Origin of the sequence: Actinoplanes sp. NPDC051861 (genome assembly GCF_040681145.1) — a bacterium.
Taxonomy (GTDB): Bacteria; Actinomycetota; Actinomycetes; order Mycobacteriales; family Micromonosporaceae; genus Actinoplanes.
Map to the genome: position 1 here is coordinate 113,754 of NZ_JBFAYE010000018.1, position 92,457 is coordinate 206,210.

General features: G+C 70.0%; 79 protein-coding genes and 1 pseudogene (1 of these 80 cut by a window edge). 39 read left to right on the plus strand and 41 right to left on the minus strand.

Going from position 1 to position 92,457, the window contains the following annotated elements:
- Positions 1-1,207 carry the 5' portion of an FAD-dependent oxidoreductase gene (locus tag AB0M02_RS34530; RefSeq protein ID WP_364234700.1) on the minus strand. 413 nt of this gene lie to the left of the window's left edge, so only the first 1,207 of its 1,620 coding nucleotides appear in the window; the start codon lies at positions 1,205-1,207; its stop codon lies beyond the left edge, outside the window.
- A 112-nt stretch (positions 1,208-1,319) separates the two neighbouring features.
- Here AB0M02_RS34530 and AB0M02_RS34535 point away from each other — a divergent pair, with 112 nt between their 5' ends.
- On the plus strand, positions 1,320-2,606 hold the full coding sequence (locus tag AB0M02_RS34535; RefSeq protein ID WP_364234703.1) for an MFS transporter: 1,287 nt from the start codon (positions 1,320-1,322) through the stop codon (positions 2,604-2,606).
- Positions 2,603-3,328, plus strand: coding sequence for an alpha/beta hydrolase (locus AB0M02_RS34540; RefSeq protein ID WP_364234705.1), 726 nt, complete (start codon positions 2,603-2,605; stop codon positions 3,326-3,328). The genes AB0M02_RS34535 and AB0M02_RS34540 overlap by 4 nt, the downstream gene beginning before the upstream one ends.
- A 4-nt stretch (positions 3,329-3,332) precedes the next feature.
- Here the strand turns inward: AB0M02_RS34540 and AB0M02_RS34545 are convergent, their stop codons facing one another.
- On the minus strand, positions 3,333-3,815 hold the full coding sequence (locus tag AB0M02_RS34545; RefSeq protein WP_364234706.1) for a DUF2690 domain-containing protein: 483 nt from the start codon (positions 3,813-3,815) through the stop codon (positions 3,333-3,335).
- A 146-nt stretch (positions 3,816-3,961) separates the two neighbouring features.
- Here AB0M02_RS34545 and AB0M02_RS34550 point away from each other — a divergent pair, with 146 nt between their 5' ends.
- Positions 3,962-5,716 carry an ABC transporter substrate-binding protein gene (locus tag AB0M02_RS34550; protein WP_364234708.1) on the plus strand — a complete coding sequence of 585 codons (1,755 nt, stop codon included), beginning with the start codon at positions 3,962-3,964 and terminating at the stop codon, positions 5,714-5,716.
- Between the two features lie 32 nt (positions 5,717-5,748).
- Complete coding sequence (locus tag AB0M02_RS34555; protein ID WP_364234709.1) at positions 5,749-6,687, plus strand: ABC transporter permease; 939 nt, start codon at positions 5,749-5,751, stop codon at positions 6,685-6,687.
- Here AB0M02_RS34555 and AB0M02_RS34560 read toward each other — a convergent pair.
- The 5 genes from AB0M02_RS34560 to AB0M02_RS34580 are packed head-to-tail and all read right to left on the minus strand — an operon-like array spanning position 6,684 to position 11,850.
- Entirely contained in the window at positions 6,684-7,664 is a 981-nt protein-coding gene (locus AB0M02_RS34560; protein ID WP_364234712.1) for a winged helix-turn-helix domain-containing protein, read from the minus strand. The genes AB0M02_RS34555 and AB0M02_RS34560 overlap by 4 nt on opposite strands.
- A gap of 40 nt (positions 7,665-7,704) precedes the next feature.
- Positions 7,705-9,498, minus strand: coding sequence for an ABC transporter ATP-binding protein (locus AB0M02_RS34565; protein WP_364234714.1), 1,794 nt, complete (start codon positions 9,496-9,498; stop codon positions 7,705-7,707).
- On the minus strand, positions 9,495-10,316 hold the full coding sequence (locus AB0M02_RS34570) for an ABC transporter permease (RefSeq protein ID WP_364234716.1): 822 nt from the start codon (positions 10,314-10,316) through the stop codon (positions 9,495-9,497). The genes AB0M02_RS34565 and AB0M02_RS34570 overlap by 4 nt, the downstream gene beginning before the upstream one ends.
- Complete coding sequence (locus AB0M02_RS34575; protein ID WP_364234719.1) at positions 10,313-10,726, minus strand: hypothetical protein; 414 nt, start codon at positions 10,724-10,726, stop codon at positions 10,313-10,315. The genes AB0M02_RS34570 and AB0M02_RS34575 overlap by 4 nt, the downstream gene beginning before the upstream one ends.
- 5 nt (positions 10,727-10,731) lie before the next feature.
- On the minus strand, positions 10,732-11,850 hold the full coding sequence (locus AB0M02_RS34580; RefSeq protein WP_364234722.1) for an N-acetylmuramoyl-L-alanine amidase: 1,119 nt from the start codon (positions 11,848-11,850) through the stop codon (positions 10,732-10,734).
- A gap of 223 nt (positions 11,851-12,073) precedes the next feature.
- On the opposite strand from AB0M02_RS34580, the gene AB0M02_RS34585 reads away from it, so the two are divergent.
- On the plus strand, positions 12,074-15,811 hold the full coding sequence (locus AB0M02_RS34585; RefSeq protein WP_364234724.1) for an endonuclease/exonuclease/phosphatase family protein: 3,738 nt from the start codon (positions 12,074-12,076) through the stop codon (positions 15,809-15,811).
- A gap of 52 nt (positions 15,812-15,863) precedes the next feature.
- Positions 15,864-16,874, plus strand: a complete 1,011-nt coding sequence (locus tag AB0M02_RS34590; protein ID WP_364234726.1) for an AfsR/SARP family transcriptional regulator — start codon at positions 15,864-15,866, stop codon at positions 16,872-16,874.
- On the opposite strand, the gene AB0M02_RS34595 is transcribed toward AB0M02_RS34590, so the two are convergent.
- Positions 16,819-18,444, minus strand: a complete 1,626-nt coding sequence (locus tag AB0M02_RS34595) for a glycoside hydrolase family 9 protein (RefSeq protein ID WP_364234728.1) — start codon at positions 18,442-18,444, stop codon at positions 16,819-16,821. The two genes, AB0M02_RS34590 and AB0M02_RS34595, sit on opposite strands and share 56 nt — an antisense overlap.
- Positions 18,445-18,537: 93 nt before the next feature.
- Here AB0M02_RS34595 and AB0M02_RS34600 point away from each other — a divergent pair, with 93 nt between their 5' ends.
- From AB0M02_RS34600 to AB0M02_RS34615, 4 genes are read left to right on the plus strand one after another with little or no spacing between them, the layout of a single operon-like run.
- Complete coding sequence (locus tag AB0M02_RS34600; protein ID WP_364234729.1) at positions 18,538-19,425, plus strand: serine hydrolase domain-containing protein; 888 nt, start codon at positions 18,538-18,540, stop codon at positions 19,423-19,425.
- The gene (locus AB0M02_RS34605) at positions 19,319-20,224 is read left to right on the plus strand and encodes a hypothetical protein (protein ID WP_364234731.1); all 906 of its coding nucleotides are present in this window, start codon (positions 19,319-19,321) and stop codon (positions 20,222-20,224) included. The genes AB0M02_RS34600 and AB0M02_RS34605 overlap by 107 nt, the downstream gene beginning before the upstream one ends.
- A 17-nt stretch (positions 20,225-20,241) precedes the next feature.
- Positions 20,242-20,910 (plus strand): response regulator transcription factor, encoded by a 669-nt coding sequence (locus tag AB0M02_RS34610; protein WP_364234733.1) that lies wholly within the window; start codon positions 20,242-20,244, stop codon positions 20,908-20,910.
- Positions 20,911-20,924: 14 nt separating this feature from the next.
- Positions 20,925-21,944 carry a HAMP domain-containing sensor histidine kinase gene (locus tag AB0M02_RS34615; protein WP_364234735.1) on the plus strand — a complete coding sequence of 340 codons (1,020 nt, stop codon included), beginning with the start codon at positions 20,925-20,927 and terminating at the stop codon, positions 21,942-21,944.
- Between the two features lie 19 nt (positions 21,945-21,963).
- Here the strand turns inward: AB0M02_RS34615 and AB0M02_RS34620 are convergent, their stop codons facing one another.
- The 4 genes from AB0M02_RS34620 to AB0M02_RS34635 form a co-directional block, all read right to left on the minus strand.
- Positions 21,964-22,509, minus strand: a complete 546-nt coding sequence (locus AB0M02_RS34620) for an RICIN domain-containing protein (protein ID WP_364234737.1) — start codon at positions 22,507-22,509, stop codon at positions 21,964-21,966.
- Between the two features lie 140 nt (positions 22,510-22,649).
- Positions 22,650-23,936 (minus strand): serine hydrolase domain-containing protein, encoded by a 1,287-nt coding sequence (locus AB0M02_RS34625; RefSeq protein ID WP_364234739.1) that lies wholly within the window; start codon positions 23,934-23,936, stop codon positions 22,650-22,652.
- A 60-nt stretch (positions 23,937-23,996) separates the two neighbouring features.
- Positions 23,997-24,389 carry a nuclear transport factor 2 family protein gene (locus AB0M02_RS34630; protein ID WP_364234740.1) on the minus strand — a complete coding sequence of 131 codons (393 nt, stop codon included), beginning with the start codon at positions 24,387-24,389 and terminating at the stop codon, positions 23,997-23,999.
- A 1-nt stretch (position 24,390) separates the two neighbouring features.
- Positions 24,391-25,092, minus strand: coding sequence for an SDR family oxidoreductase (locus tag AB0M02_RS34635; protein ID WP_364234742.1), 702 nt, complete (start codon positions 25,090-25,092; stop codon positions 24,391-24,393).
- A gap of 124 nt (positions 25,093-25,216) precedes the next feature.
- Between AB0M02_RS34635 and AB0M02_RS34640 the strand changes: the two genes are divergently transcribed.
- A complete protein-coding gene (locus tag AB0M02_RS34640) occupies positions 25,217-26,134 on the plus strand; it encodes a LysR family transcriptional regulator (protein ID WP_364234744.1) in 918 nt (305 codons plus the stop codon).
- Here AB0M02_RS34640 and AB0M02_RS34645 read toward each other — a convergent pair.
- Positions 26,055-27,317, minus strand: a complete 1,263-nt coding sequence (locus AB0M02_RS34645; protein ID WP_364234746.1) for an MFS transporter — start codon at positions 27,315-27,317, stop codon at positions 26,055-26,057. The genes AB0M02_RS34640 and AB0M02_RS34645 overlap by 80 nt on opposite strands.
- A gap of 204 nt (positions 27,318-27,521) precedes the next feature.
- Between AB0M02_RS34645 and AB0M02_RS34650 the strand changes: the two genes are divergently transcribed.
- The 4 genes from AB0M02_RS34650 to AB0M02_RS34665 all read left to right on the plus strand — a co-directional run bounded on the left by AB0M02_RS34650 (position 27,522) and on the right by AB0M02_RS34665 (position 31,774).
- The gene (locus AB0M02_RS34650) at positions 27,522-29,453 is read left to right on the plus strand and encodes a DUF4157 domain-containing protein (RefSeq protein ID WP_364234748.1); all 1,932 of its coding nucleotides are present in this window, start codon (positions 27,522-27,524) and stop codon (positions 29,451-29,453) included.
- A gap of 8 nt (positions 29,454-29,461) precedes the next feature.
- Positions 29,462-29,863, plus strand: a complete 402-nt coding sequence (locus AB0M02_RS34655; protein WP_364234751.1) for a hypothetical protein — start codon at positions 29,462-29,464, stop codon at positions 29,861-29,863.
- A gap of 101 nt (positions 29,864-29,964) precedes the next feature.
- Positions 29,965-30,288: a M20/M25/M40 family metallo-hydrolase gene (locus AB0M02_RS34660; protein WP_364234754.1), complete on the plus strand. Its 324-nt coding sequence runs from the start codon at positions 29,965-29,967 to the stop codon at positions 30,286-30,288.
- 223 nt (positions 30,289-30,511) lie between these two features.
- Complete coding sequence (locus AB0M02_RS34665; RefSeq protein ID WP_364234756.1) at positions 30,512-31,774, plus strand: MFS transporter; 1,263 nt, start codon at positions 30,512-30,514, stop codon at positions 31,772-31,774.
- 65 nt (positions 31,775-31,839) lie between these two features.
- On the opposite strand, the gene AB0M02_RS34670 is transcribed toward AB0M02_RS34665, so the two are convergent.
- Positions 31,840-32,337 carry a hypothetical protein gene (locus AB0M02_RS34670; RefSeq protein WP_364234758.1) on the minus strand — a complete coding sequence of 166 codons (498 nt, stop codon included), beginning with the start codon at positions 32,335-32,337 and terminating at the stop codon, positions 31,840-31,842.
- 232 nt (positions 32,338-32,569) lie between these two features.
- Here AB0M02_RS34670 and AB0M02_RS34675 point away from each other — a divergent pair, with 232 nt between their 5' ends.
- Positions 32,570-33,904 (plus strand): hypothetical protein, encoded by a 1,335-nt coding sequence (locus tag AB0M02_RS34675; protein ID WP_364234761.1) that lies wholly within the window; start codon positions 32,570-32,572, stop codon positions 33,902-33,904.
- Positions 33,905-33,942: 38 nt separating this feature from the next.
- Positions 33,943-34,446 carry an NUDIX hydrolase gene (locus tag AB0M02_RS34680; RefSeq protein WP_364234764.1) on the plus strand — a complete coding sequence of 168 codons (504 nt, stop codon included), beginning with the start codon at positions 33,943-33,945 and terminating at the stop codon, positions 34,444-34,446.
- Here AB0M02_RS34680 and AB0M02_RS34685 read toward each other — a convergent pair.
- Both AB0M02_RS34685 and AB0M02_RS34690 read right to left on the minus strand, forming a co-directional pair.
- Complete coding sequence (locus AB0M02_RS34685) at positions 34,425-35,090, minus strand: hypothetical protein (protein ID WP_364234766.1); 666 nt, start codon at positions 35,088-35,090, stop codon at positions 34,425-34,427. The genes AB0M02_RS34680 and AB0M02_RS34685 overlap by 22 nt on opposite strands.
- A gap of 9 nt (positions 35,091-35,099) precedes the next feature.
- Entirely contained in the window at positions 35,100-36,773 is a 1,674-nt protein-coding gene (locus AB0M02_RS34690) for a serine/threonine-protein kinase (RefSeq protein ID WP_364234768.1), read from the minus strand.
- Between the two features lie 302 nt (positions 36,774-37,075).
- On the opposite strand from AB0M02_RS34690, the gene AB0M02_RS34695 reads away from it, so the two are divergent.
- Entirely contained in the window at positions 37,076-39,325 is a 2,250-nt protein-coding gene (locus AB0M02_RS34695; RefSeq protein ID WP_364234770.1) for a discoidin domain-containing protein, read from the plus strand.
- A gap of 75 nt (positions 39,326-39,400) precedes the next feature.
- Here the strand turns inward: AB0M02_RS34695 and AB0M02_RS34700 are convergent, their stop codons facing one another.
- From AB0M02_RS34700 to AB0M02_RS34710, 3 genes are read right to left on the minus strand one after another with little or no spacing between them, the layout of a single operon-like run.
- Positions 39,401-40,048 (minus strand): NAD(P)-binding domain-containing protein, encoded by a 648-nt coding sequence (locus AB0M02_RS34700; RefSeq protein WP_364234771.1) that lies wholly within the window; start codon positions 40,046-40,048, stop codon positions 39,401-39,403.
- Positions 40,049-40,095: 47 nt separating this feature from the next.
- The gene (locus AB0M02_RS34705) at positions 40,096-40,440 is read right to left on the minus strand and encodes a helix-turn-helix domain-containing protein (RefSeq protein WP_364234773.1); all 345 of its coding nucleotides are present in this window, start codon (positions 40,438-40,440) and stop codon (positions 40,096-40,098) included.
- Positions 40,433-41,830 carry an MFS transporter gene (locus tag AB0M02_RS34710; RefSeq protein WP_364234775.1) on the minus strand — a complete coding sequence of 466 codons (1,398 nt, stop codon included), beginning with the start codon at positions 41,828-41,830 and terminating at the stop codon, positions 40,433-40,435. Before AB0M02_RS34710 ends, AB0M02_RS34705 begins: the two co-directional genes overlap by 8 nt.
- A gap of 160 nt (positions 41,831-41,990) precedes the next feature.
- Between AB0M02_RS34710 and AB0M02_RS34715 the strand changes: the two genes are divergently transcribed.
- Positions 41,991-42,380 carry a helix-turn-helix domain-containing protein gene (locus AB0M02_RS34715; protein ID WP_364234875.1) on the plus strand — a complete coding sequence of 130 codons (390 nt, stop codon included), beginning with the start codon at positions 41,991-41,993 and terminating at the stop codon, positions 42,378-42,380.
- On the opposite strand, the gene AB0M02_RS34720 is transcribed toward AB0M02_RS34715, so the two are convergent.
- Positions 42,381-47,627, minus strand: a complete 5,247-nt coding sequence (locus AB0M02_RS34720; protein ID WP_364234777.1) for an AAA family ATPase — start codon at positions 47,625-47,627, stop codon at positions 42,381-42,383.
- Between the two features lie 356 nt (positions 47,628-47,983).
- Between AB0M02_RS34720 and AB0M02_RS34725 the strand changes: the two genes are divergently transcribed.
- Complete coding sequence (locus AB0M02_RS34725; RefSeq protein ID WP_364234780.1) at positions 47,984-48,292, plus strand: MazG-like family protein; 309 nt, start codon at positions 47,984-47,986, stop codon at positions 48,290-48,292.
- A gap of 13 nt (positions 48,293-48,305) precedes the next feature.
- On the opposite strand, the gene AB0M02_RS34730 is transcribed toward AB0M02_RS34725, so the two are convergent.
- The gene (locus tag AB0M02_RS34730) at positions 48,306-48,491 is read right to left on the minus strand and encodes a hypothetical protein (protein WP_364234783.1); all 186 of its coding nucleotides are present in this window, start codon (positions 48,489-48,491) and stop codon (positions 48,306-48,308) included.
- Between the two features lie 104 nt (positions 48,492-48,595).
- Positions 48,596-50,746: an MMPL family transporter gene (locus tag AB0M02_RS34735; protein ID WP_364234786.1), complete on the minus strand. Its 2,151-nt coding sequence runs from the start codon at positions 50,744-50,746 to the stop codon at positions 48,596-48,598.
- A 229-nt stretch (positions 50,747-50,975) separates the two neighbouring features.
- On the opposite strand from AB0M02_RS34735, the gene AB0M02_RS34740 reads away from it, so the two are divergent.
- The gene (locus tag AB0M02_RS34740; RefSeq protein ID WP_364234789.1) at positions 50,976-52,148 is read left to right on the plus strand and encodes a histidine kinase; all 1,173 of its coding nucleotides are present in this window, start codon (positions 50,976-50,978) and stop codon (positions 52,146-52,148) included.
- The gene (locus tag AB0M02_RS34745) at positions 52,123-52,785 is read left to right on the plus strand and encodes a response regulator transcription factor (protein WP_364234792.1); all 663 of its coding nucleotides are present in this window, start codon (positions 52,123-52,125) and stop codon (positions 52,783-52,785) included. The genes AB0M02_RS34740 and AB0M02_RS34745 overlap by 26 nt, the downstream gene beginning before the upstream one ends.
- A 77-nt stretch (positions 52,786-52,862) precedes the next feature.
- Here the strand turns inward: AB0M02_RS34745 and AB0M02_RS34750 are convergent, their stop codons facing one another.
- Both AB0M02_RS34750 and AB0M02_RS34755 read right to left on the minus strand, forming a co-directional pair.
- On the minus strand, positions 52,863-53,564 hold the full coding sequence (locus tag AB0M02_RS34750) for a DUF899 family protein (RefSeq protein ID WP_364234795.1): 702 nt from the start codon (positions 53,562-53,564) through the stop codon (positions 52,863-52,865).
- Between the two features lie 96 nt (positions 53,565-53,660).
- Positions 53,661-54,848 carry an MFS transporter gene (locus AB0M02_RS34755; protein WP_364234797.1) on the minus strand — a complete coding sequence of 396 codons (1,188 nt, stop codon included), beginning with the start codon at positions 54,846-54,848 and terminating at the stop codon, positions 53,661-53,663.
- Positions 54,849-54,958: 110 nt separating this feature from the next.
- Between AB0M02_RS34755 and AB0M02_RS34760 the strand changes: the two genes are divergently transcribed.
- The gene (locus AB0M02_RS34760; protein ID WP_364234799.1) at positions 54,959-55,852 is read left to right on the plus strand and encodes a helix-turn-helix transcriptional regulator; all 894 of its coding nucleotides are present in this window, start codon (positions 54,959-54,961) and stop codon (positions 55,850-55,852) included.
- A gap of 78 nt (positions 55,853-55,930) precedes the next feature.
- Here the strand turns inward: AB0M02_RS34760 and AB0M02_RS34765 are convergent, their stop codons facing one another.
- Positions 55,931-56,677 carry an SDR family NAD(P)-dependent oxidoreductase gene (locus tag AB0M02_RS34765; RefSeq protein ID WP_364234801.1) on the minus strand — a complete coding sequence of 249 codons (747 nt, stop codon included), beginning with the start codon at positions 56,675-56,677 and terminating at the stop codon, positions 55,931-55,933.
- A gap of 173 nt (positions 56,678-56,850) precedes the next feature.
- Here AB0M02_RS34765 and AB0M02_RS34770 point away from each other — a divergent pair, with 173 nt between their 5' ends.
- The gene (locus AB0M02_RS34770) at positions 56,851-57,435 is read left to right on the plus strand and encodes a hypothetical protein (RefSeq protein WP_364234803.1); all 585 of its coding nucleotides are present in this window, start codon (positions 56,851-56,853) and stop codon (positions 57,433-57,435) included.
- On the opposite strand, the gene AB0M02_RS34775 is transcribed toward AB0M02_RS34770, so the two are convergent.
- Complete coding sequence (locus AB0M02_RS34775) at positions 57,432-58,523, minus strand: Gfo/Idh/MocA family oxidoreductase (RefSeq protein ID WP_364234806.1); 1,092 nt, start codon at positions 58,521-58,523, stop codon at positions 57,432-57,434. The two genes, AB0M02_RS34770 and AB0M02_RS34775, sit on opposite strands and share 4 nt — an antisense overlap.
- Positions 58,493-59,203, minus strand: coding sequence for a ThuA domain-containing protein (locus AB0M02_RS34780; RefSeq protein WP_364234808.1), 711 nt, complete (start codon positions 59,201-59,203; stop codon positions 58,493-58,495). Before AB0M02_RS34780 ends, AB0M02_RS34775 begins: the two co-directional genes overlap by 31 nt.
- Before the next feature lie 77 nt (positions 59,204-59,280).
- Here AB0M02_RS34780 and AB0M02_RS34785 point away from each other — a divergent pair, with 77 nt between their 5' ends.
- Genes AB0M02_RS34785 through AB0M02_RS34795 form a run of 3 tightly spaced genes read left to right on the plus strand, consistent with a single transcriptional unit; the run spans position 59,281 to position 60,513 of the window.
- Complete coding sequence (locus tag AB0M02_RS34785) at positions 59,281-59,625, plus strand: metalloregulator ArsR/SmtB family transcription factor (RefSeq protein WP_364234810.1); 345 nt, start codon at positions 59,281-59,283, stop codon at positions 59,623-59,625.
- Positions 59,622-60,056 carry an SRPBCC domain-containing protein gene (locus tag AB0M02_RS34790; protein WP_364234812.1) on the plus strand — a complete coding sequence of 145 codons (435 nt, stop codon included), beginning with the start codon at positions 59,622-59,624 and terminating at the stop codon, positions 60,054-60,056. Before AB0M02_RS34785 ends, AB0M02_RS34790 begins: the two co-directional genes overlap by 4 nt.
- 19 nt (positions 60,057-60,075) lie before the next feature.
- On the plus strand, positions 60,076-60,513 hold the full coding sequence (locus tag AB0M02_RS34795; protein ID WP_364234814.1) for a nuclear transport factor 2 family protein: 438 nt from the start codon (positions 60,076-60,078) through the stop codon (positions 60,511-60,513).
- On the opposite strand, the gene AB0M02_RS34800 is transcribed toward AB0M02_RS34795, so the two are convergent.
- Both AB0M02_RS34800 and AB0M02_RS34805 read right to left on the minus strand, forming a co-directional pair.
- Positions 60,427-61,380 carry an NAD(P)-dependent alcohol dehydrogenase gene (locus AB0M02_RS34800; protein WP_364234816.1) on the minus strand — a complete coding sequence of 318 codons (954 nt, stop codon included), beginning with the start codon at positions 61,378-61,380 and terminating at the stop codon, positions 60,427-60,429. The genes AB0M02_RS34795 and AB0M02_RS34800 overlap by 87 nt on opposite strands.
- 23 nt (positions 61,381-61,403) lie before the next feature.
- The gene (locus AB0M02_RS34805) at positions 61,404-63,017 is read right to left on the minus strand and encodes a long-chain fatty acid--CoA ligase (RefSeq protein WP_364234818.1); all 1,614 of its coding nucleotides are present in this window, start codon (positions 63,015-63,017) and stop codon (positions 61,404-61,406) included.
- Between the two features lie 143 nt (positions 63,018-63,160).
- Between AB0M02_RS34805 and AB0M02_RS34810 the strand changes: the two genes are divergently transcribed.
- The 3 genes from AB0M02_RS34810 (at position 63,161) to AB0M02_RS34820 (ending at position 67,966) form a co-directional block, all read left to right on the plus strand.
- Positions 63,161-64,867 (plus strand): GAF domain-containing protein, encoded by a 1,707-nt coding sequence (locus AB0M02_RS34810; protein WP_364234820.1) that lies wholly within the window; start codon positions 63,161-63,163, stop codon positions 64,865-64,867.
- Positions 64,868-64,991: 124 nt separating this feature from the next.
- The gene (locus AB0M02_RS34815) at positions 64,992-66,341 is read left to right on the plus strand and encodes an MFS transporter (protein ID WP_364234823.1); all 1,350 of its coding nucleotides are present in this window, start codon (positions 64,992-64,994) and stop codon (positions 66,339-66,341) included.
- A complete protein-coding gene (locus tag AB0M02_RS34820; RefSeq protein ID WP_364234824.1) occupies positions 66,338-67,966 on the plus strand; it encodes a carboxylesterase family protein in 1,629 nt (542 codons plus the stop codon). Before AB0M02_RS34815 ends, AB0M02_RS34820 begins: the two co-directional genes overlap by 4 nt.
- Positions 67,967-67,988: 22 nt before the next feature.
- On the opposite strand, the gene AB0M02_RS34825 is transcribed toward AB0M02_RS34820, so the two are convergent.
- Together AB0M02_RS34825 and AB0M02_RS34830 are read right to left on the minus strand one after the other, a co-directional pair.
- Positions 67,989-68,885: an SMP-30/gluconolactonase/LRE family protein gene (locus tag AB0M02_RS34825; RefSeq protein ID WP_364234827.1), complete on the minus strand. Its 897-nt coding sequence runs from the start codon at positions 68,883-68,885 to the stop codon at positions 67,989-67,991.
- A 34-nt stretch (positions 68,886-68,919) separates the two neighbouring features.
- Positions 68,920-69,906, minus strand: coding sequence for an LLM class flavin-dependent oxidoreductase (locus AB0M02_RS34830; protein WP_364234828.1), 987 nt, complete (start codon positions 69,904-69,906; stop codon positions 68,920-68,922).
- A gap of 108 nt (positions 69,907-70,014) precedes the next feature.
- On the opposite strand from AB0M02_RS34830, the gene AB0M02_RS34835 reads away from it, so the two are divergent.
- From AB0M02_RS34835 to AB0M02_RS34850, 4 genes are all read left to right on the plus strand, one after another.
- Positions 70,015-70,674: a TetR/AcrR family transcriptional regulator gene (locus AB0M02_RS34835; RefSeq protein ID WP_364234829.1), complete on the plus strand. Its 660-nt coding sequence runs from the start codon at positions 70,015-70,017 to the stop codon at positions 70,672-70,674.
- A 65-nt stretch (positions 70,675-70,739) separates the two neighbouring features.
- Positions 70,740-71,159, plus strand: coding sequence for a GNAT family N-acetyltransferase (locus AB0M02_RS34840; protein WP_364234831.1), 420 nt, complete (start codon positions 70,740-70,742; stop codon positions 71,157-71,159).
- 78 nt (positions 71,160-71,237) lie between these two features.
- On the plus strand, positions 71,238-73,934 hold the full coding sequence (locus AB0M02_RS34845) for a hypothetical protein (protein WP_364234833.1): 2,697 nt from the start codon (positions 71,238-71,240) through the stop codon (positions 73,932-73,934).
- Between the two features lie 165 nt (positions 73,935-74,099).
- Positions 74,100-75,629 (plus strand): hypothetical protein, encoded by a 1,530-nt coding sequence (locus AB0M02_RS34850; protein ID WP_364234835.1) that lies wholly within the window; start codon positions 74,100-74,102, stop codon positions 75,627-75,629.
- Positions 75,630-75,907: 278 nt separating this feature from the next.
- Here the strand turns inward: AB0M02_RS34850 and AB0M02_RS34855 are convergent, their stop codons facing one another.
- Positions 75,908-77,230, minus strand: a complete 1,323-nt coding sequence (locus AB0M02_RS34855) for a ricin-type beta-trefoil lectin domain protein (protein WP_364234878.1) — start codon at positions 77,228-77,230, stop codon at positions 75,908-75,910.
- A 349-nt stretch (positions 77,231-77,579) separates the two neighbouring features.
- Between AB0M02_RS34855 and AB0M02_RS34860 the strand changes: the two genes are divergently transcribed.
- On the plus strand, positions 77,580-79,325 hold the full coding sequence (locus tag AB0M02_RS34860; RefSeq protein ID WP_364234837.1) for a beta-propeller domain-containing protein: 1,746 nt from the start codon (positions 77,580-77,582) through the stop codon (positions 79,323-79,325).
- Between the two features lie 34 nt (positions 79,326-79,359).
- Here AB0M02_RS34860 and AB0M02_RS34865 read toward each other — a convergent pair whose 3' ends face one another.
- The 5 genes from AB0M02_RS34865 to AB0M02_RS34885 form a co-directional block, all read right to left on the minus strand.
- Positions 79,360-80,283: a carbohydrate ABC transporter permease gene (locus tag AB0M02_RS34865; protein ID WP_364234839.1), complete on the minus strand. Its 924-nt coding sequence runs from the start codon at positions 80,281-80,283 to the stop codon at positions 79,360-79,362.
- Entirely contained in the window at positions 80,280-81,188 is a 909-nt protein-coding gene (locus AB0M02_RS34870; RefSeq protein WP_364234842.1) for a sugar ABC transporter permease, read from the minus strand. Before AB0M02_RS34870 ends, AB0M02_RS34865 begins: the two co-directional genes overlap by 4 nt.
- Positions 81,189-81,233: 45 nt before the next feature.
- The gene (locus AB0M02_RS34875; RefSeq protein ID WP_364234843.1) at positions 81,234-82,502 is read right to left on the minus strand and encodes an ABC transporter substrate-binding protein; all 1,269 of its coding nucleotides are present in this window, start codon (positions 82,500-82,502) and stop codon (positions 81,234-81,236) included.
- Positions 82,503-82,595: 93 nt separating this feature from the next.
- A complete protein-coding gene (locus AB0M02_RS34880) occupies positions 82,596-83,696 on the minus strand; it encodes an NAD(P)-dependent alcohol dehydrogenase (RefSeq protein ID WP_364234844.1) in 1,101 nt (366 codons plus the stop codon).
- A gap of 125 nt (positions 83,697-83,821) precedes the next feature.
- On the minus strand, positions 83,822-84,676 hold the full coding sequence (locus tag AB0M02_RS34885) for an AraC family transcriptional regulator (protein WP_364234847.1): 855 nt from the start codon (positions 84,674-84,676) through the stop codon (positions 83,822-83,824).
- Positions 84,677-85,426: 750 nt separating this feature from the next.
- On the opposite strand from AB0M02_RS34885, the gene AB0M02_RS34890 reads away from it, so the two are divergent.
- Both AB0M02_RS34890 and AB0M02_RS34895 read left to right on the plus strand, forming a co-directional pair.
- Positions 85,427-86,323 carry a nucleotide-binding protein gene (locus tag AB0M02_RS34890; protein ID WP_364234848.1) on the plus strand — a complete coding sequence of 299 codons (897 nt, stop codon included), beginning with the start codon at positions 85,427-85,429 and terminating at the stop codon, positions 86,321-86,323.
- A gap of 1,834 nt (positions 86,324-88,157) precedes the next feature.
- A complete protein-coding gene (locus tag AB0M02_RS34895; protein WP_364234851.1) occupies positions 88,158-89,126 on the plus strand; it encodes a TIR domain-containing protein in 969 nt (322 codons plus the stop codon).
- A gap of 457 nt (positions 89,127-89,583) precedes the next feature.
- On the opposite strand, the gene AB0M02_RS34900 is transcribed toward AB0M02_RS34895, so the two are convergent.
- Positions 89,584-90,318: an XRE family transcriptional regulator gene (locus tag AB0M02_RS34900; protein ID WP_364234853.1), complete on the minus strand. Its 735-nt coding sequence runs from the start codon at positions 90,316-90,318 to the stop codon at positions 89,584-89,586.
- Positions 90,319-90,458: 140 nt separating this feature from the next.
- On the opposite strand from AB0M02_RS34900, the gene AB0M02_RS34905 reads away from it, so the two are divergent.
- Both AB0M02_RS34905 and AB0M02_RS34910 read left to right on the plus strand, forming a co-directional pair.
- Positions 90,459-90,692, plus strand: coding sequence for a hypothetical protein (locus AB0M02_RS34905; RefSeq protein ID WP_364234856.1), 234 nt, complete (start codon positions 90,459-90,461; stop codon positions 90,690-90,692).
- Positions 90,693-90,753: 61 nt separating this feature from the next.
- Positions 90,754-91,302 carry an HD domain-containing protein gene (locus AB0M02_RS34910; RefSeq protein WP_364234858.1) on the plus strand — a complete coding sequence of 183 codons (549 nt, stop codon included), beginning with the start codon at positions 90,754-90,756 and terminating at the stop codon, positions 91,300-91,302.
- Here the strand turns inward: AB0M02_RS34910 and AB0M02_RS34915 are convergent.
- The 3 genes and pseudogenes from AB0M02_RS34915 to AB0M02_RS34925 all read right to left on the minus strand — a co-directional run.
- Positions 91,295-91,756 carry a hypothetical protein gene (locus tag AB0M02_RS34915; protein WP_364234860.1) on the minus strand — a complete coding sequence of 154 codons (462 nt, stop codon included), beginning with the start codon at positions 91,754-91,756 and terminating at the stop codon, positions 91,295-91,297. The two genes, AB0M02_RS34910 and AB0M02_RS34915, sit on opposite strands and share 8 nt — an antisense overlap.
- Positions 91,749-92,225 carry an NUDIX domain-containing protein gene (locus AB0M02_RS34920; RefSeq protein ID WP_364234862.1) on the minus strand — a complete coding sequence of 159 codons (477 nt, stop codon included), beginning with the start codon at positions 92,223-92,225 and terminating at the stop codon, positions 91,749-91,751. Before AB0M02_RS34920 ends, AB0M02_RS34915 begins: the two co-directional genes overlap by 8 nt.
- A gap of 7 nt (positions 92,226-92,232) precedes the next feature.
- Positions 92,233-92,457: pseudogene (locus tag AB0M02_RS34925) on the minus strand (XRE family transcriptional regulator); the annotation flags it as partial.

Consider the following 92,457-nt stretch of genomic DNA (forward strand, 5'->3'; position numbering starts at 1 on the left):
CGCCCAGGTCGCCGCCGCGGACGATCAGGCTGACGGCGGCGCCACCGGCCGCCAGTGACAGGGCCGCCTGCCCGGCCGAGTTGGCGCCGCCGAGTACGGTGACCGGCTGACCCTCGTAGCCGCGCACGTCCAGCTCACCCGCCGCGTACCGGATGCAGCCCGCCCGTTCGAACGCCGCCCACCGCGCGATGTCGAGACGCCGGTACTGCGCGCCGGTGGCGGCGATCACCGCCCGGGACACGACCCGCGAGCCGTCGGCCAGGACGACCGCCGGTCGGCGCGGGTCGGACAGGTCGAGGCCGGTGACGGCACAGGGCGAGAAGATCCGTACCCCGAACTTCAGGGCCTGGATCATCGCGAGCCGGGTCAGCGCCTCGCCGCTGACGCCCTGCGGAAAGCCGAGGTAGTTCTCGATTCGGGCGCTCTTGGCGGCCTGCCCGCCGATGCCCGAGCGGTCGAGCAGCACGGTGACCAGGCCCTCGGACGCGGCGTAGACGGCGGCGGCCAGACCGGCCGGTCCGCCGCCGACCACGACCAGGTCGGCCGGCCGGTCGCCGGCGCGGTAGGTGAGCCCGAGCGCCTCGGCCAGCGCACCGGGTGTCGCCCGCCGCAGGACCGAACCGTTGATCACGGCGGCGGGCAGGTCCGGCTCGGCGATCGCGGCCGAGCGCATCAGGGCGGCCCCGGGAACCGCGCCGGCGTCGAGCCAGGCGTGCGGCAGCAGCAGCTGGGACACGTACGTGCGCAGCTCCCGCGCGGCGGCGTCACCGGGCCGGCCGACGATCTCCAGGGCGTTGCCGGCCGCCGCCCGGATGGTGTCGCGGCGGGCCCGGAACGCCGCGATCAGCACGTCGGCGATGTCGACCTGCTCGGCCAGCACGCGGCGCAGCCCTTCCGCACCCACCCGGATCACCGTCCCGGCGCCCACCACCCGCGCGGTCAGATAGACGTGCTGGCCGGTGAGCAGGCTCAGCTCACCGAGGAAGTCACCGGGGTGACCCTGGTAGACGCGCCGTTCCGGCTCGATCGTGGTCGCCTCGCGGACGATGTCGACGGTCGCCGAGCGCAACAGGAACAGGTCGTACGTGTCGTCACCGGTGACGTAGAGCCGGCGGCCGCTCTCGGCCCGCTCCGGTTCGCCGTACGCGGCGAGCCGCCGGAACTGCTCGTCGTCCAGGCGCGGCCCGCTCGGTGGGTTGTCGGTCATCGTGATGCCCTCCGTCTCGGCTTCCCCCGAGCCTGCCGACGCGCTCTGGACCCGAACTTGACGCGGACGTCGTAAAGAGTTCGTCCATTGGCTCCCGGCAGCCTCCCGGGTCATGCACAACCACGCTTTCGAACGTCAGTGCGCCGCGGAGGAGAGCCGCCACACCGCCGCCACCGCACCCATCCGCAATCCACGGCTGGCGCTGTTCGCGCTGGCGCTGGGCACGTTCGCGATCGGCACCGGCGAGTTCGGCAGCAACGGGATCCTGCAGCTGTTCTCGTCCGGCCTGGACGTGTCGATCCCGGTCGCCACCTATGCGATCACCGCGTACGCGTTCGGCGTGATGATCGGCTCCCCGGCGATCACCCTGCTCGCGGCGCGCGTCAACCGCCGGACCCTCCTGCTGGGTTTGATCGTGCTCTTCCTGGCCGGGAACGCTCTTTCGGCCGTGGCGCCGAACATCGCGCTGCTGATGCTGTTCCGGTTCGTGGCCGGCAGCGTGCAGGGTGCCTTCTTCGGCGCGGGTGCTGTCGTGGCCGCCTACGTCTACGGTCCGGGCCGTGGCGGCAAGGCCTTCGCCACGGTGATGGGCGGGCTCACCGTCGCCACCATCGTCGGCTCGCCGCTGGGTACGTTCATCGGCCAGCACGCCGGCTGGCGTGCCCTGTACTGGACCGTCGTCGGCATCGGCCTGGCCGCCGGAGCCGCCCTGGTTGCCTGGCTGCCGCGCACCGACGACCTGCGCGGCGGCTCCGTCGCCGGTGAACTGGCCGCGTTGCGGCGCGGCACCGTGTGGCTGATGGTCGCCGTGGCGTCGCTCGGCATCTCCAGCATCTTCGCCGTCTACACGTTCATCGGCCCGTTCGTCACCGACGCCGCCGGCCGCGACGCCTCGCTGATCCCGGTCGCGCTGGCGGTCTTCGGCGTCGGCATGGCTGTCGGCAACCATCTCGGCGGGCGTACCGCCGACCGGTACCCGAACCGCGGGCTGATCGCCGGATACGTGGGTGTGCTGGCGCTGCTCGTCGTCATCGGAGTGGCCGGCAGCGACCCGAGGGTGCTGCTGCCCTGCCTGTTCGGGGTCGGCGCCACCATGATGTACGCGATCCCGACCATCCAGGTACGCCTGACCGGGTTCGCGCCGGACGCTCCGACGCTGATGGGCGCGCTGAACCTGGCCGCGCTGAACCTGGCGAACTCGCTCGGCGCGATCGGCGGAGCGATCACCATCGGATTGGGCTGGGGCACCCTGTCCACCGTGTGGGCGGGATTCATGCTCACCTCCGCCGGCCTGCTGCTGTACCTGACCACCATCGCCCGGCCGGGTTCAGAGTCAGTCCAGAGCGGCTCCCTAGCGTCGTCGGCGTCAACGGTTCCGGTTGTGGGGAGAGAAGTATGAGCAAGCCGACGATCGTCCTGGTCCACGGCGCGTTCGCCGACGGCAGCGGTTTCGCCGAGGTCGCGCGCGGGCTGCTGGCCGCCGGTCATCCCGTGGTCGCGGCGGCCAACCCGCTGCGCGGCCTGTCGTCCGACGCGGCCCAGGTCAGAGCGCTGCTGGACAGCATCGACGGGCCGATCGTGCTGGTCGGCCACTCCTACGGCGGCGCGGTGATCTCGGCGGCCGCGACCGGCAGCGAGGCGGTGCAGGCCCTGGTCTACCTCGGTGCGTTCGTCCCGGACACCGGGGAGAGCGCGGAACAGTTGGTCGGCCAGTTCCCGGGCAGCACGGTCGGTGAGTCGCTCAAACCCGTGCCGCTGCCGGACGGGCAGGTCGACCTCTACATCAACCCGCTGGTGTTCCACGCCAACTTCGCCGCCGACCTGCCCGCCGCGGACGCTGAGCTCTACGCGATCACGCAGCGCCCGGCGGCCGGCGCGGCACTCGGCGAGCCCGCCTCCGGGCAGCCGGCGTGGCGCACGATCCCGAGCTACCACCTGATCAGCGGCGCCGACCGGATCATCCCGCCGGCGGCGCAGGAGTTCATGGCCAAGCGGGCCGGCGGCGAGGTGGAGGTGGTGGAGGGCGCCTCACACATGCTGTTCGCGTCGCAGCCGGAGGCGACGGTGGCGTTCATCGAGAAGGCCGCCCGGGACCGCGGCGCGGCACCGGGCGGCGCGTGACCGGTCAGTACTTACTGGTGCAGATCCGCTCCCAGTACATGTCGGAGTTCTGAAAAACGATGCAGGCGTCGGCCAGCAGCCCGGCGTCGTCCAGCATCACGGTCCAGTGGTTGATCGACGAGTCGGCGCCGGGGTTCTTGCCGGACGAGCGGGTGGTCCGGTGTGAGGACTGGCTCCACCAGCTCCTGATCTCGAGGTCGTAGGCGACGCTGGCGCGCGCCCACGCGGTACGGCAACGGCGGCTGTATCGCAGCTCGACGGCGAGCGGCCCGCCGCCCGGCCAGTACGCCTCGCGGACCGTCTGAGCGTCGTCGCTGCACCGGTACTTGATGCCGCCGTTGCCGGTCCACAGCGCGTCCGGCGACTTGTCGTCGTAGAAGGTGATCGCCTGAGCGGGCGCGGCGGTCATCGTCACGAGCCCGGCGGTGGCCATGACGACGGCGGCGGCGAGCCTGCTCCAGCGCCGCGCTCCAGTGTGCTTTGACATGAGTGCCTCCTCTTCGGTGGGACCATCCTGGAGCGCGGTGATCAGGGCCGGACACACCATTAACGCGAGCCTGAAAGGTGTCCGGGATGCCGGGCTTCGACGGGCGGGCGGGGCCACACCCATCGATGATCGTGCGATGATGTGCCGTGCTCACGAGCGGACCCCGACCACGTCTCGCCGGCTGCTCCGCCGCGGTGGCGCTGCTGCTCGTCGCGGCATGTGCCCCGCAGGGTGCGCTCGGCACACCGGACGCCGCCCGCCTCGACGTGGCGCTGCTGCAGCGGGTCGACTCGCTCAACCCGTTCGTCGGCATCTCGTCGCCGGCGGTGCAGCTGTTCGGGCTCACCTACGACCGGCTCACCGATTACCGGACCAGCGACAACCGGCCGGCGCCGGGGCTCGCCGAGTCATGGAGCACCTCGGCCGACGGCCGCACCTGGACGTTCACCGTCCGCCGAGGGGTTCGATGGTCGGACGGGCAGCCGCTCACCGCGCACGACATCGCGTTCACGTACACGACGGTCATGCGGCAGCCCACATCGGTGAACGCCTCGGCGGTACGGACGTTCACCGCGGTGACCGCGCCGGACGACACCACGCTGAGGATCGAGACGTCCGCGCCCACCCCCACGATGCTGAGCCTCGACATCCCCGTGGTGCCGGAGCACGTGTGGCGTACCCGTGACCCGATGGCGGAGCCGCCGGCCGGGACGGCCGTGGTGGGCAGCGGGCCGTTCGACCTCGTCGAGGCCCGTCCGGGCGAGCAGTACCGGCTGGCCGCCAAGCGCGAGCACTGGCGTGGCGCGCCGGGCCCCGCCGAGATCGTCTTCCGGCAGTTCACCAACAGCGACGCGGCCGCTCAGGCATTGCGCACGGGAGAGGTGGACGTGGCCGGCAACCTGACGCCGGCCCAGTTCGACGCGCTGGCCGACGAGCCGGGCGTCGGCACGAACGAGGCCCGCGGCACCCGGTTCACGCACCTCGCCTTCAACCCCGGTGCCGCGCGCTCGGACGGCACGGCCATCGGGGACGGCCATCCCGCCCTCCGCGACGCGCGGGTGCGGGCCGCCATCGAGCACGCCGTCGACCGCCGGGTCCTCGTCGACCGGGTGCTGCTCGGGCACGGCGATCCCGGCGGGGCGTACTTCCCGCCGGCCTACCAGCCGTGGGCGTGGGCGCCACAACCGCCGCGTGCCTTCGACCCGGGCGCCGCCGGCCGGTTGCTCGACGCGGCCGGATACCGCCGTGGCCGCGACGGGCGGCGCTTCGAGCTGCGGTTGTACGCGCCGGTCGAGCGCGCCCACTACCAGCAGTCCGCCACCTTCATCACCGAGTGGCTCGCCGCGGTCGGCATCACGGTCACCGTGACGGCGATGGCGGACACCCAGCTCGGCCAGCGGGTCCGCGCCGGCCGGTACGACCTGGTCATCAGCGGCTGGATCCTCGACCCCGACCCGGCCTTCCTGCTCTCGGTGCAGACCTGCGCCGCGCGTCCCGACGCCGGGGGCAACGGTACGACCGACGGCTTCACCTGCGACCCCTCCTTCGACACGATGTACCGCCAGCAGGCGGCCGAGCTCGACGTCGGCCGCCGCGTGCAGCTCGTGCACCGGATGCAACAACGGCTGCAGGAGACCGCCGCGCTGGTTCCGCTGTACTACCCGGCCGTGCTGGAGGCGTACCGCAGCGACCGGTTCCGCGGCTGGACCCGCAAGCCGGCGGCCACCGGCAGCGTGGCCGGGCCCTGGGGCTACGCCGTCGTGACGCCGGTGGTCCCGGGCGCCGAGCCGGCCCGCGGCCGTGGCCCCGCGATCGCCGGCGCGGTGGCCGTGTTGCTCCTGCTCGTGACGGCGGCGGTGGTGGTGGGCAGGCGCCGTGCCACCCGGCACCTGCGGGAGTGAGAACGCGGGCGGTACGCGGGATCCTCGCTCCGGTGGCCGACCTCGCCGGCAACCTGATCTTCGTCACGGTCGTCGGCTTCGTGCTGTTCCGGGTCCTGCCGGGCGACCCGGTGCAGGGCCTGACCCGGGGCCGCGCGACCAGTCCCGAGCAGCTCGCGGCGCTGCGCCGGGAGCTCGGCCTGGACCGGCCCCTGGCGGCGCAGTTCGCCGGTTACGTCAGCGACGTGCTCCACGGCGACCTCGGCGTGTCGTACGCCTACCACCGGCCGGTCGCCGATCTGATCCTCGACCGGCTGGGCCCCACACTGCTCCTGGTCGGTACGGCCACGGTGCTCTCCGTCGTGCTCGGCGCCTACGGCGGCGTGCTCGCCGGCTGGCGCCCCGGCAGCCCGCTCGACCGCTCGTCGACCGCCACGGCGCTGCTGCTCTGGGCCATGCCCTCGTTCTGGGTGGGACTGGTGCTGCTGGTGGCACTCGGCGCCGGGACCGGCTGGTTCCCGGTGGGCGGTCTGCGGTCCACCGACACGCCGGACGGGATGCTCGCCGCCGCGCTGGACGCCGGCCGGCACCTGGTGCTGCCGTGCCTGAGCCTCGTGGTGATCCAATACGGGCAGTACCACCTGCTGATGCGCTCCTCGGTGTCCGCCGAGCGCGACAGCCCATACCTGCGGCTGGCCCGCGCCAAGGGACTGCGCGAAGCCGTCGTCCGGCGCCGCCACGCCGTGCCCAACGCCCTGCTGCCGACAGCCGTGCTGGCGCTCGTCAACGCCGGTTACGTCGTCTCCGGCGCGGTGGCGGTGGAGGCGGTGTTCAGCTGGCCGGGACTGGGATACCTGGCCTACGAGGCGCTGCAGACACCCGACCTGCCCGTGCTGCACGGCACGTTCCTCGTCTTCTCCGTGCCGGTGGTCGTGGCCACCATGGGCGCCGACCTCCTGCGCGGTCACATCGACCCGCGGCTGACCGGTTAGGCCGGGACCGCCGGTCCGGGCTCGAGCAGTGCCCGGCCGAGCGGAGTCGCCGTGTGCAGCACCGCTTTGCCGGCCCGCCCGGTGCGGATCAGCCCGGCGCCGCGCAGGACCGCGGTGTGCTGGCTGATCGACGCGGCGCTGACGCCGACGCGGCGGGCCAGCTCGGACGTGGTGCGCCCGTCACCGATCGACTCCAGGACCGCCGCCCGGGTGTCGCCGATCAGGGCCGCCAGCGACAGGTGCGGCGCGAGGGCGGCCGCCGACACCGCGAGGCTGTGCTCCACCGGGTACACCAGCACCTGGGGGAGCGTGTTGTCGTAGAGGAAGTCCGGAGTGGTCATCGAGAAGAACGACGGCACCAGCAGCAGCCCGCGTCCCTGCAGGTAAACGTCCTGCTCCAGCGGCACGTCGACCTCGAGCACCGGGGGCGACCAGCGCATCATCGGCAGGTAGCTGCGGAGCAGCCCCTCCGCCCCGTCGTCGAGGAACGCGCGGGCGCGCACCGCGCGGTCCGCGTCGATGTGCGCGCGGGCCTGCTGCCAGAACGGCTCGACGACGGCGTTGAAGTGCCCGCGCATCGCACCGGCGAGCCGCCGCACCGCCTCCGGTTCGCCGTCGGCGAGCCGCCCGGCCCACGACGGCAGCCCGCCCTGTTTGGCCGCCAGGATGCCGAGCTCGGCGCGCAACCGGGAACGGGGTGTGCTGAGCAGCGCGTCCAGGCCGGCGTCGAGTCCGAGCCGGCCCTCGGTAGGGGTGAGGAAGTCCGGGAAGTAGCCGCCCGGCACCAGTGTCAGCAGCACCGCGAGGTCGTCGCGCGAGCAGGATCGCGCGGCCATGGTGCGCCACTCGTGGAAGGCCAGCGGAACGCCGCGATCCTGCAGGCGGAACAGGCTGAGCACCGTCTCCCACAGCGGGTCGGGCTGTGCCTGGACCCGGACCCGGCCGAGGTCCTCCGCGGTGAAGTGGATCCGAAGCACCGTGGCAGCCCCCGCTTTCCCGGCATCGACGGTTGTCACGTTAACCGGCGGCTGATCGGCTTGGCAACCCGCTGAGCAGCACCCTGGTCCAGGGGTGGGCGGGCTCGGCGTACAGCTGTTCCACCGGCCCGGTCTCCACCACCCGCCCGTGCCGCATCACCGCGATGCGGTCGGCCACCTGCCAGGCCGCCACCAGGTCGTGGGTCACCAGCAGCACGGACATCCCGGTCGTCCGGCGCAGGTCGAGCAGCAGGGCCAGGATCTCCGCCCGGACGGTCGCGTCCAGCGCGGCGGCCGGCTCGTCGGCGATGAGGATGCGGGGCCGCACCGCGACGGCCGCGGCCAGGGCCACCCGCGCCTGCTGCCCGCCGGAGAGCTCGCCGGGGAGAAGCGGCAGGAACCGTTCCGGCGGGCGCAGGCCCATCCGGGCGATCGCCGACAACGCCCGGGGCAGGGCGTCGTGGCGCCGGTGTCCCCGGATCCGCAGGCCCTCCAGGACCGCCCGCTCGACGGTGTGCGCCGGGTGCAGGGCACCGCCGGGGTCCTGCGGGACGTACTGCACCTCCCGGCGCAGCTCGCGCAGGTCCCGCGCGCGGCGGGGGACCGGGCGGCCGCCGACCGTCACCTGCCCCGCCTGCGGGCGGCACAGCCCCACGATGCTGCGCGCGAGGGTGCTCTTCCCGGCGCCGCTCTCGCCGACCAGGGCGACGATCTCGCCGGCGCCGACCTGCAGGGTCGCGCCGTCGACCGCCGGCACGCCGCGGCGGCCGCCGAGCCGGACGGTGAGGTCGCGGACCTCCAGCACCGGGGTGGCGTCGGGCGTCTGCGCGGTTGCGGCGGCGGCCGGTGCCGCGGGCGTCTCCGGGACGGTCCCGGTGGGTGCGGGAACGGGGTGCAGGCACGCGACGCGCCGGTCCCCGTCCGGCCGTAGCGGCACGGGCCCGTGGGCGCACTCCGGCGCGGCCGAGGCGCACCGTGGCCGGAACGCGCAGCCGGGCAGCGGGCGGGCCGGATCGGGCGGATCGCCGGGCAGCGGCCGGGGCCTGCGGCGGCCACCGGGGTCGCCGGTGGTTCCGGTCGCGGCGAACAGCGCCCGCGAGTACGGGTGCCGCGGCGCGGCCAGCAGTGCCGCCGTGGATCCCTCCTCGACGACGCGGCCCGCGTACATGATCGCGAGCCGGTCGCAGCTCGACGCCAGCGCCGCCATGTCGTGCCCGATCATGAGGACGCCGGCACGGCCGCCACGGACGACGTCGCCGAGCACCTCGAGCAGGTGCCGGCGGGTCACCGCGTCCACCGCGCTGGTCGGCTCGTCGGCGATCACGAGCCGGGGCGAGCAGGCCAGCGCCATGGCGATCATCACCCGCTGCTGCTGGCCGCCGGAGAGCTCGTGGGGGTACCGGTCGCCGAGTCCCGCCGCGAGGCCCACCCGGTCCAGCAGCTGCGCCGCCCGTTCCGCCGCGTCGGAACGGCTGATCCCGTCGTGCAGGCGGACCGGTTCGGCCAGCTGGGTGCGGACGCGGTGCAGCGGGTTGAGGCTGTGCCGGGCGCCCTGGAACACGATCGACGCGCCGGCCCACCGGACGGCCCGCAGCCGGCCCCAGTGCATGGCGAGCACGTCCTCGCCGTCGAGCAGGATCTCTCCCCGTACCTCGGTGCCGGGGGGAAGCAGCCGCAGCACCGCGTACGCAATCGTGGTCTTTCCGCAGCCGGACTCGCCGGCCAGGCCGGTGATCTCACCGGCCTGGACCCGCACTGTCGCGCCCCGCACCGCCCGGACCGGCGGCGAACCGGGATAGGTGACCTCGAGCCCGGAGATCTGCAGCAGGCTCATGTCCGGCCTCTCGCCGGGGTGTGGCGCCGTTCGGCGGCGCGGGCGCCCGCGCCGAACGCCAGCACCGCGGCGACCATCGCGATGCCCGGCGTGAGCAGGCACCACCACGCGCCGGCGGTGGCGGCACCCGCGGCGGCGGCCCTGCGCAACATGGTTCCCCACGACACGGCCGTGGGATCCCCGATGCCCAGGAAGGCCAGAGTGGCCTCGGCCAGCAGGGCGTTGGCGACGGTGAGCGAGGCGGCGGCCGACAGCAGCGGGAGCACCGCGGGCACGACGTGGGCCCGCAGCTGGTGCAGGTGCCCGGCGCCCAGCGCCCGCACGCGCTCCACGTGCGGCCGCACCAGCACCGCCTCTACGCCGGCGCGTACTGTACGCGCGACGGTGGCCCACGACGTCAGGGCCACCGCGACGATGAGCGTCACGGTCCCGCGGGGCAGCACGGCGCCCACCGCGACCGCGAACGGCACCTGCGGGAGCACGAGGAAGCCGAGGGTCAGCCGGTTGAGCACGGCGGCCGGCGCCCTCGGCAGATATCCGCCGAGGATGCCGGCGACCGCGCCGATCGCCACCGCCGCCGCGGTCGCCGCCAGGCCCACGAGCAGCGACGCCGGGGTGGCGTGCACGACCTGCGCCAGCACGGAGACGCCGTTCTCGTCGGTGCCGAGCGGATGTTCCAGGCTCGGCGGGGCGAATGCCGGGCCGTTCTGCCGCAGCGGGTCGACGTCGCTCGCGGGCACCAGCAGCGGAGCGCCGAGCGTGAGTGCCGCCAGCGCCGCGATCGCCACCGGCCGGGCCCGGCGCCGTGCCGCACTCACCGGCCCGTGACCACCCGCAGCCGGTACGGCTGGTACGGCGCGGCGGGGAACGGCACGATCCGGTGCACGGTGCCGGCGGACACCTGCTCGTAGCTCCAGAAGGAGGTGCGGGTCTCGTCCGACCACGCGTCGAAGAGCATGACGTGCCCCGCGTCGCCCCACGTTCCCGGGCCGCCGTTCATCACCGCGTCACCCCGGCGCAGATCATCGATGTCGATCAGGACACAGTAGTCGGGCAGCTCGACGGTGGTCTCGCCGGGCGGGCGCAGCGCCCAGGCCATCGAGACGAACCCGGAGCAGTCCAGCCGGTATCCGCTGATCTCGTCGTACGCCTCCTGGCTGTAGGCCCGCGGCGCCACCGCCCAGGTGCGCGCCCGGGCGATGATCTCGGCCCGGCTGATCGGTGTCATGGTCGTCACCCGGCGAACAGCGCGGCGCGGTGCGGATCCGCCAGCACGGCGGCGACCTGCGTACGGATCCCGGGCATCAGGGCGGCCAGGGTGCCGCCCGGGCACTCGGTGGCGGCCCAGTCCCGGTGCAGGGCGATCGCCGGCACCGTGCGGCGCAGCCCGCTGATCGGGTTGACGTAGCCGACCGTGGCCAGCGGGTCCACCCGGCACCACCCGGCCAGCGCGGCCAGCAGCAGGGTGAGGCTGGTACGGGCGGCCGGCGTGGGCTCGCGCTGCACGAAGTCGCCCAGCAGCACGACGCCGACGTTGCCCGCGTTGTACCCGCCCACGTGCGAGGCGTTCACCATGTACCCGGCCGGGTCGAAGCCGGGCACCATGTCGCCGCCGGACCAGCGTCCCTCGTACACCCGCCCGGCCTCGTCGATGAGGAAGTGGTAGCCGAAGTCGCCGTACCCGAGCTCCACCGCCTGATAGCGGTAGACGGAGCGCATCCGCGCGGCCGGGTCGGGGTCGTCGTTGGCGGTGGCCGTGTGGTGCACGGTGAACGTCTGCACCGGCCAGTAGGTGGCGGGATAGCGTTCGGCGCCGGCCGCGTCGAAACGCAGCGACTCGTCGGCACCCCAGGCCGAGCGGGTCAGGAAGACCCGGCCGGCCAGACGCGTACGATCCCCGCCGACCGTCGGCGTGCCGGGCAGCGCCGGGCCGTCCGTGGCGTTCAGGGCGACCGCCCGGGCCCCCGCCGGCAGATCGAGCTGGTAGGCGGGCGAGCCGGGAGCCGTCATCAGCGCCAGTCGCTCGGTTGCCGGGCCGTCGTCGCCCGCGCCGGCCGGGCATCCCTCCGCCACGGTGCGCCATCCGCCCCACCGGCCGTCGCGGCCGGCGAACCTCAGCCGCGCGGTGCGGGCGTGCGCCGGCCACCGTACGCCGACGGTCTGCACCGCGAAGCCCGGCCGCGCGGTGCCGGTCGTGCCCCGCGCCGCCAGCGTCCTCGGGAAGGTGCGCCCGTCGCCGCCCGGCGGCGCCGCCACCGCGGGGCGGGCGCCCGCGAGGGCGGTGGCCGCACCTGCTCCGAGAGCCCCGATCACGGCACGCCGCCGGACCTGGTTGCCACCGTTGGAATGCACGCACCACTCCCTTCCCCACGCCGGCGCGGATCGCCGGCCGTACCGCGACGCAGCGATCGTGCGGTCCGGGAGCGGGCCGCGGCTACACCTTTAAGCGGCAGCCAAAAGGAAGCGCGCCGGGCATCCGAACCGCACGGACGGCGCGGCGCGCGGATGCCCCGGCGATGCGGCGCCTGCCCAGGATGGCGCCTGCCTCATCACGCCGACATCCAAGAGGGCGAACGTGAGAATTCGACGAACCGCGGCCTGCCTCGTGCTGGCCGCCTCACTGCTTACACCGACCGCGCCGGCCGCTGCGGCGCCCGCGCCGCCACCCGCGCCGAAGGCTGCGAACACACCGAAGCCGCCGCCCGCGGCCGTCGCCGAGTCCGACCGTGACCGCGTGCTCGGCGGGAACTGGCGCGAGTCCGGCGACCGCGCACTGACGACCAGCGGCGACGCCGACGGGTTCCGGCTGCTGCTCGCGGACGCCGACCAGGGCTACGCGTGGCGCACGGTGGCGACCCTGTCCGAGCCGGGCGCCGACACCGACATGTGGATCGGCAACGCCTGCGTGACCGGCTCGGGCCGGTACGCCGTGGCGGTCTACGCCCCGCGCGGGTTCACCAACGACGCCGTGCTGGCCGACCGCGGCGGGTACACGGCCGTCGTCGACCTGAACTCCGGTGCGGTGCGGCGCCTGCCGGTGCGGGCCTCGCTCGCCTACTTCAACCCCGGCTGCGGTGCCGGCGACGACGCGGTGCTGACCCAGGCCGGCGACACCGACCTCGGCCGTACCCGGCTGATCCGGGTCAACGCGCGGACCGGCGCCCGCCGTGCCCCGATCGAGGTGCCCGGCCAGCTCACCTCCGCACTGCCGGCCAAGGACGGCATCGTCGCGGCGGACAACGGCGCGGTCGTCCGGGTGGACGGCAAGGGCACGCGGCGCCGGCTCGCGCCGACGCACGGCGTGGCGTTCCGGCTCACGCTGGCCGGTGACGGCGGTGTGGTGTTCATGGAACGCGACGGCGACACGCGGGCTCGCGTCCGGCACACCGCCGTCGCGAAGAAGGGCCGGGCGACCACGCTCGCCGGCGGGCCGCTGGACGATCTCGACGTGACCTCACCGCGCGGCGGCCGGGCCTACATCACCGGTGCCGCGAAGGCGGCCACCGCCAGGGCCGCGGGTGTGTCGGTCGTCGACGCCCCGGCCGGCGCCTCGCTCTCGTCCACCGGTGCTGTCGCGATCACCGATGTCGACCGGACCGGCGCCGCGGCCGGGGTCACCGTCCGCGCCAAGGTGCTGCGCACCGGCGCGACGTTCGAGGTGACCGCGAAACCGGCGCCGGCGCGGGCGGCGCAACAGTTGCAGGGCGACCCCGGCAGCCCCGCGGACTTCGCCGACCGGTACTGCTCGGTCCCGCGCAACGATCCGCGCAACCAGGCGACGCAGCCCAAACCCCGGCAGGTGGAATGGGCTGTCGACCAGGCCGTCCGCGGGGTGCTCACCGAGCCGCGCCCGGCCAACTGGAAGAACCTCGGCATGCCCGCGTACACGCCGCAGGGGCTGTTCCCGTCCGTGCCGCTCAGCGGCGGCGGGTACGTCCCGGCGCAGATCATGCTGGGCATCGCCGCGCAGGAGTCCAACATGTGGCAGGCCACCCGGTACGCCCTGCCCGGCGAGACGGCGAACCCGCTGATCGGCAACTACTACGGCACCGACGTCTACAACAGCGACCCCGGTGACGACTGGACGATCCGCTGGTCGCACGCCGACTGCGGGTACGGCGTCGTGCAGGTCACCGACCACATGCGCCTGGCCGGACGGGAGAAGGGCCCGGACGACATCGCGTGGCCGTACCAGACGCAACGTGCGGTCGCGCTCGACTACGCCACCAACGTCGCCGCCGGCCTGCAGATCCTTCAGCGCAAGTGGAACCAGGTGTACGACGTCGGGATGCGGGTGAACAACGGCGACCCGTCGAAGATCGAGAACTGGTTCTTCGCGGTCTGGGCGTACAACTCCGGATTCCACCCCGACCCGGGCGGCGGCGAGCCGTGGGGCCTGGGCTGGTCCAACAATCCGGCGAACCCGAAGTACCCGGCCAACCGCGACTCGTTCATGGACAAGACCGCCCGCGACGCGACGCACCCGCAGGACTGGCCGTACCCGGAGAAGATCATGGGCTGGGCCGGACACCCGGTCGAGATCTACGAGTCGCCGGGCGTACTGGTCGCCGGGTACCGCTCCGCCTGGTGGAACGGCGGCGACGTCGACGGGCCGATCAACCGCACCGACGTCAAGCCGCCGTCGACGAAATTCTGCGACCTCACCAACGACTGCGCGCCGGGGACGCTGAACGTTCCGGACTCTCCCGAGGTGATCGGTGAGCCGGCCGGACCGTGCCAGCACCGCAACGCGGCCGGGAAGATCGACCTGAAGTGCTGGTGGCACCAGTCGGCGGCGTGGAAGGACAACTGCGCCCTCAAGTGCGGGAACGAGCTGATCCGATTCGACCCCGGTTACCCGTACCAGGCGGACGGCAACTCCTATCCGCCGCAGTGCTCACTGGTCTCCGCCGGCCTGCCGTCGAACGCCCTGATCGTCGACGACATCCCGGACGACGTGCCGTCGATGAGACCGGGGTGCACCAGATCCTTCGCGAACCAGGGCACCTTCGGCCTGGAGTACACCGCCGACGGCCAGGGCCAGTATCCCGGCAAGATCGACACTCATCAGATCAGCGGCGGGTTCGGCGGGCACTACTGGTTCGCCCACGCCCGCAACGCGGCTGACAACAACGCGCTGCGGGTCACCGGGCGCTGGACGCTCAACCGCAGTCACTCCGGCCTGATGAAGGTCATGGTGGCGCTTCCCGACCACCTCGCCCGAACACCCGAGGCCCTTTACGGGGTACGGACCACGCACGGCTGGCGGCGCAGCAACACCGCTCAGCTGCGCTCGGTCAACTCCTGGATGACGCTCGGGACGTACCGTTTCGACAACGTGCCTGAGGTCCGGCTCACCAACGTGACGGCGGGCGGCGACTCCAGCAAGGAGATGGCGTTCGACGCCGTGGCGTTCATCCCGATCCCCGACGACCAGCCGAACCTCAAGATCCTGCACTGGAACATGGCGGGTTCGGTCCGGAACGAGGGCGCACCCGACGTGGTGGATCGCCTGGTCACCGAGATCCGGAACACCCAGCCCGACCTGGTCTCGGTCAACGAGATGTGCGAGACCCAGTACGTCGACCTGATCAAGAAGCTGGACCAGGCCGGCTACCACATGGAGAGCAAGTTCCACCCGAGCCGGGTCAACATTCCTGACTGCTACCTGCACTGGATCAGCCCCACCAACCCCACGCCGCCGGTGACCTCCGGCAACGCCGTCTTCGCCCGCGGCACGAAGATCAGCACCAAGGGGTACGAGTTCACCAGCTCCGACAAGCTCGAGGAGCGCGGCGTCGAGATCGGCGACGACCGCAGCGTCGCGTGCATGACCTTCAAACCGATGGCCGTCGACAAGGACCTGGTCGCCTGCTCCACGCACCTGGCGCAGGAGAACGGCACCGACTACACCAAACCGGAGGCCCAGATCAGGGAGCTGGCCAGGGTGTTCGGGCCGGCCGCCGACAAAGCGCCCTTTGTGCTGATGGGCGACTTCAACCGGCCACCGCCCAACGCCGCGCTCGGCACGCTGTACTCCGAGCCGATCGGCACCGGCGTGTTCAGCGAGGTGGACGAGGAACGCAACTGCTTCGGCGTCGGCAACCTGTGCGAGATCAGCCAGGGTGGTTCCCCGACGCACGGCGGGCACAACGGCCAGAAGATCGACTTCGTGTTCGTCAGCCGCCGGTTCGCGTACCTCAACGGTCTCAACGTGGCGGTCAACACCAGCGTGGGCACCTGCGGGCAGGACAACCACGAATGCTCGGACCACTACCTGTTCCACAGCATGGTGATGATTCCGCGCGGCTGACCTTTCACGCTCCTGTAAATAGTCTGGTCCGCCTCCGGCGCCGGGGAACAGCATGGGTACGCGATCATGCTGGATCCACGAACGGGGGACCGGAATGCGGTACGGCTACCGGCCGGCGACCGGCGGACGGGCACCTGTCCCGTCCGCCGGCGTCTGCCTTCGACTCCTCGGCACGGTGACGGTGCTCGGCCCGCGCGGCCCGATCAGGCTCGGCGGTGCCCGGGCGCAGCGCCTGCTCGCGGTGCTCGCCCTCAGCCCCGGCCGGACGGTTTCGCCCGGCACGCTCATCGACGCGGCGTGGCCGGACGCGCCCCCGGCGACCTGCCGCGAGCAGATCAAGAACGGTCTCGGCACGATGCGGCGCAGCCTCGCCGCCAGCCTCGGCCGGACCGTGCTGGTCCGTGACACCGGCGGTTACCGGCTCGACCTCGACGAGGACGCCGTCGACGCCCACGTGTTCAGCCGGGCTCTCCGGCGGCCGGCACAACCGGAGGGCGAACGTGCCGCGGTGGCGCGCCTGCGTGAGGCGCTCAGCCTGTGGAACGGTCCGGCCCTGGACGGCATCGCCGAGGGAGTGCTCGCCGTCGAGGCGACGCGGCTCGACGACATGCGGCTCGCCGCGTACGAGGAACTCTTCGACCGCGAGATGGGCCTCGGCGCCGGACCGGCGCTCGCCGAGGAGATCGCCCCGCTCGCCCGCCGGCACCCCACCCGCGAGCGGCTCACCCTGCAGCTCATGACCGTCCTGCACGAGTCCGGCCGGGCCGCCGAGGCGATCCGGGCCATGGAGGAGCACCGGCGCCGCCTGCACGCCGAGGTGGGGGTGCGGCCCGACCCGGCCCTGCGCCACCTGGCCGCCCGGATCTGGCAGGGCCGCGCCGGGCACGCCACCGAACCCGGCCAGGCGGAACTCGGTGACCTGCTCACTCAGCTGGCCGAACTGACCGACGAGATCGCGCGGCGTCTCGGGTCCGGCCCCGACTGCGGGTGCGAGCCGGAGCCCGACCTCAGCCGAGTCCGGCCGCAAACGCCGCGATCCAGGCCAGCGGCGCGTTCCAGTTGATCGTCAGCTCGTTCGTCGACCACGACTGGATGTCGTCGACGTAGCAGAACTGGCCCACCTTCCCGCTCAGCCGCGCCTGCGCCACCTCGTCCTGCAGCCCCGAGTTCGGCCCGCCGGCCAGGGTTCCCTTCGGCGGATGCGGCAGGCCGGGGTCGAGCTGGTGGGCGTACCACCGGCTGTGCTGGTTCTTCGCGTAATCGGTGCCGTAGCCGGTCACGTAGGACAGGTTCAGCGCGTTGCGGCCGAGGATGTAGTCCAGGCCCTCCAGGACGCCGTCGCGATAGCGGGTCTCGCCGGTCAGGTCGTACGCCACGGCCAGCACCATCAGGTTGTTGAGCACCATGCTGTTGGAGCCCCAGTGCCACTGGTTGTCCGGCGGGGCGTACGGCAACGCGTACGGATGCGCCTGCTGGACGGCGAGGTATTTGTCCGCACCGGCGATGACCGAGGCGCGCACGCCGTCCAGACCGGTCCGGGCGAGCGCGAGGCGAGCGGCGGCCGCGGTGGCCGCCCAGTCGAAGGCGTACGGCCCGAACACGTCCTCGGTGTGCAGCGGCGAGTTCAGCACCGCGTCCGCGTACTGTTGCTCGCCGGTCGTCAGGAACAGTTCGGCCGCCGCCCAGTAGAACTCGTCACGCACGTCGTCATCGTTGTACGGGCCACCGCCGACGGTGTCCTCGACCGGCGCGTACCGGATCGGGTTCGCCCCGGCCGCCGCATGGGCGGCCCGCGCGGCAGCCAGCAGGAGTTCCGCGTACTCCGCGTCGTACTTCCGGAAGATCCGTGCCCCCTGAGCCGCCACCGCGGCCAGGTTCAGCGTGGCCGCGGTGGACACCGGCCGCAGCTCGCGCGGTTGCCGGTCGAGGTGCGGCAGGGTCGGCAAGCCGGTCCACTCCCGGTCGTGCATCTTGTGGTGCACGAGGCCGCTCGGCGCCCGCATGCGCAGCAGGAAGTCCAGCTCCCAGCGCACCTCGTTGAGCAAGTCGGGAATCCCGTTGCCGCTCTCCGGCAGAGCGAGGTCCAGGTCGTCGAGGCCGCGCAGGTGCTCGAAGGCGTGCAGCAGCTGCCACACGGTGATGCCGCCGTTCACCACGTACTTGCCCTGGTCACCGGCGTCGTACCAGCCACCGCGCACGTCCAGACGGTGGTCGCCGGCGCCGGGGCCGCAGGGAACGTCGCGGTCACCGAGGTGCCCGGCGGGGCGGCCGTAGCCGGGCCGGAGGTCCTCCCGGATCTCGATGCCGCTGCGCTGACAGTAGAAGAACTTCAACGCATCGGTACGCAGTGAGCGGTACAGATCCGCGTCGACGCTGAACCGCCGGCTGGTCGCGCCGTCCGCGCTCAGCGTGAAACCGGCACCGCCCGCCCGGTGCGCCCCGAAGTCGATGGTGTGCACATTCCGCCCGGAGGAGACGTCGATCCCGCGCGGCTCGCTCGTCCCGGTCGCGACGACCCGCCCCGCGCCGTCCGCGAGCCGCCAGGGCAAAGGGTCAGTGCGGTCGGTGACCAGAGTGGCCCGCTTCGGCCCGAACGGAAGGTAACCCACCTGATTGACCGCGACCTCAGACATGCTTGGGAACGCTCCCAGTCACCCGGTCCCACTGTCAACAGGACGCCGAGGTCGTTCACATCGCGTTCGCAGCGTCGCTCCTAATCTCGCGGCATGTGGAAGGTTGTGCGTCTCTGGAGGAGCGCCGCGGCGCTGATGATCGGCGTGATGCTGGCTGCGACGGCGGCCTGCACCGCGCAGGAGGAGCCGGCGCCGGCGCCGGCGTGTGGCGGGGAGCTGGGTGCCGCGTTGAGCGCGTGGGCACGGGCCGGGTTCAGTGGCGCCGTCGCCGTGTCGACCGGTGGGCGGTTCGAGTGTCTCGCGGGATACGGCACGGCCGACGACGCCACCGGTGCGCCGAACACCGCTGACACGGTCTACAGCATCGGCTCGGTCAGCAAGGCGTTCACGGCTACCGCGATCCTCAAGCTCGCCGAGAGCGGCAAGTTGTCCCTGGACGATCCGGTCGGCAAGCTCGTGCCGGCCGTCACCGGGCCGGTGGGCAGGGCGACGGTGCGCCAGGTGCTGCTGCACACCGGCGGTGTCGGCGGTTCGATCGGCGCCGACGACCAGCCGCTCGACCGGGCCGCCGCGATCGCCGCGATCAACAAGCTTGAGCCGGCGTTCCCGCCCGGCACCGGAAACGCCTACTCCAACGCCGGCTACACCCTGCTGGCGATCATCATCGACACCGTGTCCGGCATGTCATATCGCGAATACACCCTGAGACACGTCCTCACTCTGCCCGGCGGCGCCGTGACCGGCGGCTTCTGGCACGGCACGCCGGCCGCCGCCGGGCCCGCCGCGGCGGGCTACCTCGACGGCCGGCGAGCGCGGCCGATCGACAGACTTCCCCGGGCCGTTTTGGGCGACCGAGGGCAACGGCTCGCTCGCGATGACCGCGAAGGAGCTGGCCACCTGGGCCTACACGCTGTTCCGCGGCACGCTGGTCACGCCGGGATCGGCCAGGCTCGCCGGCGCACCGGGACACCCGGTGGGTGACGGGCGGTCACACACGCTGGGCGGCTGGGTGGCCTTCGACGCCAAGGTGTACGGCGCACCGGCCGTCGCCGTCGCCGGAGGCGGCGGCGATGTCGGCCACAACACGGCGGTTCTCTGGATTCCCACTCGGGACCGGGTGATCGTCATGTCGTCCAACCGGCCGGCACCGACCGCTGAGGAGCTTCTGGCCGCGACGGTGCCGGCGCTGGTCACCGGCGGCCCGCTGCCGACGCCCGCCGCGGCTACCGGCGGTGGTGACCCGGCCGCGCTCGCCGGGACATATCGACTGGACACCGGCGGATCGCTCGACGTCACCGTCGCCGGCGACCAGCCGCGCATCTCGGCGACCGGCGCCGACGCGGTGCGAGCGCTGTTCCCGCCGGGCGGCCGTTTCTCCGCCGACGACCTGCGGGTGCACGAGACTCGCGTGCTCGACATGCTCGCCGGTCGGACCAAGGAGGGCCGTGCTGAGCGCGAAGCCGTGGAAGCCGAGTTCGGGCCGATCACCGCGACGGTCTCCGGCGGCACCATCGTCGACGACGGCGAGATGCGGACGTACGTCGCCATGACCACTCGCGACGGTCCACGGCTCGGCTGGTATGCGGTTGACGAGCACAGCAACATCGAGGGGGCGGAACTGCCGACCGACCCGCCGGCGCTGACCCTGACGCCGGCCGGGCCGAACAGGTACCGACCGCCCGCGGGGACCGGCGCGGACGTGACCGTCGAATTCGCCGGCGGCAGGGTGACCGTCTCCGGACCGGCCGGAACGACGACCGGTTCGCTGCCGAAACGATGACCGGGGAGAGGAGCACCATGCGTGTCCTGCTTGTCGAGGACGATCCGGACCTCGCCGAGGTAGTCGCGCTGGGCCTGCGCAACGAGGCGTACGCGGTCGATGTGGCCGGGACCTACGCGGCCGCCGAGGAGTTGCTCGTCACCACGACGTACGACGTGGTTTGCCTCGACCTGGGCCTGCCGGACGGTGACGGGCTCGCGCTGCTCGAGCGCACCTCCGACGACCCGTACCTTCGCAGGCCCCGGCGCCGTCTCGTGCTGACCGCCCGCGACGCGGTGGCCGATCGCGTCGCCGGGCTCGACGCCGGCGCTGACGACTACCTCGTCAAGCCGTTCCACTTCGCCGAACTCGTGGCACGCCTGCGGGCGCTGAGCCGTCGCGAGGACAGCACCGGATCGATCCTGCGCGTGGGGGAGTTGACGCTTGATCTGGCCACCCACCGCGCCTGGCGGGCCACGACCCTGCTCGACCTGACCGCGCGCGAGTTCTCCCTGCTGCGCTACTTCATGCACCACCCGGGTGAGGTCCTGCCCGCCGAGACGCTGCTCGAACACGTCTGGGACGCCAATGCAAACCCCTTCACTTCATCGGTACGGGTGATCCTGAGCCGTTTGCGGCGCAAGCTCGGCGAACCGGCGCTGATCGTCACCGTCACCAACACCGGCTACCGGTTGCAGTCGCCGTGATCCCGTCGTTGCGCATGCGGTTCGCGATGCTCGGGTTCCTGGCCATCTACCTGCCCGTGCTGCTTCTGTTCAGTGTCGTCATGGTGAGCGATGTCGAGATCGACGCGACCGGCGAGTTGATCACCGCCACCACAGTGGATCGGTCCGGATGGGTGACGTGGACGGTTGTCGCCCTCGCGCCGGTTGCCGCCACACTCGCCTGGGCCCTGGCCGGCCAGGCGGTGCGGGACCTCAACCGGGTACGTGTCATCGCCGACACCGTCGACCCGGCCGACCTGACCCGCCGTGTCGGGCTCGACCGCGGCCCGAGCGAGGTCGTCCAGCTCGCGGCGAGCATCGACGCGATGCTCGGCCGCCTGGAGCGAGCGGCCGAGACCCAGCGACGGCTGATCGAGGAGGCGAGCCACGAGTTGCGTACGCCCCTGGCGGTGCTGATGGCCAACGCCGAGGTGCTCCTGGCCCACCCCAGCCCGTCGGTCGAGGTCTACCGGCGCGGGCTGCGGAACACCGCGACAGCGGCCGCCCGCCTCCGGGCGACCATCGACGAGCTGCTGGTCGACGCCCGAGGGCGGGCCCGCACGATCGCCCGCCGCCCGGCCGACCTGATGACCGTGGTCCGCGCTGTGACCGACGACGTCGCCGTGCTCGCCGAGGCGAAGACGATCACCCTGTCCGTGGCGGGCCCGGCGGCAGCGGAGTGCGCGTTCGACGAACCCACCGTGCGGCGTGCGGTCACCAACCTTGTCGACAACGCGGTCAGATACTCGCCGCCCGGTACCACCGTCGAGATCACCGTGGAGACCGCACCGCACGAGGTCGCCGTGCTGGTGACCGACCACGGCACCGGCATACCACCCGCCGACCAGGAGGCTGTCTTCCAGCGCTTCCGGCGCAACCGGGCCGACGTGCCCGGCACCGGGCTGGGCCTGCCCATCGCCGGCCAGGTGGCGAAGGCCCACGGCGGCGAACTCACCCTCACCTCACCGGGCCCGGCGGGCGACGGTTGCGTCTTCCGCCTCAGCCTGCGCCGCTGACGTCCTCAGATCGCGGAGGTCAGTTGTCCACTGTCGTCCACCGCTGGTCGGCGAGGAGGTCGTTGCAGCCGTACTGAATCAACTTGACCCCCGGTGCGGTGTTGCCGTTCGGGACGGCGAGGCATTTCTTGCTCTTCACGTTCCTCAAGATGAAGGTGCCGGGCCTCCAGGTGCCTTCCTGCCTCCACAGCTGGTCGGGGTTGGCCGCGTTGAAGTCGTACTGGATGATCGGGGCGCCGTCGTCCTCGCGCCCGCCGCTGACCGCGAGTGCCTTGTTCGGGTTGGTTCCGCCGTTGAGGAGTGCCCAGACGTACGGGACGCTGGAACCGACTCGTTGCCACTTCCAGGCCTGGTCGGAGACGTAGAGCGCGGGCCACGTGATCGCCCGGGCGCCGTTGGCGTCACTTCCCCCGGCGATACCCAGGACGTAGCCCGTACCCATGTCGGTTGTGATCGTCTCCCAGCCGTCGCCGGGCGCAGCTTGCGCCGGCGCCTGCGCCGCGACCGCTCCCAGCGTGGCGGCCAGCACGGCGACAGCGAACTGCCCCACCAGTCTTCTTCTCATCTCGGCCTTCCCATCGGTGATTCGTTGCGTGAATCCCGGCTTCCCCCGCGAGCCCAAGAAAGCCATCCGCCGACCATTTTGATCAGCGTCAATGATTCTCGCCCGATCGAGATCGCCGGGCAACGCCCCACCGCGCGGCGTCAGTCCTCGACCGTGGCGGCGGCCAGGCGCTGGAACTCGTCGCGGGCGCCGTTGAACAGGAAGTCGACGGTCTGGGTCAGCGCGATCGCGGTCAGATCGCGGTGCGGGTCGTTGAACCAGGTGGTGCCGTACCCGCCGTCCCAGCCGTAACGGCCCGGCCCGGAGACCTCGTCCGGAGTGACGCTGACGGCCATGCCGTAGCCCCAGCCCTGCCCGGAGAGCGGGAACGCGCCCGCCTCCGCGATCTCCCCCGGGGTGAGGTGGTTGGTCGTCAAGCGCCGCACCGACTCGGCCGAAAGCAGACGCCGGCCGCGGTGCACGCCGCGGTTGAGCAGCAGCCGGCCGAACGCGAAGTAGTCGTCGACCGTGGAGGCCAGTCCGGCGGCGCCGGACGGGAACGCGGGCGGCCGGGTCCACTCCTCGGGCTTCGAGCCGGGTTGCGGCTCCAGCTGACCGGTCTCCGGGTTCGCCGCGTACAGGACGGGGAGGCGTGCGGCCTCGGCGCGCGGCATCCAGAACCCGGTGTGCCGCATGCCGAGCGGCCCGAACAGCCGCCGGCGCAGGAACTCCGCGAGCGGCCGGCCGGCGGCGCGCTCGATCAGCACACCGAGCACCAGGGATCCGGTGTTGTACTGCCAGCGCTGCCCGGGTTGGTACATCAGCGGGAGGGTCCCGAATCGCCGGATCCACTCGTCGGGGCGGTGCGGCGTACGCGGATCCGGCTGCGCCAGCGCCAGTTGCAGCTGGTCGGCGGCGATGTTGATCGGGTACGGCGGGAGAAAGGTCGGCTCGAAGATGATGCCGTGTCCCATGCGGAACGTCAGCAGGTCCTCGACCGTGATCGGCCGTGCCGCCGGGACGGTCTCGTCGAGCGGGCCGTCGACACGGGTCAGCACGCGCCGGCCGGCCAGCTCCGGCAGCAGCCGGTCAACCGGCTCGTCCAGCGCCAGCCGGCCGTCCTCCACGAGCATCATCGTGGCCGCGCCGATCACCGGCTTGGTCAGCGACGCCATCCGGAACGGCGTACCCCGCTGCACCGGCCGCCCGCCGAGCGACAACGTCCCGATCGTGTCGATGTGCAGCCGCCCGCGGTGCGCGACCAGGTACACGATCCCGGCCAGCTCACCGCGCCCGACGCGGGCCGCCATCGCCGCGCGCAACTCGGCGAGACCGGCTCGCCACGGCCCGCCGGCCGCCGCCGTCGCCGGCCCACCGGACACGGCACCGGCCGTCAACGCCGACACCCCGGCTGCACCGGCACCGGCCAACAGTGTTCGCCTTCGCATCGCAGATCTCCGTCCGTCTCGTTGTCTCATGACGGTGAAGACCCGCGCAGCGACGCGGACTCATCGGTCCTGGCGATCCCCGGCGACCCTGGGCGACACGTGATAGTGGGCGATCTGCCACGCGTCGCCGACCTGGCGCACCACCACCGTCAGGTTCACCAGCACCGGGGCCCGGTCCAGGCCCGGGAAGCCGAAGTCGGCCGCGACCCAGCCCAGCACCGAGTCCGCCGCGAGCCGGCGACTCTCCAGGATCCGGTAGGACACCGTCATCTCGGCGGGCTGTTTCGCGTAGTACGCGGCGACTCCGGGCCGTCCGACGCTGTAGGGAGCCAGCCCCTGGAACACCGCGTCCTCGGTGAAGACGGCGGCCACGTCGTCAGGCGCGTACCGATCAATGGCCGAACGCCAAGCGTCCAGCGGGCCGCGCAGCGTGGCCGCCTCCGATGCCGTCATGTCAGTGCCCCGCGCTCTGTCCGCCGTCGACGTGCAGGATCTCTCCGGTGACGAATGCGGCGTTCTCGAGGTAGACGATCGCGTCGGTGACCTCGCTCATCTCGCCGAGACGGCCCATCGGATGCAGCCCGGCCAGGAACTCGTGGGTCTCGGCCGGGTGCATCGGGGTACGGATGACACCCGGTGAGACCGCGTTGAACCGGATGCCGCGAGTCGCGTACTCGATGGCCAGGGCCTTGGTCGCCGCGTTGAGCCCGCCCTTGCTCAGCGAGGCGAGCGCGGACGGCAGGCTGCTGTTGGCGTGGTCGGTCAGGCTGGTGGTGATGGTGACGACGTGGCCGGCGCCCTGCCGCAGCATCGCGTTGATCGCGTGCTGGGTGACCGTGACGAAGCCGCGCAGGTTGATGCCGGTGACGACGTCGAAGTCCTCGGCCGTGTAATCGGTGAACGGCTTCGCGATGAAGATGCCGGCGTTGTTGACGAGCGTGTCGATGCGCCCGAACTCGGCGAGCCCGGCCGCGATGACGCGCGTGCCGACCGCCGGATCGGCGATGTCGCCGGGCACCGCGAGCACGCCCGGATCGTCCGACGGGGTGATCCGGCGCGAGTTGGCGACGACCAGGTATCCCAGCTTGCGATAGGCGGCGACGGTGGCGGCCCCGATACCCTGCGAGGCTCCGGTGACGACTGCGACCTTGGACATGACGTGCTCCCTGCGATCAGTGGAAATCGGTCTGGGGAGAGCTTGCGTCGCCCCGCGGGTGATCGGCACGACCGACTTCCTCCCGTCTGAGAGGCTGCGCCTATCAGGCACCTATGCTCGGCGCATGGAGCTACGCCAGCTGCGCTATTTCGTCGCGGTGGCCGAGGAGCTGAGCTTCGCCCGGGCGGCTGAGCGGCTGCGGATCGCCGGGCCGTCGCTGTCGCAGCAGATCATGGCGCTCGAGCGTGACCTGGGCACCCGGCTGTTCGACCGTGACCGGCGGACGGTCACGCTCACCCCGGCCGGCTCGCTGCTCCTGCCGCGCACGAGGGCGCTGCTCGGTCAGGCCGACGACCTGCGGCGCACGGCCACCGGCCTGTCCGGAACCGGACCGGTCCGGCTGGGTTACGTCAACTGGCGTCCGCCGGATCTCGAACAGCGGGCGGCCGGCATCGCGCAGCTGCTGGTGGACCCGTGGGTGCTGCCGTCGCACGCCCAGGCGGCCCGGGTCGCCGACAGCAGCATCGACCTGGCGATCTGCTGGGTGCCCGCGCAGACACTCGCCGATGACGAGCTCGAGGCACGCCTGCTCGGAGCCGACCGCCTGTTCGCGATCAGCACGGGCACGGACGTGGGGCCGGTCCGCGCGGCCGAGACGACGGTGCTGATCGACGCGGACGAGACGAGCTGGTCGTCGTGGAACCGCTGGGCGCTGGCGATGGCCGAGGAGACCGGCGCCACCGCGCTGCGGGTCTCCGAGGGCGGGGTCACCGGAGAGGCGTTCTTCGATCACGTACGCCGTCTGCGCCGCCCCGTGATCAACAATCCCAAGAGCCAGACCGCACCGGTGCCCGCCGATCTGGTCACCCGGCCCGTTCACCGTCCGGCGCCCTATTGGACCTGGTCACTGGTTGCGCGCCGTGGCGAGCCACGGCCGGTGGTGGTTGCGGTTCTTGAGGCCCTTACGCGTACGGTAGACCGCCTCTGCCTCGACGATCCTCAAGCGTGGCTGTCGCCGGAGGACCCCCACCGTCCCGTCTGACCGGCCTCGCGAGAAGTGGCTCGGCCAGCAGCACGGTCACGGCCGCCACCACCAGCAGCCCGCCGGCCAGCGGAGTCGCCCGCGCGCCGGCGCCGGACAGCACTCCCGCCCCGATCAGCGAACCCGCCGCGATGCCCACGTTGAACGCGACGGAGTTGCCGGCCGACGCCATGTCGGTGCTGCCCGGTGCCACCTCCATGACGCGGTTCTGGAGAGCCGGGGTCAGCGCTCCGATGCCGAATCCGGTGGCGGCCAGGAGCAACGCGGTGGCGGGTCTCGAATCGGTGGCCGCGTACATGCCGAGCAGCGCGAGCGCCAGGACCAGCATCGAGCCGATCAGCGTGCCGCGCTGCCACCGATCGGTGCCGACGCCGCCGGCCGCGATGCCGGCGAAGTCGGCCACGCCCCGGAACAGCAGCAGCGGCCCGAGCGCGGCGGCGGCGAAGCCGGCCACGTCGGTCAGGAACACCTCGGTGTAGGTGAACGACGTGTACAGGCCCGCCACCGACAGCGTCGTGGCGACCACCACGATCGCGTAGCGGCGGGCGTCCGGGCTGGTCCCGGTGGCGGCGTGGGTCTCGTCGACCACCACGTCCGGCATGAGCAGGAGCAGTGCGGCGAAGGCTGCCAGCGCCATGCCCGCCAGCGCGACGAAGGCCGCGCGCCAGCCGAAGTGCTGGCCGATCCAGGTGCCCGCGGGGACGCCGAGCATCGGGCCCAGGGACGCGCCGGCGAAGACCACCGAGCCGACCCGGCCGCGGACCCGTACGTCGAACATGGCCGTGACGATCGGGCTCACCACAGCCCAGAACAGCGCCTGGGTCAGGGCGACCACGACGCGGGCGGCCAGCAGGACGCTGTAGTCGCCGGCGGCCGCCGAGGCCAGCGTCGCCACCACCAGGATCGCCAGGAGCGTGGCCATCAGCCGTCTGCGCGGGACGCGCCGCGTCGCGTACGTCAAGGGGAACGTGACCACCGCGACGGTCACCGCGTAGCCGGTGACCAGCAGACCCGTGGACGCGAGCGACACGTCGAGATCGTCGGAGATCAGCGACAACAGGCCGATCGGCAGGGTCTCCGTCGCGACGTAACAGAACGCCGATGTGGCGAGGGCGAGCAGAGCACCGAGCGACTGGGCGGAACGCATCGCGGCATTCTCCACCGCCCGGACAGCTCCCGTCACCCATCCGACGTTGTCTTGGCGGCGAGGCTCGCTCATCCTGGAACTCAGGGCCACGAGGGAGGGCGCCCCGCCGTGATGCATCAGAGGGCGACACCGGGTCCAGATCGCGCAGGCAGACATCGTGGTGCTGTTTCGCGCCCGGAACCGCCGGCGCCGATCCTCGCGCTTCAGCGGGCGGCCGGGAACAGCGCGGTCGGCGCACTCATGGCGGGCCGCCCGCTCGCCCCGGATGTCGCGTCCGACCTCGGTCACCGGCTGGGTGCCGATCTGAGCGCCGTCCGGGTGCACACCGACGACCACGCCGCGGCGTCGGCGCTCCAGCTCGGCGCCGCCGCGTACACCGTGGGGTCGGACATCGTCTTCGCCCACGGCCGCTACGCGCCGCACACCGATGCCGGTCAGCGCCTGCTCGCGCACGAACTCGCCCACGTCATGCAGCTGCGCGGCCCCGTGGGCAACGGCCCGGGCGGCGGCGACCACGAGGGTGCGGCTGACCGGGTGGCCCACGCCGCGCTGGCCGGGCTCCCGCTGCCGGCTCACCACACCGGGCCGGGACCGGCCGTACGGATGCAGGCGAAGCCCGACCCCTTCGACGCCCTGCGCGCCGGCAAACCGCTCACCGGGTCGCAGGCCGCGGACATGCTGCGGCACTACGAGACGCTGCCCGCGGCCGAACGGGACACCGTGGTGCGCGCGTTCGCCCGGGTCGGCTTCGCGGACAGCCCGTTGCGCCGGTGGCTGGCCGCCCTCCCGGTTGGTTCGCTGCGCGGCTCCCGGGACGTGCTGACGGACATCGGTGAACGGGTGCAGCGCCTCGCCGTGGAGCAGACCTCGGGAAAGACGCTGGCGCAGCTCGGCGCGGCACAGGCGGCGTTCCTGCTGCCGGCGGCCGAGAAGGACGCCCGTGCCCAGGTCGACGAGGAGGCGAAGAAGGCCGGAGTGCCGCCGCCGGCGACCGTCAGCGACGCGGATGTCGCCAAGGCCCACGCCGAGGCCACCGAGAAGGCCAGCCCGGTCCGGCCGCCCGAGGCGAAGAACGCCTGGGACCGGGTCAAGGAGACCCCGGGCGAGGAGGCGAAGTGGCACGCCCGCGCCGCGAAGGCGATCGCCGCCGTCGTCGTGGCCTGTCACAAGGTGGCGCCGGAGCTGGGCATCGTGGCGGCCAACCTGAAGTGGGCACCGGACAAGATCGCGGAGCGGGGCCGCAACGTGTTCGCCATGTCCGGTGACCCGCTCACCATCGGGATGAGCTTCGTCGAGACCGCCGAGGCCGATCCGGAGTACGTGGTCAGCGTGGTGGTGCACGAGATCGCCGGGCATCCGGAGTTCGGTCTGGGCATCAACAGTTTCGAGGCCAAGATCTTCGCCGAGGCTCACCGGCAGGTTCCCCGGCTCGGGGCGACGTGGACCTATGGCTCCCGGCACACCTACGGGTACATCGGCACCGAGATCTACTCCGCGCTGCGCGAGGTGCCGTACTTCCGCTCGCTGAGCCTCGCCGACTCCGCGAAGGGGCTGATTCGTTCGATCCCCCCGGACGAGAACGTCGCGAACAAGATCGGACTGGTCGCGAAGCTCTTCCCGCCGGAGATCGGCAAGGCGGTCGTCCAGGGCCTCTACGAACGTTTCCGGACGGACCCGAGGATCAGCGAGGCCGCCCTGGCGCTGTTCGAGGCCACTGTCGACAAGCAGTTCCCGAGCACGCTGAAGGGCGTTCCGCGGCGTGGGCCGACGTGGACGGTCGGGCTCGGCGCCGGCGTGGGCGGGGAGCGTGCCGGCGGGCGCAACCAGCTCTACACCGAGGTCGAGGCGAACGCGGTGCTCCGCTTCACCACCACCGCGCTCAGCTTCGGCGCCCGGCTCGAGCTGCTTCCCACGGAGGACAAAGGCACTTTCGTACGGGCCGGACTGCAGAGCCAGCTCCACGTCCAGCTGTTCCGTAACCTTTACGGTGACCTGCGCGGCGGTTATCTGTGGGGGTTCAAGGGCGCATCGAGCGGTGCCACGGTCGGCGGTGGGCTCTCGTACGACTTCGGGCCCGTGCAGATGGGCCTCCTGTACGACTTCTTGAAGGTCGCCAACAAGGAGGACCCGAACGCGCACCGGCTCCTGATCCGCGCCGGCATGAACTTCTGAGGACGGGGATGACCGATCGGATGCCTCCACTGGACCGCTGGACACCGGTGGGGCGGCGGACCACCGACTACGCCGTCCAGCTGCTCCGCAGCACGCACCCGCCCGAGGTGGAGGCTGCCGAGGCATGGCTCCTCGCTCATCCCGGGGAGGCCGTGCCCGCCCTGATCGGCGCGCTCGACACGCCCTCGGCCCAGGCGGCGGCCGAGCTGCTGGGTGAACTGGACGACCCGATCAGCATCGAACCGCTGCTCGCCGCCCACGAACGCGGCGGCACGGGCCTGCGCCGAGCCGTGGAGGCCGGCCTGGAACGCCTGTCGTCACCCGAAGCCGCGGCGGCCCTGACCCACCTGCGGCACGCACCCGGCGGCGGTGCCGTGCAGGATTCACACCATGACCAATCCGGACGATGACCTGATCGAGCTCCGCCGGCAGATCCACCGTCACCCGGAGCTGGCCGGCGAGGAGCGATCGGGGTCGGCGTTGCCCGGGCCTGGCCAAGAACTCCGATCAGGTGCGCGGCCGGCTCGCATTCGTCTTCCAGCCGGCCGAGGAGCCCCTGCAGGGCGCGCGGGCGATGCTGAAAACCGGGTTGGTACAACGGCTCGCTCTGCGCGAGAGCTACGCGCTGCACTGCGACCCGTTCCCGGCCGGGACCATCACGGTGTCCCCGGGCCACGGCCTGCCCGGCGTCGACAACATCCGGATAATGCTGCCGGGCGGGGACGACGCGGTGACGTCCGAATTGGAGAAGCCCAGCACCGTCGACGTCCTGCAACGCGTCGCGGACTATCAAGCGGCGCCCCACACACCCTCGACTTCGCCGCAGACAAGTTAGCGATAACCCACGGCGTCGCGCCATGTCCACCCTGCTGACCCGCCGTCTGGCGGTCGGCTCAGCTCGCTGACGGGTGACAAGGTTCCGGCTCGGGTGTGTCGGATCCCCGCAGCGGGGTGGGAGTCGCTAGGTTGCCGCAGTGGCCGCCGGTCGAGCCGTGCGTCTGGGCCGGGATCGCTTGGGCCAAGTCCAGGATCAGCCGATCTTGCGAGGTGTGGCGCGCGTGAGTCATCTGCAGCTGCTGCGGCATCGTCCGGTTCTGGTGTTGTGGTCGTCCTCGGCGTTGAATGTGCTCGGCGACCGGCTGTACGGGCTCGCGGTCATGTGGGTGGTGTACGAATCGACCAAGTCGGCGACGTGGATGGGTGTCGCTGCGGTGATCGAATCGATCCCGTACATCGTGATCGGAACGTTTGGCCGGGCCGTGGTCGCCCGCTTCTCCTCGTACAGGGCGCTCGGCTGGCTGGACGCTGGTCGGGCCGCTGCGGCGTGCACGCTGCCGTTGCTGTGGTCGCCGGACGACGGAGGTCTCGCGATTCTGTTGACGCTGGTGTTCGTGCTGGGCACCCTGGGCGCGCTGTTCGGCCCGAATCTGGGCACGCTGGTGCCGGACCTGGCCGAGCCGGGGCAGGTGCGTCAGCTTACGGCGTTGCTGGACCTGACCACACGGATTGCGGCGATCGCCGGTCCCGGCGCGGTCGGTTTGATCTTGATGGTCGTGTCCGAGGTTCAACTGTTCGCACTCGACGGCATTACTTTCATGGTGTCGGCCGTGGCGATGTGGTGGCTGCACGCTCACACCCGCCGGGCGGCCCGGTCCGTGATATCGGCGGCGGCAGTCTCGCAGCCGTCGGCGGCCGGTGCGCCGGTGTCGGCTGCGTGGCCTGTACTGCGCCGGCACCGCGACGTGGCCATCGGTATCAGCCTGCACGGCGCCGGGTTCTTCGTTGCCGCCGTGTCTGCGGTAGGACTACCCGCCCTGCTGGCAGTGCAGCTCGGTCAGGGCGCCGCCGGATACGGCTTGGCGCTCGCGGCGGTCGGTTCGGGGGCGTTGGCGGGGAACCTGCTGATAGGCAACGCCCGGCTGGGCCATTGGCTGACGGTGTACTGCGGGGCGTGGATGGTTGCCGGCCTGACCCTGCTCGGATACAGCGTCGCTCCGTCGCTCCCGGTTGCGCTGGCTGTGGGGTTCGTGGGAGGGCTCGCGACTCCTGCGGCTGCGGTCACGTTGCGTACGCGTTTGGCGGAGTTCGGTAGGCAGGAGCGGTTGCGTCTGATCACTGTTGATCAGACAGTGATCCGGACCGCGGGCACCGCCGGAATGTTGACTCTCCCGGTAGCAGTCGACGCGGCTCCGGCGCCCGCGTTCGCCGGGGCTGGTGTGCTTCTGCTGGCAGCTGCCGCGACCGCCGCTCTCGTGGGCCGGCGACTGGCCACTGGCGCGGAGCCCGCCAGCGCGGAGCCTGCGGCGGAACGGGTGCCCTGATGCTATCGCGCCCGCCCCGCGCCGGCTGGGCGCGGAACGGGCGCTTGTGCAGGCGCTCGACAGGGTCAGGCCGCGGCGCATGCGGTCAGCGCGCCCGGTGATTCCGTCACCACCTCGGTGCTGGTGAATGTGGCCACGTCGGCGGCGAGGAAGTGCTGGATGGTGATCGCTTCAGGCTTCACACCGATGTGCTTGTAGACCACCTGATGCATGCGGGAGAAACCAGCACCGCCACGCTCGATGAAGAACTCGGCGTCATACCAGGCGACACCGAGGAACACGGTGCCGCCGCCCAAGCGGGGTTCGTCCGGGTTGTCGAACTGGACGTGGGTGTCGTCCCAGTCCCAAAGCATGAGGTCTTCGGGACGGGCGCGGAGCTTGTCGTCGGAGGCCTTGATTGCGTCAACGCAACGCTGCAGGGTGGCGAAGTCCCGGCAGACGTACCGGCAGTCGCTGAAGGCTACGACCTTCTTGTCGCCCCGCCGGGCCGGGTCGCTGCTCTCACCCGTGAGCACTTGGATTCGGGTCCTGGGGGTCGGGCCGGACAGGATCGTGTCGAGCACGCTCTGAACCATGGTTCCTCCTTGCTCGGTGGGACGTGGACTTTCGGCTGATTCCGGCGATCGATGGATTCAGCTGACCACCGTGCGTCCCGGTCGCGGCAGGTTGCGTGCCTGGTGGCCGGTTGCTCGGCGATGCCGCAGGTTGCGCGGGGTTGCGCGCTATCGAGTGGATGGGCAGCAAAGCCCTATCCTGAGTACGCCGTGTCACCAACTGGCTACACGGAGGTATTGAATGGTGCGACCTGTCGCGAATCACGACCTGCACGGCCTACTCGCCCAGGCCGACTACTCCCACGGCACCTTCGTCCGGCAGGTCAACCACGCCTGCGGCGGCAGCTACGACGCGTCCAGCGTGTACTGGTGGCTCCGCGGACGCCGCCCCGACCCCACCGCCCGCGCCGCCATCGTCGCAGTGCTTACCCGCCGCCTGCATCGCACCATCACCCCCGATCAACTCGGCTTCGACCATGACCTGAGTGCCGGCCTGACCTACCCCGGCTCCCCCGACGAAACCATCGACATCACCAGCAAGCTGTGGGATTTGAGTGCCCGCCATGCGGCTGTCCTCGCCGGCTCCCTCTACGTTTCCGATGCCGCCGCGCAAACCGCCCTCGCCTGGCGGTACGACCCCGACGACCCGGACTGGTCGCGCCAAGGCCGGCGAACCGTGACCGGCGTCGACGTCGAAGCGCTAGCCCTGTACGCGGGCTATTTCACCGACCTGGACCGCCGCGGTGGTGGAGCAGCCACCGCCCGAACATTGGTCGCTGACTTCCTTGACCGGCAGGTTGGCCCGATGCTTCACGGGAGCTACACCGACGCGGTCGGCCGGGATCTCATGGCCGCTGCCGCAGGCCTCGCTGGGCAGTTGGCCTACATGGCCTACGATGCCGGAGAACACGGCGCTGCCCTGCGGCATTACACCACCGCGCTCCGAATGAGCCGGGCTGGCGGCGACCGCCTGTACGGAGCTCACCTGCTCGCGAACCTCGCCACCCAGGCCGTACATCTCGGCCAATCCCGCAACGCCGTCCGTCTGGCCGAAGCCGCCATCGACGGTGCCGGCCGGGCCCCCGCCGCCGTACGAGCCCGCCTGCACGCCACTGCGGCCAGCGCGCACGCTATCGCCGGCGACCGCAATTCATGCACGACGGCGTTGCGCAAAGCTCGGATCGCCATCGACTGTGCTCGGCCCGGCGGAGGCCCCACTTGGGCGTCCTATTTCAGCCCGGCCCACTTCGCCGGGACAGCCGCTCGCTGCTATCGGGATCTTCGGCTCCACCGCAAAGCTCTAACCTACGGGCCTGCCGCGCTGGGCCTGCCGACTGACAGCGCCCGCACCCATGCTCTGCACACCGCACTGTTGGCCACCATCCACGCCGCCCAAGGCGACCTGGACGAGGCATGCCTGTACGGCGACCAGGCCGTGCCGTACCTACGCACCGTCCAGTCGATGCGCGTCCGGCAACGCCTGATCGAGCTCATGGACCGGCTGCGCCCACACCGGCGGGTTCCGATCGTTGCCGAGTTCTTCGATCACCATCGAGACCTGCTTGCCACGGCATGATCGGCCATCTCCGCACCCGGTGGACTACCGTCATCCCGGTGAGCACCTGGATCGAACCCGACCAGTGGTACGCGCAGCTGCCCAGCTTCTACGCCACCACGGCTGCCCTGATCACCGAGACCGGGACCGGCCGGGTGCTCCTCGTCAAACCCAACTACCACGACCACTGGGCCTTCCCCGGCGGATACCTCGAAGACAACGAGTACCCACAGGACGGTTGTGCCCGAGAACTTCACGAAGAACTCGGTCTTCACCTCGAAGTAGGCCCTCTACTCGTACTGGACTGGGCGCCACCCGCCGGGCCACGACCTCGCGCGCTCATCAGCATGACTTTCGACGCCGGCGAGATCCCTGCCTCCACCCCACTGAGGCTGCCCGCCGACGAACTGTCCGCCTATCGATTCTTCGACCCGCGCACCGCCGCCGAACAACTGCCGGCCGCCGTCGCGCCCCGGATCTCTTCAGCGCTGAAAGCCCGCCGTACCGGACAGACGGCATACATAGGCACACCGCCGTCGGCTCAGCGGGGTTCGCAGTTGTAGGTGACCTGGGTGGTGGCCTGGACCGGGGACGGCTCGATGATGTTGACGGTGGCTCGCTCGGTGGTGGTGCCGACGCCGCTGAAGGTCCACCGGAGGGTGAGCGTGGCCGTACGCTGTCCGCTTCCGACCTGTTCGCTCAGTACGGCGCCGGGTGCCGCGTCCGAGCGGAACCACTGATAGCGAATGGTCCCGCTGCGGCCGTTGGTCTGCACCGTGGCGACCACGTCGACGGTGACGTCGCAGCGGTTCGCGGCCGGCTCGGGCACCGTCACCGTGGCGCTCTCCACCACGAGCGGGCGGAACTGCTGCCACAGGTAGAGCCCGACGACCACCACCAGCGCGAGCGTCACCAGGCTGGACAGAATCGACACCAACCGGCGCCACAGCGGACGACGGGCCGGCGCAGTCGACGGCCACGGCGGGGCGGCCGTGGCCGTCGGCGGCACACCGGGTCCGAAACGCATCTCCCCGGGGGCGCGCACGGTCGGCGCCGAGCTTTCCTGAGCGGTCGGGTTCATCCCGGACAGGTGCACGGTCCGGTCGAGCGGCCCGGCCGCGGCGGTGGGGTCCGTGTTGCCGAGGAACACGGTCGGTTCGGGACGGTTGACGGTGGCCCACGGGTCGGCGGGTTCGGGCCGGGTCACGGCGTGCTCCTAACCGGGAGAGCAGTAGTTGACGAGTGTGACGTACACCGGCTTGGACCGCGCGGAGTTCCCGGCGGCGTCGACGGCGACGACCGAGACGGCGATGCGGGTGGACGTCTTCGGCATCGGCAGCGGGCCGAGCGTCCCCTGGAACAGGTCGCCCTTGCGGGCCGCCATCGCGACGGTCGAGCCGGCCCCGTCGGCGGTGTAGGTGAAGCTGACGTCGAGCGCGCCCGGCCCACTGCGGTCGTCGGCGACCGTGGCCGAGATCGTGCTGGTACGGGTCCCGTACTGGCAGCGTTCCGACTCGACCGTCTGCGGGCTGGTGCCGACGCCGCCAACGAGGGGAGCGGTCGTGTCGCCCGGCGGTGACGGGGAGGCACTGGCGGTGGGACTGCTGGGTGCCGGTGGATCGTCGGCGGGCGGCGGCGGTGACGAACTGGGTGAACTGCCGGGCACGACCGGCGCCTCCGGAGTGCCGGTGACCGGGGTGGTCGTGGCCGGTGCGACCGCACCACCCGGGGCCGTCGTCGCGGAGGTCGGGGCTGTCGACGGAACCGGCGGTCCGGCGGAGACAGTGGGGGAGGCCGAGCCGGGCGGTGCGCCCACCGCCGGATCGGAAACCGGGGTCGACGCCTCGCTCGCGGTGGCAGCGGATTCGGCGGACGCGTAGCGATACCCCGCCCCGCCGATCAACACCGCCGCGAGCAGGGCGGTGCCGACCAGAGCGGTCTGCTTACGGCCCAGGCGGAAACGGTCACGGCGGCCGACCTGCGTCGAGGCGAGGCTGATCGCGCCGTCGGCGCCGTCCGGGAACGGCCACAGCGCGGCGAGCAGGGCGGCCCGGCGCGCCAGGTCGCGCAGGCCGCGTCCCTCCCAGTCCGAGCCGTACGCCGAACCCGCCACCCGCTCCAGGACGTCGAGAAAGGCGAGCGCGTGCTGCGGCCGGTCGGCGGGCAGTTTGGCCATGCCCTGGCGCAGCAGATCGTGCACCGCCGGCGGAGCCGGATCCGTCGGAATGGGCGCGTTGGTGTGCTGCTCGTGCAGGGCGAACAGGTTCTGACCGTCGTACGGCGGATTGCCGGTGAGACATTCGAAGAACGTGGCCGTGGCGGCGTAGATGTCGCAGGCCGGCGTCACCGGGACACCCGTCCACTGCTCGGGCGCCATGTACCGCGGGGTGCCGGTGACGACCGTGCCGACGCCCGTTCCGGCCGAGGTCGCGATGCCGAAGTCCGCGAGCTTGCTCAACCCCGACCCCGTGACCAGTACGTTCTCCGGCTTGTAGTCACGGTGCACGATGCCGTGCAGGTGCGCCGCGCCCAACCCGGCGAGCGAGCCCTTCAGCACACACAGCGCCGACTCGGGGGTGGTCGCGCCGTGCTCGCGCAGCATCTGCCGCAGCGACACCCCGTTGACCAGCTCCATCACGATCGCCGCGCCGTCGGCGGACTCGACGTACTCGTACAGCCGGGCGACGTGCGGGTCGTCGACCTCCCCGAGCAGCCGCGCCTCGTTCCGGAAGGCGGCGCGGAACGAGGCGTCGTCGCCGAGGCTCTGCACCAGATACTTGATCGCGACCTGCGTGCCCGTCTCGTCGTGAACGGCGAGCACGACATGACCGGAGGCGCCGGCACCCAGCGGACGCACAGGCGTGTAGCCGGAGAGTTGCCAGCCATCCATGCTCGGTACTCCACCGTCAAGGGGCGGATGCGTGAGCCCGCCGCGCCCGAACCATTGTGGAGGCGACGAGTCCACCGGGGATCGGCCCATCGGGTGCTTTCGATGGCCGTACGGGCCACCGGCCGCAACGCCGAATAACAGTTTTCCGCGAAACTTTTTTCAATTAACTATTCGAAGGACCGGATTAGGTTCCGGAACCAGAGCTTTGTTCTCGACATATTGACGAGTGGCAACAGCGTAGTAACAATTCCGTGGAGAGCGCTCTCTGGTCTGTGCTACCCCCGTCCGACAGGCAGGAACAGATGACACCCCCGACACTGACTTCCCCACCACCGCAGAAGCTTCGACGCCGTAGGCAGGTCGCGCTGAGCGCCGCCGTCGCCGCAACCCTCGGCATCACCGTCGTCTCGGTCGCCAACACCGCCAGTGCCGCGGACACCCTGCTGTCACAGGGCAGGCCGGCCACCGCCTCGTCCGTCGAGAACGCCTCGTTCGCCGCGTCCAACGCCGTCGACGGCAACACCGGAACCCGCTGGTCCAGCACGTTCGCCGACCCGCAGTGGCTGCAGGTCGACCTGGGCAGCACCCAGTCGATCACCCAGGTCGTGCTGAACTGGGAGGCCGCCTACGCCTCGGCCTTCACTATCCAGACCTCCCCGAACGGTTCCACCTGGACGAACATCACCCCGGTCACCACCGGCCGGGCCGGCGTCCAGACCCTGACCGTCACCGGCAGCGGCCGGTACGTGCGGATGAACGGCACCACGCGGGCCACCCCGTACGGCTACTCGCTCTGGGAGTTCCAGGTCTTCGGCGGCACCACCACCAGCCCGTCGCCGTCCCCCAGCACCCCGACCCTGCCGACCTCCGACCGGCCCGACTTCGGCCCGAACGTGCGGATCTTCGAGCCGGGCACGGCCGCGTCGACGATCCAGTCCGCGGTGGACTCGGCGTTCAACGCCCAGCTGCGCAGCTCGACCGCGCAGTTCGGCAGCCAGCGTCACGTCTTCCTGTTCAAGCCCGGCACCTACGGGCGGGTCTGGGCCAACGTCGGCTTCTACACCACCGTCGCCGGTCTCGGTCTCAACCCCGACGACGTGACGATCAACGGCGCCGTCAACGTGGACTCCGGCTGGAACTACGGCGACGAGGCCAACGCGACCCAGAACTTCTGGCGCAGCATGGAGAACCTGTCGATCGTGCCCGAGGGTGGCACCAACCGCTGGGCCGTCTCGCAGGCCGCCCCGATGCGCCGCGTGCACATCAAGGGCAACCTGACCCTGGCGCCGTCGAACCAGGACGTCGGGCAGGGCTACTCCAGCGGCGGCTACCTGGCCGACTCCGTGGTCGACGGTGTCGTCTCCTCCGGCTCGCAGCAGCAGTGGTACACCCGGGACAGCCGGATCTCGCGCTGGGACGGCGGCGTCTGGAACATGGTCTACTCCGGCGTCCAGGGCGCCCCGGCCAACGCGTTCCCGAACCCGCCGCACACCACCCTCGCCACCACGCCGGTCACCCGGGAAAAGCCTTATCTGTACGTGGACAGCGCCGGCAACTACCGCGTCTTCGTGCCCGGTCTGCGGCGCAACTCCGCCGGTGCCAGCTGGCCGAACACCGCCGGCACCTCGATCCCGATGCGGGAGTTCTACGTCGCCAAGCCCGGTGACACCGCCGCCCGGATCAACTCCGCGCTCGCCCAGGGCCTGAACCTGTTCTTCACCCCGGGCACCTACAGCCTCAACGACACCATCCGGGTCACCCGCGCCAACACGGTCGTGACCGGCATCGGCTTCCCGACCCTGATTCCGACCGGCGGTGTCGAGGCCCTGAACGTCGCCGACGTCGACGGGGTCAAGGTCAGCGGCCTGACGTTCGACGCCGGGACGACGAACAGCGCGACGCTGATGAGCGTCGGCCGGTCCGGTGTCCACACCGACCACTCCGCGAACCCGATCAGCCTGCAGGACGTCTTCTTCCGCATCGGCAGCAGCGTGCAGGGTAAGGCCACCACGACGCTGACCGTGCACAGCGACGACACGATCATCGACCACATCTGGGCCTGGCGGGCCGACCACGGTGGCGCACCCACCGGCTGGACGGTCAACACCGGCGACACCGGCCTCATCGTGAACGGCGACGACGTCCTCGCCACCGGCCTGTTCGTCGAGCACTACCAGAAGTACGAGGTGATCTGGAACGGCAACCGCGGGAAGACGATCTTCTTCCAGAACGAGAAGCCCTACGACGTGCCCAACCAGGCCGCCTGGATCGGGCCTCGCGGTAACGGCTACGCGGCTTACAAGGTCGCCGACGCCGTCACCGATCACGAGCTCTGGGGCGGTGGCTCCTACGCCTACTTCAACGTCAACCCCAGCGTCCGGGTGGACCGGGCGTTCGAGGTGCCCAACCGCTCCGGCGTCCGGCTGCGCAGCGTCCTCACCGTCTCCCTGGGCGACGTCGGCACCATCGCCAACGTCGTCAACGACACCGGCGGCTCCGTGCCCAACCCCGCCGGCAACACCACCCCGCGCAACGTCGTCGCGTACCCCTAGATCTTCAAACCCAAAGCAATACCGTACGTGAACCCGGCGGCCACCAGTGCAACCCGCGCTGGTGGCCGCCGCCCGTCACCCCTGGCCGGCGCCGGCGGAGGCCCGGTCGACAAGGTTGAACGTGGTGGACGGATCGCGTCCGCCGAACAGCAACGAGATCACGATCGCCGCCATGGCCTCGAGGTGGTGGGCGTGGCGAAGGTCGCCGATCCGCAGCGGGTCGCAGCCGAGCTCGGCGACGAGCTGCCTGGTCACCTCCAGCGCGGACGGATCGTCGCCACAGTAGGGAACCACCAGCCGGCGGTTGTCGAACACCGGTTCCGCCATTCGCCACACGTACGCCTCGGAGAGGTTGAACGCCTTGACCACGTGACCGCCGGTCGCTGACGCGATCTCCTGAGCCATCGACCGCCCCGGGTCGGTGACCAGCGTGAAATGGTCGATCTCGACGGGGTTGTTGCAGTCGACGATCGGTTTGCCGCGCAACCCGTCACCGATCTCCGCCAACGTCGACGGCATGCCCTGGTACAGCACCGCGATCAGCGCGACGTCGCAGAACTCGGCCACCTCCGGGAAGCTGCCGGCACGGCCGCCCCACTTCCGGGCGAGTGCCTCCGCCTTCTCCGTCGTCCGTCCGGCGACCATCAACTCGTGGCCCGTCGCCGCCCACCGCGAACCCAGCGCGTCGGCCATCACCCCGGCACCGAAAACACCAATCTTCATGGCCGCGACGCTAAACAGCCGTGGGGCACCAACCGGTGCCCCAGCGGTCAGGCGCCGTCGTCTCCGGCCAGCTCCTCGGCGTGCTCCTCAGCCCACCGGGCGAGCACCGACACCGGCTCGAGCAGGCTCTTGCCCAAGGGCGTCAACTGATACTCGACACCGGCGGGCGCGGTCGGCAGCACCCGCCGTTCGACGAGGTTGGCGTGCTCGAGTTTGCGCAGCGTCTGAGTGAGCATCTTCTTGCTGATCCCGCCGATCCGCTCGCGAAGATCGCTGTAGCGGTGCGGGCCGCTGCCCAGCCCGAACACCACGACGACGGACCAGGTGTCAGCCACCAGCGCCAGCGTCGTGCGGGCCGGGCAGTCAGCGAGAAAAACGTCGTGATCACTCACGCGTTGCCATCTCCTCTCCGCGAGACCCCGCCTGAATGGTAGGCCGGTGGTTCTGCGGGCCGCTCGCGACGATCAGGACAGCGAGCAGGACCGCCGCGGTGGGCACGACGAGGCCGGCGCGGATCGAGTCGAGGGTGAGCTGAGTGCTGACCGCGCTGACCGCCGAGATCCCCATCGCCGTGCCGAACTGGAACGACGTGTACAGCAGGCCGCCCGCCAAGCCGTGTTCCCTCTCGGCAACGCCGGCGACGGCCGCCGTGGTCAGCGGGCCGTAGGCGAGCGAGAAGGCGAGCCCGAGCAACAGCATGGTGGGCAGCATGACGGAGTACGTCCAATCGGCGGCGACCGGCAGGAACAGCGCGTAGCCAACCGTCGCGCAGAGCAGGCCGCAGAGAATGACCTTCATGGTGCCGAAGCGGTTGACCAGCCGGGGAGTCACCGTCGGGGACAGGATCGTGTCGATGGCGACGATCAACATCGCCAAGCCCGTCTGCAGCGGTGTCCAGCCGCGAAGCTCCTGCAGATAAAGGGTGACGAGGAACTGGAAGCCGGCGAACGCCCCCATGAACAGGAAGGCGCCGGCGTTGACCCGGAGCAGGTTCGGCGTACGGAAGATGCCGAGGCGAACGAGTGGGCTCGCCGCCCTCCTCTCGACCCGGACGAATGCCGCCAGGGCCACCAGCGCGGCGAGCACGGTGATCGCGGTGATCGCGTCGAAGCCGTGCTCCAGGCGCACCACGCTGTAGGCCAGCAGCAGCATCGCGGCGGTGACGGCCAGGGCGCCGGTCAGGTCGAAGCCTCGCTCCCGAGGCCCGGCCGGGGTGCGCGGCGCGGTGACGCTGCGCAGGAGGGGGATCGCCGCGGCCAGGATCAGTGCCGAGAGGATCACCGGGGCGAAGAACACCCAGCGCCAGCCGGCCGGCGCGAGCAGACCGCCGGCCACCAGACCCAGGGAGAAGCCGCCGGCGGCGGTTCCGGCGTAGATGCCGAGCGCCCGGTTGCGTGGTGGGCCGGCCGGGAACGTGCTGATCACCAGGGCCAGCCCCGCCGGTGCCATGAAGGCGGCGGCCACACCGGTGACGAACCGCGCGGCGAGCAACTGCCAGGCCTCGCTGGAGAACCCGCCCAGGCCGGAGAACAGGAGAAAGACGGTCAGCCAGATCAGGAACACCCGGCGGTGGCCGAGCAGGTCTCCCGCCCGGCCACCGAGCAGCATGAACCCGGCGTACCCGAGCACATAGGCGCTGACCACGCCGCTGAGGGCGCCGGTGCTCAGGCCTAGGTCGTCGCGGATGGCGGGCAGCGCGACGTTGAACATCGCAACGTCGATGCCCTCGAGGAAGATCGCTCCGCTCAGGACGAGCAGGACGCCCCATGCCCGTGAGTTCATTGGGATCCTTCCGGTTCCGTTTGGTAACTGAGTGGATCGTCGGGCACTGTTGGGAACCGTGGAAGAAGGCACTTACGGCACACCCGGTTCCTGCGAGGTAACCGGCTCCGGCTACGACGTCTTCCAGTGGGACACCCGAGAGGACTGCGAGGTCCGGCAGATCCTGGACCGGGTGGCGGACAAGTGGTCACTGCTCGTGATCGCTCTGCTGGACCGGCACACGCTGCGCTTCACCGAGCTCAAGCGCGCCATAGACGGCATCAGCCAGCGGATGCTCGCCCAGACGCTGCGTCACCTGGAACGCGACGGCCTGGTCTCACGTACCGTCCACGCCAAGGTCCCGCCACGCGTCGACTACGCCCTGACCGACCTCGGCTCCACACTTCACGAGACGATCAAGGCCCTCGTGACGTGGACCGAGAGTCACCAGAGCGAGATCGCCGCGGCCCGCACCGCCTACGACCGGCGGATGGCACAGGAGCAGGCGGAGGCCGCCCAGGCAGCCGCGGAACGTGACGCGATCGCCCACGCGGTGATCAGCGCCCGCTGATCAGACGAGCGCGTCAGCCGGCGGCGACGGGGATGGCGAGCGCGCCGGTTCTGGTTCGCTGTCCTGGGGGAGCGGCATGGTGAGTACGAAGACCGAGCCGTGCCCGGGGGCGGGACGGTAGGAGACGTCGCCGCCGTTGGCGCGGGCCAGTTCGCGGACGATGTAGAGGCCGAGCCCGGTGCCGGGTGCGGTCGCCGCGGTGGTGCCGGCGCGGGCGAAGCGGTCGAAGAGCCGGTCGCGGAAGTCCGGTGGGACGCCGGGGCCCTCGTCGTGCACCTCGACGACGACGGTTCGGGACTCCGGCCGGGCGACGATCGCGGTGGCGCCGCCGCCGTACTTGGTGGCGTTGCTGATCAGGTTGGTCAGGATGTGGTCGAGGTGGCTGGGCTGCACGAGGGCGACCAGGTCCGGTGGGCAGCTGACGGGGATGTCGGCGGCCGCCGCGGTCAGGGCGGCGTCGACGTGGTGGGCGATCAGGGTCGGGCTGGGTAGCGCGGTGAGCCGGCCGGCGTCGATCCGGACCAGCGCGAGGACCTCGTTGACGATCGTGTCGAGCCGCCTCGCGTTCCGGTGGATCTTCGTGAGGACCTCGGCGACGGGTTCGGGCAGGTCGTCGTCGGTGGCGGCCAGCTCGACGTGCCCGAGGATCATGGCGAGTGGGTTCCCGATCTCGTGGCCGAGCATGCCGATCAGGTCGGACTTGAGCTGGTTGGCGGCCTCCAGCTCGCGGTTGCGGTCGGCGAGCTCGAGATGGGCGGCGTCGCGGGCGGCCTCGGCGGCTTTGCGGGCGCTGACGTCCTGCAGGATGCTCACGAGGTGGACGGGGTGGCCGTCGGCGTCGCGAACCGCCGACACCGTCACCTGGGCGGCGAGGGGGCTGCCATCGGTACGCAGCAGGGTGAGTTCGCGACTGATCAGCTGCCGCCGCCCGGAAATGATCTTGTCGAGGTCCCGCCGGTGAGCGGCGCGGTCGGGAGGGGCGAACAGGTCGGTCAGCTTGGTGCCGGTCAACTTCGCGGTAGTGGTGCGGCTCATGGCGAGGAAGGCGGGGTTGGCCTCCTCGACACGGTCGTCGGTGCCGTGGATGACCTGGCCGACGGCGGCGTGTTCGAAGTGCGATCGAACCCGGCGTTCGCTGTCGGCGAGGCGCTGGTTGGCGGCGGCGAGATCGGCGGTGCGCGACCGCACGGCGGTGTCCAGCGAGTCGTAGAGGATGGCGTTGTCCAGCGACACGGCGAGCTGGCCGGCGATGAGTCGTACGGTTTCCAGCCGGTCGATCGAGAAGACGCCGCGTTGCTGGTGATTTTCCAGCACGAGCACGGCATGGGCCACGTTGTGGCTGGCCACCGGAACGACCAGCAGCGCGCACAGGTCGAGCCCGGACAGGTAGGGGTCGTGACGGAACCGGTCATCGCGGATGGCGTCGGCCACCAGCAGCGGTTCCCGGGTGCGCAACACGTAACGGATGGCGGACAGCGGAAGATGGCTGTCGCCCGGGACGGCCGGGTCGCCGCCGGCGAGGTCGGCGAGGGGGATCGCCGGGCGTGCCCGGCCGGGGCCGGCGATGGCCGACAGGTACCAGTGCGAGGTCTCCTGGTGCTGGAGCACCAGGTGCGCGGCGGTGGCGCCGGTCATGCTGCTGAGCAGGTCACCGACGTGTGCCTGCAGGGCCTGGACGGAGGTCTGCGAGCTGAGTGCCTGCGAGGCACGAAGGATGGCCATGAGATCGATCGGCAGTGCCGCGCCGCCGGATCCGTTCGGTCCGGCGGCGGGGGTGGTGCGCAGGAACGGGTGTGCCGCCGACAGGGCGTCGGTCTTGCCGTCGGCGCCCCAGCGGCGGTACGCGTCGAGGGCCTCGGTCAGCAGGCGGCGACCGCCGTGTTCGAGTCCCTGGCTCAGATGGAACAGGCCCGCGCGTTCGGCGAGTACGGCCCGGTGCCAGGGGCGCCCGGACACCTGGCTGAGCCCGGCGTCGTATTCGCGGATCGCCGTGGGCACGTCGCCGTATGCCCAGGCGCGTTCGGCCTCGACCAGGCACAGCAGCGGCCGGAAGTTGTGTGGGCAGTCGGCCGCTCGCCGGGCCAGCCACCGCCGGACGTCTTCGAGTTCGGCGGTCACCGCCGGGCCGGCGTCACCGGTGCGGATCCGGTGGGCGAGGCTGACCGCGCGGGTCACCCGGGCCAGCATCGAGTGGTAGAAACCGCGGATCGCCTGACAGCCGGCCATGGCCGCGGCGGAGGATTCCTCCAGCATCGCGGCGTCACCGAACAACATCGCTACCACGGCGCGGTTCGTGTGGTGTGTGGCCAGCCCGACCGGGGAGGCGGAGACCTCGGCCAGGTGCTCGTGCTCGTCGCGGTGGCCGGTTCGGCCCTGCAACGCGAAGATCATTTGCCGGTAACCGACCATGGACAGCGCCGCGAAGCGGCTGCCGGTCCGCTCGGCGAACGCCAGGAACGGGCCCACCTCGTCAGCGGCGGCCTCCAGGGTGTCGCCGCAGTCCACCAGGAGCGGCAGCAGCCGGTTGGCCAGCATGCTGGCGACCTGGACGTCGCCGAACGCGAGCAGCTCGTCGCGGGTCTGACAGGCGGCCTCCACGATGGTCTCGATGGGTTCGCACCAGGGCGCGGCCAGGCACAGGTGCATGTAGCGGGCGACGGCGGTGTCGGCGTGGTAGCCGAGTGCCTGACCGACGCCGATGGTGTGGGAGGTCAGCCGGTAGCCGGTGCGGTAGTCGTCGCGCCGGTCGATGGTCACGCAGATCGCGGCGGCCATGGTGCCGACCAGCGGCGCGCAGACGCCGTGCCGTTCCCAGAGCTCCTGTGCCTGCAGCACCAGCCAGGCGTGCAGCAGCGGGTCGAAGTGGAAGGCCGGGGCCAGCATCCGGTTGATCACCCGGCCGGCGGCGATGATACGGGCGTCGGTGGTCTCGGTGGTGCCTGCCTGCCCGGCCTCGATCCGGTCCGCCCATCGGTACAGCCGGTCGATGCCGGCCTCGACGTACTGCTCGAGGTCGGCGGGCGCGGTGATGCCGAATCGGCTGAGGACCCGGAACCCGAGGTTGACGGCGGCGGCGATGGCGCCGCGTTGCGTCAAGCTGTTGATCTGGTTGGGTGTGGCGGCGGCGAGGGCCAGCAGGTCGGGGGAGCGGTCGATGAGGGCCAGATACACGTCGTCGGCGTCGTCGAGCTGGCCGAGGCAGTACAGGGTGGCGTGCCGGTCGACGGCGATCGCGTCGGACGGCGCCAGCTGATCGGCGCACCGGTACAGCTCCTCGGCGACCACGAAGTTGGTGAGCTGGGCGGCCCTGCGGCCGGCCGCGTGCAGCAGTTGCGCGGCGGTTCGCCGTTCGCGCGGATCGTCGAGCTTGCCGGCGACGGCGAGGTACTGCTCAGCCGCCTCCTGCCGGGCGTCGTCGCGGCCGGCGAGGTTGCGGGCCATGCCGAGCTGGAGCACGTCACGTTCATGCTGGTCGAGCGCATCATGGGCGGCCCGGTGAATGAGGTCGTGCCGGAACTGGACCGTGCCCACTGTCGACCCGAGCTGGTCGACCAGGACCGTGCGAGCCGCCGCGGCGGGAGCGAGGTGCTGGATGAGGGCCGGCATCGGCATGCGCAGAGCAGCGGCGAGCAGTACCGCCTGGGTGTTGCCGCCGAGGCAGGCGAGCGCCGCCAGGACCCGGCGGGTCGGGTAGGGCAGTCGCTCGAGCCGATGGGCCAGCAGGTCCGGGACAGGTTGGTGGGCGAGGAACGTACGGGCGGCATCCGGATCCCAGCGCCAGCCGTCGCGGTGCAGGGCGAGCAGACCGTCGGCGCGCAGCCCGTTGAGCAGCTCGACCGTCGTGTACGGGTTTCCGGCGCTCGGCTGGTGCAGCAATGTCGCCAGGTCCGTCGCCGCTGCCCGCGGCATGCGCAGCACGGCGCTGACGAGCTCGACGAGGCCGCTCAGGCCGAGACCGCTCAGCCGGACCTGCGGCCCGATCTTGCCGCTGTTCTCGTTGCGGGCGATCAGGTACGTCAGTGGGTGCTCGGGGCCGACCTCATGGTCACGGTACGTGCCGACGACGAGCAGGCCGGGGATCGGGCCGGCCGACAGGATCGCCTCGAAGATCTGCAGCGAGGAACCGCTCGCCCACTGCAGATCGTCGATCGCCACTACGACCGGGCGCTGTTCGGCCACGGTCCTCAGCAGGGCGACGATCGCGGTGGTGGTCCGGGCCTGCGCGGTGCCGGGGTTGTCGGCGCTGGGCTCGGAGCAGGCTCCGAGCAGCGGCGCCAGCTCCGGGACAGCGGTGACGATCACTTCGACGTTCGCGGCGAGCGCGGCGGTGAGGCGGCGCCGTTCCGCGGTGGTCTCCGGTTCCGGCTCGGCGAGCAGCAGACCGGCCAGCTCCGCCAGGGCGCGCCGGATGCCGCCGGTGCCGGTGCCGGTACGAAACTGGTCGTACTTTCCGGTGACGAACCAGCCGTCCCGGGCCGTGGTGATCCGCCGGAGCGCGGCGACCAGGGAACTCTTGCCGATCCCGGCCGGGCCACCGATGAATACGGCGGGGGTGCGGCCGGCCTGTGCCCGATCGAGCGCCTCGGTCAGCTGGCGAAGCTCGTCGTCCCGCCCGACCAGGAGGCTGGGGCCGGTCAGGATGGGAGGAAAATCGTGTTCGCCCACGTGCCACCGGCCGGCCGGGCGCTCGTCGAAACAGCCGAGGTCGTGGGCGAGCGCCTCGGCGCTCTGATAGCGCCGGTCAGGATCCTTCTCCAGCAACCGCATGATGATTTCGCCGACGGCGTGCTGGAGCCGTGGGTTGAGTTCGGTGGGTACGGCCGGGCTGCGAACGAGCGTGTCCCGGATGACCTCGAGCGGGTCGTCGCCGGGGAACGGCGGTTCACCGGTGGCCAGCGCGTACAGGGTGGCACCGAGGCTGTAGAGGTCGGTGCGCCGGTCGGTCGGCAACCGCAGTCTGCCGGTCTGCTCCGGCGCCTGGTACCCCAGGGTTCCGACCGGCTCGTCGGGTGGAGCGGTCGCCACCGACTCAGCCGAGAGAATCTGCGCGAGGTCGTAGTCGATCAGCACCGGCGGCCCGGATCCGGGCAGCACGACGTTGGCGGGCGTGATGTCGAGGTGCAGAACACCGGCGTGATGCAGCGCCGCGACGGTGGCGGTCAGGCTCTGCGCGACCTCGACCAGGCGGTCTGCCGGCAATCGCAGGCCGGCAAGAGACCGGCCGCCGTCGTCGAGCAGCATCAGCATCTGGCGAGCTTGACGATCCGCGAGCCGCGGGACCCCGGGGACACCGGCGAGGTGCCGCAGCACGGTACGTTCCCGCTCGATCCGCCGAACCGCCCCGGGACCGAAGGCCCGCTTACCGACGAGAGAACCGGCGTCCTCGCTCGCGGCCTGGCGGAGGACGGACGTTCGTTCGCTACGGTAAAGCAGCTCCTCTGCCACAAATCATGATAATGCCACCTAAAGCATGATCGTGATGATCTGCGCAGTGGCCGGAACCCGCCGATGGTCGCCCGGGCGCGTCAACCCGGTCAGGCTCAGCGGCGCCCGAGCCCGATAAGCTTTCCCGGCTGTAGCCCGCCGACATCCGGAGGCACGCCTTGGAGATCAGGTCCGCCCAGCAGCTGACCTGGGAGAACAAGCTGGCCAAGGGATTCAACACCAGCGAAGTGCCCCTTGAGTTCTGCCTCCTGCAGGGCGAGGTTGCCGAAGCCTTCGATGCTTGGCGCCGCAGGCACGGCAACCTCGGCGAGGAGCTCGCCGACATCGCCATCTACGTCATGTCGCTGGCTGAGATGACCGGCGTCGACCTGCAGTCGGCGGTCGAGCAGAAGCTGGCCAAGAACGCCATGCGCACCTACGTCAGGGACGAGGCCTCCGGGACCCTCGTCAAGGTCGATCCCGCATAGCCGCCGGGCATGGTCAGCGGGGTCGTCCGGTGGCCCGGTCCTTGAGGTTGCGGAGGGTGGGAGCGACGCGGTGCAGATCGGGCTGCACAGCGGCACGGCTCTCCTGCTCGGAGATCTGCCGGCGCAGCGCTGACACCGCGTCCGCTCCCACGACGTGATCGATCATGGCTCGTAGTCGGCTGGAAGGATTACCGGTCATCGCCGCTCCTCTGCCCGTGGTGACCCCTGCCCACGAGCCTAGCGAGCGTCAACGAATCACGGGGTGCGGGTTTCGCGGAACGGCATGCCGGCTCGGACCCGGGTTCAGCGCACCGCGGCGAGGACCCGGCCCGTCTCGGGGTCGGGGTCGTCCGCGTCGAAGCTGTCCGGGCTGTGCGGGAGCAGCCGGTCCAGCCAGCTCGGCAGCCACCAGTTGGCCCGGCCCAGCAGCGTCATGGTCGCCGGGACCAGCACCATGCGCACGACCGTGGCGTCCACGAGGATCGCGGTGGCCAGGCCGAGGCCGAACATCTTGGTCGACGGGTCGCTCGCGACGGCGAACGACAGGAACACCGCGACCATGATGAGAGCGGCCGAGGTGATCACCCGGGCGCTGCTCGAGATGCCCCGGACGATCGCGGTGCCGTTGTCCCCGGTGCGCAGGTACTCCTCGCGGACCCGGGACAGCAGGAAGACCTCGTAGTCCATCGACAACCCGAACAGGATGGCGAACAGGAACATCGGGATGAACGACACGATCGGCACCGTGGACTCCAGCCCGATCAGCGGCGCTCCCCACCCCCACTGGAACACCGCGACCAGGATGCCGTAGGTCGCGCCGATGCTGAGCAGGTTCAGCAGGACCGCTTTCAGCGGCACCAGAACAGACCGGAAGACCACCAGCAAGAGTACGAACGACAGCGCCAGCACCGCGCCGACGAACAGGGGCAGCCGCTGGCTGGTCCGCTCGCCCACGTCCGACAGGCTGGCCGTGGCGCCGCCGATGTGCGCGCTCGCCGGCCCCGCACGGACCACGCCCGGGAGCACCTCGGCGCGGAGCCGGGCGACAGTGTCGGCGGTGGCCTGCTGCTGCGGGCCGGTGGTCGGGAACACCACCAGGGTCGCGATCCCGGTGGCCTGATCGACCCGGGGTGGCGTGACCGAGGCGATGCCCGGATCCGCCGCGACCGCCGCGGCCAGCCGGTCCACGACGTCCGGGGCACCGGCGGGGTCCACCGCGATCACCAGCGGTCCGTTCGTGCCCGGCCCGAAACCCTCGGCGACCAGATCGTACGCGCGGCGCTCGGTGCGGCTCGTCGGCATCGACCCGTCGTCGGGCAGGCCGACCCGCAGGCTGAACACCGGCAGGGTCGCCGCCACCAGCAGGGCGGTGGAGCCCAGTGCGTACAGCACCGGGTGCCGGTTGACATGCGCGATCCAGCGCTGCCACCGGCCCTGCGCACCGGCCGTCGCCGGGGTGCGCCGCCGGGCGAACCGGCTGACCCGGGCCAGGCGGCGGCCGGTGAGGCCGAGGAGCGCCGGCAGCAGCGTCACCGACGCGACCACCATGATCGCGACCACGAGCGACACCGCGATACCACCCATGGTCATGAACGGCACGTTCGCGGCCGCCATGCCGAGAACGGACACCACGACCGTGGCACCGGCGAAGATCACCGGCCGCCCGGCGGTGGCCACCGCGCGCCCGGCCGCCTCGGGCGGCGCGATCCCGCGGCCGAGGTACTCCCGGTGCCGGGCGAGCACGAACAGCGCGTAGTCGATGCCGACCCCCAGCCCGACCATGCTCCCGAGCACCGGCGCGAACGTCGGAATCTCGATCGCCCGCGCGAGCACCGTCATGGTGCTCACGCCGACGGTCAGGCCGAACAGCGCCATCCCGATCGGCAGCACGGCGGCCGTGAACGAGCCGAACGCCAGGAACAGGATCGTCGCGGCGGCGAGCAGCCCGACCAGTTCGCCGGCACCCGCATCGGCTTCGGAGAAGGCGTAGAACAGGGCCCCGCCCATCTCGATGCGCAGTGGCAGCTCGCCGCGCAGCCGGTCGCCGAGTTCGACGAGGGCGTCGAGGTCGGCACCCGACAGCCGGCTCTGCTCGGGGTACTGCACCCGGATCACCGCGATCCGCCCGTCGGCCGAGATCAGGCCCCCGGCCTCGGCCGCCTGCGGCCCCTGGCCGAGCGCGGCCGCCGTTTCGCTCGTCGACAGCACCTGCGGAAGGGCGCGCAGTTCGGCCTGCAAGCGCACCAGGGCGTCCCGTGCGGCGCCGTCGGCGAAGAAGGTCGTGCCCGCGCCGGCCGGAGTGACGGCCACCTGGGCGGTCATCCCCTCCTGGCCGGTTCCCGCGCGCTCGAGCAGCTCCGCGGCACGCTGGGAGTCCAGTCCCGGCGCCGTCATCTCGTCGGCGGTCCGGCCGCCGAACGCCGTCGCGCCGGCCACCGCGATGAACGCGGCCACCAACCACACAGTGATCACCCGCCAGGGCCGGCGCGCGGCGCCGGCACCCCATCGGTACAAGGTTCGGGAAAGCATCGGAATCTCCAGTCGTCGGTGTCGATGACGAGAGTCGTCGCGATGCGAGTCCGGGGCATCGGCCCGTGAGCCGCCGATCCGTCGGTCCCCGAGCCGAGCGGCGCACCGTTCTTTCGGCCGATGCGCGCCGGGGCGCGATCCCTAGGCTGGAAGCGTGCTGCGTGACGACCTGAGAGCCTTCTGGACCGAACTGCGGCCGCCCGGCGTCCCGGCCCGGGTCTGGCGGGACTGGGTCCTGGTCGGCGCCGGCCTCGGCGGTGTCGTGGTGGAGACCGCGGTGCGTACCGATGTCGTCTGGCGGCCGGTGGCGGTGGCCGTCGCGGCCTGGCTGTGCGTCGTGACCCTGTGGCGCCGGACCCACCCGCTGGCGGCGGCCGCGGGCGGCTTCGGCGCGATCATCGCGCTGCAGGTGGCCTCGCTGGTCCTCGCCGCGCCGGAGCCGGTCGGGCTCAACTCCAGCCTGGTCGTGCTCGCCCTGGTCTACGCCGTGCCGCGATGGGGATCAGGACGCGAGATCGTCCTGAGTGGTGTGCTGCTCCTCGCCATGTTCGTGCTGGGGGTGACCACCGACGACGTCCCGGTCGGCGATCAGATCGGCGGCTTCATCTTCCTGTGCATGCCCGCGGTGATCGGGGCATCCGTCCGGTTCTGGGCGGCCGCCCGCGAACGGGAGATGGAGCGGGCCCGTTCCGTCGAGCGCGAACGGATCGCCCGGGAGCTGCACGACACGGTCGCCCACCACGTCTCCGCCATGGTGATCCGCGCCCAGGCCGGCCGGGTCGCGGCCGCCGCGAACCCGGCCGCCGCGGTCGAGGCCCTCGACGGGGTGGAGGAGGAGGGCGCCCGCACGCTGGAGGAGATGCGTGCCATGGTCGCCGCGCTGCGCCACAGCGGGAGCGCCACCGAGCTCGCCCCGCAGGCGGGTGTCGGCGACCTGCGGCGCCTGCTCGGCCGCTCGGCGAGCCACCTGCGTGTCGACCTGGATCTCGGCGGCGAGCTGGCCGCCCTGTCGCCGGCGGTGGACGCCGCCGTCTACCGCATCGTGCAGGAGTCGGTGACCAACGCGATGCGGCACGCGGTCGACGCCACCGAGGTCGTGGTCCGCGTCGTCGGAGAACCGCGGCAGGTCCGGGTGACCGTCACGGACGACGGCGCCCGCGCCGGCCGGGGACGCGCCGGATACGGTCTGACCGGGTTGCGCGAGCGGGCCGCCCTCCTCGGCGGGCAGTTGGAGGCCGGTCCGCGCGCCGACCGCGGCTGGCAGGTGGAGGCCGAACTACCGAGAGGAGTGACGGAACGCCGTGCCCATTCGCGTACTCGTCGCTGACGACCAGGCCGTCATCCGCACCGGCCTGCGGGTCATGCTGGACGCCCAGCCCGACGTGGCCGTCGTCGGTGAGGCGTCCGACGGGCGCGAGGCGGTTCGCCTGGCCCGGGACCTGCGCCCTGACGTCTGCCTCTTCGACATCCGCATGCCCGAGCTGGACGGGCTGGAGGCCACCCGGCTGCTGGCCGGACCCGGCGTACCCGATCCGATGGTCGTCGTCGTGATCACCACGTTCGACCTCGACGAGTACGTCTACGGTGCGCTGCGCGCCGGGGCCCGCGGTTTCCTGCTCAAGGACGCCGGACCGGACCTACTGGTCCAGGCCGTGCGATCGGCCGCCGCCGGCGACGCGCTGATCGCCCCGAGCGTCACCGTCCGCCTGCTGCAGACCTTCGCGGACGTCCCGGCCGGCCGGCCCGCCGCCCAGCCGATCAGCCCGATCACCGCCCGCGAGGACGAGGTGCTCATCGCCGTGGCCCGCGGGCTGACCAACACCGAGATCGCCGACACCCTCTACATCAGCCTCAGCACCGTGAAGACGCACCTGGCGAGCCTGATGGCCAAGCTCGGTGCCCGCAACCGGGTCGAGATCGCGATGTGGGCGTACGAGACCCGCCGGATCATCCCGGCCTCCTGACCAGCCACACAGATCCGTCAGCCTGTCCGCCGGGTGGCGGCTCACCGGAGCCGCCACCCGGCCGGATCGACAGTGCCTCACGGCGAGACGGCGCCCGGCGATCCATCGCGGGGACCGTACAGGCGGGCGACATCGGGCGAGTCGAGCCAGCCACTGTACGCCGGTGACTGCGGCCATCCCTCCGGCGAGTCCTGCCAGTCCTCCTGCCGGCCATAGGGCAGCACGTCGACGAGGGGGAAGGTGTAGGTGAGCAGTTCGACGCCGCGTCCCGTGGTGTGCCACGTGCGGTAGACGGTGTCACCGTCGCGCAGGAAGACGTTCATCGCGAACCCGCCGCCGGGCGGTGCGTCCACGTCGGCGCCGAACGGGCTGTCGGCCGTCGAATACCAGGTCATCGTGTTGCCGACGCGTTCCGCGTACGCTAAAGCCTCTTCGATTTTCCCCTGAGTCACGATGACGAAGCGCGCATCGTAGTTGTCCAGGAATCCCAGCCGGGTGAACGACGACGTGAGGCTGGTGCAGCCGCCGCACTGCCACTCGGCGCCCGGCTGCCACATGTGGTTGTAAACGATCAGCTGCGACCTGCCGTCGAAGATGTCGACGAGCCGGACCGGTCCCTCGGCCCCGACCAGCGTGTAGTCGGGCATACGCACCATGGGCAGCCGGCGCCGCTGCGCGGCGATCGCGTCGAGCTCCCTGGTCGCCAACTTCTCCCGGGCCCGCAACTCGTCCAGTTCCTTGCGCCAGGCCGCCTGATCGACAACGGGTGGCAATGCCATGATCAGCTCCTCTTCCGCTCGATGATCCCCCTATCGTTACCCGAATCGAGGACTGCTCACCGACCTGAGGAGTCCACGCCCGCAGCTTTCCGGTCCTCAAGCCTTGCGTGGGAAGGCGGACTTCGTGCCGCCGATGACGAGAACCGCCGCGACCAGCAGGAGCACCAGTGCGGACCAGGTGATCGACGGGGTGCCGAGACCCGCCACGAGGAGCCCGCCGGCAAGTCCGCCGATCGCGATGGACGCGGAGAAAACCGTGACGGTGATCGCCTGGGCGACCTCGGACGCGTCCGCGGCAGCCTCGATCACCGCGCCGATGAACAGGCTGGGTGAGCTTCCGAAGGCGAGACCCCAGGCCGCGGCGGCGACGTAGATCAGCGCGGGCATGTCGCTGAGCAGGGCCAGTACCAGCACAGCGGCGGCGAAGACCGCGGTGCTGCCCACCGTGAGTTCGCGGAGGTGCCGGTCGATGTGCGCGCCGACCACCTGGACGCTGAGCACCGAGGCGACACCGAAAGCGAGCAGCACCCAGCCGGTACGGCTGCTCAAGCTCACGTGGTCCAGGAAGTCGGCGATGTAGGTGTAGAGGATGTTGTGCGCGACCATGTAGGCGGCGAGCGCCGCCAGGATCGTGCGCAGCCCGGGGATGCGGAGGACCTGCGAGATCCGATGCCGCCGGTCCGGCGGCAGGCCGGGCAGGTCCGGCAGCGTGAACCGGATCCACAGCATCGTCAGCACGGTGAGTGCGGTGGCGGCATGGAACGCGGTCTGCCAGCCGCCGAAGTCCCCGATCCAGGTTCCGAGCGGGATGCCGACGGCCAGGGACACGGGGGTTCCGGCGAGCGCGATGGCGATCGCGCGTCCCTGGCGCCCCTCGGGCGAGATGCGGGCGGCACAGCCTCCGAGCAACGGCCACACCAGCCCCGTGGCCAGGCCGGCGACGAACCGGATCACCAGGGTCAGGGTGAAGTCGCTGGAGAGCGCGGTGAGAACGTTCGTGACCGCGACGACGCCCAGCGCGAGCAGGAGCACCCGCTTGCGCGGCCAGTTCCTGGTCAGCCGGATCAGCGGGATCGCCGCCAGCGCGGTCGCGGCGGCATAGAGCGTCACGAGCTGGCCGGTGAGCGCGACGCTCGTGTCCAGGGTGCGAGCCATCTCCGGCAGCAGGCCGGCCGGGAGGCACTCGGTGAGGATGCCCGCGAACCCGGCGAGGAAGAGGCCGAGGAGCGCCTTGCCGGGCAGGCGTGCCTTATTGCGTACGGAAGGAAGCGCGGTAGCTGTCACCGGGCCCAGATTGCGCCGTCTGCCGGTCGTCGGCCAGCCTCGGCTTTGCCTACGTCCGGCAGTGTTATGACCGGTGTCACCTGCGGGAACTCTGACGCATACTGTGCCGTGTGGCCGCCGATCTCGACCCTCGCACGGAACTGAGCGACTTCCTGCGCACCCGGCGCGCCCGGCTGAAGCCCGCCGACTTGGGACTGGCCGAGTTCGGCCGGCGCCGGCGGGTTCCCGGGCTGAAACGCGAGGAACTGGCCGGGCTCGCCGGGGTGTCGGTGGCGTACTACACACGTCTCGAGCAGGGCAACGGCCGCAACGTCTCGGCCGAGGTGCTCGACGCGGTCGCGAGGGCGCTCCAGCTCTCCGGCGTGGAACACGCCCACCTGCTGCACCTGGCCCGGGCGGGTCACGGCAGGCGATCACCCACGGCCGAGCGCCAGCGGGTACGTCCCGAACTGCTGACGATGTTGCGAGCGATCGGCGGCACGCCGGCGTACATCTGGGGGCGCCGCAGCGACGTGCTCGCCTGGAACCCTCCCGCTGGTGCGCTCTTCGGCGACTGGGAATCACGTGCCGAGCCGGACCGCAACTGGGCCCGCATCACCTTCCTGGATCCCCGGTCACGCCACCTCTTCCCGGACTGGGAAACCAAAGCGGCCGATGTGGTGGGCCACCTACGGTGGTACGCCGGCCGAAACCAGGACGACCCGGCGCTCACGGCTCTGCTCGAGGAACTCACCGCCCGCAGCGACGACTTCCGCCGGATGTGGTCAGCACACGACGTCAAGCGCAAGACTCACGGCCCCATGCGCATCAGCCACGCGCTGACCGGCGACGTGACCCTCCACTACGAGACCTTCTCGCTCCCCGACGACGACAACCAGTCGCTGACCATCTACCACGCCGCCCCCGGCTCGCCGTCAGAGAAGGCCCTGCGCCTCCTGACCGCCGGTCCCGAGCCGACCGATGCGCCTCCCCACCCAGTCACCGAACTCCGGCGGTTCCAGTAGCCGCGGCCGTCAGGGCGCGGCCGCCGGCAGCGTGAGGCAGAAGGTTGGCACCGCCGTTTGCGAATGTGCTGGGAACCGTCAGCGGAAGACCAGTCCGGCGCCGACTTCGAGGACCTGACCGGTCAGCGCGGCCGAGCCGTCCGAGGCCAGCAGGCGTACGGTCGCCACCAGGTCCTCCGGGACCAGCGCGCGGGGGATCGCCTGCCGTGCCACCACCGGCGTGTGGAGGTCGGCGGTGTCGCGGCCGGTCGTTGCCGCGAGTTCGTCCTCGCCCTCGGTGCGGACCGCGCCGGGGGAGAGGGCGTTGACGGTGACGCCGCCGGGGCCGAGGGCGCGGGCCAGCGACCGGGTCAGCCCGATCAGCGCCGCTTTGCTCGACACGTAGGCGGGACCGGACGGGCCGCCCAGGACGACCGTCGGTGACACCACGTTGATGATGCGGCCCCAGCCGCGCTCCGCCATGGCGGAGCCGAGTGTCTGGGCGAGCAGCATGGGCGCGGTGACGTTGACGGCGAAGGTGGCCTGCCACTCGTCGACGGTCATCGCCTCGATCGCCACGTTCGAGGCCCGGGCCGCATTGTTGATCAGCACGTCGACGTCGCCCGCACGCCGGGCGAGATCGGCGACGGCGGCGGGTTCGGCGAGGTCGGCGTCGAGGATTTCGGTCTCGGCGCCGAGGTCACGGCATCGTTCTGCGACCGTGCCGGCCTGCTCGGCCGCGCCGACATGGTGCAGCAGCAGGGTGGTGCCGGGGCGGGCGAGCCCGAGGGCGAGAGCCGCGCCGATCCCACGGCGGGCGCCGGTGACGAGGATGCGGTGGTTCATCTGCTCATCGTCACATCGGACCCATCGGCAGCGACGGCCGTCCGGGGCGATACTGGCCGAAGAGCCGTCAATCGATGGAGGGCGTCGTGTGGGGCATAGATCTTCGTACGCCGGACCTGGTGCCGATACTGTCGCGCGGCAAGCACCGGCATCCGCGCCGAGGTGCGTGTTTCATGGAGTTCGCGTCATACCTCGCCGGGGAGCCGTGGACCGACCACCCCGCCTGCACACATCCGTTGCTGGCACACCTCGCCCGCATGGTCAACGACTACACCTCGGACGAGGGCCGGCGCCGGCTGATCGAACTGGTGCCCTCGGTGGTCGGTTTGACCAGCGATGACGTACGCGCCGACCTGAGGATCGCGTTGCGCGCCGCGGCCACCGCCCTCCCGGTCGCAGCCGAGGAACGGCAGCGCGCGATGGCAGTGACCGTTCTGACCGCCCGTCGCCTGCTCGGCGACCTCGGCGGCCCGGCGCCCGATCAGCTCGATGCCATCGGCGCGCGGGCTCTGGCGCAGGTGCCGCTCGCCACCCGCTGGGCCGAGCGATACACAGCCGAGATCCCGGTGTCGCTGCGGGCGTTCCGCGACCGCGGCGCCCGAGCCGCCGTGCACTACTCGGTCGAAGGCATCGCCCGATCCTGCTCGGGCGCCCCCGACACCCTCCTCCACGACCTGCTGGCCGCCACGATCGACGACTTCCGCCGCGACTGCGGCCTGCGCCCGGCTGCACCGCGCCTCCTGAAACCAGCTCGCTAGGACCGCCACTTCGCGGCCGGGGTCAGCGGCACGGGGCCGGGCCGCTCGGCCGTCGTGGTCAGCTCGATCCGGCGGCCCTCGCCGGCCGAGCGCAGCAGCGACGTCATGGCGTCGAGAACGTGCATGGCCAGGGTGCCGCTCGCCCGCGGCGACGGGGAGGTGAGCATGTCGATCAGCCCGATGCCCCGGCCGGCGTCCGCATATCCCGCCGACGGCGGCACGGTCCGCCACTCGGGCGCCCCCAGCTCGAAGAGGCGGACCTCACCGGCGAACAGGTTCGGGTCGGGCACCGCGAGGCTGCCGGTCTCGCCGTGCACCTCGATCGGGGCGGCCGTGGTGCGTACCGCGTCGAAGCTCGTGGTGATCGTGGACAGGGCGCCGTTCACGTGGTGCAGGACCCCGGTCACGTGGGTGTCCACCGAGACCGGGATCTGCTCACCCGTGCGCGGGCCCGAGCCGATCGCCCGCGTGGTGCGCAGCCGGGAGGCGGCACCGGTCACCGCGGCGATCGGGCCGAGCAGATGGACGAGGGCGGTCACGTAGTAGGGACCCATGTCGAGCAGCGGCCCGCCGCCGGGCACGTAGTAGAAATCGGGATGGTGGTGCCAGCGTTCGTGGCCCGGGGTGGCCATCACCGCCACGGCGGACAGCGGCCGGCCGATCAGCCCGGCGTCGACGCTCGCGCGGGCGGTCTGCACACCGGTACCGAGCACCGTGTCCGGAGCACAGCCGACCGCCACGCCCACCTCGGCGGCCCGCCGCAGGACCGCACGCGCCGAGGACATGTCTCCGGCGAGCGGCTTTTCCCCGTACACATTCTTGGTGTTCTTGATGGCACCCAGCGCGACCGAAGCGTGTGCCGCGGGAATCGTCAGATTGAGGATCGTGCCGATGGAGTCGTCGCGCAGCAGATCGTCGACCGCGAGGGCGCGGCAGCCGGCGATGCCGGCGGCGACCGACGCGGCGCGCCCGGCGTCCAGGTCGGCCACCGCGGCGATGGCCAGCGCCGGGTGGTCACGCAGGGTGTCCAGGTACTGGCCGGAGATCCATCCGGCGCCTACGACGCCGACGCGGTGCGGCTCGCCCACAGCATGCCCCTTTCGATCACAGTACGGACGGAGCGGTTCTCCAGCACGTCGAGGCTGTGCCCGGGGGTGGTGACGACGATCCGTCCCGCACCCCACCGCCTGGTCCAGACGGCGGGCGAGGCGATCGGACGGTGCCATGGATGCCACGGCTGTACGGGGTGGGTGGTGGTGGCGAGGACGTCGATGAGGTCGTCGTGCAGCACCCAGTACTGCTCGGTGGTGAGCGTGAAGTCGTCGAGGCCCGCGGTGATCGGGTGTTCCCGCCCGAGCGGGGTGAAGTCGACCGTGTGGGTGAGGAAGTTGTCGGTCTCGTCACCGGTGCGGCGGGCCGGCTCCTTGCCGGGGTGGGTGGCGAACTGGCCGCCGATCAGCTGCAGATAGTCCGAGGAGGCGCGGAAGGAGTCGGCGATGCCGCCGTGCCAGCCGGTGAAACCGCAGCCGTCCGCGACGGCGGCGCGGAGCCCGGCGAGCTCCTCCTGCTCGATCGAGGACATGGTCACGCACTGCACGATGAGATCGGTTTCGGCCATGGTCGGGGCGTCGGCGTAGACGGCCGTGGAGTCGGTGATCCGGACCTCGAAGTTGTTCTGAGTCAGGAAGGGCAGGAAGAGGCCGGTGGCTTCGACCGGCCGATGACCTTCCCAGCCGCCGCGGACGACTAGAGCTTTGGGCATCTCCAACGCCTATCAGATCGACGGGGTGGCCATTAAACAAACATGTGCTTGTGAAAACGAGTGTTTGCGATAAGGTCGACGTCATGTCCGCCAACCCCGCGTCTCCCGGCGTGGACCTCGACGCCGCCTTCGCCGCCCTCGGCGACCCGGTTCGCCGTGCTCTGGTGACTCGGCTCGCTCGAGGTGACGCGACCGTCGGCGAACTCGCTGAACCGTTCGACCTGACCCAGCAGGCGATCTCACACCACATCGGCGTGCTCCGGCGGTGCGGCCTGGTGCAGCAACGACGGGACGGCACCCGGCGGCCCTGCCGGCTGGCAACCGCCCAGCTCGCCCGGCTCAGCACGTGGATCGACGAGCAGCGCCGGATCTGGGACGACCGGCTCGACGTTCTGGAGCAGCATCTGAGCGATGAGGCGGCGCGATGACGCGGGCGGAGCTCACCGGCGACGAACTGATCGCCCGGCGCCGTCTCGCCGCCGAACCCGGACGCGTCTGGACCGCGTTCACGACACCGGCGAGCATCGCGGCGTTCTGGGGCGGGGCACACGCCCGGGTGCCGGTCGAGTCCGTGACCGTCGATCTGCGGCCGGGAGGCGAGTTCGCCCTCGACACCTGGGCGCCCACCGGCGCCAGCCGGCGACTGCGCTTTGTGTACGTGAGCATCGCCGCTCCCCGTGAACTCGTGTTCGACGAGCCGGTCACCGGTATTCGTACGACCGTGACCATCACGCCCGCCGCCGAGGGCACGGATCTGACTGTCCACCAGCGCCGGCTCCCTCCCGAACTGCGGACGGGGCAGGCAGCCGACGGGCTCGGCTCGATCCTCGACGCCCTCGCCGCGCACCTGCGGCACTGACACCGGAACGGAGAACATCATGGCGGCAACGACGCAGCGCGAACTGGTCGAGGAGTACTTCGCCGGGTTCCGCGACAGCGATCACCCGCGGATCCTGGCGACCCTCACCGACGACGTGGAATGGATCATTCACGGTCACCGGAGCACCCACGGTAAAGCCGAGTTCGACGGCGAGATCGAGAATCCGGCGTTCACCGGCAGCCCCGAACTCGAGGTGCAGCGAGTCCTCGAGGACGGCCCGGTCGTCGTCACGACCGGCGAGGGCCGCGGCGTCAGCGTCGAGCACGGGCCCTTCCGCTTCGTCTTCAACGACCTGTTCACCTTCCGCGAGGGGCTCATCGCCCGCGTCGACTCGTATGTCGTACCGCTGTCAGTTGACGGTCACGACGACTTTTCCGAGGGCGCGTCCCTCTCCGACGTGGGCCAGCGCCTCGGGCACCTCATCGAGGGTGAATGACCGGTCGATGTGGATGGCGAGGTCGCCGGTGGCGCAGAGGCCGGCCACCGGTTCGAAATGGGCCGGCCCCTCCTTGACGGCGAGCACGCCCAGGCGGCGGCGGGTGAGCCGGCCGGCCGCGGCACCGATCGTCAGGACGCGCAGCAGCGCCGGGACCGATCCGCCGACACACCGGTAACGGCCGCCGGGGGCCAGCGCCCGGCGGTAGGCGAACACCGACCGGTGCGCGACAAGGTCGAGGATCAGATCGTACGGGCCGCTGCGGGTGAAGTCCTGGCCGCGGTAGTCGATCACCCGGTCCGCGCCGGCCGATCGCATGAAGTCGAGCTTGCCGGCGTTGTCGACGCCGGTCACCTCGGCACCGAGCCGCTTGGCGAGCTGAATGGCGAATGCGCCCGATCCGCCGCCGGCACCGTTGATCAGGACCCGTTTCCCGGCCGCGGCGCCGTCGGTCCCCTGCCACGCGATGACGCCCGCCTGCGGGATCGTCGAGACCTCGGCGAAGGTGAGGGCGGCGGGCTTGTGGGTCAGAACCGACTCGGGAGCGACCGCGTACTCGGCGAAGCCGCCCTTGAGCATGAGGTTGTCGCCATACACCTCGTCACCGGGCCGGAACCGGGTGACGGCCGGGCCGACCGCGTCGACCCAGCCGGCGATGTCCGAGCCGAGTGTCCGGCGCGCCGGTGAACGCAGCCCACCGACACGTGAATACAGCGGTGAGCCCCGCAGGGTCTCCCAGTCGCTCAGGTTGACCGAGGTCGCCGCGATCTTGACGAGCACCTGCCGGGCAGCGGGAGACGGCTTGGGAACGTTCTCGATTCGCAGCACATCCGGGGGCCCGTACCGGTCGTACACAACCGCTCTCATCCACGTCCTCCCCATCTTGTCCTTCATGCCGTGCGCAGCGACTCCCGCAGGGTCTGCTTGGACAGCTTGCCCGTCCCGGTCAATGGAAGGGTGTCGAGCATGATGAAATCGTCCGGCATCCACCAGGAGGCGATCCGGCGGGACAGGTGCTCACGCAGCTCATCGACCGCCGTGTCCGAGCCGGCGCGCAGGACGACGAACGCGACCGGGCGCTCCACCCAGGTGGGATGGTCCCGGGCCACGACGGCGACCTGTTCGACGTCCGGGTGGGTGGCGATGGCCGCCTCCAGCTCGACCGAGGAGATCCACTCGCCGCCTGACTTGATCAGGTCCTTGATCCGGTCGACGAGCCGCAGGTAGCCGTGCTCGTCGATGCTGGCCAGGTCGCCGGTGCGCAGCCAGCCGTCAGCGGTGAAGCTGTCGGTTCCCGCGCCTCCGAAGTAGCCGGACGCCACCCACGGTCCGGCGACCTGCAGTTCACCGACCGACTGCCCGTCGTGGGGCCGGGGCTCGCCGGTGTCGACGTCGATGATGCGTACGCTCACCAGCGGTGCGGGCTGGCCCTGCGCCGACGCGACAAGCTCGCGCGCGCCGGGGTTGAGGTCGTCGTGCTGACTGCGCAGACCGCCGATCGCGCCCACGGGGCTGACCTCCGTCATTCCCCACGAGTGGGTGATGGGAACTCCGACGGCGGCCTCGTAGGCCGCCGACAGTTGCGGGGTGACCACCGACCCTCCGCCGAGCAGGAGGCGCAGCGAGGAGCAGTCCCGGTCTCCCAGCGCGGGCAGCAGGCCGGTCCAGACGGTGGGAACGGCGGCCGCCACGGTGACGCGGTGCGCCTGGATCAGGCCGGCCAGGTGCGCGGGGCCGGCCGAGGGGCCGGGCAGCACGAGATCCGCTCCTGCCATGAGCGCGCCGTAGGGCAGCCCCCAGGCGTTCGCGTGGAACATGGGTACGACCGGCAGGACCACATCGCGTTCACTGATGCCGATCAGCCCTGCCGCCATGGTGCCCAGGCAGTGCAGGACCGTCGACCGGTGGCTGTACAGCACGCCCCTGGGGCGCGCGGTCGTTCCGGAGGTGTAGCACAGCCCTGCCGCCAGGTTCTCCTCCGCGCCGCTGAAGGCGGCCTCGAACGAGCCCTCGAAGGGCGGGGCCGCGGCAACCAGATCGTCGTAGTGGTGAAAGCGCGCGCCGCCGGGCAGCGCGTGGTCGGTGCCGTCGGGAAACACCACCCAGTGCCGTACGCCGGGCAACCGGTCCAGGCACGCCTCGATCAGCGGCAGGTGCCGCCGGTCGAGGAAGACCACGTCGTCACCGGCGTGCTCGATGATGTAGGCGAGGTGCTCGGCCGGCAGCCGGATGTTGAGCGTGTGCAGGACGCGTTTGCTGATCGGGGCCGCGGCGTACACCTCCAGGTGCCGCCGGTGGCTGGCCGCCAGGGTGGCGACCCTGGCTCCCGGCGCGACATGCAGTGCGGTGAGCGCGGAGGTCAGGCGGCGTACCCGGCGCGCCCAGGCGCGGTAGGGGGTCCGGGTCCCGTCGGCGTCGACGACGTGTTTGTGCCCGAACAACGTCTCGGCCCGCTCGAACAGGTGCGCGATCGTCAACGGTCGCGGCTGCATGAGCCCGTCCATGTCCAGCTCTCCTCCCCACCGGTCGGCCAACCGTAAGAGCGCGGATCGGCGCACAGGGAGGTACGCTTCGTCCCCATCCGCGGTGTCGCTGGTGGATGAATCATCCACCGTCGTGCCGACAGCCTCGACGAAACGATGCGATCATGAGTGAACGGCCCGGCCGGGAGCGGGAGCTGGCCTCGCTGTACGCCACGGCGAGGTCCCTGACCGCGCTGGGCGACGTCGAGGACGTGCTGGAATCGATCGTCCGGCACGCCCACGACCTGATCGGTACGGACTTCACCTACCTGTCGCTGCTCGGCGACGACGGCACGCTGAGCATCACGGCCAGCGAGGGCACCATCTCGGCAGCCTTCCGGTCGGCTCGCATCCCGCCGCACACCGGGCTGGGCGGCAAGGTGGTCGACACACGGTCCGCTCAGTGGGTCGAGCACTACTTCGAGGGCGGGCACCTGCGGCACGACCCCGGCTTCGACTCGGTGGTCGACAGCGAAGGGCTGGTTGCGCTGCTCGGCGTACCCCTGCTGGTGCGAGACCGGGTGATCGGTGCCCTGTTCGCCGCCCACCGCAGCCGGCGCGGGTTCCGCACCGACGAGATCGCCCTGCTCAGCGCGTTCGCCGACCACGCCGCGATCGCCCTGGACAACGCGCGGCTGTACGAGGAGAGCCGCAGCGCGCTGGCGGTGATGCAGCGGGCCCAGGCGGTGCACGAGGCGCTGACCGGCGCTGTCCTGGCGGGCGGCGGCCCGCTCGTGGTGGCCGGCGAACTCGCCGGGCAGCTGGGTGGCCAGGTCGAGATTCTGGACCGCGACGGCGTCCTGCTGGCTCGCGGCGGCGCCGAGGAGCCCGCGAGCAGCGAGCCGGGCCGCGACGAGGTGATCGCCGGCGTCATCGAGCAGGCCCGCCGTGCCGGGCGTGCGGTCACCGCGCCGGGACCGGACGGCCGGTGCCACAGCGCGGCGACGGTTCGGGCCGGGGACAGCCTGCTGGGCACGGTGGTGTGGAGCCACAGCGAGCAACCGTCGGCCGTGGACGCGCGCAGCCTGGAACTGGCGACCCATGTCGTCGGGTTGCTGATCCTCAAGGACAACGCGGTGGCCGACGCGGCCGAACGGCTCAGCGGCGAGTTGCTCACCGAACTCATCGTCGCCGGTCCTCAGGTGAGCGCGACGCAGCGTACGCGCGCCCGCTCCCGCGGGGTCGACCTCGACGCTCTGAACGTGGTGGTCATCGCGAGTGCCGACGGCGTCACCGCCGCCGGCCTGGTGCGCCACCTGCACCCCATCGCCCGGCAGGATTCGGGCCTCGCCGGCGAGCACCTCGGCCAAGCGGTGCTGATCGCCGCGGCCGGGCCGGCCGAACCGTTCGCCCGGACCGTCCACCAGCGGCTGCGTGCCGCGTCAGGCGGGCCCGTCACGGTCGTCTGCGAACGTGTCACCGGGCATGACTGGGCGCGGGCGGTCTCGCGCGCCGCCGGGTGCACGGCCGTGGTCCGGCATCTGGGAGCGCGGGATCTGGGCACCACCACTGACCGGTTCGCGCTGTACGCGCTGGCCTTCGACGCCGACCGCCGCGACGAGCTCGACCGTTTCCTCGCCGACGCGATCGGCCCGCTGCTGGACTACGACACCAAGCGATCGACCGAGCTGGTGGCCACCCTGGACGCCTACTTCGGCAATGACGGCAACCTGCGCCGAACCGCCCGGGCCCTGCGGGTCCATCTCAACACCCTGCTCAAACGGCTCGACCGGGCCGCCGACGTCCTGGGCCACGACTGGCGGGCCGCTGACGACCTTCCGCTGCGGCTGGCCGTCCGGTTGGAATGCCTGCGGCGGGCCGTGCTGCGGTAGTTCTTCTTTCCACCCAGCGCTGACAACTGTGGATGGATTTCACCTCTGACGCGGCTGGGCCGCTCCCTACAGTGATGGCGACCACACATGGGGATGCGGAGAACCGCTTGACAGAGGAGACCGCGTGAGGAACAGCAACCTTCGGGCCTCGCCCGCCGACCCTGACCAGCTCCACGCCGGCGCCAGCCGCAAGGCGGCGCTGCACCTGCTGCCGATCCTGTGCCTGGTGTACTTCATGGCCTTCGTCGACCGCACCAACGTCGGCCTCGCCAAGACCGCCCTCGGCGCCGACGTGGGGATCAGCGCCGCCGCCTTCGGCGCCGGCGCCGGCATCTTCTTCCTGAGCTACGCGCTGCTCGAGGTGCCCAGCAACCTGATCATGTACCGGGTCGGGCCGCGCCGCTGGATCACCCGCATCGCGCTCACCTGGGGCACGATCTGCGCCTGCATGATGTTCGTGCAGGGCGAGACGTCCTTCTACATCCTGCGGTTCCTCCTGGGCGCGGCCGAGGCCGGTCTGTACCCCGCCCTGATGTACGTCGTCACCCTCTGGTTCTCCCAGAAGCAGCGGGTGAGCGTGGTCGGGATCCTGTACCTGGCCGTGTGCGCCGGCCTCGGGCTCGGAGCCCCGCTGGGCGGGGCCATCATGGAACTGCACGGCGCCGGCGGGATGTACGGCTGGCAGTGGATGTTCCTCGTCGAGGGCCTGCTCACCCTCGTGGTCGCGGGCGTCTTCTGGTTCCTGGTGCCCGACCGGCCTTCGGACGCGAAATGGCTGTCGGCGCAGGAGGCCGCGGTGCTCGACGAGCGGGCCGCGGCGGCCGGCGTGCCGGCGCACACCACCCTGAAGGGCAACCTCATGGTGGCGTTCGGGCGGCCCTTCATCCTCGCGCTCGCGGTGATCTACTTCGCCAACCAGATCAACAGTGTGGCGATCCAGTACAACTTCCCCTCGATCGTGCAGAGCCTCGGCGTCCAGGGCTCGTTCAACATCGGCGTGGTCAGCGGCAGCATCGGCATCGGTGCTCTCATCGGCGTGCTGGTGATTCCCTGGCTGCACCGCCGGGCCACCGGCGAGCTCACCGTGCTCACCGGCGTCACCGTGGCCACCGCCGTCGTGGCCGCGATCTACACCGTCACCGACGGTGCCGTCGCCCGCATCCTGCTGATCGACGTGGCGATGCTGCTGCTCATCGGGGTCCTGCCGTTGTACTGGTCGGTGGCCATGGCACGGATGTCCGGGCTCATGGCAGCCGCGGGACTGGCGTTCATCAACACCGTCGGCCTGCTCGGCGGCTTCACCGGTCCCTACCTGTACGGCTACGCCGAGGGCCTGGGCAGCGAGGCGGGCGGGCATGCCGTACTCCTGGGCGCTGCCGGGCTCGGCGTGCTGCTGCTTCCGCTGCTGGCGCTCGCGATCCGCGCCGAGGCCCGCAAGATCACCGCCACCCCCCTGCTGGAGGACGCACGATGATGATCAGACGTGTCCTCGCCGGATTCGCCGGCCTGACCCTCGCGGCCGTGTCGATCGCCCCGGCAGAGGCCGCGAGCCACGACAGCGCCGTGCTGCGGCACACCGACCTCGGCACGATCAAGGGCAACGACCAGAGCCGGTCGACCGGAACCTACACGTGGCTGGGCATCCCCTACGCGGAACCACCCGTCGGCCCGCTGCGCTGGCACGCACCGCTCACCCACCGGCCCTGGAGCGGCGTGCGCCACACCACCGCCTACGGCAACGGCTGCATCCAGCAGGGCCGGCTTTTCAGCCCGGCACCCAGCGGCCCCCACTACGGGCTCGACATCCGCGACGGACTGGGCCGGCCCGTCGGCGCCGAGGACTGCCTCACCCTCAACGTCTACCGCCCCGCCACCAGCCAGAAGAAGCTCCCGGTCATCGTGTTCGTCCACGGCGGCAGCAACGTGGTCGGCTACTCCGCCGACCCGATGTACGACGGCAACGCCCTCGCACGCACCGCCAACGCCGTGGTCGTCACCGTCAACTACCGGCTCGGTTCCTTCGGATGGCTCGACCTGCCCCAGCTCAAGACCGGCGACCCGGCCAACGACTCGGGCAACTTCGCGACACTGGACCAGATCGAGGCCCTGCGCTTCGTGCACCGCAACATCGCGGCCTTCGGCGGTGACGCCGCGAACGTGACCGCCATGGGCGAGTCGGCCGGTGCCGTCAACGTCTGGGCGCTGCTGGTGTCGCCGCTGGCCAAGGGCCTGATCGACAAGGTGGTCCCGCTCAGCGGCGGCCTGCTGTTCGCCACGCCGGAACGGGCCCGTACCTATGCCGATGCTCTGGTGACCGCGGCCGTCGGAAACTCCGGGAACCGCGACGAGGACGTGCGCCGCCTGCGGCAGCTGCCCGCCGCCGACGTCATCCGCGCCCAGATCGCCCGCGGCGCCGTCGTCGGCGACCCGCCGGCGGTGATCGCCGACGGCACGGTCCTGCCGGTCGACTACCACGCCGCCATCACGACGGGAGCATTCGCCCGCATTCCCGTCCTGGCCGGCAACACGCTCGAGGAAGGCAAGCTTTTCGGAGCCCTCCTCGGCGCCTACCGGCCTAGCGACTACGAACGCTTCACCCGCCAATACTTCTTCAAACCCGACAAACCTTCACCGTACGCGGTGAGCGACTTCATCAATGACGCGTACCTTCCCGTCGACGCCCCCGGAGGGTGGAACGCGGCGTCGAAACAGCTGGGCGATGCGATCTTCGCCGGTATCGTCCGCGACTCGATGAACACCATGCGGGCCGCCGGGAACAAGAACCTGTACTACTACGAATTCGGCTGGAACCAGCAGCCGGCGCCGTTCGACGTCGTCTACGGCGCCAGCCACGCCATCGACCTGCCGTTCGTCTTCGGCACCTTCGACCAGGGCGTGTTCGCGTTCGCGTTCAGCCGTCGCAACGCCCCCGGCCGGCTGCAGTTGTCCGGGCTGATGATGGACAGCATCGCCGCGTTCGTGCGCACCGGACGGCCGCACCGGAACGTCCTCGGCACACGGTGGGAACAGTGGCCGCGCAGCCTCGTCCTCGACGCCGGGGACCGGGCCGCGACCGCCGCACCGGGATCGGCCGCCTGATGTTTTTCGGCCGGCCGGTCCCTCAGGGCCGGCCGGCGTGCGGCAGGCTCACCTCGACCGCCAGGAGGCGGCCTTCGCGGGCGTTCTTCCGGGCTTCCTCGTGGAAGTCCGGCGCGGAACACAGGAACAGCGTCCGTCCCTCCTCGCCGCCCAGCATGCAGGCGAACACTCCGCCGCCGGGTGCGACCGTCCGCTCGATCTTGCCGCCCTCGAAGACCCGGATGGCTCGTCCGCCCGTGGCGTCCGCGATCCAGAGCGCACCTTCGGCATCCAGGCCACAGCCGTCCGGGGCGACGACCACCTGGCCGAGCAGCGGCTCGAGGTCGCGCTCGGTGGGTACGGGACCGAACTCGGCCCAGGTACGCCGGTTCTCGAGCGTCCCGTCCTCAGTGATGTCGAAGGCGGTTACCCGGTTGCCGAAGGTCTCGCAGACCAGCAACATGTCGCCGTCGGTGATGACGCTCCCGTTCGGGAAGAGCATCTCCTCGGCGGCGACACTGACCGTTCCGTCCGGGTCGACGCGGAGCAGCCGGGCCGGCGCGAGCGGCGCCCCGCCCATGAGGTCGAACCCGAACTCGCCGACGAACGCACGTCCACGGGAGTCCACGACCATGTCGTTGGGGTATCCACCCACATGGCCGGACAGGTCGGCGTGCACGCTGAGGCTGCCGTCTTCCTCGCGCCGCAGGATCCGTGCGTCTCGCATCGAGACGACGAGCAGCCTTCCGTCCGGCAACCAGCCGAGCCCGGAGGGTTGCTGGGGAACCTCGACCTCCCTGCGCAGGTCGCTGCCGTCGGCCGCGGCCGAGTACACGGCGTAGGTGTAGAAGTCGGAGAACCAGATCCGGCCGTCGTGCCACCGCGGGCACTCCAGGTAGCACAGGCCCTCGATCACCGTTCTCGGTTCCGTCGCGCTCATGGTCACTCCGTGTGTGGTCCGTGGATGGATGGATTCAGCGCGCGACCTCAAGGAAGCGCTCGAGCTCCCGCTCCGTGTCAGGACCGCACGGCTGGAAGACGATCTCAGTGATGCCCCGCGAGCTGATCCTGTCGAGCTTGTCCCGCATCTGCGCGCGGGTCCCGGTGAGTGTGACGTCGCGCAGCGTGATGTTGCCGCCGGCGTTCCAGGCGGCCTGGTCGGCCTCGTTGAGGCCGACGCAGTGCTGGGCGTGGACGGCGAGGTGACGCTCGGCGGCCGGTGCCCGCTCCACCACCTCCATCCACTGCTCACCACCGGGAAGCGCGCGGACGGCGTCAGGCCCGCCGAACTCCAGGGCGCCGTGCAGGGACAGCGCCCATCCCGGGCCGCCGGCAGCACGAGCGTGCTCGGAGCCGTCGCTCTCGTCGTCGTCGAGGACGGTGCCCCAGGCCAGGTAGGCCGACCACGGGTAGTCGCCGGCGAAATCCGGCAGCAGCAAGGTGGTGAACAGCCCGTCGCCGAGCTCGCCGGCCACCTTGTTGCCCTTCGGGCCGAGTGCGCCGACGATGACCGGAACCTGCACCGGCCGGCGCGGGGCGTGCCCGTCGGGGTGCAGCATCCGCATGCTGGCTCCCTCCCACTCGACCACCTCACCGCGCAGAAGGCCCTGGTAGGCACGGATGTAGGAGTCCATGAACGACCAGGAGACCGCCCCGTAGCCCATCGCTCGCCGCCCGGTGAACCCGGTGCCGAACGCCACCGCGACCCGGCCCGGAGCAAGGGCGCACAGCGTCGCCGTGGCGGCGGCGTTGACCATCGGGTGCCGCAGGCTGGGGACCAGGACACCCGGGCCGAGACCGATGCGCTCGGTCCGGACGGCGGCCAGGGCCAACGTCATCCACACGTCCGGGCTCTGCTGCGGGGTGTCATAGACCCACGCCCGGTCGTAGCCGAGGGTCTCCGCCACCGCGATCATCTCGGGCGAGTCCAGGGCCGTCGGAAACGCACACGACACCTTCACGTCAGTCCTCCCATCTGCTGAATGGGCTTACTAAGCGCATAGTCACAGGGCGCGCTAGAGTGTGTCAACCGTCACACCCCGCCCTCTGCGCAGGAAGGCGTCACCACCTTGGCCAAACCACGGCAGGCGCGGCTGACCGCCGCCGAGGTCGGCGTGCTCCAGGAACTGGACGACGAGTCGCCCAGCCTGTGGCCCGCCGATCTCAACGAGGTCGCTCGTAAGCTGCTGACCTCCGCGGTGCGCTGCTTCGCCTCGAACGGTTTCCACGGCACGACGACTCGCGACATCCCCGGCATGGTGGGACTCAGCCCGGCCGCCCTCTACGTCTACTTCCCGTCCAAGGAGCAGGTGCTCTTCGAGATCATCCGAACAGGGCACGAGAAAGCGCTCGACCACATCCGAGACCCGGAGATCCAGCACCTCGGCGACGCAGCCGAGCGGCTGCGCGTGATCGTCTCGCGCTACACCGAGTGGCATGCGCGTCACCACGTGATCGCCCGGGTCTGCCAGTACGACCTGGCAGCCCTGAGCGTCGAGCACTACAACGACATTCTCGAACTACGGCATCAGACGAACGCCGTGTTCCGCGGTGCCGTCCAGCAAGGCGTCGACGACGGCACCTTCGCGGCTGTCAACGTCAACTCGGTCGCGCGCGCCATGCTGTCGCTCGGCATCGACCTGGTCCGCTGGTACCGACGAGACGGTCCGGAGACACCCGAACAACTCGGCAGGTCCAACGCGGAGCTCGCCTTGAAAATGGTGGCCTAGAACGAGGATGAGGGCGTGGTGGCGTGAAGAACCATTTTCGTTCATTTTTTGGGTACGTTCGCCGGATGCCGATCCTGTCGACCTTCGCGCATTCCGATCTGCCGAGCGCCTTCTCCTGGCAGGCGATCGCGTACGCCGCCCTGATCAGGGTGACCGTCTTTCACGCCGGCACGGACTACGCGATCGACGGTGTGGGCAACGTGTTGACCGCGACGCCGTACCGCGGTCAGGGATACGGCCGGCAGGTCGTCGAGCGGGTCAACGACCGGTTGGACACCAGCGACGCGGACGCCGCCGCACTGTTCTGCGCACCCGATCTCGAGCCGTTCTACGCGGCGGCGGGCTGGTCGCCGTGCCCCGGCGGCACCCGAGTGGACAGCCACCTGTACTCCGAGCTTCGCATGATGCGCATGCTGTCGCCCCGCGCCAGGGCGGCGGCGAAGAGCCTGCTGACGACCACGATGGACGTAGGCTGGGCCTGGTAGCAAACCGCTGCTACCGGACACGGCGAATGAGACCCAGACCATAGGTCGCCGCTGTGAGTCTTCTGTAGACAGTGCTCTATGCGAAGAGCGATCACATCCGCTGTCATTGGCCTCTTCCTCCTTTCGAGCGCCCCCGCCTCCGCGGCCGTCGCCGCTCCGGCGTCACCGCGGCCCGCACCCGCATCGAGCCCGCACCTGCCCGCCGGCTGGCAGCTCCGGGGCAACGAACTGATCTGGCAGGCACCGGCACAGGAGGGCGCCGGTCCCGCCGCCGTCGAGTTCTATTCCGGTGACCGGCTGCTGGGCCGGCCGGACGCCGACCGGGACCTGCGGACGTTCCGCCTGCGGCTCACCGACCCGGCGGACCTGGCGGCGCTCGCTGACGAGAGCCGCCTGGACGATCTCCAAGCACGCGCGGGCGGACGCCGCCTCGACGCCGAGGAGCCCCGGCAGCAGGTCGCCGACCCGGTGACTCCGATCCTGCCGGCCAACCCCGTCGACCCGGGCGTCCGGGGACCGTACGCGACGATCACCGGCGAGTATCGCCTGGACGACGTCACGCTGCCCGACCTCAGAACCAAGGTCGAGATGCAGGCCGTGGTGGTAGCACCCACCGGCGCGAGCGTTCAGCGGCCGCTCGCCCTGTTCCTGCACGGCCGGTACTACACCTGCGCGGTCGCCCAGAAAGGCGTCCAGCAGTGGCCGTGCCCGGAGGGCACCGAGCCGATCCCGAGCTACCGCGGGTTCCGGCAGAGCCAGGAGTTGCTGGCCTCGCAGGGCTACGTTACCGTCTCGATCTCGGCCAACGGGATCAGTGCCCAGGACGTCCGGCTCCTCGACTCCGGCACCCGGGCCCGGTCGGCGCTGATCCGCCGGCACCTGACACAGTGGGCCACCTGGATGTCCGACATCCGTACCGCCCCGGCGATCGTCCGGCAGTCCTCGCGGGCCGACCTCAGCAAGGTGCTTCTGGTAGGACACTCCCGCGGCGGCGAGGGCGTCAACCGCGCCGCGATCGACAGTCTCGCCCCCCGGCCCGGCGACCCGACACCGACGCGGTGGCAGGTCCACGGCATGCTGCTGATCGCACCGACCGCGTACGGGCAGAACCCGGCACCGGACGTGCCGTCCGCGGTGATCCTCCCGGGCTGCGACTACGACGTCTACCGGCTCGAGGGCCAGACGTACGTGGACGGCACCCGCGGCGTCAGCAACGGCAGGGCCCTTCACGGCTCCCTGTACGTGATCGGCGCCAACCACAACTTCTGGAACTCGATCTGGGAGGCCAAGCCGATCGGCGACGACTGGCCGAGCCGGCCGGACAGCCCCGACCCGGTGTGTGAGAAGACCGCCCCCTCGCGGTTGACCGCCGCCCAGCAGCAGCAGGTCGGCGCCACGTACGCGGCCGCAGCCGCCCGGCTGTTCATCCAGGGCGACGACCGCGTGCGGCCGTTGCTCGACGGCTCCGGCCGGCGGGCGCCCTCCGCAGACCCGGCGCGTGTATACAACCAGGCGATCGGCGGCGCCCGTACGCCGCTGATCGAACCGGGCACCACGCTGGGACTGACCGGCGCGACCCTGTGCAAGCAGGTGGACACCTCGGCGCAGGCGTGCCTGGACGCGGGCGTGTCGCCGCACTTCGCCCCGCTCGACGTGGTGCCGGACGAGCCGGGCCGTTACGCCGTGAAGATGGCGTGGGACGCACCGGGAACCCCGGTGAAGTTCCGCCCGGCGCAGGCGGCGACGGTCTCCGGTCACACCGAACTGGCGTTGCGCATGTTCGTGCCGCCGGGCGCCGGCCGGGTCGGTTTCGGCGTCGCGGTGACCGGCGCCGACGGACGCCGGACGGTGCTGGACGACGTCGTGGTCGAGAGCATGCCGGCTACCACCGACAACAGTCCGTTCTGGAGCCCGGAGGTCCGGGTCGCGCTCCGCGGTCTGGGCACGGTCGCGACCCTGGAGCTCATTCCGCGTACGGCATCGGGCCAGGCCTGGCTGATCGACGCCTGGGGCTGGCGGCCGGAGACGCTGACCGCGCAACCGTCGGCCCTGCCGCGCGTGGACATCGGCCGGATCACTGAACCCGAGGGCGACGGCCCCGGGCGCACCCTGGTGGTGCCGGTGACGTTCACCGGCACGGGCAGCGGCCGGGTGCGCCTGTTCACGTACGACCCGGAGAGCGACGTGGTGGTGCCGACCGAGGTGGTCGTCAACGCACAGACCACGACCGTCAGGATCCCGGTCTGGGTCACCCCGGACACCCGGTACGACGTCGACCGGCAATATCCGATCGTGGCGAAGGCGGTCACCGGCGTGCTGGTCGGCGACCACGTCGGCGGCGTCGTCCTGGAGAACGACGACCCGCTGCCGGCGTTCACGGTGACCCCGGCGGAGCAGACGGTGCCCGAGGCCGGCGGCATCACGTACCAGGTGAGCCTGCCCGCCCCGCTGGAGGACGACGTCTTCGTCGGCCTGGAGCCGATCAGGCCGGCCACCGGTCCGGAGCTGACCACCACCGACGTCGACCCGGACTGGTTCCTCACCAACGCCTACGGCGAGGAGGTGCTGCCGGACCGGCCGTTGTCCGACACCGGCGCCTACGAATGGACCTGGCTGGAACCGGGCACGGTCACCGCGACGATCACCGTCCCGACGGTCACCGACGGCGTGACCGAACCGGCCGAGCACTTCCGCGCCCGGCTCCTCATGATCGAACCGGACCAGCGCAGCACCGTCCCTGTCGGCCCCGTGGTCACCGCAACCGTGACCGACTGAGCACCGCGGGCCCCCGGCCAGGCGTCACCGCCCGGCCGGGGACCCGGCCCACCGCGACCTGTCGGTTTGACCGCTGAACTTCCGCATGATGCGCGGAGGTCATGGTGCGTCGATGGGAGGCCGGATGATCTCAGGCCGAGTCGGGTGCCGCCGATGGTGCGGCCCGTGGACAGCGCATCGTTGACGATGGCGGCTTCGGCGGCCTGCTCCGCGCGGCTGATTGAGGAATCGGTTCCGCGCTGGGCGGCGGCGGCCGATCAGGTGGACGCCTTCGAGGTGGCGCTGGCGCTGTCCGCGACTGCCGGCCGTGCCGATGACGGGCCGGAGACCCTGCTTGCCCGATCCCGGCTGCTGCTGCTCGCCGGGCGGCCCGGGGACGCGTTGGTGCTGTTGGCCCGGCAGGGTCTGGTTGAGCTTCCGGTTGACTCGACTGTTTCCTGGCCGAACATGCTGCTGGCGGCGTGCCGGGCGGCGAATGGTGACCCCGGCGCGTACCGGTGGTTGCTGTCGGCCGTCGCAGCGTCGCCCGGCGGTTGGGAGCCGCTCTATCTGGTCGGCGCGGCCGCCGAGCAGCGCGGCGACTACCGCACTGCCGACCAGGCCTGGATCACACTGGTGCGGGCACACCGGATCACCACCGGATTCACGCTGGCCCGTTATTTCGGTGCGATCGTGGCCCGGCGTGACCGGCACGACCCCGCCGCGGCGGCGCAAACCTTGATCGACGTGGTTGAGGAGTTCGTCGGCGGTGATCCCGACCTGCCCGAGCATCCGCAGCCGATCCTGGCCGCCGCCGGCTACCTGCGGCAGCGGGCGGACAACGCCGGCGCCGCGTTGCTGCTGCACGCCGCCAGCCGGCGGCTGCCAGGAAGTCGCGTGCTGACGGCTGCCGCGCAGGATGCGGTTTCCCCGGCGGGGATGCGCCGCTGGCGGCGTATCCAGTGGCTGCGGACCTGGGGGCACGTGCCGCTGCTGGTCCCGGCCGCTGCCGTCGCGGTTTGGTGCGACATCCCGCCGCTCGTGCTGGCCGGGCTGGTGCCGGTCCTGGTGGTGCACCGACTGGCACCGGCCCCGATCCGCGGGTTCAGTGCCGCGGACGGTGCTGCTTGGCGGGCCGGATCGCGGCTGCGGCAGGGCCCCGCGGCCCGGCTGCTCCCTGCGGATCAGAGGTTCGTCGGCGCGGTCCTGATCGCCATCGCGCTGACCGCGACGGTGCCGATCGCGAGCGCGCTGGCCGGTGAGGTGACCGGCCGGGCCGCCGCGATCGCCCGGACCGTCACCCACGCCGCGGTCAGCGGCATCGTCTTCGCCGTGCTGACCGCCGCGCTGACCACGATCGGGTTCGGTCTGATGGCCCTGGCCCGTGGGCACAACTGGCGCAGCAGACAGCACGCCCGGAGCCAGGCCGACCGGTACCGGCTCGCTGACGCCGGCGACTGCCGATGCTGGCGCACTGTCGCCCTCGCCGGCAGCTACGCGGCCGCCTACCGCGACCACCACCTCACCGCGGCCGACTCCGCCAGCCGTATCGACGACCGGATCCCGGATGCAACCCTGGCCCGCTGCCCCACCACCGGCATGCTCTGGCTGGCCACCAGAACCAACACCGACACCGAACTGCTCCTGCTGCGCGGCGTCGCCCAGCCGAGCACCGACCAGCCAACCCCGGCACCCGCCACCGGCGGCTATCTCTGATCGCCGCCAGGGGCGCTGCGGTCTGCGCGACATGGTGCGCTCCGGGCCATCTACGACCACGCGACAAGCACCGGGCCACCGCCGGAAAGCGGCTGACGACATGCCGGAGGAGTTCAAGACAGGCTACCGACGCCGGTACCGCAGGCGAGTCCGCCCGCCGGCGTTCCACGACCCGCGCCGGACAAACCGGGCACGAGTCGGATCCCGGAACGCGCGGACAGGGCGCGGGAGCCTGTCCGCTCCCGCGCCCCGACCGTCAGCGTGCGTCTCGGCAGGGGTCACGCGGCCTTCACGAAGTTTTGTGCGGCCGATCCGTTGCAGTCCCAGATCTGCAGTCGCGCCCCGTCCGCTGTCGAGCCTGACGGGGAGTCCAGGCACCTGTTGGAGTTGGGGTTGCGTAACCGGTTACCTTCCTGGATCCAGTTCTGTGCGCCGCTGCCGTTGCAGTCCCAGAGCTGCACCTTCGTGCCGTTGGCCGTGCCCGCGCTGGTGACGTCGAGGCACCGGCCCAAAGTCCGCAGGGTCTGGCCGTCCCGGCTCCACTGCTGGTCCTTCGAGACAGCAGCCCCCTGGCACGTCCACAACTGCACGGCCGCGCCGTTGCCGCCCGTGTCGTTTCCGGCCACGTCCACGCACTTGCCGCCCGGCCCGTTGATCTGCGTCGCGGGTCCGCCCGTGCTCCCGCCGTCCTGGTAGTAGCGCACGTAGTCGATCGACGCGGTGAGCGGGAACTGGCTCTGCACGGGGTTCTGCCCGGGGTAGGTGCCGCCGAGCGCCAGGTTGAAGATGAGGTGGAACGGCTTGCGGAACTCCTCCAGGGTCGCCGGTGTCGTGTCGATCACGTGCGTTTGCACACCGTCGACGTACCAGCGGATCTGCGCGGCCGTCCACTCGATCGCATAGATGTGGAAGGCCGCGACGTTGTTGACCGTGGGGTTCGCGACGTAGTTGGCGTTCTGACCCGCTGTCCACGGGAACACGCCGGTCCGGAGATCCCAGAAGATGTTGTTCGTGACGGTCGCGTTCGCGTTCGCGTGTTCCATGATGTCGACCTCGCCGCAACTGGCCCAGTTGGTGGGCAGGCGGTCGTAGTAGGTCTGCGCCGGGTTGTAGGCGCTCGTGGACGTCTCGTCGCACGCGTCACCGAGCATCCAGAACGCCGGCCACGAGCCGGTGGCGGTCGGTAGCGCCATGCGTGCCTCGATGCGGCCGTACTGGAAGGACCTCTTCGTGTCCGTCGTCATGCGGCACGACGTCTGGTAGAAGTTGCGGCCGTTGACAGTGATGGGCGTCGTGAGCCAGTTGGCACGCATCACGAGGTTGCCGCCGGACTGCGTGCAGTTCTCGGGGCGGTACCACTCCCACTCGCCGTTACCCCAGCCGTCGAAGGCGTTGAGGCCGGGGTTGAGGCCGTTGCCGACGTTGTAGTTCCAGTTGGCACTGCTGGGCGCGCCGGACCCGTTGAACTCGTCGGCCCACACGAGGTTCCACGCGGCGTGTGCGGGCTGCTGCTGGACGACCACGCTGCCGACGAATGCGGTGACGGCCGCGGTGAGGAGGACCAGGAGGCGTCGGCGGCTGCGTGACAGCGCTGCATTCATTGTCACGTCCTCTCGTACGGAGTGGCTAGATCCACTACGACGGCGACTTGAGACACGTTTCTGTAAACATTATTACGTAAATATTTCCAACTGTCGATGCGTTGGGCGGTCCTCGCAGACCGGCCTGGAGAAGTGCCTGGCGGTCGACGTCACGGCGCTCATCTGGGAGCACGGCGCAATGGTGGAACCAGGACCCGGTAGGCGGCGTCACACCCCCATGCGACGCCATCTGATTCTGTGCGCAGCCCTTGTGCTCACGGTCCCGCTCGCCGGTTGCACAGCGGCCCCCGACGCGCGACCCGCGGCGTCTGCCCCCTCCGGCGCGGCGTCTCCCTCCGCCGGCGCGGCGATGCGCCTGGTGGCGTTCGACTCGTGTGATCAGCTGATCGCTGATCTGCGCCGGGCGGCGAAGGCCAGCGTCGGACCGTACGGCTTCGGCGGCGGCAGGCCCGAACTTCTCGACGGGGGTGTCCGGGTCGCGCAGGGCGCCGCGAGCAAGGTGGACAGCGCTGCGGAGCCGGCTTACTCCGGCACCAACGTGCACGAGTCGCAGGCGGACGAGCCCGACCTGGTCAAGACCGACGGCCGGCGGATCGTCACCGTCGGCCAGGGTGCGCTGCGCGTGGTGGACGTGGCCACCCGCAAGGAAACCGGCAGCGTCGACCTGGGTGTCCCGAACGCCGGTCAGCTCCAGTTGCTGCTCACCGGCGACTCCGCCCTCGTGCTGGTGCCGGCCGGTTACGAGCGTGGCTTCGTCGGCAAGACCGCCGAGATCGACTATGGTCCCCAGTTGTTGCTCGTCGACCTGTCCGGCCCGCCGGCGATCGTCAGCCGATACCAGGGCGAGGGTGATCTGGTCGACGCCCGGATGACCGGTGCCACCGCGCGGGTCGTTCTGCGCACGACGCCCCGGATCCAGTTTCCCGACTCGCCCACCATCTCGGACGAGAAGCGGCGGATCGCTGCGAACCGTGACGCGATCGACCGTGCCCCCGCCGACGCCTGGTTGCCGCGCTGGCAAGTGACCGACGGCGCGGTGACCAGCGCCGGCAAAGTCGACTGCGGCCAGGTCAGACGGCCCACCGACTATTCGGGCGGCTCGCTCGTCAGCATCCTGACCTTCGACCTGGCCCGGTCCGTCCTCGGCGGCGGTGACCCGGTCACCGTCGTCGCCGACGGCGACACCGTGTATGCCACGGCGACCAGCCTCTACCTGGCCAGTGACCAGCGCTGGCGGTTCGAATCCTTCGCCGGCCGGGCGGCGAGGCCCGCACGCCAGGAGACGGACCTCTACAAGTTCACGTTCGAGGGAAACCAGCCGCCGGTCTATCGGGCGGCCGGGACCGTACCCGGCTACCTGATCAACCAGTACGCGGTGTCGGAGTGGGCAAATCGTCTTCGGGTCGCCACCACCGATCCGAAGACCGATCGGTCCGCGGTACGGGTGCTGAACGAACAGAACGGCGAACTCGTGCAGACGGGCGCCGTCGACGGGCTCGGCAAGGGCGAACGGATCTACTCGGTCCGGTTCCTCGGCGATCGTGGCTACGTCGTCACCTTCCGGCAGACCGACCCGCTCTACAGCCTGGACCTCAGCGATCCGGCGAAGCCGAAGGTGACCGGCGAACTCAAGATCACCGGCTACTCCGCGCACCTGCAGCCCGTCGGCGTGGACCGGCTGATCGGTATCGGGCAGGAGGCTGACGGCGACGGCCGTACCCAGGGCACCCAGGTGTCGCTCTTCGACGTCTCGGATCCGGCGAAGCCTCGGCGGCTGGCCCGGTACCAGATCCCCGGGGGCCACTCGGATGCCGAGTACGACCCGCACGCGCTGCTCTGGTGGCCCGCAGCGAACCTACTGGTAACACCGGTGTCGACCTGGAACGGTCAGGACTCGAAGAGCGCGGCCCTCACGCTGCGGGTGACCGACGACATCAAGCTGACCGGCGAGGTCACCCATCCCACGGCCGCGGGCTACCCGTCGATGATCCAGCGTTCGCTGGTCGCCGGGAACGTCCTGTGGACCCTGTCGGACGCCGGCCTGCGCGCCTCCGATCTGTCGACGACGGCCCAGCTGGCCTGGCTGCCCAACTAGCGATCGGGGAGGAGGTTCATCCGGACGGATGGGTTCAGCCCTTGACGGAGCCGGCGAGCAGTCCGCGGACGAAGTAGCGGCCGAGGAACAGGTAGATGACCAGGGTGGGCAGGGCGGCGATGAGCGCACCGGCCATCTGCACGTTCCACTCCACGACGTAGGAGCCGGCCAGGTTGTTCAGTGCGACCGTCACCGGTTGCACCTTCGGCTGGCTGGTGACGACGATGCCGAAGAGGAAGTCGTTCCAGATGGCGGTGAACTGCCAGATGAAGGTGACGGCGAACGCGCCGATCGACAGCGGCAGCAGGACGCGGGTGTAGATCCGCAGGATGCCCGCTCCATCGATCTTGGCGGTTTCCACGAGTTCGTTCGGAATGGTGGAGTACAGGTTCCGGAAGATCAGGGTGCAGATCGGCAGGCCGTACACGACGTGCACGAAGATCAGCCCGGGAATCGTCCCGTACAGGTGCAGCGAGCGCAGCACCGTGACCATAGGGATGAGCACGCTGAGGTAGGGCACGAACAGGCCGCCGACGAAGAGCACGAACAGCGTGTTGGAGCCGCGGAAGCGCCACTTGGCGAACACGTAGCCGTTGATCGAGCCGATGCCCGCCGACAGGACGGTTGCCGGGATCGCCATCAGAATGCTGTTCCAGACGTTGGCGCCGAGGCCGGAAACCCCCTTGCTCGGATCGCCGGTCCACGCGCGAGCGAAACTGTCGAAGCTGACCGCCGACGGCAACTCCCACATCGTGGCCAGGCTTACCTGGGAGAACGGCTTGAGGCTGGTCACCACCAGCACATACATGGGTAGCAGGAAGAACAGTGCCGCCGCCACCAGCGCCAGATAGACCCCGACGCGCCAGAGCCGCGAGGCCGATGGCGGTTTGCGCTGCCGGTGGCCGGCCGGCCGGGGCAGCGCGGAGGCCGGGGCTGCGTTGCGAGCCAGCAGGGTCATCGGGCGGTCTCCTGACGGAGCATCCGGGCGAGGTAGGGGACCACGAGCACCGCGACCAGCAGGAACAGGATCGTGGCGATGGCGGCGCCGCGGCCGACGAGCCCGCTGCGGTAGGCCGTGTCGAACAGCAGGATCGCCGGTACGTCGCTGGAGAATCCGACGCCGCGGCCGCTGAGGGCCAGGACGAGCCCGAAGACGTTGAGGGCGACCTGGCCCAGGACCACGACGATGCTGACGGTCACCGGCCGCATGAGCGGAACGATGACCCGCTGGTAGACGGCGAACTCGGAGGCGCCGTCGAGGCGGGCCGCCTCGCGTAGCTCGTCCGGGATGTTGCGCAGGTTGGCCAGGTAGAGCGCCATCGCGTACCCGGCCATCTGCCAGCCGGCGGCGATCGCGACCGCCTTGATGCCGAAGTTCTCGTCGGTGAACCAGCCGTTCTTGAGGAAGCCGAGCCCCGCCGAGTCGAACAGCGCGTTGAGCCCTTGCGGGCCGGTCGCCTCGTTGCCCGGCGACATCAGCCACCGCCAGACGACACCGGTGACGATCGGTGACACGGCCAGCGGCAGCAGGTAGATCGCCCGGAACATGTTCTCGCCGACCACGTGCTGATCGACGAGTACTGCGAGGAAGAAGCCGAGGGCGAGGCAGAACAGGATGAAGACGACGGAGAACTCGACGATGTTGACGATGTCTATGCGGAATCGGGAGTCGCCGAGCACCCGCGAGTAGTTCGTGGTGCCGACGAAGGTGAAGTCGGGGACGAGTGTCGCCCATCTCGTGACGGACGCGAAGCCGGTGAACGCGATGAAGCCGTACACGAAGACCGCGATGATGAGGATCGAGGGAGCGAGCAGCGCCCACGAGAGGAGCTTGTCGCGGGTGGTGTTCCTGATTTTCGACATGGTTCTTCCTGCTCCGGTCGAGCTTGTGGCGGGGCTCGGCGGGATCTACTTGCAGACGCCGGCGTCTTCGCAGGCCTGCTGCATCGCCTTCTGGAAGGCGCCGATGTCGCCGTTCGCGCTCAGCAGGGCCGTGGCGGTGTTGGCGGCGGTGGCGTAGGCCGGGGCCGCGGCGGACGCCGAACTCAGCACGAGCGTGTCGGCGGCGAAGTCCTTGGCGGACTGCTGCAGGTACGGGTTGAACAGGCTCTGGTCGCAGTCCGTGCGGGCGCAGATCGAGCCCTTCTTGGGGTTGAACGCCTCCTGGCCCTCCTTCGAGGCCGCCAGATCGAGCCAGGCTTCCGCGTTGACCTGGTTCTTCGCGTCCTTGGGCAGGGCGAAGGCGTCGGAGACCACGTCGAAGACGCCCTTGTTGCCCGGTGCCGCGGCGAAGCCGTAGCCGGTGAAGTTCTTCGAGGTGAAGTAGCCGTCGGTCCAGTCGCCGTGGATGAACATCGCGGCCTTGCCGTCGACGATCAGCTGGGCGGCGCCGTCGAACGACATCGCCGAGTGGTCGGAGTTGGCGTACGAGATCATCTTGTTGTAGGCCTCGAGGGCGGTGGCGACCTTGGGATCGGTCCAGGCCAGGGAGCCGGACCACAGCGCGGAGTAGTCCGCGGCGCCGAGGCCGGCGATCAGCACCGACTCCAGCAGCAGTTCGTCCTCCCAGCCGCCCTGGTTGCCGAAGGCGAACGGCGTTATCCCTTTGGCTTTCAACGTGTCCGCGACGGTGAAGAACTCGTCGAGGGTGGCTGGGGCCTGCAGGCCGTTGTCGGTGAAGATCTTCTTGTTGTAGAACATGACGTTCGCGCGGTGCACGTTGACGGGCACGGAGTAGTAGTGGCCGTCGAACTTGAGCAGGTCCTTCAGCGCGGCCGGGAAGTGGTCGAGCCAGCCGTGCTCGGCAAACAGGTCGTCGAGTGACTGGACGTACTGCTCCGGCGGGTAGGTGAGGATCTCGGCGCCGATGTGCACCTGGAAGGCGTCCGGCGGGTCGCCGCCCTGCAGGCGCTGGGCGAGGGCTGCGCGGGCGTTCGCGCCGCCGGAGCCGGCCACGGCGGCGTTGGTGACCGTGACGCCGGGGTTCTTGGTGTCGTAGACGGTGTACATGGCCTTGAGACCTTCGGCTTCGCCGCCGGCGGTCCACCAGGAGAACATCTCCAGGGCGTCGGTCTTGGTGGCGGCTGTGGTCTCCGATGGACTGCCGGAGTCGCATCCGGCGAGCAGGGCCGCGCCGGTGATGACGGCCAGGCAGGTACGAAGCGGTCGGTTGATCATGTCTGGGCCTTTCCGTGTATACGAAATGTGGGCGCGCGCCGACGAGAGACCTGGTCGAGGTCCCTGGTGTCGGGCGTTCCGGGTGCGGCCGGGCTACGGCATGCGCAGGATGGGTTTGATCACTTCGCCGGCGTAGGACTTGTCGAGGGCGGTCTGCACGTCGGCGAGATCGAAGTACTCGACCAGGCGGTCGAACGGGAAGCGGCCCTGTGCGTACAGCTGCATGATCGTGGTGATCAGCTCGTGGCTGCGCCCGCTGCCGCCGAGCACGCCCACGATCCGCTTGCCCCAGAGCGTGGTGAGGTGGTCGGCGGTGAACTCCGCACCGGCCGGTGCTCCGCCGATCAGCAGGCAGGTGCCGAGCATGCCGACGCTGTCGACCGCCTGCCGGACCACGGGGATCACGCCGGTGCATTCGAGGGCGTAGCCGGCCGGACCGGCGCAGAGGTCGTTGATCGCGGCGACCGGGTCGTCGTGGGTGGCGTTGATGACGTCGGTGGCGCCGAGCTCTCGGGCGAGCACCAGCCGGGAGTCGTGCCGGTCGACTGCGATGATCCGGGTGGCCGCCGAGTTGCGTGCCGCCATGATCGCGGCCAGCCCGACGGTGCCGGCTCCGAAGACAGCGATCTGTGCGCCGGGCTCCGGCCGGACGGTGTTGAAGATCGCGCCGGCGCCGGTGGAGACACCGCAGGCCAGCGGGCCCATCAGCTCGACCGGAAGGCCGTCGGGGATCTTCACCAGTGCCCGGGCGGTGGTCAGCGAGTAGGTGGCGAACGAGGACTGGCCGAAGAAGTGGCTCGACACCGGCGACCCGTCGCGACGGCGTAGGGCGGACTCGCCGTCGAGGCGGCGGCCGCCGACGAGGACCTCGCCGAGGCGCAGGCAATAGCGAGGTTCGCCGGCCCGGCAGTGACGGCAGGCGTCGCAGTACGGCCAGCCGATGACGACCGGGTCACCCTCGCGGACCTCGGTCACGCCGGTACCGGTCGCGGCGACTACACCGGCGCCTTCGTGTCCCAGCACTCCGGGCAGTGGCAGCGGCAGGTCACCGTGGCGGGCCAGGCCGTCGGTGTGGCAGATGCCGGTGGCGACCAGCCGCACCAATACCTCGCCCGGCCCCGGTTCGTCGAGTTCAAGATCCTGCAGGACGAATGGGCCGTCGATCTCCTCGACGACCGCCGCCGTGATCCTCATCGGTGGTGCCCTCCCGCAGTCCCGCTCGACCTTTCCGGGGATTCTGTCCGTGCCGGTGCGGCGCTGCGAGGTAGCGTGTGGCCCGCCTGTGGTGAATGACGGACATCCGGGCGGGATGGTAGACGTCAGACGCCGGGTTGGGTGCGGAACCGGCCTGGTGTCGTGCCGACGTGTAGCACGAAGTACTTGACGAAGTTGGTCGCCTCCGCGAAGCCCAGCTGCCGGCCGATCGCGGCGACCGGCTGGTCGGTGTGCACCAGGAGCCGCTTGGCCTCCAGGACGACCCGGCGGTCGATGATCTGCTTGGCGGTGTGCCCGGTCGCCGCTCGGCAGGCGCGGTTGATCGTCCGCACCGAGGTGTTGATCAAGGGGGCGTAGTCCTCGACGTTGCGCATCCGCCGGTGGTGGCGTTCGACCTCGCGGCGAAACATCGGATAGACGCCGGTTCCCGCGGGTCTCGGGTGCGTCTCGGCGGTGTGTGGCAGTGCCAGCAGACGTAGCAGGACCACCACCAGCTCGTGCCGGGCCAGCTCGACGCCCCTCGGCTCGGTCGCCGCCGAGCAGTCCTGATCGAGCTGCTGGAAAACGCTGATGATCGCGGCGAGGTCCGCGGCGGGCAGGTCCCACCGGAACGTGTCGTCGCCCTCCTGCAGCAGCGGTGCGAGCAGCGGCACGGCCGGCAGGAACCCCTCGGTGAACAGGACGGCACGTCCGTCGATCGCGGTGGGGAAGACACCGTGCTGTACCTGGTCGGGACGCATCCACAGCAGGGTGCCGGGTCGGCACTGCTGCGCGGCGAAGTCGACCGTGATGGTGGCGCTGCCGGATTCGATGAGCAGGAGCTGATGGAAGCCGAGCCGGTAGTGGCGGGCGCGGTGCCCCGAGCCTGTGCGCCGGCGCAACTCGGCCAGGGTCACGGTCTCGATGGGCAGCCCGGGATGGACCGGGTTGCGGAAGCCGAGCTCTTCGATTGTTGCCATGGATGCCGACCACTGTCCGTCATTCACCACAGGGAGGCCCACCGTACCTCGCGACAGCCTAGGGGGACAGCAATGGATGCGGGCGCTGGCCGGCGCTGTCCCCGCCGCTGCTCATGGTCACCTCTCCTCGGATGCCCCCGCCGATCGGCTGGTACCGGCCATGACGCTGGACGAGAAGATCCAGCTCGTCCATGGCGTCGCCGTCTTTCAGCCCGCTCCGATCGCCCGTGCCGCCACCTGGAGTACAGCCCTGGAAGCCCGGGCCGGCCGCCAGCGCTGAGGATCGTAGATCTTCAGCGGAGCCGCACAGCAAGAAACCCCATCCGATCGCACCGTGACGGTGATGATCGATATGGGGTTTAACGTGTCCGAGGCCCAACACTCGTGACACGCACACGAAGATCGCGGTGAGGGAATTGGCGATCGAACGTTCCTGACGCTCAGCCGGTGGCGCCAGCCTGCAAAGTTGCTAAGCAGGTCCCTACTGGCGCGAGTGTGGACATCATGCCCTTTGGAGGTCCTTAGGGGTATGTGTCCAACGTGAACTGCGCGGAAGAGCTCTCGGATGCGAGGCGGTGCAGGAGCACGGCTTACTGGTGCAGCGCCCTCAAGGCGGGTCTGCCGCGACTTGGTCTGCGCATGATCTTGAAGCGCTGCCCATCGTCATTCGGCAGCTCGGGAGACTCGCACGTCGACGGGCACGTGAAGTACCTTGTTGGGCAATATTGACTAGCCTGAGGAAGAGAGTTCGTGACCACAACGGCCAACCCAGATTCGCGGCGTGTCTTCGTCATACATGGAAGGAATGAGCCGGCGAGAAGGGCACTTTTTGAATTCCTTAGGTCGGTAGGCCTAAATCCAATCGAGTGGTCCCAAGCCATCGAAATGACGGGGCAAGGTTCTCCCTACATCGGAGACGTCTTGGACGCCGCGTTTGGCGCTGCGCAAGCTCTCATTGTTCTTGAGACACCTGACGATATCGCCTACCTCCATCCCAGTCTCACCTACGCGGACGATCCTGACACCGATCCGCAGCCTCAACCGCGTCCGAATGTCCTATTTGAGGCCGGAATGGCTATGGGACGCAACCCTCAACGCACTGTGATTGTGGAATTAGGTCAGGTTAGAGTTTTCAGCGACATCCATGGACGCCACGTCGTTCGTCTAAATAACACGGTTGCCAGGCGCCAAGATTTGGCGCGCAGACTTCAAAGCGCAGGTTGCTCAGTCGACCTAACGGGGACGGATTGGCACGAAGCCGGCGACTTAGAACCCCCTCCACCGCCAGGTGGAGGTCTTCCCTTAGGCCGAAGACTGCCTTCGACCAAGGTCTCTGGAAAGCCGCGACTCGATGCTAGGTATATCGACAACGGTCGTGGCCGGATTTCCGAGGTGGAGGTAACGAATTACGGTCCAGGGGACGTTTACGAACTGGATCTCGATGCTGACGAAGAAGTGGGCCTTCGAACCCGCGCAGATGACGATTTTCCGGTACCGAGGCTGCCGCAAGGAAAGTCAGTGCGAATCCAATCTATGGGCGGCATGACCTTCGGCAATGCTAAAAAGTCATACTTCAATTTGAAGGTAACCGGCAAGACCGTCGACGGAACCCCGATCGATGAAGAAGTATTCGTGAGTTGGAAGTGACATGGATATCCCTATAAGCCTCCCTCTCGACTCTGACGGCTTCCTCAGGCGAGAGTGCCCGAATTGCGAGCGAGAATTCAAATGGCATGATGGGCCTGCAAATTCCGAAGCTGAGAGCGCCGAAGTTGCCGTTACGTATTATTGCCCGCTATGCGGCAGGCCGGCGAACCCCAACGAGTGGTGGACAAAGGCGCAACTAGTCTTCATTGAGGAGATGGCGTTACCAGCAGCGATGCGCTCAATCCAAAACGAGCTTTCAGTAGCCTTTCGCAACTCGAAGAGCGTAAAATTTCTACCTGGTGACGATGCACCGAGCATTCCCGAATCGCTGACTGAACCCGACGACATGCAGATAGTCGCATCACCTTGTCACCCGTACGAGCCTATTAAGATTCCTGCCGAGGTATACCACCTGTACTGCCTAGTGTGCGGTTCTGCATTCGCAATTCAATGACGCAGTTGGCTCGCGTGTGCACCCGTCGCTTCGCCAACGATCTGCATCCGATATAAGCCCGATCACTGGTGCGATGGTTCTTAATTCCCATCGCTCGGCCACCGCGCAGCCGACTGCGCCACATATGGCCCGAAAGTGTAGTTAGTCTCTTTGTGCATAGGGAATAATTCCGTCTGCCGCGCGACGTATGGCACTAATGCTGGTGCAAAATTGCAGGGATCAGGTGCTAATGCGATTGATGGCGCTATTGAATGGTGCTATTCAATAGCGGAACTGGAGAGATTAGACCCGACGCGGGAGGGCAACATGGGTGTTAATCAACTCTGGAGGTCTATTCGGCACCTTCCCTGTCTCTCTATATTCCATTTGCATTAAGTGTCAGACCACCAACAGGACGATGCGCAGCGGGCTGCGATTGGCATTGCTGATAGCTTGCTGGGCCTCGCCGAGTCGTGGAGGGAGCGATCATCGGAGGAGGCGATCTCAAATCGGTCTCGGCGGATGCTTGTATCGGACCTAAGTGACGCAATAAAGATGCTGCCGGATGACATTGAGTTGGTTGAGTTTGCAACGGAGCTATCCACGCTTCGTGATCCGCTTACTTACGGTGACGGTGCTGAGCAGGTGAAATGGATCGCAAAGCGCTTGTGCGCTTCGTACAACATCGATTCAAGAACCCTCAAGCCTCGTCGCCGCAGCTCTTCGGCTCGGGCGCCTAGAAATTCTGAGCGTATCACGGAGCCGATTGCGTCCGGCGGACAAGGAGGTACTGAGGATGCCGCCGACGAAGGTTGAGTGCTAATTTTAGACGAAATTTTACGTTCCCGATCGGTGAGCCAAGAATGCTCGCTCACCCGGCCGCCGGGGTTGTAATTTCCGGTTGCCCTTGCAGAGTTCTTGGATCATTTCGAATAGCATTTCTCGAAGGTCGGCCGAGGCTCGCGAGTATGAGCTGGGATTATCTTCCACGCTGCGTAGGTATAGAGAGCAAGCGCCATGCATGTCCTCCAGAATGGGCATCAAGGGATCGGTTGGTTCTAGATGCGTTGTTACATTAGAAATATATTCTCTGCTGGCCAATATGGAAGCCGTTGACCGCTGAAAGTCCTCGACCTCGGCGGACGTCATCGGTCCTTCCCTAAGGTCGTCCTCATGGGTGAAAACGCGGCTTCGTGCTAGACGGTCTATGATGCCCTGCATTTGCGAAGTTCGTCGTCTACTTGTAGCGTTCCTTGTTAACGCCCAAGACGAGATCAACGCCAATCCGGCGCCAGCAAAGGTACCCACTAGGTTTGCGGCGGTGTCCGACAAGAAGCCACTCATGCTCTTCATCTTATCGAGTCGCTGCGGCTCATATCAAAACTTGTTTAGTGAGGACGTATGGAGTACTTTCACGTACGCCTGTCGGTTAAGGGGAACAGGCATGACGAGACGAAGCTCGACATGGATCAAGAGTCTCTGGAACGCATCTTTCTGATTCCATATCGTAACGGCGACCCCATTACGGTGAACGGTAGGACGATTCCGCAAACTGACATTGAACGCATTCGTATCAGCGTAAGCAAAGAGCCTGGCGACGTGATTTTGCTTCGGCTACAGCAAGAGAATGCTTCTTCGCGCGCAATGGTTATTGGTGGGCCAAGTATGCCATGGCGGGTCGCGGCTAAGGCTGAGGATGTCACTGACCAATTTATTACTGGCCCTCCCGGCAGTTCAGAGAACGCTCATGCGGCAACACGAATGGACACTGAAATCCACACGCCCTTAGGGCCGGGAGACCGGCGAAGTCTCTTTCTCGTGGCTGGGCGTGATGGGTCGGCTATATCTGGAGTATTGACGTTCGTTCGCGCACTGGGAATACGGGTCGTGGAGTGGGACCACGCGGTGGCTCGGACCGGTGTTCCAAACCCGTATGTGGGTGACGTGATCTTAACTGGAATGAGGATGGCTGACGCAATTCTGGTGCTCCTTACGCCGGACGATATGGTGGTGCTTCGAGACGATCTGGTTCGCGATGACGACGGGGAAACCGAACGATGCCTCCTGGGTCAAGCACGACCTAATGTGTTCTACGAGGCGGGCATGGCGGATATCCTGGGTAGGGAGCGGACTGTAATAGTCGAGGTCGGGAAGATTAAGCCATTCAGCGACGTTGCTGGCCGACACGTAGTTAAGTTTGATGGAAGCCCGACCAAAAGGAAAACTCTCGCGGAGCGGCTTAAAATCGCTGGCTTGGAGCCGGACATGTCAGGATCTGACTGGCTTACAGCGGGCGACATTGGTGCGGCTGTAGATGCCGCAAAGACTATGACCGACGAGCATGGCGCGCGTTACAAAGTTCTTGAATAACCCGCGCGCCGCGGTCGGCAGACTCCCGTCAGCCAGTAGTAGGACCAGGGCGCGTAGGGAACGCAAAACCCTTTCTCTAAGTCCGGCCTCTTCACTCGTTCGGACGATTGTCGCTGGAGGTGGACTACACAAACTGTCGATGGTGATTCCGGTGGCGTGAAGACCGAGAAGGTCGCCGCGGCCAAGGACCGTACTGGGTCGAAGCCATGGTTGTTGCCGCCCGTCCGACTCGCGTGAGCCGTCTGTCCACGAAGGCTTAGGTTCGCCGAATTGCCCCTGTATTGACAGGACGGCAAGGCGTCACAAGACGTCTCTGGGGGCGTGGTCGTCTCCTGCTCCGGAGGCTGGCAGCCTTCTGCGTAGCCGGTAGCTAGATCGCGAAGCATTGGGACACCGGCTTGTTAAGGCCCCGGTCGTGCGCGGTGTCAGAGTCGTGTGCGGCCGGGGCGCCATGCGTTCAAGCCACATCCGTGACGTCGTGGCTTGTCCTCCATACTCGCTCGAATGAGTCGACGTAGGTGCTCACCATCCCATCGGTCGCATGCTGACACAGATAGAGGACTGGTGCGTGTCCGCCTGGATGACCGTAAATGTGAGTGTTGATCAGTAGTTGGTTGTCGGCTCGGTAGATCGAGTTGTAAAGAACCGTGTCGTGAAGTCGTAGTGTGGCGCCGGCCCTGGCAACTGGGCGGAAGCCGACTTGGGCGGTGCGGATTCGGGCGTTCATGCCGCTGCCGATGCCCTCGTCGTTGCCGCGGCTGGCGATCTGTATGCCATCTGGATTGCCGAGTGCGATGCGTACCCGCACCCCTGTCTCCGCCTTCCTGCGCAGCGTTTCGGTCACGGTGAAGTCTTCGGCTAGGAAGAGGGCGCTGTAGGCAAGGATGCAGATTTCATTCTTGGCGTTGGCGAACAGCCGAGACCAGGCGTCGACTGGCACAGCCGCGCGGTGAGGGTAAACGATCCGTACTTCGTCGGGCTGGGAGCTTGCCTCGATGGGACGGGGAAGCTCAGGCCAGAGTTCGTACGTTGACCAGCCCGTGAGATCGGCAAGCGCTGTTCGGTACCGGGGGTACGGCACGCGGCCAGCCAGCCAGCGGTGAACGGTCTTCGGGTCGACGCTGAGGCGCGCTGCGACGTCAACTGTGGTGACACCGACACTGCGCAAGGCTCGAGATAGGGGATGGTTCACGCAACGACTCCGATCGTTGGCAAGAACCCCATCTTAGCTAAGACGTCCCTAGACGTCCCCTAACTGTGGTTCACAGCCTGTCACCGGAGATTGAGAATCGACCCCAACGGACCCAGCGTTGACGGCTAGGAGAGGCCACGATGGCGGCGGTGGAACGGGCAGGTGAAGAGGTTGCGCAGGAGTCTGCTGACCGTCTGGCGCTCGCGTTTGAGGATGCCGGCTTCGACGTCGGACAGGATTTCCCGGCACTTCATGACGCGATCGGCCGCGCGGGTGATCCTGTTGTGCGCATCGGGGACGTGCGGCCGGCTGTCGCGGATCGGCTTGCTGCTGCTCTGAATCGGCAGTCGGGCGTGTACTGGCCGCAGCTCTAGGGAGGGAATGACAGGTAGCGACAGGCACGTCGTCAGGTGGGAGGTTCGTTAATCTGCCCTTGTGGATCAGATCGGACGAGCCCGTGACCTTGCGCGCCTGGTGCTGGCTGAGTCGATCCCGCGGCGTTGGGTGCACAGTCAGGGTGTTGGGCGTAAGGCCGAGTCGATCGCTCACCTGATCGGCGACGATGCGTCGGCGTTGGTGGCTGCGGCCTGGCTTCATGACGTTGGTTATGCGCCGGATCTTGTCGTAACGGGGATGCACCAGCTTGACGGTGCCCGCTATCTGCGGGACGTTGCGGGCCTTGATGATCTCGTCTGCCGCCTCGTGGCCAACCATTCGTGCGCGCACGTTGAGGGCCGCAATCGCGGGCTGGTTGAGCAGCTTGGGAACGAGTTCCCGCCGGCTGATGAGGTGCTGTCGGACGCGATCACGTTCGCTGATATGACGACTTCGCCGGACGGTGAGCCGGTTGAGGTCGAGTGGCGGCTTGCGGAGATCCTGTCGCGGTATGGCGATGGTGACCTTGTGGCGGAGTCGATTCGTGAGGCGAGTCCGCTGATCATCGGCTCGGTGCGGCGGATCTCTGCGCGGTTGATGGCTAACTAGCCTGGTCAGCGCGAGTCAGAGAGCCCTGTTCATCGCGGCTCCACCGGCGGCCGGCGCTGTCGAGAAACTCGATCTCGACGGGCTCGGGTTCGACATAGGTGCGGAGCCAATCGGCCGGCGCGGGGCGCTGGACGGTACGGCCCGGAGGGACGAGGCCGACGAACTCCGAGCCAGCTTCCTCGTCGCCGCGGGCGGGGAGGGGTAGTTCTACCTCGTAGATGGGCATGTCGCTGGCGTTGTGGACGTGGAAGGCGACCTCGCGACCGCCGTCGACCTTGCGGATCAACTCGACCCAGGCGCTGATGCGTTCGGCCTGGGCGCGCTGCTCATCGTCGGCGCGGTTGGCCTCGCGGCGATGTTCGCGGCGTAGCAGGACGAAGCCGACGATGAAGGCGCCGACGGTGCCGATGGCTGCGAAGGCGTCGGCTCCGGCGCCTACCCAGTCGCTATCCAAGGTGAATGCTCTGCGGGTTGGTGAGGTACTGGTCGATGCGCAGGCGCATGGAACGGTCGATCGGTAGCGAGGCGATCTCGGCCGCAGGGATCCAGCGGACTTCGGTTGACTCCGAGCTGGGGGTCGGCGACCCACCCACCGGGCGGGCGGTGAAGACGACGGAGAATTCTTGGCGGGCCTCGTTGTTGCTGGTGTAGAGGATGACGTGGCGGGGGTCGGTGTAGATGCCGACCAGGCCGGTGACCTCGACGTCGATGCCGGTTTCCTCGGCGGTTTCGCGGACCGCGCAATCCGGCAGTGACTCGCCGAGGTCCATGGCTCCGCCCGGCAGGGCCCAGTTGTCGTTGTCGGAGCGGCGGATCAGCAGGATTTCGCCGTTGTCGTTGACCACGATGGCGTTGGCGGAGGGCACGACGCTGTTGGCCTTGGGCGCCTCGGGGTCGTTGTAGAAGTCGATACGTCGTCCCACGGGCGCCTCATTCCATCGGTGTTGCTTCGTCCCATACCCGCTCGAAGCTGTCCTGGTAGGTGGTGACCATGCCGCCGCCGGCCACCCGGCGCAGGTGCAGGACCGGGGCCTGGTAGGCGCCGAAGCTGTAAATGTGAGTGTTGACCATGAGCTGGTCGTCGGCGCGGTAGATCGAGTTGTAGAGCACGGTGCGGTGGGTGCGGAACTCGATGCCGTCGATGTCGCGCAGCGG

Bases quoted from the DNA above. Each gene is read 5' to 3' on its own strand.
- AB0M02_RS34535 (WP_364234703.1), top strand. From the start codon at position 1,320: ATGCACAACCACGCTTTCGAACGTCAGTGCGCCGCGGAGGAGAGCCGC.
- AB0M02_RS34540 (WP_364234705.1), top strand. From the start codon at position 2,603: ATGAGCAAGCCGACGATCGTCCTGGTCCACGGCGCGTTCGCCGACGGC.
- AB0M02_RS34545 (WP_364234706.1), bottom strand. From the start codon at position 3,815: ATGTCAAAGCACACTGGAGCGCGGCGCTGGAGCAGGCTCGCCGCCGCC.
- AB0M02_RS34565 (WP_364234714.1), bottom strand. From the start codon at position 9,498: ATGAGCCTGCTGCAGATCTCCGGGCTCGAGGTCACCTATCCCGGTTCG.
- AB0M02_RS34575 (WP_364234719.1), bottom strand. From the start codon at position 10,726: ATGACACCGATCAGCCGGGCCGAGATCATCGCCCGGGCGCGCACCTGG.
- AB0M02_RS34590 (WP_364234726.1), top strand. From the start codon at position 15,864: ATGGGTACGCGATCATGCTGGATCCACGAACGGGGGACCGGAATGCGG.
- AB0M02_RS34595 (WP_364234728.1), bottom strand. From the start codon at position 18,444: ATGTCTGAGGTCGCGGTCAATCAGGTGGGTTACCTTCCGTTCGGGCCG.
- AB0M02_RS34600 (WP_364234729.1), top strand. From the start codon at position 18,538: ATGTGGAAGGTTGTGCGTCTCTGGAGGAGCGCCGCGGCGCTGATGATC.
- AB0M02_RS34605 (WP_364234731.1), top strand. From the start codon at position 19,319: ATGACCGCGAAGGAGCTGGCCACCTGGGCCTACACGCTGTTCCGCGGC.
- AB0M02_RS34610 (WP_364234733.1), top strand. From the start codon at position 20,242: ATGCGTGTCCTGCTTGTCGAGGACGATCCGGACCTCGCCGAGGTAGTC.
- AB0M02_RS34615 (WP_364234735.1), top strand. From the start codon at position 20,925: ATGCGGTTCGCGATGCTCGGGTTCCTGGCCATCTACCTGCCCGTGCTG.
- AB0M02_RS34620 (WP_364234737.1), bottom strand. From the start codon at position 22,509: ATGAGAAGAAGACTGGTGGGGCAGTTCGCTGTCGCCGTGCTGGCCGCC.
- AB0M02_RS34625 (WP_364234739.1), bottom strand. From the start codon at position 23,936: ATGCGAAGGCGAACACTGTTGGCCGGTGCCGGTGCAGCCGGGGTGTCG.
- AB0M02_RS34630 (WP_364234740.1), bottom strand. From the start codon at position 24,389: ATGACGGCATCGGAGGCGGCCACGCTGCGCGGCCCGCTGGACGCTTGG.
- AB0M02_RS34635 (WP_364234742.1), bottom strand. From the start codon at position 25,092: ATGTCCAAGGTCGCAGTCGTCACCGGAGCCTCGCAGGGTATCGGGGCC.
- AB0M02_RS34640 (WP_364234744.1), top strand. From the start codon at position 25,217: ATGGAGCTACGCCAGCTGCGCTATTTCGTCGCGGTGGCCGAGGAGCTG.
- AB0M02_RS34650 (WP_364234748.1), top strand. From the start codon at position 27,522: ATGGCGGGCCGCCCGCTCGCCCCGGATGTCGCGTCCGACCTCGGTCAC.
- AB0M02_RS34655 (WP_364234751.1), top strand. From the start codon at position 29,462: ATGACCGATCGGATGCCTCCACTGGACCGCTGGACACCGGTGGGGCGG.
- AB0M02_RS34675 (WP_364234761.1), top strand. From the start codon at position 32,570: ATGGTGCGACCTGTCGCGAATCACGACCTGCACGGCCTACTCGCCCAG.
- AB0M02_RS34690 (WP_364234768.1), bottom strand. From the start codon at position 36,773: ATGGATGGCTGGCAACTCTCCGGCTACACGCCTGTGCGTCCGCTGGGT.
- AB0M02_RS34695 (WP_364234770.1), top strand. From the start codon at position 37,076: ATGACACCCCCGACACTGACTTCCCCACCACCGCAGAAGCTTCGACGC.
- AB0M02_RS34700 (WP_364234771.1), bottom strand. From the start codon at position 40,048: ATGAAGATTGGTGTTTTCGGTGCCGGGGTGATGGCCGACGCGCTGGGT.
- AB0M02_RS34710 (WP_364234775.1), bottom strand. From the start codon at position 41,830: ATGAACTCACGGGCATGGGGCGTCCTGCTCGTCCTGAGCGGAGCGATC.
- AB0M02_RS34720 (WP_364234777.1), bottom strand. From the start codon at position 47,627: ATGCTGATGCTGCTCGACGACGGCGGCCGGTCTCTTGCCGGCCTGCGA.
- AB0M02_RS34730 (WP_364234783.1), bottom strand. From the start codon at position 48,491: ATGACCGGTAATCCTTCCAGCCGACTACGAGCCATGATCGATCACGTC.
- AB0M02_RS34750 (WP_364234795.1), bottom strand. From the start codon at position 53,564: ATGGCATTGCCACCCGTTGTCGATCAGGCGGCCTGGCGCAAGGAACTG.
- AB0M02_RS34765 (WP_364234801.1), bottom strand. From the start codon at position 56,677: ATGAACCACCGCATCCTCGTCACCGGCGCCCGCCGTGGGATCGGCGCG.
- AB0M02_RS34770 (WP_364234803.1), top strand. From the start codon at position 56,851: ATGGAGTTCGCGTCATACCTCGCCGGGGAGCCGTGGACCGACCACCCC.
- AB0M02_RS34785 (WP_364234810.1), top strand. From the start codon at position 59,281: ATGTCCGCCAACCCCGCGTCTCCCGGCGTGGACCTCGACGCCGCCTTC.
- AB0M02_RS34790 (WP_364234812.1), top strand. From the start codon at position 59,622: ATGACGCGGGCGGAGCTCACCGGCGACGAACTGATCGCCCGGCGCCGT.
- AB0M02_RS34795 (WP_364234814.1), top strand. From the start codon at position 60,076: ATGGCGGCAACGACGCAGCGCGAACTGGTCGAGGAGTACTTCGCCGGG.
- AB0M02_RS34800 (WP_364234816.1), bottom strand. From the start codon at position 61,380: ATGAGAGCGGTTGTGTACGACCGGTACGGGCCCCCGGATGTGCTGCGA.
- AB0M02_RS34805 (WP_364234818.1), bottom strand. From the start codon at position 63,017: ATGGACGGGCTCATGCAGCCGCGACCGTTGACGATCGCGCACCTGTTC.
- AB0M02_RS34810 (WP_364234820.1), top strand. From the start codon at position 63,161: ATGAGTGAACGGCCCGGCCGGGAGCGGGAGCTGGCCTCGCTGTACGCC.
- AB0M02_RS34820 (WP_364234824.1), top strand. From the start codon at position 66,338: ATGATGATCAGACGTGTCCTCGCCGGATTCGCCGGCCTGACCCTCGCG.
- AB0M02_RS34825 (WP_364234827.1), bottom strand. From the start codon at position 68,885: ATGAGCGCGACGGAACCGAGAACGGTGATCGAGGGCCTGTGCTACCTG.
- AB0M02_RS34840 (WP_364234831.1), top strand. From the start codon at position 70,740: ATGCCGATCCTGTCGACCTTCGCGCATTCCGATCTGCCGAGCGCCTTC.
- AB0M02_RS34845 (WP_364234833.1), top strand. From the start codon at position 71,238: ATGCGAAGAGCGATCACATCCGCTGTCATTGGCCTCTTCCTCCTTTCG.
- AB0M02_RS34855 (WP_364234878.1), bottom strand. From the start codon at position 77,230: ATGAATGCAGCGCTGTCACGCAGCCGCCGACGCCTCCTGGTCCTCCTC.
- AB0M02_RS34860 (WP_364234837.1), top strand. From the start codon at position 77,580: ATGCGCCTGGTGGCGTTCGACTCGTGTGATCAGCTGATCGCTGATCTG.
- AB0M02_RS34865 (WP_364234839.1), bottom strand. From the start codon at position 80,283: ATGACCCTGCTGGCTCGCAACGCAGCCCCGGCCTCCGCGCTGCCCCGG.
- AB0M02_RS34870 (WP_364234842.1), bottom strand. From the start codon at position 81,188: ATGTCGAAAATCAGGAACACCACCCGCGACAAGCTCCTCTCGTGGGCG.
- AB0M02_RS34875 (WP_364234843.1), bottom strand. From the start codon at position 82,502: ATGATCAACCGACCGCTTCGTACCTGCCTGGCCGTCATCACCGGCGCG.
- AB0M02_RS34880 (WP_364234844.1), bottom strand. From the start codon at position 83,696: ATGAGGATCACGGCGGCGGTCGTCGAGGAGATCGACGGCCCATTCGTC.
- AB0M02_RS34885 (WP_364234847.1), bottom strand. From the start codon at position 84,676: ATGGCAACAATCGAAGAGCTCGGCTTCCGCAACCCGGTCCATCCCGGG.
- AB0M02_RS34895 (WP_364234851.1), top strand. From the start codon at position 88,158: ATGGAGTACTTTCACGTACGCCTGTCGGTTAAGGGGAACAGGCATGAC.
- AB0M02_RS34905 (WP_364234856.1), top strand. From the start codon at position 90,459: ATGGCGGCGGTGGAACGGGCAGGTGAAGAGGTTGCGCAGGAGTCTGCT.